A 115,343-nucleotide genomic window follows, 5' to 3' on the forward strand; every position below is an offset into this window, starting at 1 on the left:
CAGCGATGCGGATCGTTCCGCGATGAACATTATCCGGCAGACCGCGCCGGAGAACCTGCCGGCGCTGGATTTGACGTTCAACGATGCCCGCATTGATAAATTGCTGTTCCGCTTCCGCGCACGCAACTACCCGGGAACCCTTGATGAAGCCGAGCAAAACCGCTGGCTGGCGCATCGTCGTGAGATGTTGAACCCGCAGAGAGTGCAGGATTACGTGCAGGAGCTGGAGATGCTGTTTAATCAGTATGAAGGTGACAAAGCGAAGATGGCCCAGCTGAAGGCGCTGTTCGACTACGCCCGTGAGCTGGTTTCCTGAGACATTAAAAAAGGGCGCCGAAGCGCCCTTTTCTTTTAGCCGTTTACATTGGCTCTTCAGTCCACTGCGGGACCGGCTTGCGGAAGCGGTGCGTAACAACAGCCAGATAAACCAGGCCGATGGCACCCCAAACCAGGCCGAGGATCATCGAACTCTCTTCCAGGTTAATCCACAATGCACCCACTGTCAGTGCGCCACACAGCGGCAGCAGCAGGAAGTTGATGTTGTCTTTCAGCGTCTTGTTACGGCCTTCGCGGATCCAGAACTGCGAAATCACCGACAGGTTAACAAAGGTAAACGCCACCAGCGCACCAAAGTTAATCAACGCCGTTGCCGTGACCAGGTCGAAGCTGATTGCAGACAGCGCGACCACGCCGACCAGCAGTACGTTCAGTGCCGGCGTGCGCCATTTAGGGTGGACGTAGCCGAAGAAACGCTCCGGGAACACGCCATCACGGCCCATTACATACATCAGACGAGAGACGCCAGCATGTGCGGCCATACCTGAAGCCAGTACGGTGATGCAGGAGAAAATCAGAATGCCGAACTGGAAGGTTTTACCCGCCACGTAAAGCATGATTTCCGGCTGCGATGCATCTGGATCTTTGAAACGTGAAATGTCCGGGAAATAGAGCTGTAAGAAATAGGACACCACAATAAAGATCACGCCACCAATCAGGGCAGTCAGGAAAATCGCTTTCGGGATGACGCGGCCTGCGTCTTTCGTCTCTTCAGACAGCGAGCTGATGCCGTCAAAACCGAGGAACGAGAAGCACAGAATCGTCGCACCGGTAATCATTGGCACAACCTGCGCGTGTTCAGACCAGAAAGGTTTGCTGCTCGCCAGCGTACCCGCGCCTTCTCCATGGCTGACGCCATAAATCACCATACCGGTGATAGCGATCATCACCGCCATTTGCAGCACAACAATGATGCTGTTGAAATTGGCGACGGTTTTAATGCCTTTCAGGTTGGAAAGCGTCATAAAACCAACCAGTAATACCACGAAGATCCAGGAAGGAACGCCGGGCACCAGGGCTTCAAAATAAATTTTTGCCAGCAGGATATTGATCATCGGCATGATCAGATAATCGAGCAGCGACGACCAGCCAACCATAAACCCAACGTGTGGGCTGATTGCTTTCTGGGCGTACGTGTAGGCCGAGCCAGCAGACGGGAAGCGGCGTACCAGCTTGCCATAGCTCAGCGCAGTAAACAGGATCGCAATGAGAGCAAACGCGTAAGCCGTGGCTACGTGACCGTCGGTCAGGCCAGAGACGATGCCAAAGGTATCAAACAGGGTCATTGGCTGCATATAAGCCAGGCCCATCATGACTACAGGCATCAAAGTTAGCGTTTTTTTCAGGTGCGGACGTGCCGCAGAGGTCTGGGTATTATGCGACATGATTCAGCCTCCCCATAGCGTCAACCTTTCTGGGTTGAACCACAGGGAAACTTCGCGTCGTGCGAACATTTTTCTTAATCGGGGTAACAGACTGGCAGGCAGGTATGAAGGTGAAACCTGCAACGGCGCCGTAGTCATCGCGAAGGTGCTGCCCGGCTGCGACCGGAGAAATAAAGTGTTGCCCCATCGTTCTTTTCCTCAACATGACACGAATGTGTGTAAAAAGTGTATCTATCCGGTTTTAAACCGGCCTCTTTGGCAAAAGTTTTTTTCTGGCAAAAAAAATAACCGACGCACAAAGGCGACGGTTAGTTCATTTTTCAGGGGACGTATTTTGCCCTGGCTGATGGCCTTGTGACAAGTAGTTAAGTCCTTCAGCAACAATTTCTTTACTGAATGGGACTGAATAAGGCCGTTTTGCCTGCTTCAGCGCCGAATCTGATACCCTAAAATTCCAGACTTAACCCGTCACAGCGGCAGATCCAGCCCATTACAGTAGCCAGTCACCTGATTTTTTCAGGCGTTTTTCAGCATCCAGTCAATTTCCGTGGCGGTAATCAACCGCTCGAAATGCATCATTTCATGGTGTTTACAGCGGTGCCAGACAAAGCCAAAGCGTTCACCCAGCATTTTTTGCAGCGCAGGACTGTGAGCAAATTCATACAGCGCATCGCTCTGGCGGATCGGCAAAGGATTTCCTTCGGCCTGATGCCCGTTGCCCTGCACTGCCGGAGGAAGAGGTAAAGCAGCATCAATGCCATGCAGCATTCCCGCAACGACGGCTGCTACCACCAGATACGGATTAGCGTCGGCTCCCGCAACACGGTATTCCACCCGATGGTTTTCCGCTTCACCACAGGGAATACGCAGCGCAACGGTGCGGTTGTTATGCCCCCACGAAGCCTGCAACGGTACAAACGCCTCCGGCAGAAAACGGCGATACGCATTCACATTCGGTGCCAATAGCGCCATAGACGCGGGCATCAGATCGATCATGCCCGCCAGTACCCGTTTCAATAAAGGCGAATCGCTGCCGTCATCGCTGATAAAAGCGTTGCGATCGGCGGCGTCGAGCATGCTGACATGCACATGCATACCGCTTCCGGCATATTCCTCATAAGGTTTTGCCATAAAGGTGGCGTTCATGCCGTGAGTTTCGGCAACCTGGCGGATAAGACGTTTGAGTTGAATGGCGTGGTCACAGGCGCTGAGGATATTGCGGGTATGATGCAGGTTGATTTCAAACTGTCCTGGCGACGCTTCGGCCAGCGCACCGTCGGTGGGAATGCCCTGCTTTCGCGCCAGTTCTTCAATATCGCTGAGCACTTCAGCAAAGCAGTCGAGGTTATCCACTGAATAAACCTGACTCTGCATATTGCGCTCGTCACTGCCTGGCGTGCATGGGGGCTGAATATAGCCCTCCGCGTCTCGTTTTTTATCGACCAGATAGAACTCCAACTCTACCGCTACCACCGGAAAAAGCCCTCGATTGCGTAACTGCTGCCAGAGGTGATTCAGTACGTTCCGGGGTTCAACGTCAAAGGGAGTACCATCTTGATTGCGCATGGTAAGTAACACCTGCGCCAGATGCTGGGGATCGGCGGCAGAAGGGATCAGCGTGCCCTCAACCGGGACGCATATATTATCAGGCTCGCCCAGCGCCTGACCTAAACCCGCTTCCTCTACCGTGTTACCCAGGATATCCATGGCGAACACCGAAGCAGGGAAATAACAGCCCTTTTCCAGTCGGGCCAGACTGGTGACGGGAATGCGCTTGCCGCGAAAAACACCGTTTAAATCATTAAGGAGAATATCAACAAATTGCGTTTGAGGATGGCGTTCCAGATAAGCCTGCACTTCATGCTGGAACGCGCTGGTTCGCTGCTCTTCACTGTGCCTCGTGAAGTCTTCTACTTCGACGATATTGGTCATAGTGCCACCCGCCTTCGTTCAGTTCAGTAAACGTTGTTCGAAATAACAGCCACATTTCTAACATAGCGCCAACATTATCCCCCTGCAAATGTTACGTGATGTTTATTTTTACAGCAAAAATCCGTTTGAATAACCATCAGCGGGTTGCTAGATTGAATTTTGCTGGGCAAAAACGCGCCGCTGGCGTCTTTTTCGGTTGATATACTGAACAGGTCGGGGAAGAACGGAATGGGCAATATATTTAACAAGCCATTGATTGGCGTAGTAATGTGTCAGAAAGATTTCGGCGGCCATCCCACGCAGACAGTACAGAATAAATACCTTGATGCGGTGCTGGCCGCAGGCGGCGTTCCTCTGGCTTTACCTCATCATCTGATAAGCTCAGACGATCTATTAGAAAGTGCTATGGCTCCTCTGGCCGGCATTTTACTTACCGGCAGCACCAGCAATATTGAACCTCATCACTATGGCGAGACGGGGACGGAAACGGATGCCGATGCGGGACGCGACAGGCTGGCTTTTACGCTTATTCAAAAAGCCATCACCCGAAGACTGCCGCTGCTGGCTATTTGTCGGGGCTTGCAGGAACTGGTGGTCGCCACAGGCGGAACGCTGCATCGTCAGGTACAAAGCGTTGCCGGTTTTCAGGACCATCGTGAGGATAAACATTTATCGCTGGCGGAACAGTATGCGCCGGCTCATGAGGCGATTGTCGAGCCAGGCGGCCTGCTTTCTGAGCTGGTTGACGGCGCAACAAAATTCCGCGTTAACTCGCTGCACCAGCAAGGGATCCGCTCCCTGGGCTCTGTACTGCGTATTGAGGCGCGCGCGTCCGATGGCCTGATTGAAGCCGTCAGCCTGAAACAGCATCCTTTTGCGCTGGCCGTGCAATGGCACCCGGAATGGCAAAGTGAAGCATCCCTTTCCTCCCGTCAGATATTTGCGGGTTTTGTTTATGCCTGTCTTCAGCATCACCAGGAGATACGGCGATGAACGAAAGTGCACCCGGCCGCCGTTTATCAGAAATCCGCCATCAAATGGGCATGTCACAACGACGCGTCGCGGAGCTTTCCGGCCTGACGCACAGTGCAATCAGCACCATCGAACAGGACAAAGTCAGTCCGGCAGTCAGTACGTTACAAAAATTACTGAAGGTTTACGGTCTCTCTCTTTCCGAGTTTTTCTCGGAGCCGGTAACCGTAGCTGAACCCAAAGTGGTGCTTGAACCTGATGAGCTGATCGAGATTGGCAGTCAGGGCGTCTCGCTGCGTTTGATTCACAACGGCAGTCCACAGCGAACCCTTGCGATGCTGCTGGAAACGTATCAGCCCGGTACGACGACCGGCGAAAAAATCCGCCATCAGGGAGAAGAATCCGGCACGCTGCTGGAGGGGGAAATAACCCTGACCATCAGTGGACAAAGTTATCATCTGCATGCCGGGCAGAGCTATGTCATTAACACCGGCCATCCTCACAGCTTTACCAATTCTTCCGCGCAGCAGTGCCGTATTGTCAGCGCGCATACCCCGGCCACCTTTTAATGGCGTTTCAGGAGGGAGTTATGGAACATGTGCAGAGTTATTATGCCGCCTCGGTTAATCCTCACGCTCCCTGGCCACAGCTTAATGACAGTATTCAGTGTGATGTTTGCATTATCGGCGGCGGCTTCACCGGCCTCTCATCGGCGCTTTACCTGACCGAAGCGGGCTTTGACGTGGTGGTGCTTGAAGCGGCCAGGGTCGGTTTTGGCGCCAGCGGCCGTAACGGCGGTCAGGTCGTCAACTCTTACAGCCGTGATGTGGATGTTATTGAGCAGCGCTACGGCAAAGAGAGCGCGCAGCTGTTAGGTAGCATGATGTTTGAAGGTGCAGCGGTGATCCGCGACCGTATCGATCGCTATGCTATCGCCTGCGATTATCGGCCCGGCGGCATTTTCGCTGCGCTGAACGGCCGTCAGCTGCACCACCTTCAGGCGCAGCGTAAGCGCTGGCAGCAATATGGTAACCATCAGTTAGAGATGCTGGATCGGTCGGGCATGATGCGGGAAATCGCCAGCGAACGGTATGTTGGCGGCCTGCTGGATCATAGCGGCGGCCATTTGCATCCGTTGAATCTGGCGCTTGGGGAGGCAGAAGCGATTCGCCGGCACGGCGGACGCATTTATGAAAAATCCGAAGTGACTTCCGTGCAGTACGGTTCGCCTCATCAGGTGACGACGGCCACAGGCAACGTCTCGGCAAAATATCTGATTTTTGCCGGTAATGCCTATTTAGCCCCCCATCTGGAACCGAGGCTGTCACGAAAAAGCATTCCCTGTGGCTCGCAGATTATTACCACCGAGCCGCTTTCAGCAGATAAAGCCCTTGCGCTGTTGCCGAACAATCGCTGCGTGGAAGATTGTAATTACCTGCTGGATTATTACCGGCTTACTGCTGATAACCGCCTGCTGTATGGCGGCGGGGTCATTTATGGCGCACGCGAACCGGGCGATATCAAAGAGCTGATCCGGCCGAAGCTGCTCAAAACCTTCCCACAGCTGGCGGGCGTGAAATTTGACTACGCCTGGAGCGGCAATTTCCTGCTGACGCTGTCCCGAATGCCGCAAATTGGCCGGCTGGAAAACGGGGTTTACTACATGCAGGGCGACAGCGGGCATGGCGTCACCTTTACCCATCTGGCCGGCAAACTGATTCTGGAAGCGCTGAAGGGCAATCCGGCACGCTATGATGCTTTCGCCAAACTGCCGCATCTGCCCTTCCCCGGCGGCCGACGCCTTGGTGTGCCTTTAACCGCTATCGGCGCGGCCTGGTATGCGCTGAGGGATCGGTTGGGGGTTTAGCTCACTTTTATTGCAGCGGCATCTTCGCAGGGTTCGGATAGCGATAGGTAAACCCCAGCTCATCGCAGATTTTACTGCCGTCGATAATTTTGCCGCCTGAAGCGCTCTCTTCCGCCCGGAAAGTGGGCGGCGTAAGACCCAGCTGTCGGGCCACTGCCGGATAAAACACCTTACGGGACGGATGCTCAGACGCGCTCAGGTTATAAACATGCCCGCCTTCGGGCTGTTGCAACAGCAGCGTTATAGCTGCAATCACATCTTCCAGATGCACCAGATTTACGCCGTGCCCGCCATCTGCCAGGTCAGTTTTTCCTGCCAGAAAACGGCCCGGATGACGTTCTGGCCCCACCAGCCCTGAAAGTCGCAGAATATCAACCGACGTATTGGGCAACTGATGCAGCCAGTTCTCCAGCTCCACCAGCGTCTTGCCTGCAATGGTGACCGGCTCAAGCGGGCTGCTTTCGGTCATTTTCCCCGCTCCGCCGCCGTAAACAGAGGTGGAACTGGTAAAAATAATGCGGGAGATGTTAGCAGCCAGCGCGCTGTCGACGATTTGCTGCACCGCCTGCAAATAATTTTCGCCCCCTTCTGCGGTACGGCTGGCAGGTAACGTAATCACCAGCGCATCCACGTCGAGCAGTTCACTGAGATCGTCCGCGTCGCATACCATGTCCGGCGTCAGCGTCAGGCAGTAGCTTTCCAGCCCGCACATGCGCGCAGCGTCCACACCATCCTGCGTGGTTTTGCTTCCGGTCACCTGCCATCCTTTCGCAGCTAGCGACAGCCCTAACGGCATGCCCAGCCAGCCCAAACCCACTATTGCCACTCTGTTCATCCTTCGACTCCTGTAATCATCCGTCTCAATACCCGTAAATTACGCCAGCCGGTTTTCGGTGACAATCAGCACTTAATGAGAGAATTTTTCAACGTTGACAAAAAAGGGTTGCGCCCGGCGTTTGTCCTGGGTTAGGTTATTTGTCACGAAATGAATATCCATTCATCAAAGAGAATTATATGACACGCGTTCAGTTTAACCACCATCATCACCATCACCCTGACTAGTCTTTCAGGCGATGTGTGCTGGAAGACATTCAGGATCTTCCAGTGGTGCAGAACGCAAGAAAAGCCCCCGGAAGATCGCCTTCCGGGGGCTTTTTTTTGGATTTCAGTCCGGCCCTGATAATGGATGAGCTGTAGCCCGTTAAATCGAAGCAGACAGGAAAAGAGGATAAGTACCGATGTTAGATAATACGCGTTTACGCATAGCTATGCAGAAATCCGGCCGTTTAAGCGATGAATCACGCGAACTGCTGGCCCGCTGCGGCATAAAAATCAACCTGCAACAGCAGCGCCTGATTGCCTTCGCTGAGAATATGCCGATTGATATCCTGCGCGTGCGTGATGACGATATTCCTGGCCTGGTCATGGATGGCGTTGTCGATTTGGGCATTATCGGTGAGAACGTGCTGGAAGAAGAGCTGCTGACGCGTCGCGCTCAGGGCGAAGATCCCCGCTATTTAACGCTGCGTCGCCTCGATTTCGGTGGCTGTCGCCTCTCTCTGGCGATGTCGGTGGACGATGAATATACCGGCCCGCAGTGTTTACAAAACTCCCGTATTGCCACCTCTTATCCTCACCTGCTGAAAAAGTATCTCGACAAACAGGGCGTTAGCTTTAAATCTTGCCTGCTGAACGGTTCCGTGGAAGTCGCACCTCGCGCAGGCCTGGCCGATGCCATCTGTGACCTGGTTTCCACCGGGGCCACGCTGGAAGCCAACGGCCTGCGTGAAGTGGAAGTGATTTACCGTTCAAAAGCCTGCCTGATCCAGCGCGATGGCGAAATGCCGGGCGCGAAACAGGAACTGATCGACAAGCTGATGACCCGCATCCAGGGCGTGATTCAGGCGCGTGAATCCAAATACATCATGCTGCACGCACCGAGCGAGCGCCTGGAAGACATTATCTCTCTGCTGCCGGGTGCCGAGCGCCCTACCGTTCTGCCGCTGGCAGGCGATAAGAGCCGTGTGGCTATGCACATGGTGAGCAGCGAAACGCTGTTCTGGGAAACCATGGAAAAACTGAAGGCGCTGGGTGCCAGCTCCATTCTGGTGTTGCCAATTGAGAAGATGATGGAGTAACCGATGGCTAACTTCGCTACCCCTGTTAACTGGCAGGATTGCAGCACGGAGCAGCAGCAGGCGCTGCTAACGCGTCCGGCCATTTCAGCGTCAGACACGATTACGCTTAGCGTTCGCCAGATCCTCGATAAGGTAAAAGCGGAAGGCGACGAGGCGCTGCGCTTTTACAGCGCGACGTTTGATAAGACTCAGGTCGGCGCGCTGCGCGTGACCGCTGAGCAAATCGAAGCCGCTTCAGCGCGTCTTGGCGAAGAAATTAAACAGGCGATGGCCGTCGCCGTAGGCAATATCGAAACGTTCCACGTGGCCCAGACGCTGCCTGCTGTGGATATCGAAACCCAGCCGGGCGTGCGCTGTCAGCAGGTTACCCGCCCTGTCGCTTCCGTCGGTCTCTATATTCCTGGCGGCACGGCACCGCTGTTCTCTACGGTGCTGATGCTGGCAACGCCTGCCCGTATCGCAGGCTGCAAACGCGTGGTGCTCTGCTCGCCGCCGCCAATTGCCGATGAAATTCTCTATGCCGCGAAGCTGTGCGGCGTGCAGGAAGTCTTTCAGGTTGGCGGCGCGCAGGCGATTGCCGCAATGGCGCTGGGAACGGAATCCGTGCCTAAAGTCGATAAGATTTTTGGGCCAGGCAATGCTTACGTCACCGAAGCCAAGCGTCAGGTGAGCCAGCGGCTGGATGGCGCCGCCATTGATATGCCTGCCGGCCCTTCAGAAGTGCTGGTGATTGCCGATGCCGGCGCCACGCCGGCTTTTGTCGCCTCTGACCTGCTGTCGCAGGCCGAACACGGGCCGGATTCGCAGGTTATTTTACTGACGCCGTCGCTGGACATGGCCAACGCCGTGTCGCAGGCGGTGGAAGAACAGCTTGCCGACCTGCCGCGCGCCGAAACCGCCCGTAAAGCACTGGAAAGCAGCCGCCTGATTGTGACAAAAGATTTGGCGCAGTGTATTGAAATCAGCAACCGTTACGGGCCTGAGCACCTGATTATCCAGACACGCCAGGCTCGCGATCTGGTTGAGAGCATCACCAGCGCCGGTTCAGTGTTCCTCGGCGACTGGTCGCCAGAATCGGCCGGAGATTATGCGTCAGGTACCAACCACGTGCTGCCGACTTATGGCTTTACCTCAACCTGCTCCAGCCTCGGCCTGGCGGATTTCCAGAAGCGGATGACGGTTCAGGAACTGACTCAACAAGGCTTCAGTAATTTAGCACCGACCATTGAAATTTTGGCCGCGGCTGAACAACTGATCGCCCACAAAAACGCCGTTACCCTGCGCGTTGCCGCGCTCAAGGAGAAGCAATGAGCAGCAGTATAGAAGAGCTGGCGCGGGCCAACGTCCGCAAACTGACGCCTTATCAGTCTGCCCGCCGTCTTGGCGGCAATGGCGACGTCTGGCTGAACGCCAACGAATATCCGCTGGCCGTGCCTTTTGAACTTAGCCAGAATACGCTGAACCGTTACCCGGAATGCCAGCCGAAACAGGTCATTGAGCGCTATGCGGCCTACGCCGGTCTGCAACCCGATCAGGTCCTGGTCAGCCGTGGCGCGGATGAAGGTATCGAACTGCTGATCCGGGCATTTTGCGAGCCGGGTAAAGACGCCGTGCTGTTCTGCCCGCCCACTTACGGCATGTACAGCGTCAGCGCAGAGACGATTGGCGTGGAATACCGCACCGTTGATGCGCAGGAAGAGTGGCAGCTGAATCTGCCCGCCATCGCTGAACGGCTGGATGGCGTGAAGCTGGTTTACGTATGTAGCCCGAATAATCCAACCGGCAACCTGATTAAGCCGGAAGATATTCGTCAGCTGCTGGAAATGACCCGCGGCAAAGCGCTGGTGGTTGCCGATGAGGCATATATCGAGTTTTGCCCGGCGGCAACCCTTACCGGCTGGCTACAGGAGTATCCGCACCTGGTGATCCTGCGTACGCTCTCTAAAGCTTTTGCGCTGGCCGGCCTGCGCTGCGGCTTTACGCTGGCCAATGCTGAAGTGATTGCGCTGTTGATGAAGGTGATTGCGCCCTATCCGCTCTCCACGCCGGTGGCCGATATTGCCGCCCAGGCGTTGAGCGAACAAGGCGTGGCGATCATGAAACAGCATGTGAAGGAAGTTTTAGCTAATCGTGAAAAGCTGATAGCCGATCTGCGCGAGTGCGACTGCGTGGAAAAGGTGTTCACCAGCGAGACTAACTACGTGCTGGCGCGTTTTACCGCCTCAAGCGCGGTATTTAAAACGCTATGGGATCAAGGCATTATCTTACGCGATCAGAATAAACAACCGGGTTTGTCGGGATGCCTGCGCATCACTGTCGGCACCCGTGAAGAGTGCGACCGCACGATTGAAGCGCTAAAAACATTACCCGGCGCGTCCGACTCCAGGGAGCAAGCATGAGCCAGAAAGTCCTTTTTATCGATCGTGACGGTACGATTATTTCCGAGCCGCCGGAGGATTTCCAGGTGGACCGCATGGATAAGCTGGCCTTTGAGCCACAGGTTATCCCTGCACTGCTGGCGCTGCAATCAGCCGGTTACAAGCTGGTAATGATCACCAACCAGGACGGCCTGGGCACCAGCAGCTTCCCGCAGGCTGATTTCGACGGCCCGCATAACCTGATGATGCAGGTGCTTGAATCGCAGGGTATCCGCTTTGACGACGTCCTGATCTGTCCGCACAAACCGGAAGATAACTGCGACTGCCGCAAACCGAAAACCAAACTGGTAACGGCGTGGCTGGCCGAAGGCGTTCTGGATACGGCAAACAGCTATGTGATTGGCGATCGTACCACCGACCTGCAACTGGCCAGCAACATGGGCATCCAGGGCCTGCACTATTCGCAGAATGGTCTTAACTGGCAGGCCATTGAGCAGCAGCTGACCAAACGCGATCGCCATGCGCTGGTGAATCGTAATACCAAAGAGACGCAGATTAAGGTGGAAGTCTGGCTGGATCGCGAAGGCAACAGCCAGTTCAATACCGGTGTCGGTTTCTTCGATCACATGCTGGATCAGATTGCCACGCACGGCGGCTTCCGCATGAACATTGAAGTGAAAGGCGATCTCTATATTGACGATCACCACACGGTTGAAGATACCGGTCTGGCGCTGGGCGAGGCGCTGCTGAAGGCGCTGGGCGATAAGCGCGGCATTGGCCGCTTCGGCTTTGTGCTGCCGATGGACGAATGTCTGGCGCGCTGTGCGCTGGATATCTCCGGCCGCCCGCACCTTGAATATAAAGCCGAGTTTAATTACCAGCGCGTCGGCGATTTGAGTACCGAGATGGTTGAACACTTCTTCCGCTCGCTCTCTTACACCATGGCCAGCACGCTACACCTGAAAACCAAAGGCAAAAACGACCATCACCGTGTGGAAAGCCTGTTTAAAGCCTTCGGCCGCACGCTGCGTCAGGCGATCCGCGTTGAAGGCAACACGCTGCCCAGCTCGAAAGGAGTGCTGTAATGGATGTCGTCATTCTGGATACCGGCTGTGCCAACCTCTCTTCGGTAAAGTGGGCGATCCAGCGGCTGGGTTATGACCCGGTTGTCAGCCGCGAAGCCGACGTGGTATTGCAGGCCGATAAGCTGCTGCTGCCCGGCGTGGGCACGGCTCAGGCGGCAATGGATCAGCTGCGGGAACGCGATCTGATCGAGCTGATCAAAGCCTGTACCCAACCGGTGCTGGGCATCTGTCTCGGCATGCAGCTGCTCGGTTCACAAAGTGATGAAAGCAACGGCGTACAAACCCTGGGCATCATTAATGAACCCGTGCAAAAAATGACGGACCACGGGCTGCCACTGCCGCATATGGGCTGGAATCAGATTACGCCGCAAGCGGGCAATCACCTGTTTCGTGGCATTCCGGACGGCGCTTATTTCTATTTCGTCCACAGCTATGCGATGCCGGTTAATGAACACACCATTGCGCAATGCAACTACGGCGAGCCGTTTACCGCGGCGGTGCAGAAAGATAATTTCTTCGGCGTACAGTTCCACCCTGAACGCTCGGGTGCGGCTGGCGCGCAGCTGCTGAAAAATTTCCTGGAGATGTAACGGTGATTATCCCCGCATTAGATTTGATTGATGGCAACGTGGTGCGCCTGCATCAGGGCGATTACGGTCAGCAGCGCGACTACGGCAGCGATCCTTTGCCGAGGCTACAGGAGTACGAAGCTCAGGGCGCTAACGTGCTGCACCTGGTGGATTTAACCGGCGCGAAAGATCCTGCTGCTCGCCAAATTCCCTTGCTGAAAAAACTGCTGGCAGGCGTACGCGTGCCGGTACAGGTCGGCGGCGGGATCCGCAGCAAAGCCGACGTGGAAGCGCTGCTTGATGCCGGTGCAAGCCGCGTGGTCGTGGGTTCGACTGCGGTAAAACAGCCGGAAGAAGTGCAGAACTGGTTTAAAGAGTACGGTGCCGATGCCATTGTGCTGGCGCTGGACGTACGTATCGATGCTTACCGTAAAGAAGTGGCGATCAGCGGCTGGCAGGAAGCGGCAGGCGTGACGCTTGAAGAGGTTATTGCGCAGTTTCAGCCTTCGGGCCTTAAACATGTGCTTTGCACTGATATCTCTCGTGACGGTACGCTGCAAGGCTCGAACGTTGAGTTATATCGTGAGATCTCGGCACGTTTTCCGCAGATCGCCTTTCAGTCTTCCGGCGGCATTGGCTCGCTGGCCGATATCAATGCGCTACGCGGCAGTGGCGCACAGGGCGTCATTGTGGGTCGTGCATTACTTGAAGGTAAATTCACCGTCTCGGAGGCTATCGAATGCTGGCAAAACGGATAATCCCCTGCCTGGACGTACGTGACGGTCAGGTGGTAAAAGGCGTGCAGTTCCGCAACCATGAAATTATCGGCGATATCGTGCCGCTGGCACAGCGCTATGCTGAGGAAGGCGCGGACGAGCTGGTTTTTTATGATATCACCGCCTCATCGGCTGGCCGCGTGGTCGACAAAAGCTGGGTTTCGCGCGTCGCTGAAGTGATTGATATTCCTTTCTGCGTGGCGGGCGGCATCAAGTCTGCGGAAGATGCCGCGCAGATCCTCTCGTTTGGCGCCGATAAAATTTCCATCAACTCCCCGGCGCTGGCCGATCCCGAGCTGATCACCCGTCTCGCCGACCGTTTTGGCGTACAGTGCATTGTGGTGGGCATTGATACCTGGTACGACAGCGAAAGCGGTAAATACCATGTTAATCAATATACCGGCGACGAAAGTCGCACAAAAGTCACCACCTGGGAAACCCTCGACTGGGTACAGGAAGTGCAAAAGCGCGGCGCGGGCGAAATCGTGTTGAACATGATGAATCAGGATGGCGTGCGTAACGGCTACGATCTCATCCAGCTACAGAAAGTACGCGAAGTCTGTAAAGTCCCGCTGATCGCGTCCGGCGGCGCAGGCACCATGGAACATTTCCATGAAGCCTTCCGCGATGCGGACGTTGACGGTGCGCTGGCAGCCAGCGTCTTCCATAAGCAGATTATCAATATTGGTGAACTGAAAAAGTTCCTGGCGACTAAAGGCGTGGAGATTCGCACGTGTTAACAGAACAACAGCTGGCCCAGCTGGATTGGGTCAAAACCGACGGCATGATGCCGGCCATTGTGCAGCACGCCGTTTCCGGCGAAGTATTGATGCACGGTTATATGAACGAGCAGGCGCTGGCTAACACGCTGGAAAGCGGCAAGGTAACGTTCTGGTCGCGTACGAAACAGCGCTTATGGACCAAGGGCGAATCCTCGGGCCATTTCCTCAACGTGGTGAGCATCACGCCGGATTGTGATAACGATACGCTGCTGGTGCTGGTCAATCCTGTTGGCCCGACCTGTCATCTTGGCACATCCAGCTGCTTCTCCCCGGCCGCGCCCGACTGGACTTTCCTTTACCAGCTTGAGCAGCTGCTGGCCGAACGCAAGCATGCCGATCCGAAAAGTTCTTATACCGCCAGCCTGTACGCCAGCGGCACCAAGCGCATTGCGCAGAAAGTGGGTGAAGAAGGCGTGGAAACCGCGCTGGCAGCGACCGTTAATGACCGTTTCGAGCTGACCAACGAGGCTTCCGATCTGATTTATCACCTGCTGGTGCTGCTTCAGGATCAGGATTTGAACCTGAGCGCGATTATTAATAATCTGCGCGAGCGGCATAAATAGGTTTGCCTGCGAAAGTGGTGTAAAAATAAGGCTCCGGTAGGAGAAAGCCAGAATTAGAAGACCAGGCAACAGGCTGGGATCGGCCTTCAGGATATCAACATTGTGCTGACATGCGGCACATGCCTTGAGCTTATCAACATCCTGAAGGCCTTAGTTGACGCTGAAGATGTCCGAGGCATTCTTCAACTCCCCCTCAAACTGCCTCTTACTCAAGGAGAAAGCATGAGCACATTCGACAAGCTAACCGCGCTGCTCGACAGCCATCAGGCACGCTATAAAGTGATGGAACATGCAGCGACGGGTAAATGTGAAGAAGTGGCGGCGATCCGCGGCACCGCTGTCGGACAGGGCGCCAAAGCGCTGGTTTGCCATGTCAAAGGCAACGGCGTTAAACAGTACGTCCTGGCGGTATTGCCTGCCGACCAACAGGCTGATTTGAGTAAGGTGGCCAGAGCGGTAGACGGCCTGCGCGCCTCGCTGGCCAGCCCGGCGGAAGTGGATCGGCTGACCGACTGTGTATTTGGTGCGATACCGCCCTTCAGCTTTCACGATGAGCTGAAAGTATTAGTTGATCCCACACTGTGTGAGCGCAACAGCGAAATCGCGTTTAATGCCGGCCTGCTGGAAAAATCGATGGTGCTGGACGTGGCGGATTATCTGCGTGTTTGTGATTTCAGCCCGGCAAACATTCTTAAATAAGAATTCACAGGCTGATGTCTATCGTTTTATTTCTGCGAGTAAAAATCACCCCCCAAAATTAAACCATGCGGCCTTGCTTCAATACCCAGGTCCTACCACCGTGAAAACGCTCGCGCAACATCTGTTCGAAGAAAATGCAGAGCGAAACAGCCCGATGCTACCTGTCTGCCTGGTGAAGTACTGATTTAAATGACTAATCAGCGGCTAACGATTTATGACAAATGGTGTTTGCTAAAAAATTAACTTAGAATGCGCTATTAAGAACCCTGACGTTAAGATAATGAGAAACGGAATGGCCAGTCAAAAAATCAAAAAATTGCTCTTAAACATCCCCTCGGTTAGACATTATGTTGAAACAACCAATAATATCAGAAATGAAAATATTCGGTTAACGCATGAAATTGAAAAAAAAACCTCTTTAATTTCTCAGTCAAGAAGTCCAGCCCTGTTTAACTGTAGTGATGATTTTCTGACAGAAAGACTATTATCTCATCCAATAAAATCCCTTAGCGGATCGCTGACGCTAGCCAGCGAGCCTGCTCGCCACATCGCAAACCGGGTGGAGGTCGCAGAACGTTTAATCAAAGCCTATCATAAGGCTTTAGCCGATGAAGCGGCCTCTCCGCTTCGCCGGGAAGGTGAAGACTTATGGACGGGTTTATTACGTAATGAACTGCCGGAGTTGCTTAACGCTATAGACAGCCGTGACGCGGTAAAACTGGCCGATTTTTTAGCTAATTTTGGGACTTCTTATGTCTGGTTTGGCGGTATAACAACCTGTATTGACGGTTTCAATAAGGATTTACGTCCCGAAAGTATCGCCTTAACCTACCATGATAAACTTGTCAGCCTGGCGGAGAGCCTGGGCGTTTTACGCTACGAAAGCCCGGAATCAGGTCCATGGGGAGACAACATGCTCTCGGATAGCACCGACGTGCTGAACAGGATAGCTCATAAAATCGGCATAGATATTCATCCCCCGATGGGCATAATTCACACAGACGGCATTAAAGCAGGCAAGAGTGTTTTGCACTATCGCCATATTAACGCCCTGTATAGTGCGCTCCGGCTACATGCGCTCAATAAAAAGCAGGAAGCGGTTTGTGAATTTGGTGGCGGCCTCGGCATAACCGCTATGTATTCACTTCGCCTGGGCGTGAAAGATTATACAATTTTCGATTTACCTATTACCTGTCTGCTTGCCGGGCATTATCTTATTCATGCCATTGGCGAAAATAATGTCGTGCTCTATGGCGAGGAAGCAAAGGAAAATGCTGTGAAGCTGCTGCCTTATTGGGAATGTCAAAAACAGGATGATAACAGATTTTCCTATGCTCTGAATCAGGACAGCCTACCTGAAATTTCAGACAACCTTATTAAGGAATATTTAACACAGATAAAGAAAATGGTAGCTAAAGGATTTCTTAGTATTAATCACGAGTGCTTTCATCCTCGCACAGTAATGCGTTTTACCGAGGAGTCCGGCGGATTTGAGCTTTTACACCGTTCTAAATGTTGGGTGCGGGATGGCTATGTAGAAGAGTTTTATACTTTACAAAATTGATGACAGGCTTATAAAAATGGAACAAAAAGTTCAGGCTGCTTTTGGGGCATGCTTTAAAAAAGGTAACAGGTCAGTTTATCTGGCGGTAATACTATTCTCTTTCCTGTTGCTGTCAGCCATATTTTACATAAAACCTCCATTTGGTTCCCCGGATGAAGCGACACATCTTTTCAGAGCAGATAGCCTGGCGCAGGGCTATATCTTGCTTGAGCCCACAGGGAAAGACGGTACTACCGGTGGTGAAGTTAATGCCTCACTGGGCAAAGCGGTGCTGAAATACAGTGACTATGTACACACTCACTCGTATAGAGGAAGTGATAAGTTCATTGAAGAATTAAAGTCGTTAAAGTGGGAAAGTAAAAATGCGGAGATTGGACTACCGACAACGGCCTTTTATATGCCCTTTGTCTATATCCCTCAGGCTGTGTCTTTTTATGTGGGTGAAAAGCTGAATCTCAGCGTTTATTCAACCTACGCGCTAATAAATTACGTTACCTTTGGTATATGCATTATAATTTTTTTAGCTGCTTACAGAATATACCCTATTCCTCTTTTCTCGCTTTGCCTGATACTCATGCCGATGTCGGTTTATCAGATTTTTTCGCCCACTATTGATGGCATAAGTCTTGCGCTTACCTGCCTGGGCATGTCATTTTTTATGACATTGCTTAACAGTGGGAATAATGATACCGAGAAAAACTGGCGATACATCCTGTCAGGTCTGGCACTGTGCATTATTATTGTAATCGGCAGCCGAGCCAATTTAATTTGCATGGTATTGATTCCGCTGTGGCTGTTCTTCATTTCCAGAAAAAAAACGTATTTGGCGGTATTTCTTATTGTATCCGTTATTACACTGGGCTGGATTGGTTATTCGATAACAAGCTCTTATGACCCCTCATCGGTGAAGCATGGCGGATTAAGCAATGCACAGATAATCGCCTACTACATCAAGAACCCCCTGGTTACCCTGAATATAGCGATCGGTACTTTTACAAACAGTGACAAGCTATTCTTTTACTATAACTCATTGATAGGAAACCTGGCGTGGCTTGACGCCCCCATCCATAAAACAATCCGTAACCTTTTCGCTATGTTACTGGTGGCTTCATTACTGGCACATCTGGTAGTCGGAAAATTAAAGACAAGCCGCGCGACAGCATTTCTAATCGCCATACTGGCTGTTGCATCGCTTACCTTAATTTTCGCAGCGCTGCTGGTTCAATGGTCTACCTTCCCAACCGAGGAAATAGATGGCGTTCAGGGAAGATATTTTATTATTCCCTTAGTAATTCTGGGGTACGCGCTGCCGCAGCTCAGATTCAATAAAAAAGCCACTGCCCTGATACTGGTTAGCCTGTCAGTTGTTTCTGTTGCTACTATTTATGTCACGCTTAATCAGCGCTATCATACGACTATTGATATTCCGCAAGAACGCGACGTGAAGCGTGACGGGACTATTTATAACCTTGACGGCGAAAACCATTTACAGTTTGGGATAAGCACCCCTAATGGCAAAGTCAAAAATGTCAATGTGTTAATGGCCAACTATCGCAGAACAGCTAAAGGCATAGTTTCTTTACATGTCTGCTCAGAAGGTAACTGTGTCGATGCCAGTTCCGATATCAGCAACCGACCTGATAACGCCTACTACAGGTTTAAATTTGATAAACCTTTAAAAATCACTAACGGAGCAGTAACGATGGATTTCTCTTTCAAAAAAGTTGGTAATTCCTCTCCGGCGGCGTTATGGCTGTTTGAACAAAAAGATGACGAAACGATCCAAATTCCTAAAATGCAGTTTAAGTATAGCAGTATTAAATAATGGTTCTGTAGGTCATACAGATAACATTTAAGCGTGACCATAAAAAAGCTATCCGGTGCCTGGCCCGGATAGCCAGCAGAATCAATACCCCTGGTAATATTTGCAGCAAGAACAGCCACCGCCGTAGCTAACGATAATAATTAGGCTGTATTGATAAAAAAAAAGCCGATAGCATACGCTAACGGCTCTTTTTTTAAAGACCATTTATCTGTAAATGAAACTAAGATTTTACGGCAATGATGATTCCGATCATAATTAGGGCTACCCCGAAAAAATACTGATAGGTGAATTTTTCGCCCAAAAACAGATAACTTCCAATAGGGACGATGGCAAAAGCAAGCGCCATCAGGGGATAGGCCTTGCCCAGCTCTATCTTTTGCAAAACCCAGACCCACGCTATCGTCGTAATACCATAAAGCGCAAAGGCACAAAATAATATTGCCAGCGCGTTAAAAGAAAACATGGTGCCACTTTTATGCATAGCGATGGCGCTAAGCTTAAACATTATTTGCCCTGCGGCAATACCAAGAACGCACAATAGCGCGACTAAATAAAACATGATTACTTATACCTGCGATGGAAAGCTCTTTTAGGCGTGTTTGCCACATCATGACCGACAAAAGCCATAATAAACTGTATGCCGATAATAATTGGTAATGCGGCTAACATTATAGCACCGGACGTTGTAGGAATACCGCTCTGGATAGAGTGAACCCAGTGCGAAATACCGGTACAAAATCCAAAAAGCAACATTAGCAGCCCAACAGGTAACTCTATCGAAGCCAGGGACATGTCGCGCAGGTAGTAATTATAAAAAACCCTCTTACAAAAATTCCTGCCGTGTTTAAACAAAAAATCGCCGATAATTTTAGAAATCTTTAGATTAGATACTTCTTCTTCATACTTGGCATGCATAGGGATATCGATCACAACAGCTTTTAGTGTATTAAGTCTGAAAAGCATGTCAGATTCGAAAAAATATCTCTTACTTATTTTATTTAACGGCAGGTTTTTAATAACATCTTTATGGATTGCCGTATATCCATTCGTCGGATCGAATATATTCCAGTAACCCGAAGATATTTTCGTCATAAAGGACAAAACTGCATTGCCAAACAGCCTAATTTTAGGCATGGCCATAATGTTTTCAAGATTGAAGAAGCGGTTACCTTTAGTGTAATCGGCTTCACCACTTATAATAGGCGCGATAAATTCGCACAGTAAAGACGGATCCATCTGCCCATCGCCATCAATCTTAACAATGACGTCAATATCGTCTGCTAAAGCTGCACTGTAGCCATGCATTACTGCTCCGCCAACGCCCTGATTAACGCTGTTACGCAGGACTGTTACTCTCAAATCCGTATTATTTTCTTCAATAAAATCGCCAGATCCTTCCGGGCAACAATCATCTACGGCATAAATTTTGTCCACTTCAGGTCCAATAGCCTGAATCACCCCTAAGATGTGGCTTTTTACCTTATAACAGGGGATAACAACAGCAACAGCGATCTTTTTACTCATAGAGATTCCTTAAAGTGACAAAGGGAGAAAGTCCTTTTATAAAATAAAGGAACAGACTAATAAAATTTGTCTCACAGGTAAACTAAGTTCTTATGTAATTTCAGGCTGGATGAACCTGAAAATATGATGGTGGATCGCGACCAATGACGAAAGAGGCTTGATTTGAGGCACGTTAACCTAAAAGATGATAATTGATCGCGCTCGATTATTTGAAGACAGGGGGTGAAATTATATTTATATGACAAAAGGGCTTCAGAATGAAGCCCCTGGAATTACTCATGTAGCAGCTAAAATTAATCCAGCCACTCGGTGTGGAACACACCTTCTTTATCAGTACGCTTGTAGGTGTGCGCACCGAAGTAGTCACGCTGAGCCTGAATCAGGTTCGCTGGCAGCACCGCAGAACGGTAGCTGTCGTAGTATGCGATTGCAGCAGAGAAGGTTGGCGTTGGAATACCGTTCTGAACGGCATAGGCCACAACGTCACGCAGCGCCTGCTGGTATTCATCCGCGATGTTTTTGAAGTATGGCGCCAGCAGCAGGTTAGCGATTTCTGCATTGTCTGCATAAGCATCGGTAATTTTCTGCAGGAACTGCGCGCGGATGATGCAACCAGCACGGAAGATCTTAGCAATCTCACCGTAGTGCAGATCCCAGTTGTTTTCGTCAGAAGCCGCTTTCAGCTGAGAGAAGCCCTGCGCGTAAGAAACGATTTTGCCCAGGTACAGCGCGCGACGCACTTTCTCTACAAACTCCGCTTTTTCGCCGCTGATAGTCTGCACGGTTGGACCGCTCAGAACTTTAGAAGCCGCAACACGCTGGGTTTTCAGAGAAGAAAGGTAGCGGGCAAACACGGATTCGGTGATCAGGGACAGAGGCTCGCCCAGGTCCAGAGAGCTCTGGCTGGTCCATTTGCCGGTGCCTTTGTTCGCCGCTTCATCCAGAATAACGTCAACCAGGTATTTACCGTCTTCATCTTTTTTCGTGAAGATGTCTTTGGTGATGTCGATCAGGTAACTGCTCAGTTCGCCTTCGTTCCACTCGCTGAAGGTCTTCGCCAGATCTTCGTTGCTCAGGTTCAGGGCATTTTTCAGCAGGGAATAGGCTTCAGCAATCAGCTGCATGTCGCCGTATTCGATACCGTTATGCACCATCTTCACATAATGACCCGCGCCGTCCGGACCAATGTATGCAACGCAAGCTTCACCTTCTGCGCGGGCAGCAATCTTATCCAGGATTGGCGCAACCAGCTCATAAGCTTCTTTCTGACCGCCAGGCATGATAGATGGACCTTTCAGCGCACCCTCTTCGCCGCCGGAAACACCGGTACCGATAAAGTTGAAGCCCTGCTCAGACAGCTCGCGGTTACGACGAATAGTGTCTTTATAGAAGGTGTTGCCGCCGTCGATCAGGATGTCGCCTTTATCCAGATGTGGAGTCAGAGAAGCGATGGTTTTGTCGGTCGCTTCACCTGCCTGTACCATCAGCAGAATACGACGCGGTTTCTCAAGGGATTCAACAAACTCTTCGATGGTGTAGTAAGGAGCCAGCTTTTTGCCTTCGTTTTCTGCGATGACTTCATCGGTCTTTTCGCGTGAACGGTTAAAGATGGAAACGGTATAGCCGCGGCTCTCAATGTTAAGAGCGAGGTTACGGCCCATTACTGCCATACCTACAACGCCGATCTGTTGCTTGGACATTACATACTCCTGTCTGGGGATTACATAGACTTAAAGCCCGTATTCAATTCATATTAACTGAAGAGTAAGGGCTGTTGGTAGCAATAGGTGTGATAGGTATCTAAAATGTTCCGGGTAACATGCTTACTATTTAAACGATGCCACCTCAAAACGTTTTTATCAGACCATTTTCCAACCATTTTTATGAAAGAACTTAATCATTGAAGAGGTAAACAACATAATATGTTTAAGCCCTTTTCGTGAAGCATTACCGCCATGATGAACGACTTCCACTTGTGGAACATAGGCAACTTTTGTCAGTCTGGCCGCGCGCCAACTCAGATCGGTATCTTCAAAATAGAGAAAATAGTCAGGGTCAAACCCGCGCAGTTCTTGCAGGACGCTGTTTCTGAAAAACATAAAGCAACCACTAACTATAGGGGGATTCCAGTAGACATTATCCAGGGTAATATCCTCAGCCATATTATAGTTAGCAAGCCGTTTTTTTAAGATTTTCCTTATAAAGGATGGCGCGAATCCACGTAGCAAAAGGGTAAAAACACTGGGATAACGCTTACATAAAAATTGTCTCTCGCCATTACGCCAGCGAGCAAGGGGTGAGAGTAGGCCACATTCAGGATGTGAGCTTAGAAAATCCAGGGCTACCGCAAGTGTATTTTCATGCAAAATAATATCCGGGTTAAGGATGAGGTGATAGTCTGCATTTGCATTCATAGCAAGGTTATGAGCACGTCCATAGCCAAGGTTTTCACCGGCAATAATAACCTCGCAGAAACAATACTTTTCTTCCAGAACGCGGTGGCGCTCATTTTTTTCTTTATAGCCGTTTTCGATCAGGATCACTTCAAAACGCGTAGCCTGACAATGCTTAAATGCAGTTTCCAGTGACCCCATCAGGGCAAAAATGTCATCATCAATATAGTAAGTTACAACAGAGACACGCAGGATCCTGCTTGCAGTAGCGGAATTTAACTCATCAACATTGTCGGAAATTTTCATTTCAATTCACACTTACCTGATTTGCTATTTATGCCGTCCCGACATCCCCGAATGATAGCTTTGATATTTTTGAATCTTTGCCCGGCAAACAATAACAAAATAGTCATTTTGATAGCAAGTTTATAGCAATCTACAATTTTCCAGCTCACCGGGATAAATTTTCTTTTATAAAGAAGAATAGCATTTCTTACCATATAGTAGTGGCGCTGAGGAGAATGCACGGCAACATTTCGCCCCATGAAAGCTATATTATTATCACCCAACGCATGATGCATCTGTGCAGAAAAGCAGCCATATGAGCGTAAACCTTTTGCCCTGGCACGGAGCGCCCATTCTATATCAACATAATCAATAAAAAGAGACGCGTCCATCAGACCCGTCACTGCCAACGCACGCACAGGGATCAGAGAACCTGAGGCAATCAAATGATCAACTTCAACGATGTTGCTGCTGTCATTTTGCGCCATTTTAATGATGCTCAATCCCTCAACACGGATAAAACGCGCCTGGGAAGCCTTTTGTCCATTAGTAAAGTTAGGGCCGATTGCCGCCGCGTCAGTTAACATTGAAAAACCCCGGACCAGCTCCTCAACCATATTTTCGGCAGGCAGGCTGTCCTGATCCATGAGCAGGACATAAGCGTAACCCTGCTCCATCGCTCTGGTAATTCCGTGGTTTTGCGCGGCAGCGATGCCGAGATTTTCTTGCATTTTCAGCAAAGAGACATTATCCGGGCAGCCTGAGATATACGCCTCCAGCGCTGCCACATTTTCTGAACCATTATCGACAATAACGACATCTACATTGCTGTTGAGCAAGACAGCAACCTGGCGAGATAAGTCTTTAATGACAGGCTGCCAGGTGACCGTTATGGCCAAAATTTTCTCGTTCACTTTACATTACCCTGATTAAAAAGGGCCAGAGGCCCTTTTTTCAGTGAGCCGAACGGTAAATCTCTACCAGTTCTTCATATTGTTCATCGAATGAGCGAATATGGGAGTGCGGAAGGTCTTCCATCTTTCCTGCAGGAAGCTGCCTGAAGTGAGCTATCGTAGCGACGATGGCTTTTTCAAGTTCTTCGGCATTATTATTGAACGGTATGATCGTTCCATTACGTCCTTCAATAATGTCTTCAGCCGCACCTCCTGCATCGGAGGTGATAACCCATACGTTACGCACCAGCGCTTCGCGCACCGTCAAACCGAAGCTCTCTTTTGACTGAGTAGGATAAATCAGAACATCAATACTGTTATAAAAATCATCCATTGTTTCCTGGCTAAAAGCCGGGGCCAACTGATAATTTTTGAAGTTCGCAAGGTCCGACTCGCTAAAGGAAGAGAAGCCCAGCGCGAGAGTGTTATCGATAATAGTCAGCGCCGCATCTTGGGCCGAAATATTTTTGAAAGCAGCCTTGAGAAGGTGGAAGCCTTTGATTTCAGTATTACCGCCCAGGTAACCAAAGCGAAGCGTAGTAGGCCTGGTTCTTTCGATGTTGACAGCTGGATAATTTACACCGTTTTTGTTGACCGAGATTTCCTTAAACCCTTCGCTTTTATAAAGGTCGCGACAGAAGGCTCCAGGCGCCAGCAAAACAGAAGCAAGAGAAAGCGCATCACGCTTTTTCTGATTATAGTAAATTTTATTTTTATCGCGCTCGTCGGCAGGATGCTTGTCCTGATAACTCAAAATAAACTGGTGTTCATATAGCCACCAGTAATCATGCGTTGTGACAATCACAGGGATTTGCCTCTCAGCACACATCTCAAGCATCGTCACGCCTAATCCCTGAATCGAATGGAAATGAACCGCATCGGGTTTAACAATATCCAAAACTTGAGAAAAGGCAGGCTCGATTTTACGATTAACTATGTGTTCATTTGGTTGCAAAATACGCGGCAGGCCAATCCCAAAACATTCATGATCCCATGACTGATAACGACGTAATTCATACGCGGGCACATACTCTTCAGATAACGACGTTAAAACATGGATATTTATATCTTCGTTACTGGCAAAGCGCTTATTAATTTCCTCTGCCACCACTGTCGCGCCGCCGAATGAGCGAGGATTATAGTAGCAATTTACCGAAAGAATATTTTTCTTGTCGTTTTCATTCAAACGAGCATAGTCAGAAATAATATTTTTTACTTGTTCATGCGCAATATTTTCGGGTAAGTAGTGCTCATAAACAGAATGGTAGGCCTGTGCACCCACTTTAGTACGCAGCGTTTCCGACTCTATCAGCTGCATTAACACATCTTCCCATTCCTGCGGTGTTTCGCAAAGAAAACCATTCTCACCATGTTTGATAACACGGCTAAAAGTGGGCCTCGGTGAGCAAACGCTTGGTATAGAAAGTATAGATGCTTCGATATACTTAATATTACTTTTCGAATAGTTAAATATGTAATCTTCCAGGGGGGCAAGACTGATATCACATTCAGCAAGAACTTTTAAATAATCGCGGTATGGGCATAAATCAATATATTCAACTTGCGCTTCAACCTCTTTGAATGAGGCAGGTAAATCAAGATTGCCGATTAATCTGAAATGGACGTTCTTGTTTTGCTTAAGGACACTCACTATTGCATCAGCGGCTTCTAAAAAATCAATATTATGGGTGGTCGTGCCCGAACCGTAAACAATTCTTATAATACCATCTTCAAGACTTTTTCTGCCGGTGGTAATCGATTCAGCCGCTGTAATGGTTTCTGGATCAAGCGCATTTTCGACAACGTAAGCATATTTAGCCCCGGCTTTTACCATTTCGTCAGCCAGATGCTGGGTAGAAGCAATAGCGCCGCTACACTGTAGCATAGCACTTTTATAAAGGTGTGCGCCGTCAAGAAGCCCATTATAAGTGGCCGTATCCAGAGCCTGTAATGTTTTGCTGTTACGCAAAATTTCGGCGTCGAAAATCAGATCATCCACTTCCCATAAGGTCGTTATATTGAGGCGTTTGCACTCAGCAAAGACCGGATCAAGGCTGGCAAAACCAGGGACACGATAAAATATTACCAGCGTATGCGACTGCATTGCTTTAATGCATTCGTTTTGGTGGCTCCATGGCAAAACGGTGACTTCAATACCGAGTCGATTGAAAAGTTCAACTTTCTGATCAACGCGATACTTTTTACATTGCGGGATAGAAACTTCCGCGATAATAAGAACTTTAGGAACGAGTAGCGCCTCAGCGCGCAACGTGACGGGAGCAAGGGCCTTCGACTCAACCACTGCAGAAAGCTGTTGCAGTTGATTAATATAACGAAGCTTATTGATCAAGCCACGAAAACCATGCTGGTTATAAATATTTTTTGCCCGATTAATACTCTCGCTCAAACCGTAATCTCTGACGATTTGACCTGAAAGATCTACGCCTTTTTTTACTTTGCGTAAATGTGTAGCTGACTTGCGCAGAGGTTGCGTTACTTTCCAGCTCGTTGATGTCAGTAAGGCATGATTATCATGAGATAATCTATGTATTAACTCATCTTTCTCAGCGACCTGTTGGCGCAGTTTTTCTTCATTTTCTTTGTAATGAGTAATATCTGCTTTAAGCCTTCTAATTTCATCAAGATTCTTACTTAATTTCTTTTCAGCACTGCTCAGATTTTCTTTAAGTTCTTTCCATTCCATTTCAGGGAAAGTTGGCAGGTTCCGCCATGGATTATTGAACTGGTCCTGAGGCTCGTTAAAGGAGCCGTGGATATTACTATGGCCCTGTACGACGGTTTCAACTTCGCCGGCAATTACACGCGGCCCCAGAATATTACTTTCTTTTTTTCTTTTTTGAATGATGCATAGTGAATTTACGAAAGTAACGGAATGAATTTCACTGTAATCAACAGTATCGAAATCGATACAGTCGTAGTGTTCATAAAACGGTCGTAAATAGTCTTTTTCCTGCTTGTTACTTCCCCAATGCTCATGATTGGGAATATCACCCAGCTTTTTCAAAAAAGCCATTGAAGAATAGGGATCATACAGGCCACCTTCAAAATTTAGCCAGTAGCTACAATGAAGGTCTTCAATAATATAAAAACCATCCTCTTCTATCAGGGGGAAATAGAGAAGGAAAGATTTGATGATATCAGAAGAATCGTGCGATCCATCATCAACAATGACATCAAAACGCGGTGAAATTTCTGTAATACAGTTTCTAACTTTCGCTGTAGAAGAATTCCCAATGACCAGGCTTATCTTTGTGTTGTCATATTCCAGTGACGCACACTTTTCGTTGATATCGCAACCGATAATGTTATTAGCATTCGGAAAATATTTAGACCAAATCTCCAGGGAACCGCCATTTTGCACGCCAATTTCAAGGAAATTTACCGGCTTTTCCTGTAGAGGAGAAAGGAATTCATGGTAGGTTTCTAAATAAATCGTCCATTTATCGGAAGATTTTCCATGATGATTTTCGTAGAGTTCAAAAAGTGTCTTCATTTGATTTCCATCTTAACTTCATCAAATTTTATACCTACCAGTCCCCAACGTACTTCACTGGATGAAACATTGATAATTAGTGCATCATGAAGCAAGTGGTGCTGTACATGGTTATTAATATCGCCATTAGCCAATGACACCATCATGGCATATTCACCGTTTGGTAGCATAGGGAGCGTAAACGTATATTCAGCTTTAATTTTGTCGCCAGCCGTAACAGGCACTGGATTACGCGCGGTGAAGGGCAACGTATTTTCACCAAAAAGAACCTGTCCCAGGCGATCTTTTACCAGAAAACCAATAATGGGAGCGTCAAACTCCTGATGAACCGTTGCTTCAACAGTCAGCTTAACCGCTTCGCCACCCTTATAGATGTGTCGGGTATTGCCAGTTTTTATATCAGCGAAGGAAACGGAATTTATTTCACCCCCTCCTGTTTTCCAGCCATTGGCTTCGGAAAGGTTATTTTCGATACCGTACTGGGTATTATAATTTATCGCTGACTCAAGTGCTGCCGCTTCGTTATCGTTTCCGGTAGCAATCGGTTGAGCATCTTCGGACATCGGTGCTGCTTTCAGGCTTTCAAGCTTAGCTTCATCACCATAAACTTCCTGAAGCGTGTATTGCAGGTATTTTTCCGCAATATCTTTCGCCTTGCCGGAGGTTATCATTTTTCCCTGATGAAGCCAGATGGCCTTATCACAGAGGTTGATCACCGAGCTGGTATCGTGACTGACAAAAAGCAGCGTGCCGTTTTCTTTAAATTTACGGATAAAGCGCATACATTTTTGCGTAAACACGGCGTCTCCGACGGCCAATGCTTCGTCCACCACTAATATGTCGGCGTCAACGTGCGCTATAACGGCAAATGCGAGACGGACATACATGCCACTGGAGTAGGTTTTTACCGGCTGATCTATATGTTCGCCGATTTCGGCAAAGGCCAGGATGCTTTCATAGCGGTCCCGGATTTGTTCATTGGTCAGGCCATAAAGTGACGCGGCCATAAAGACATTTTCATGTCCGGTAAATTCCGGGTTAAAGCCTGCACCCAGTTCCAGCAAGGCGGCGATTTTACCCCCGACCTTCACCTGTCCATCTGTTGGGTTCAACGTCCCGCAGATCATTTGTAACAGCGTCGATTTTCCGGAACCGTTTCTTCCAATAATCCCGACCGTCTCTCCCTTTTTCAAGGTGAAGGAAACATCATTCAGCGCCCAGAAATCGCGATAGAGCTTTTTTCGGCTGCGATAAAACATCTGTAATAGCCGATCTTTAGGGGAGTCGTAGATTTGATAACACTTACTGAGTCCCTGAACGGTAATGATATCTTCAGATGACATCTGCAAACCCCTTGCGCGTTTTCTGGAAAAAGTAAAAACCGGCCCAGGCAATAACAGTACTTATTACAAAGCCGATCAGCCAGGACGTCATATCGGGAATTATTCCCCAATACATTACCGCCCTGGCCTGTTCAATAAAGTGTGCAAGTGGGTTTAATAACAGCCATGAGCGGATGCTGGCCGGTAGAGCAGACGTCGGGAAAAATATAGGCGAAAGGAACATCAACACCATAGTTATGATACCGACCAGCTGACTGACATCACGAATATAAACGCCTAATGCAGCCAGAAACCAACTCAGCCCCATCGTCAATAATATCAGAGGTATCAGCACCAGCGGCAGCAGCAGCAGCGTCAGATGCGGGATGCCCACTTCAATAACGTAAAACACCAGCCAGACTACGCAGCTGATAAAAAAGTGAAATAGCGCTGCGCCCATATTAACCCACGTTAATATTTCCAGCGGGAATATCACCTTTTTAACATAGTTCGCATTAGCAATAATTGTGCCTGGAGCCTTGTTAATACATTCGGAAAAAAGATTGAAAATAATTAAACCTGAGAATAAAACCAGCGCAAAAGCCGATTTAGATGTTTGACCTTCACTCCATTTAGCCTGAAACACTACGCTAAACACGAAGGTGTAAACCACGAGCATTAATACGGGCGTAAAAAAGGACCATAGCAGGCCCAGCATTGAACCCCGATATCGGCTGATCACTTCTCTTTTTGTTAGCGTGTAAATTAAACGACGATGTATCAGCATCGTCTTAACCAGGGCACCCGGTGTTTTTGCCTGTTCGTTCATTTAGAAAACCTCTGCATCCTGAAGACGAGGTGCGTGCTGGTCTTTGTCGGAAAGAAGAACGTCTGAGATTTTCCAGTCAATTGCGATATCAGGATCGTTCCACACGATGGAGCGCTCGCTTTCTTTGGCATAGTAATTAGTAGTTTTATAAACAAACTCTGCGGTTTCAGTTAGCGTGACAAAACCGTGTGCAAAACCGGCAGGGATCCATAACTGCCGTTTATTTTCAGCGCTCAGCTCCACCCCTACCCACTGTCCGAACGTGGCTGAACCCTTGCGGATATCGACCGCAACATCAAATACTTCACCTTCGACGCAACGCACCAGTTTACCCTGAGCATTTGGATTTAACTGATAATGCAGCCCGCGTAATACGCCCCGCGATGATTTTGAATGATTATCCTGCACAAAGCTGACGGAAGTCCCCACCGCTTCATCGAAAAATTTTTGGCTGAAGCTTTCAAAAAAGAAGCCGCGATGATCGCCAAAGACCGTTGGCTCAAAGATCAGGACATCGGTTAAAGACGTAGTAATAACCTTCACGTTTTTTCCTTCCAGTTTAGTCAGAGCATTATTTCTTAATCAAATTCAGCATATATTTGCCATAACCGTTTTTTGCAAAAGGTTTAGCCAGTTCTTCCAGCTGAGCACTGGTTATAAATTTTTGCCGCCAGGCAATTTCTTCAATACAGGCAATTTTCAGTCCCTGACGATGCTCGATAGTCTGAATAAAGTTTCCGGCTTCAATCAGACTTTCATGTGTGCCGGTGTCTAGCCAGGCGTAGCCTCGTCCCATCGTAACAACAGAGAGGAGACCTTTATTGAGATAAGCCTGATTGATATCGGTAATTTCAAGCTCGCCACGGGCTGAAGGTTTAAGGCTTTTCGCGATTTCAACTACGCTGTTGTCATAAAAATAGAGTCCGGTCACGGCATAATTACTTTTTGCGACGGCGGGTTTCTCTTCAAGAGAAATAGCAACGCCGTCCTGATCGAATTCTACAACGCCATAGCGCTCGGGATCATGAACATGATAGGCAAACACCGTTGCCCCTGTTTTTTTATTCTTAGCAGCTTCAAGCTGAGGGACCAAATCGTGGCCATAAAAAATATTATCCCCCAGAATCAGCGCGCAGGAGTCATCCCCAATAAATTCTTCACCGAGGATAAAAGCTTGCGCAAGACCATCAGGACTCGCCTGCACTTTATACTGAATGGAGAGTCCCCATTGCGAACCATCACCTAATAAACTTTCAAAACGAGGCGTATCCTGAGGCGTGCTAATAATAAGAATGTCGCGAATCCCCGCCATCATCAGCGTGCTCAGCGGGTAATAAATCATCGGCTTGTCGTAAATAGGCAATAATTGCTTACTCACCGCCATCGTTACCGGGTAGAGTCTGGTCCCTGAGCCGCCTGCTAAAATAATACCTTTATTTTTCATGTTCTCGCACCCGTTAAACAGCCTCGAATGAGGCTTTATCATCAATTTAAATAATTTCGCTAAGCATACGCTGTACACCTACCCGCCAGTCAGGCAGGGTCAATGCGAAGGTTTGCTGGAATTTATTGATATTAAGTCTTGAATTAGCTGGTCTTTTAGCTGGCGTAGGGAAGGCAGAAGTCGTCACAGGATTTATTTTTTTTACCTGAAGATTCATCCCTTTTTCTTTTGCTGTTTCAATAACGAAACCAGCATATTCATGCCATGTCGTTGTACCATTGGCTATCAGGTGATAGATTCCGGAAAGCTGTGGTTGCCCCTTAGCCTGACGAATAGCATGAGCCGTGCAGTCAGCAATTAATTCGGCTCCCGTGGGCGCACCAAACTGGTCATTAATAACGGAGAGTTCCTCTCTGTCCTTAGCCAGTTTTAGCATGGTTTTTGCAAAATTGTTGCCTTTGGCCGCATAGACCCAGCTGGTACGGAATATCAGATAGCTGCTGCACGTGGCGATAATTGCCTCTTCCCCGGCGCGTTTCGTTTTACCGTATACGCTTAACGGCTCCGTGCGGTCGGTTTCGGTCCAGGGTTTATCTCCCTGACCATTGAATACATAATCAGTAGAATAATGAACGAGTAGCGCGCCTGCTTTTTCAGCAGCATCCGCCATTTTTGCTACGGCTTCGGTATTTAATAAGGCAGCGATTTCAGGTTCGGATTCCGCTTTATCGACAGCGGTATGGGCCGCAGCATTGACAATGACGTCTGGTTTGAGCGCGTTAATAGTAGCAGCAATACCCGCAGGATTAGCCAGATCGCCACAGTATTCTGTGGAGTGCCGATCCAGCGCAACCAGATTACCCAAAGGTGCCAGCGCACGCTGCAACTCCCAACCAACCTGACCGTTTTTTCCGAATAAAAGGATGTTCATTAGTCACGCTTCTCGTAGTTTTGCTCAATCCAGCTTTGATAAGCACCGCTTTTAACGTTGTTTATCCACTCACTGTTGGTGAGATACCATTCAACCGTTTTGCGCATACCTGATTCGAAAGTTTCTACAGGTTTCCAGCCCAGTTCCTGCTGGATTTTGCTTGAGTCAATGGCGTAACGACGATCGTGGCCAGGACGATCGTTAACGTAGGTAATCAAATCTGCGTAGTGGCCTTCTGCGGGTTTAAGCTCGTCCAACAGCGCACAAACGGTCTGCACCACTTCAAGATTTTTCTTTTCGTTATGGCCACCGATGTTATAGGTGCTGCCAACCTCAGCCTCAGTCACAACCTTGTACAACGCCCGGGCGTGATCCTCTACGTACAGCCAGTCGCGGATCTGATCGCCTTTACCGTAGACAGGTAAGGGTTTTTTCTCAAGCGCATTGATGATGATTAGCGGGATGAGCTTTTCTGGGAAGTGGTAAGGGCCATAGTTATTTGAGCAATTAGTGATAATAACCGGCAGCTTGTAAGTTCTTCCCCATGCACGAACGAGGTGGTCGCTGGCGGCTTTAGTGGAAGAATAAGGGCTGCTTGGCGCATAAGGCGTCGTTTCAGTAAACAGAGGAAGCTCGCCACTCATTTCATCCGGATGAGGAAGATCGCCATAAACTTCATCGGTAGAAATATGATGGAAACGGAATGCCTGTTTTTTCTCGCCGTGAAGAGAATTCCAGTACTGGCGCGTCGCTTCCAACAGCGTATAGGTGCCCACCACGTTGGTCTGTACAAAATCTGCTGGCCCGGTAATGGATCGGTCTACATGACTTTCTGCGGCCAGGTGCATAATGGCATCCGGGGCAGTCTCATTTAAAACCTTGCTCAGCCCTTCAGCGTCACATATATCTAACTGAACAAACTGGTAACGGTCGCTGTCGCTGACCTCTTTAATCGATTCGAGATTGCCCGCATACGTCAATTTATCCACATTAACGACGGAATCATGAGTGTTTCTGATGATATGTCTTACAACTGCTGAACCAATGAAGCCAGCGCCACCTGTTATCAAAATCTTCATAGCAAGTCTCTAAACGAAAAGTGATTTGGAACAATAACCAGAGATTATTGGATACGACGGTCAGGTTACCAGGATGAATTTTAGCCACGCTACCGCCCCTGGGTCATGGCTCCCAGTACGTCGCATGAAAAATTATGCTGCTTCCCCTTCCTGTCTTAACTTTGTTAAGTTTGTCTCAAGCAGCTTTAACCATCAACCCTTTGAAACACAGTATTTTTTGCTTTCAGTATCCCTGTCGCTTGAACCTGAGGCACAGTTTCTGATTGTATCATTCAGCAATAATGAAAACTAACTAAAATAAGATTTATCCCTCAGGATACAGAGCTAATAACACATTAGTTAATACGGGCACTGAGCAAAAATTACCCAGCTCAAAAAGAAGACAAAATGAACGCTAAACTACATTTCGTCACTTATGATAGCGGATTAAATAAGAGCAGATTTTATTATAATTAACAGAAGGATCGGCCTGTGAGCCTGGCTCGCCTCAATATATGCAAAAGCCCGGCATTAGCCGGGCTTGAGAGAAAAGCGCTACTTAACTTTATTTATATCCCTCAGGATTCTGGCTCTGCCAGTTCCAGGTATCACGCATCATCTCATCAATGCCACGCGACACACGCCAGTTCAGTTCTTTATCCGCCAGTGTGGCATCGGCCCAGAACGCAGCCAGGTCGCCGTCGCGACGTGGAGAGATCTGGTAAGGGATCGGACGACCGGAGGCTTTTTCAAAAGACTTCACCATTTCCAGCACCGAGTAACCTTCTCCGGCACCCAGGTTATAGGCTTTATAACCGCTGATGGCTGGCAGATGATCCAGTGCCTTCAGATGGCCTTCGGCCAGGTCCATCACGTGGATATAATCACGTACGCCGGTACCGTCTTTGGTTGGATAATCATCGCCAAAGATGCCCAGCTTTTCCAGACGGCCGATAGCAACCTGAGCAATATAAGGCAGCAGGTTGTTTGGAATGCCGTTTGGATCTTCGCCAATCTGGCCAGACTCATGCGCGCCAACCGGGTTGAAGTAACGCAACGCGATCGCTTTCAGCTCCGGATTCGCTTTGGCATAGTCACGCAGAATCAGTTCAACCATCAGTTTCGACGTACCGTAAGGGCTGGTAGTCCCGCCAATCGGCGTGGTTTCCACATAAGGAACCGGTGCATCAGCGCCATAAACAGTAGCCGATGAACTGAAGATAAACTGATTGACGCCAGCCGCGCGCATCTCTTCCAACAGAACCAGCGTACCGGTAACGTTGTTCTGGTAATACTCCAGCGGGATGCGGGTAGATTCGCCAACGGCTTTCAGGCCAGCGAAGTGGATGACGGCAGAAATATCATGCTGGGTGAATAAATCACGCAGGCAGGCGCGGTCAAGGATATCGCCTTCCACGAAGGTGGCCGTTTTACCGGTGAGTTTTTCCACCCGGCTGACGGACTCGCGTGAAGCGTTGCTCAGGTTATCCAGTACAACAACGTCGTCGCCACGCTCAAGCAGCGTTAGCACCGTATGGGAACCGATGTAGCCCGCTCCGCCCGTTACTAAAATAGCCATGTTTACTCCTTACAACCACGCGCACGCGGTCAGGGTGAAATTGAGAATTACTTAGCCAGAATTTTTTTGATTTCTTCGCGGAATTCGCGACCCTGAGCGTTATTACGCAGGCCCCAGGAAACGAAGGCTTTCATGTAGCCAAGCTTACGACCACAGTCAAAGCTGGTACCCGTGAGCTGCTGAGCGTCAACCGGTTTTTTCTTCGCCAGGCTGGCGATAGCATCGGTCAGCTGGTAGCGGCCCCACGCACCTGGTTCCAGATTCTCCAGTTCATTCCAGATATCGGCAGACAGCACGTAACGGCCTACCGCAGCCAGATCGGATTGCAGCGTCTGTGGATTTTCTGGCTTTTCGACGTAATCAACGATTTGGCTGACCTGACCCGGGTTGTCCAGCGTTTCCTGGGTTTTAATGACCGAGTATTCAGACAGGTCTGCATCCGGCATATGATGAGCCAGAACCTGGCTGCGGCCGGTTTCTTCAAAACGTGCAACCATTGCGGCCAGGTTGTAACGCAGCGGATCGGCGGTGGAGTCATCCAGCAGGACATCCGGCAGGACAACCACAAAAGCTTCGTCGTGCAGCATTGGGCGCGCGCAAAGAATGGAGTTAGCCAGGCCCAGCGGCTGCGGCTGGCGCACGTTCATAATGGTTACGCCTGGAGGACAGATGGACTGTACTTCGCTCAGCAGTGAACGCTTAACGCGCGCTTCCAGCAGCGCTTCCAGCTCATAAGAAGTATCAAAATGGTTTTCTACCGCATTCTTGGATGCGTGAGTGACCAGGACAATTTCCTTGATGCCAGCCGCAACGCACTCGTCGATGATGTACTGAATCATCGGCTTGTCTACGACAGGCAGCATCTCTTTAGGAATGGCTTTTGTAGCAGGGAGCATGTGCATACCCAGACCCGCAACGGGGATAACTGCTTTAAGCTTGGTCATATTTTTTCCATATAAATGAAGTAAAAAAGCGTCTGGTGATTATGCATTAAAGCTGCGATCGGCAAGTATAATCTTAATCTGAAAATTTAGCTGAAGCTGGTCCGCAATTTAGCGGTTTTTTACGGAAAATGAGACCCAGAACGCTCTTTATTGTGCGCGTTAGCTGAATATGAATGCGTAATACTGCGCCACAAGATAAGCGATTGAACCCACTTAGCTTACTCGCATCGCGTTGAGGAATTATTGCAGTACGAAAACGCCCTGATAATAAACGATATCGCCACAAATAAAAAAAAGGGCAATCGTTGCAGCGATTGCCCTTTTAAATTTTTCAGCCAGCAACATGCTGCTAAAAATTATATTTCTGGCCAGAGAAAGCGCGGACGGATATCCGATATAAGACCACGCTCTTTTCCAATAGCCAGCTAGCTACGCGCAAGCTTTTCCAAAATTTCAGCCAGCTCTTGATAAGCGATATGCTGGTTAAATTCGGTTTCAACTTTATGTCGCGCCGCCGCCACTACCGGACCAATATCGGCACCGTTAGCAGCCAGTCGGAACAGGATTTCGCTCAGTGCTTTTGCATCGCCTTCCGGTGCCAGCCAGCCTGAAACGTTGTTCTCGATCAGTTCCGGAATGCCGCTGTGGTCGCTGGAAACAACCGGTAAACCTACCGCCATCGCCTCCATCAGCGCAACCGGGATGCCTTCCATATCTCCATCGGCTGCCGTCAGCGACGGCAGCAGGAAGATATCCGCTTCATCAAGATAGCGCTTAATCTCTTCCTGAGGCTTAAAGCCGACCATTTTGACACAGTCTTCCAGGTTGGCGTTACGGATGGTATTGCGCATCTCATCTTCCATATCGCCGTTGCCGATAATGGTGTACTGGAAATCTGCGCCCTTCTCTTTCAGGTATTTACAGGCTTCAACCGCCACGCCCAGCCCTTTTTTCTCGGTCAGGCGCGCAACGGTGAGAATACGTAATGGCTGGTGCAATCCTTCGCGGATTTTCATATTGAATTTTTCAGGTTCAATACCCATTCGCGTTACGTGAATTTTTTCTGGCGGACAGCCCATTGCAATCAGCTTGTTTTCCCACAGATGGCTGATTGGCAGCAGTAGCTCGGTCTGCCGGAAAAGATTCGGATAATCGGTTTTGTGCTCGTTAAGAATGAAACGGCGTGATATATCGGCACCGTGGAAAACGGTTGCCTGCTTACCACGCAAAATGCCCAGTTCACGCAGCTTGTTAGCCAGCGCGCCTGCATAGCCAAAATGCACCAGGAACACATCTGCGGCGATCGGTTTTTTAGCATTCGCCACAATCGCAGGCAGCAGCAGTCGCTTCGACTGATCGCCATAGCGAGGAATATTCATCGATTTGATGGTGGCCGAATTCAGCATTTTCGGCAGCACAATTTTTAAACGCTGCTTCAGCTTTTCGGACGCGCTGCTTTGTTCTTCCGGCAGCAGGTAGTGGATCCTTTCGGACAGTTTGTAACGATCAAACGCTGCATGGCGGTTGACATGATCGCCTGGAAAGACCGAGATGATCTCCACATCATAGCCGCTGTCAATAAAATGGATGACCTGGTTCAGCACGAAAGTTTCGGACGCTACCGGAAAACGCATGGTGAAAAATGTAAGTTTCATCGATTTACCCTAAAATCCTGTCGACGTCTTCGGTAATATCATTCCCGAGAACTTTTCCTGCTCCACGGAGCGAATAACCCGCTGGTAACCTTATTGCAATGATAAGGTTATGATAACCTTGATAAGATCGTCATCCATTAAGCCTGAGTAGTGAATTATCACTGACAAACCAGGCTCTGGTCCCCCGCAATCAGTCTTTCCATCTTACCAGTTATTAACCCTTTGTTAATAAGCGTAATAATCCGAAAAATCCTTGCGTAAGGAATACGTAAAGAGTGGCTCCGGGCAAGCCTTTACCCGGAGTTTGTCCTCAAATAGAAGCCGTTATTGTTTTAACGCGAAATAAGGAACAGCGACCTGGTGACCATTAATAACCATCGACACGTAGCCCTGCGCTTTTGCCGTATCAACTTTATCAGCCTCAATGAGGCGTGACTGCACCAGCAGGTCGCCCTGCTCGTTGGCACCGATTCCGGCTAATCCGTTATGCACAGAGAAGCGACGGACCGCATGACGAGGCCTGGCGCTGTCAGGCGGATTACCAAAAGCCATTTCGCTATCAAAACGCGCGCACTGGCCGGTAACGAAATGGTCCCGGGCAGTGGTTTTCATCAGCACGCCTGCCGAGCCTAACCAGCCAGCCAGCTTCACAAATACCCGTGTGTCGGCATCATGTTCGGTGGTATAAATCACATCGACAATCGGACTACTGCCTTCAACGTGCCAGCTTCCCTCAAAACCATGCACCTTGCGTTGCAGCGTGATGATAGCTTTCCCGCCGGTATTGCGGTCATCCATCATGTTTTTCAGCGCGTCGGAAACCGTGCCGTTACTGAACTGCGACTGTCCGAGAATTTCAATTTCCCAGCTGTCGCTGACATCAGGGGTATGAATGTTGCCCAGCTCATACCATTTTTCCTGATTGCTGTTGTTCTGAATACGGAAGCGGGAGGTCAGATAGTTGTACTTCATGCTGCCGTCAACGGCGATGCCGTAGGATTCGACGCGCGTTGAGCCACGCTCATAAGGGCCGAGCCATTCATCGCCCTGTAGCGAGTTGTCAATCCAGCTTCCTGCCTGCAGGTTAATCTGGCGCATGTTCAGGCGTGAGTGATGAGCGATTAACGGGTTTTTACAGGTTTCGATGCTCAGCGCGTCCACAATCCACTGGCCGTTAGAAAGATCGCCGGGGAATTCGGTGTGCTCAATCCAGCCATTATGAATAATCGACTGCGTGGAGCGCGGCAGATTAAGTGCCTTACCGCCTGAACAGTGCTGAACGTTGAAGTTGGACAGTTCAATAGCGGTGTTGTGATCCCAGTTGCCCTTTTTGGTGTAGGACCAGGTGCCTTTAATCACGTCGCCAGTACAGTTATTGGCATACCACTGGTCAATCTTACAATCCAGCGTATCAATCAGGCTGAGTGAAGGCCCGCCGACATAGCTAAAGCGCAGGCAGGAGCCGCGGAAGTATTGCCCGGCTGGACAGGTATTATGGAAGAAGCCCTGCGTGTTGGGCAGCTCCTTGATACGCCCTTCAAAGCTGATGTTGCTCAGCTCGACCCAGCGGGCATTAATTTTCAGCACGAAGTCTGAATTACCGCCAGAGATCAGGGTTGTCGAGGGGAAATAGCCAAAATTGACCGGCGCGCCAGCCAGGCGGAAGAAACTGACATAGTGGGCGGAAATATCAAAAGAGGAGATAAAGAAGCGTCCGGCCGGGAACTGGATAGACAGCCTTTTGTTATTATCCTGCGCCCATTGATACATCGCCTGAACGGCGGGCAGCGTATCGGTCCGGCCATCGGCTACCGCGCCAAAATCGAAGACGGTCATCGCGTTGAGATCGTTGACCACGCGCCGCCAGTGGAAGTCACCGCCGGAAGAGGCGATGTAGCCACCGTCATCTTTTGCTGCCGTCAGTTCGCCTACAAACGCGCCGCCGCCCACTTCGGCACCTTCGTGCCAGCCTTTCAGACGCACTTTCGCGCCATTAAACAGTGGCCTGGTTTTGCGCAGCGCGTCGTAAGAGCCTATCTCGCCAATCAGCTGATAGCCTGATGGCTGAGCCAGCCGCCGGCTGAACTCTGAAACACCGTTGTTTTTTACGTCCGCGACGTAAAAAAGCTGCTGGTCGTTGTCGTCATGCAACGCCATCGAATATTCGCTGTTTGACCACAGCGCGCCTTTGGCCGCCACGAAGCGCTTCATCGTTTCGCGGGTCAGGGCAATCGGCTGCTGGAGCAGGGAAACTTCCCCGCTGGCATCCTTAACAAAAACATCCACTAAATTTTGCGACTGGGTTGGATCCGTCCCGGCTTTGCCGATATAGAGTTTGCCGCGGAAATCGCGCCAGAACGGTTCTGGCATGGTAAAGACATCGTCCGGGGAAAAAATCGGCACGTCATTCTTTGGGATAGCATCAGCCGGTACTTTTTTTAGCTTCAGCTCCGCTTCTTCACTCCGGGCCACGCCAGGCAGCGAACTTAACGCTGCTGTGGCCACAATTGAGGAGAAGGCTGTTCGGATAAGTTCTCTGCGCTTCATAAAAAATTCCGTGATTAGTGAGGTGTTGTGGCGAGTCTCCAGAGGTACTTCACAATGCCGGTACATAGGGATTAGCTACGCTACCCTTATCCTTTACGGTCTTTCTCGTAGAGAAACTGCATCACTTTAGCGGGCATCACACGTGTTGAGGTACGGATCAGAAAATAGATCTTACCGTTAATAAAATTGGTCTGCTTAAGCTTGTTTTTCAGCGTATAGAGCTGAATTTCGCTCTTTATATAGGTCATGCCACGGCGCTTGCTGACCATTTCACTGCCCGCTCTGACCCGCATCAGAACGTCGTGCAGATTCGACACCTTGTAACCCTGGGCCATCATGCGCAACCAGAGGTTGTAATCTTCCATAAACAGATGGTGCTGGTAGCTGCCTGCCGCAATGACTTTATCTTTACGGAACACGACGCACATATGGTTGAACGGGTTTTTCATGCGTGCAAAATGACGGATAGACTCATCGTCCAGCGGCAGACGCTTCAAACGCTCCTGGCCGTGCTCATCAAACTCAATCACTGCCGCGCCGGACAAGGCCACTTCAGGGTGCGCTTCCATATAGGGGATTTGTTTTTCAAAGCGCTCGGGCAGGCAGATATCGTCCGTATCCATACGGGCAACCAGATTGTGCGTACAGTGATCCAGGCCCGCGTTAAGCGCCTTGCCTAAACCGACGTTTTTTTCCAGCGGCACAATGGTTAACGGCAGCAACGTGCTCCATTTATTGACCGCAGCCTTAAGCGCGTCGCTCAGCGGACCATCGTAGACAACGACGATTTCATCAGCCTGAAGCGTCTGCTGATGCAAACTGGCCATGCACTGCTCGACATTTTCCGGCTTTTCTCTGTGATAGAGAGACATGAGAACTGAAAACATAGTACACCTTCCCCTTAATTCAGAAGTTCATTCCATTTGGTTAAGATCAGGGCCGGGCCGTAGTTAGCGGAGTTACGCCAGGCCGCCTGGGCGAAGGTCTTTCTCTTCTCTTCATCAGCGATCAATTCGTTCAGCTGGGCGACGAAAGCCTCATCGTTTTCATAATCAACGACGTAACCGTCGTCTTTAATGATCTCAGCCGGGCCGGTTTTGCAGTCAAACGCGACCGCCGGTAACGCAAAGTTCTTTGCTTCAATCAGCACCATTGGCAGACCTTCATAACGTGAAGTCATGATGATCAATCCGGCAGAGCGGTAAAACTCGTTGATTTTTTTGTTCGGGCTGACGATTTCGGTCGAATCTTCAAGCTGATAGCTTTTGATCTTTTCCAGCAGTGCAGGCTTGTCTTCACCGTCGCCAACGATCTGCAATTTCCAGCCCTGCTTGTTAACGCGTTTCCACACCTCAAGCATACGGTCAAAGTTTTTCTGGTAGGTTAAACGACCAACAGCCAGCACCTTGTTCTGTTTAACCGCTAACAGCTCATCCAGACTGGTGGTCGTACTTTCATCAGAGAACGGCGAAATGTTTCTCACCACATGGACATTCTTCACGTTGAAATTGCTTTCAAGATAGTGTTTGTCATGATCGGTTAACACCGCAATTTTATCGGCAAGACCGTAGCAGAAGACTTTCAGTTTGCGGATTGGCGTTTTAAAGGTTTCGATAGAAACATGATCGCAGCAAATAATTTTTGAGCGCACGCCGAACAGCTTCATCGCTAACAGCGACTGAACGGAAAGTTTGCCCATTGAGATGATCATAATGCCGTCAAAGCGTTCTTTTTTGGCAAAGCGGATAAATTCATAGAGTTTCATCAGGCGATTCGTTGCCTGCGGATGAACGATTTTTACTTTGCTGTCGGTAGGGTAGTAAGGATCGCCTTTATTCAAAGAAAACAGCGTGACGTCATAATTATTATTGCAGAGCAGGCTTGATAACGTGCTGGCAACCCGGTCTGTTCCGCCGCTGTTTGATATCCCGTCAATAAGAATTAGCAATCTGTACATGGAAATTATCCTGTTAATAAGTTCAGCTCAAACTATGGAGCTACCGCGCACTAAGAACAGCCCATTATGCCAGTTGGCACAGTCGGGGAAGCATGCAATTAATCTTAAAAACAAACCGGGATTGCCGTTTTCAGCAATCCCGGTGTTTTAATTCAGGTCAGGATGGCGTCAATATCAGCCAAACAGTTTGAACAATGGCGAAACGCTGTAGCCCGTAATGGACTGGGCAGAAAGGATGGTGTTGTAGGCAAGGTAATAGGTTGCAATACCGCCTAACAAAACAATATTGATCAGCAAATGACGTATTCGCAATAACAGGAATGAGAAGAGTATCGGTTCCGCATGCAGGAACAGGTTACCTACCCTGCCACCGAAAATACTAAAGTCGGAGAAGGTAATACGAACCGCCGCGCCGACGCTGTAAGCAATCAGCAGAATATAGACCAGCCGGTCCTCTTTCTTGATGCCATTGCGGAAGTAGTAAAGCGTAAAAGCACCGATAAAGAAGATGTTCTTCAGGTTAGCCAGGCCGAAAACGGGCGAAGCCGTATCGAAATCGGTGCCGCTATAGCCTTCTGCTCGCTCTCCCAGCCCAGGCACGATGCCCAGTGAGTCGAGGAAGAGTTTTTTCCCGCCGATAATCCCCAGCGGAATTGAAGCAAAGACGATCACTAACGGCAGATACTTGCGCTCACGCATAAAGATAAACGGCATAACCAGAATGACCGTATAGCCGGTAGAGTGCGATTGCGTACTCAATACCAGGAAAACTGCGGCCAGAATATGTTTGCGTGTCGCCATAGAACAGATAAAGGCAATGGCAAAGGCGCTCGATAACCCAAATCGGATCTGGTTCATATCTTTATTGATAAACAGATGCGTGGAATACAGGCACAGCGAGCATAAAAGCAGCGGTGAATACTTCTTATAGCAGTAAACGTTGGTCGATACCGCAATTGCACAAATAAAGAACAGGAAGTAGTAGCTTTCCTTGGTTACCAGAGAAAATACCCATGCCAGCAGCATAAATAATTTCTCATAACGGTAGGTATCGGTGATCGCTGAATAGGTATTGACCTGCAGCTGCGCCGAGAAATCATGGAAAAAATCAAGATACTGACTGTCATCCATACCACTGCCCAGGCCTCGTGAGCCGCCAAAGCAGATCAGAACCATGGCGCCCACGAACAGGAGATAAGTGGTAAAGCGTTTTACTCTGGTGTCCTGAAGCTGGTTTATTGCTGCCAACTCAAAAATACAGCAAGCCAACAGGCTATAGCTGATTATCCAATATATTGCCATTCGTCTTTCCGCCGATTTATTCTTTCAGGCTATTTTTTTGCAATGCGTTCAGAAAATTTCTGTTTTAAACGGCCGAGGAAATAATCACGATTTCCTTTATTGGTCAGGAAGAAATATTGTGCGAAGCTCAGGCTGGCATGCAGCACTTTTCCGTCCGCTTTATAGCGGATAGGCATTTTGTACGCTTTATACGTATAAACATCGCGCTTGCTTAAATACGGGCTCATGGTTTCCAGCCAGAAGTTGGAATATTTAACCGATTCACCTTTATGCTTGGAGTTAAAGCTGGTCACCATATGATAGTTCGCCAGAGGCTGCGCAATCATGATGAACTCAAAGCCGCTTTTATCCGCACGAATGCAAAAATCATAATCCTGATGACGAATAAATCTTTCATCAAATTTGATTTCCGCCGCGTGTTCACGCTTCAGCACGATGGTACTGGTCTGAATGAAGCCATAGCAGCCAAAAAGATATTCGGCGATGCTTTCATTTTTTTCAGGCAGGTTAAGCGGCATGACTTTCAGGAAGGCGCCGTCCTGCATGATGTTGACCTGACTAAACAGAACAAAGCGGTCTTTGCCTTGAGCCGTCAGTTGTTCAATCTTTTTCACGGTTTCCAGCAGCTTGTCCTGATGCCATTCATCGTCAGCATCCAGGAAACAAACGTAATCACCCGTAGCCAGATCGATGCCTCGGTTTCTTGCACCTGCGCCGTTTAGCTTGACCTCTGACAACACCAGGTTAATTTTCAGGTCGCGGTAGCGCTCGCTGTTTACCACTTCAGCAAGCTGGGCAGCATCAGCGGATTTATCATCAACGATATTCACTTCAAAGTTCTGATAACTTTGCGCTTTGACACAGTCCAGCGTAGTGATAATCGATTCGGACGCATTATATGCAGGAATAACGATCGAGAAGAAAATATCCTTCATGACAAGGCACCTTATTAAACGTTATACAGAAACAGCCTGTTCAGACAACGGCTCCAAAATGCAGAGGAATCTTCCAGTTCACCACCGAAAGACTCCTCTGTGTTACTTAGCTTTTGGCATTACCCTTGTAGCTGTAATCGTAATAATCGTACCCGTAGCCATAAGCATTTGCCGCTTTGCGTACCACGGCGTTCAGAATTACGCCCTTAATATCAATACCATTCTGCGCGAAACGCTTGTAGCTGATATCCACTTCTTTCAGGGTGTTGGTCTCGAAACGCGCTACCATCAGCGAGGTTCCAGCCAGCTTACCGATGATGGTTGCGTCGGTGACGGCCAGTACAGGCGGCGTATCAACCAGCACCAGGTCGTAGTTTTCGCTTGCCCATTCCAGCAGTGCGTTCATGCGGTTGTGCATCAACAGCTCGGACGGGTTCGGCGGCACCTGGCCACGTGGGATAAAGTCAAAGCCGTAGCTACCACGCTGAATCAGGTCTGGCGTGAACGCCGTTTTACCTGACAGCACGTTAGACAGGCCAACCTTGTTGCTCGCGCCCAACAAATCGTGGGTATAGCCGCGACGCATATCGCCATCAATAAACAGAACTTTCTGACCCGCATTCGCCACCAGTGTTGCAAGGTTGGCGCTGATAAAGGTTTTACCAATGCCCGGGCTTGCGCCAGTAATCATCAGAATGTTGTTTTTGGCTTCCATCATGGCAAAGTGCAGACTGGTACGCAGGCTACGAATGGCTTCGATGGAGAGGTCAGTTGGGTTACCCAACGCCAGCAGGCTGTTCTGCGGTTCGGTTTTCACCTTCACGCCGCGCTTGCTGAGCGCTTCGGCATCTTTTTTACGCTGCCACTCGGAAAGTGGAACGCTGGCGTAAACGTTGATACCGGCTTCTTCCAGCTGATCCGGGCTGGTAATGCCGCGATGGAACAGCGCTTTCAGCAGGATAACGCCAACGGAGATCACCAGGCCAAGCACCAGGCTCGCCAGCAGGATCATCGCTTTCTTCGGCGCAACAGGCTTGTAAGCGGTTTCAGCGCGGTCAACGATGCGCACATCCCCTACCGTACTCGCTTTGCTGATGCTCAGCTCTTGCTGACGGTTGAGCAGCTGCATATAGATTTCCTGACCGGACTGCACGTCACGCGTCAGACGCAGAATTTCCTGTTGAGTCTGCGGCATCTGACCAATCTTCTGGTTCAGTTTTTTCTGCTCGTCTTCCAGGGTCTTACGTTTTTCCAGCAGCGCACGATAAGTTGGGTGATCTTTGGTGAACAGCTGGGACACTTCCGCTTCACGGAAGGTCAGTTCATTCAGCTGGCTCTGTACGCTAACGGAGGAATCCAGGGCAGACTTCGCTTCCAGCGACATATCAACAGATTCGTTGTTACGACGATAGGTGTTGAGCTTGTCTTCAGCTTCATCCAGCTTGCCACGTACCTGCGGCAGTTGCTGCTTCAGGAACTCCAGGCTCTTTTCAGCTTCGGCAGATTTACGCTCAACGTTTTGCAGCAGATAGTTGTTCATAATCTGATTCAGCACCTTGCTGATCAGCACCGGATCTTCACCGGTATAGGTCAGACCCATAACGCCCGTGTCTTTACCTTTGTCCGCAACGGCAAGGTTGTTGACGATCTGACCGATTGCTGCCAGGTCAGAAAGCTTGGTCACGGTGAAGCTGGTACCCGGCTCGGCCTGGATATCGCTAACCAGTACGGAGACGTTTTTATGGGTTTCCAGCTGGCCGGTTTTCCCTTTAAACAGCTCGTCGCCATCTCGTGAAACGGTGTAGCTGTTGGCGTCGTCGACTTCGATTTTTATAATGCCGTCAGTCCAGGTACGTGGCATATCCAGACGTGAAACAGCAATCTGTCCAGGTACTTTGCCCGTCAGGCGAGCCAGACCACGTCCAATCACCGGCAGATAATCCTGCTGTACCTGAATGTTCAGGCCCAGATCGTCAACGGTCTTGCCGATAACCATACGCGACTGGATAATCTGAATTTCGGTCGCTGAAGCAGGTTCCACCGGCGTTTCAGTCAGATCGTTCAGAACGGTGTTTGGACTCTTTTGCTCTACCTGAACCAACGCGTCCGCGCTATAAATAGGTGTGGCAAACAGGGTATACAGCGTCCCCAGCAATAAGAAAAAGGCCGTGACGGCCACGATAATCCAGCGATGATCAATTAACTGTCCAACCAGGTGAGCGATGTCAAACCCAGCCGCTTCCTCTTTAGGCGCTGACGAGGCCTTACTTTTTATATTCATGGATAATCCCAACTATCGGCTTAATGCGTTGACCCATTTCTGGGCAGCGTTTTCGAGTAATCCGTACACGGCTTCAAAGGCATCGCGGCTTTTCTTATAAGGATCCGCTATTTCCTGTTGGTTGAGCCAGTGGCCAAATAACATGGTCTTGCCACGTACAGAGGGGTTAATGCGATTAACCAGATCGACATGTTTTTTTTCCATCACCAGGATCAAATCATAATCCCGGCACATGCCCGACGTTAACTGCTGGGCGACATGCCCATCCAGTGCAACCCCATGTTCACTGGCAACGCTGCTGGCGGTTGCGTCGGCCTCATGACCGACCATCGCGCTTATCCCGGCAGACTCAATTCTCTTCTCAGGTAGCGCCATTTTCAGCAGCCGCTCTCCGGTAGGAGAACGGCAGATGTTGCCGACGCAGACCACTAAGATTGAATTAATCATAATGCTCCCGGTTATTACCAGTTATGGAATGTCTGTACGTTACGCGATGCATCGTAGAGACCACTGATCGTCGGCACCAGCTGTGAAATCACACGGTTCCAACGCGTCAACGGCGTAGAAGTTACGTAAACAATGTCATAAGGCTGTAGCTGGAATTCCGATCCCATCACCATTGCCGAAGCGTCTTTGGTGTTCAGCTGATAGATATTGGCAATCTTACTGCGGTTCTTGCCTTTGATTGGACGAATGACAAAGACGCCGGTCGCATCGGCCATGGTTTGATCCATGCCCTGCGCGTTGCCCAGCGCTTCAGCCAGCGTCATACCGCTGCGATCCATTTTCAGCGTTGACTGCACTTTTACTTCGCCCATGACAAAGACTTTCAGATCGTCGTTGCGTGGAACATACAGAATATCGCCCGGATAGAGCAGATGGTTCTGCGACAGATCGCCGTTCTGCATCAGCGCCTGCAGAGAAATAGGCTGCTCGCTGCCGTTATGCGTCAGCACCACGTTACGCCAGTCGGCATTGGCAGTCAGACCGCCCGCAGCGTTAACCGCATCCAGAATGGTCAACGGCACGTTGGTGATTGGCTGCTGACCGGACGTGGTCACTTCACCCGTCACGTAGGCTTTTTGTGATTTGAACGAGGCAACGCTCACGTCAACCTGTGGGCTTTCGATGTACTGAGACAGGCGATTAGCAATCTCGTTGCGAATTTCCTGCACCGTACGGCCGGCTACGCGTACACGCCCGATGTAGGGATAGAAAATGGTGCCATCTGAATGAACCCAGTTACCGGTATCGCTGGCGCTACGGTATTGACCCGCAGGCGTGGTCAGCTCAGGGTGATCCCAGACGGTGACGGTCAGCACATCGCCAACCCCAATGCGGTACTCATACGTTTGCAGTTCGTTTTGCAACTGAGGGTTAGGCTGCGCGACAACCGGTGCCGGACGCATCCGCTCAACCAGGCTTGGGGTCAGCGGGAAGACATTGACGTATTTATCAATATCAAAATCGTTGTCCTGCTGCTTAATAACATCTTTTCCACTGGTAGAAAGCTTTGAACCCGGCACCACCGTACATCCTGCAAGGAGAGTTGCCGATATCAACAAGGGTAATAACTTGGTTTTGATTGTAATCATCTATTTCATCGCTATCAGTAATTTGATTGATAGTGGCGGATCCGCCGCTGTGTAGCGTCTTGCAAAAGTGAGATCAGTTATTCAAACGCTGAAACTGTCGGTCATTATCATGAACTCCGTCTTTTATGCCTTGCCGGTTGCGAAACCGACGCTTCACATTCGCTACGAGTGTTTGTTTAGCGTGCAAGTCAATGACAGTTATCAGTCACGCTACGGTGCGTTCTTCGCCAAAAACGCACCGTTTTCTTCACCAGCGAGTATCAATAAGCGCCATCACGCTTCAGTACCACACCCACTGTTTTAAACAGAATGGCGATGTCGTTCCACAGTGACCAGTTCTTCACATACCAGGAGTCAAAGTAAACGCGAGTTTCATAATCAACATCATTACGTCCACTCACCTGCCACAGGCCGGTCATGCCAGGTTTCGCCATAAAGTAGTAATCCACATCGCCGGCATAACGTTCCAGTTCATCTTCGATGACCGGACGCGGCCCAACCAGGCTCATTTCGCCACGCACTACGTTCCACAGCTGCGGCAGTTCGTCGAGACTGGTCTTACGGATGAAATGACCGATACGTGTTATACGCGGATCGTTTTTCAATTTGAAGTCTTTATCCCATTCAGCGCGAGCAACAGGATCGGTTCGCAGCACTTCTTCCAGCACTTCTTTTGAATTAATCACCATCGAGCGGAACTTCAGGCACTTAAATTTGCGCCCGTTCAGACCCACGCGTTCGTGACCATAGATTGGGTTGCCGCCATCGCGAGCCACCAGGAAGATCAGGACGGCCAGGGCTGGCATCAGCATCGTGATAATGCCGAGCGCGCCAACAATATCGAATGCGCGTTTCAGAATGCGGGAAGTGCGCTTCGCCAGATTATTACTGACGCGTAAAATCATCACCTCGTGGCTGAAAATATAAGCCATGTCCGTGCCGTAAAGCGGAACGCCGCGTAAAGAAGGGATAACGGAAACGGAACGGCAATTGTGCTTCGCCAGATTTTTCAGCCACACATCACGGTACTGACTTTGTTCAAACTCAACGGCGACAATAAATTGCGTTTCGCTGTTGACCAGCTGCCAGAGAGCAGACTCTTCGCGCAGAACAGGAATACCGAATAGCGCCGGAGCGGGTGTAGTGCCATCAACATCGTAGAAAGCCACAACGTCAAAGCCCATCACCTCTTCGCTCTGCAGTGCCATATAGGCTTCTTCAGCGTTTTTACCGCTACCAATAATAATGGATTGCTTTTTCCACAGGCCGTAATGGTTAAGAACTCTTTTCACCAGAGCACGGCCAAGCGGCAGCAGTACCAGCGCCAGAATCCAGGTTGTTACCCAGGTCCAGCGGGACATTTCCCATTTAGATAAGGCAGTAATCGACAGGTCAATTACCGAGAAGATAAAGACGCTGCGGAAGATTTCTTTTAATTCAAACCAGAAAGGTTTGCGATAAGTATAATGGCGCAGGCGAACCCAGAACCAGGCAATACAAATCAGTGAAAGAATGATGTGTGTGGTAATATTTAACTGCAAATCTTGTGAGGAAATGTCATCCAGTATATTACCCGGTAACGCTTTCATCATCAGAACTGCAATAAATAAAGAGGCATTAAAAAAAATGAGATCTGAAAGTGCCAGTGACAGTTTTATTAACAGCCCTTTAAAGGTAAATTCTATATCGCGCATAGTTAACTCTTAATTTTTTCTTCGGAAGCCTGTGATTTAATAATTTCCATCATTGAAAATAATCGCGTGTTTTTTAATCACGTCATTTATCACACAGGAAACGTATTCGGGAGTTGTGTAAAAAAGGTCATTGTAACTGGCAGTGCAGCACGAGAATTGACATGTAAAATCAACAACAACGGTGGTTAATTTGCCGTCTTTCGTGGTGGTTTTTTCACCATTTCAGACACGCTACCGCCCCTGGCTTGTAGCTGCCAATGTGCTGTAACTGACTACCTTGTTGGTTTTATCCTGTCCTCTCAGAGCGGCAGGCTAACGCGTTTGTCATCCCGTCGTGTCGATAATCACCAACACTAAAAGACGCGACCGTGCTAATTGCTACTTTAACGCAGACATTTACTAACACGTTGCTATACTAGTTATTACTGGCCTGTTTACAAGGGGAGCTCACCGCCCACACTCTCTTTTAGGATTAAGACTAGCTGTTACCGTACTCTATACCTGACGTGGCCACTTTTTCCTCCGGATAAAATTCAGAATTATTCCATTCTAAAATGAGAATAATCTCGCCCTTCTTGCCTTCAGTCTTTAAGTATCCCTCAGTTTCATCAGACAACCTATGCGAATAATCTTGAAAACAGTCAACGTCAAAAGTGACATTTGTGTTTAATAAATTCATTTACGGATTAGATGAATTGTTAGCCATTATCTGAACCATCGGCAACTCACAGGGATTATTGGTTGAATTGCGAGGCAACCGCTATCATCATGGCAATTCATGAATTTTTAAAGGTGATTATGTAATGTTCGAATGGATCGTCGATCCGTCAATCTGGGCTGGTCTTGTCACGCTGATTGTCTTAGAGCTGGTATTGGGCATTGATAATCTTGTCTTTATTGCCATTCTGGCGGAAAAACTGCCGCCGTCACAACGCGACCGGGCGCGTGTTACCGGACTGCTGCTGGCGCTGATCATGCGGCTGCTGCTGCTGGCATCGATTTCCTGGCTCTCTTCCCTTACCGACCCCTTCTTCTCGCTTGCTGGTCATCCTTTCAGCGCGCGCGATCTGATTATGCTGCTGGGCGGCGTGTTCCTGCTGTTTAAAGCCACCATGGAGCTAAATGAAAGGCTGGAAGGTAAAGATGAAGATGAGAACCCCCAGAAGCGCGGTGCCCGGTTCTGGCCAGTTGTCGCACAGATTGTAGTGCTGGATGCGGTCTTCTCGCTCGATTCTGTGATTACCGCCGTCGGCATGGTTGATCACCTTGCGGTGATGATGGCGGCGGTCATCGTTGCCATTTTCCTGATGCTGCTGGCCAGTAAACCGTTAACGCGCTTCGTCAATGAACATCCGACCATCGTTATTCTCTGCCTGAGCTTCCTGCTGATGATTGGCTTCAGCCTGGTGGCTGACGGCTTCGGCTACCATATCCCGAAAGGCTATTTGTATGCCGCCATCGGCTTCTCGGTCATCATTGAAGGGCTGAATCAGCTGGCTCAGTTTAACCGGCGCCGTTTTCTCTCTGCCAAATCACCTTTGCGCAAGCGTACCGCTGAAGCCGTGCTGCGCTTGTTACGCGGAAGCCATGAGCACGCCGAGCTGGACGCAGAAACCTCCTCCATGATTGCCGACAGCCACGGAAGCCAGGCCATCTTCAACAAACAGGAACGCATGATGATTGCGCGCGTGCTGGGGATGGGCCAGCGCACTGTCAGTAGCATCATGACTTCCCGTCAGGATATTCAACACATCGATCTCAGCGAATCGCCGGAAAAAATTATGGCGATGCTGGACCAGAATCAACATACACGTTTGGTTGTCACGGATAACAGCGACGATCCGCTTGGCGTCGTACACGTTATCGATCTGTTGCAGCAAGCCTTGCATGGCGACAGTCTGGATATCCGTGCGCTCATTCGTCAGCCGCTGGTGTTCCCGGAGCAGCTGACGCTGCTGCCAGCGCTTGAGCAGTTCCGTAACGCGCGTACCCATTTTGCATTTGTGGTGGATGAGTTTGGTTCAGTAGAAGGCGTGGTGACGCTGAGCGACGTGATGGAGACGATTGCCGGCAACCTGCCGAACGAAGGCGAAACGCTCGATCCCCGTTACGATATTCAGCAAAACGCGGATGGCAGTTGGACCGCGAATGGCCACATGCCGCTGGAGGATCTGGTGATGTATCTGCATCTGCCGCTGGACGAAAAGCGGGATTACCACACGCTGGCCGGGTTGCTGATGGAGCATATGCAGCAGGTACCGAAAGAAGGCGAAGAGATTGAGATTGGGGATTACCTGTACCGCACGCTTCAGGTGGAAAGCCATCGCGTGCAGAAGGTTCAGATAATCCCGCTGGCCCGGAATAAGGACGACGAAGCCTAGTCTAGAGATCTTTCATCAGTTTTTGAACGGAGCCGTTACGGCTGCTGTCAGTGTTACGATCGGACCACTGCTTCAGCCGTTTCCTGGCCTCATCCTGCAGTTGCTGACGCAGAACGCTGTCAACCTGCAAGCCGTAGTTCAATCCGCTCCACGGCCCGTAAATGCGTAACGGCACCGGTGTCTGCTTCAGGCGCTGGACCAGTTCATCATCACCCTGCCAGCCTTGCGTCACCGTTACGCCGAACAGAATATCGGCCTGCTGGCTCACCATATTCACACTGCCCTGCCCGTGATAATTGAGCATTGAAGACTGACCGTTCAGTTCCGCAAAGTTTACCAGCCCATTGTTGAGCGTGAATTTACCCGTAATCTGCTGCATATCGCTGCCTGCGGCCTGTTTGGCCGGGCCATGCACGCGGGCACTGCTGTTCTCGACGGCCCGCTGGATCATCCGTTGCAGATTAAGTCCGGCAATATTGGCATTGCTCAGATTCAGCGCCGCATCACCCTGCCATACCTGCTTAAAAGCAGGTACATTCAGCCCTGCCCCACTGAAGTTACCGGTCAGTGACAGATCGCCACTCAGCGTCGCAGGCAGCTCAAAGGCCTTCATCAGGGGTGCAATGGCAATATTTTGCAGCACCGGCTGGAGTGTAAGCCGGGTTTGCGGATGACGGAAATCGAGCGCGCCAGGCAGTGAGAAGTTGCCGTTACCGATGTCCCCCCTGAGCGTTGAAAGCGCGAACTGGCCATCCCGGCCTGACAGCTTCATCATCAGCCGATCAAAATCCATTCCCCGCCAGCGTAGTTTATCCACTGACAGCGACAGCTGGCCGTCAATGCCGCTCAACACGGAAGGTTGTTCCTCCGGTTGTGCCACGGCGATCACCGGCGCAGGCCCGGAGCGCTGCGCCTGCAACGATAGGTCATCTGAACCGCTGATTTTTAGCCCCAGCAGTGAATCCATATTTAGCATGGTGGAATGGAGATCGAGATTAACCTCAGGACGCAGCCCCAACGTGCCGCTGGCGCTGCCGGTCATTTCGCTGTCGTTAGCGCTGAGCGAGAGATTTTTCAGGCTGAAAGCCGCCTGGTTACTGCTCCAGCCCGCCTGCATTTTTGCCTGGCCTTTCAGCCCTTCTTTCGGCAAATCGGCACCGCTCAGCTGGTAATCAAGCTGCTGGATCTGCGCAGATAAATGCTGTGGGTAGCGACTGAGATTGACATCGGCATTGAGATTCATCAGCAGCTCGCGCTGATCGCGGCTAATACGGCTGCTCAGTTCAAGATGCGCCTGCCGCTGCCTGTTCTGCGTCAGCTGAAGGTTGAGATCGCGCACGTTCAGCTCTTTGCCAACGCTTTGTTGCCAAATCAACAGGCTGTTGGAAACGCGCAGATTATCAATATCAAAGGTCCAGCGCTGGGCAGGCAGCGAAGGCGCGGCATTCGTCGGGTCTGGCGGCGCATTATCAGGCTGCCGGGCGGTGCTGCCCGGCGTCAGACGTACCACGGCACCGTCCAGTAACACCTGTTTTACCGCCAGCTGGTGTGAGAGCAAGGGAAGCAGCTTGACGTCCAGTCGCATATTACTGGCGCTGACCACAGGCTGCTGCGCACCCGGCGCGGTCAGACTCATCTGACCAGAAAGGATGCTGAGCTGGGGCCAGACGTGCCAGCGCAAATTTCCGTCCAGCGCCAGCCGGTAGCCGCTGCGCTGTTCAACCTGCTGAACCATGTAGGCACGAAAATCATTCGGATTGACCAGCAATACCAGCGCGGTCATTCCAGCCACAACGACCACCAGCAAAATGGCCAGCGTGGTAATAAATCTTTTCATGCCTTCCCCTTAAACCTTTATTTCTTTCAATAAGAACGCCCGGCGGCGTGGTTCAGCCAGGCTTACCTCACATCCTGCGGGGCCGGTTAAGAAGCCGGGTTATCGTCTTCATCGATTCTGCTGGCGTCCGCCCCCTGCTGCCCTTTGTATTTGGCATCCAGACGACGATTATAAGGTCGGGCAGCCGGACCGGAAAGCGGTTCAAAGCTCAGCGCGCCAATCAGCATCCCCGGACGCAGCGCCAGAGGTAACTTACCTGAGTTGTAAAATTCAAGCACAATACGTCCCTGCCAGCCAGGATCGATACGGTGCGCGGTAACGTGAACCATCAATCCCAGACGTGCCAGCGACGAGCGGCCATCCAGCCAGCCTACCAGGTTATCCGGCAGCGTTACCGATTCAAAGGTAACGGCCAGCGCCAGTTCACCCGGATGTAAAAAGAAAGCCTCGCCTTCTGGCAGCACGATTTCATCGCTCATCACGCGATCGAGCGCGGCGCTCACTTCATGTTTGGGGCCGCTAAGGTCGATAAATGCCGCGGTGTGCCCACGAAAAGTACGGAACTGATTGCCAAGGCGGACATCAACGGTTGCGCCATTGATGCGTTCAACCGGAGGACGGGGTTGAATGTCGAGCTGGCCGTTGTCGAGCCAGGCTTCAATATCGCGGTCGCATAAACGCATGGATTACTACTCCATTTCTGTAAAGGTACTGATAACTTCAGGATGCCTGAGATCCGGGCGCGTCCTGCGCGAGGTCCCGGCCCCCGTACAACGGGTTGCCGGGCAGTAGCTGGCTATTCGAAGAACTGATTGATCTTCGCCTTGAGGATATCAATCGCGATGCGGTTTTTACCGCCACGAGGGACGATGATGTCAGCGTACTGTTTGGAAGGTTCAATAAACTGCAGGAACATCGGACGAACCGTTTTCTGATACTGAGCCATCACGGAATCCATAGAGCGGCCACGTTCATTCACGTCGCGCTTCATACGGCGCATCAGGCAGATATCCAGCGGTGTATCAACAAAGATCGAGAAGTTCATTTCCGAACGCAGGCGGGCATCCGTCAGCAGCAAGATCCCTTCAAGAATAATCACTTTCTTCGGTTTCAGCGTAATGGTTTGCTCGGTGCGGGTATGCTCAACATAGCTGTACACCGGCAAATCGATCGCCTGGCCCGCTTTTAACATCTGTAAATGTTGCAGCAGCAGGTTGTGATCCATCGCGCTGGGATGGTCATAGTTTGTCTTAACCCGTTCATCCATGGTCAGGTGGCTTTGGTCTTTGTAGTAAGCATCCTCGGGGATAACACCAATATTTTCATCGCCTACCCGGTCGCGCACTTCGCGATACAGAGTACTGGCAATAAGACTTTTACCCGAGGCAGATGCGCCGGCGATACCTACGATGACGCACTGGTGCGACTTATCAGTCATAAATTAAAGACCTGGTTACTGATTGTCTGAGACAATGGAAGGAAGAATTCGCGCGTAATTATAGGGATGATGCAGGGTGGATGCCAGAGAAAACGGGCGGAAAGCTTTTAGGAGTTTCCCGTTACCTCTCACCGTCGTTCACCGGTAAACTGAATTCCAGCAACCCGGCTCGATTTTTTTGCGTCTGGCAAACCCGTGCTTTGCGGGATGGATATGCGTTATCCGTCACGGCCTGCACCCGGGGCGTCCGGACAATTCACAATAATAAGGAAACACGGTGTACTGGCCTACTTTGCATTTTTTGACCTATTTCGGCGACAGCATGTTACTTATTCCGACCGCGATCGTAATGGCTATCCTGATGACCTGGAAAAGCAGCGAGCGGCGCACCGTCTGGTACTGGTGCCTGGCATTCTGCGCGACCGGCGCTATCGTCAGCCTGACCAAAGTCGCGTTTATGGGCTTTGGTTTTGGCAGCGCACACCTCAATTTCACGGGGGTTAGCGGCCATACTGCCATGTCGGCAACCCTGTGGCCCGTGATGTTATGGCTGCTTAGCGGTCGCTTTTCCGGCACGCTGCGCGTTGTGGCCGTGGGCGCAGGCTACCTGATCCCGATACTGGTTGGCGTTTCCCGTCTGCTGCTGAGCTACCATTCCACCAGCGAAGTTGTGACCGGACTGATCCTCGGCTTCACGCTGAGCAGCGCTTTTTTGGTCAGCCAGCGCAGCACCCGGCTTCAGGGCTTTTCGGCCCTACAGCTTTGCCTGGCGTTATTGCTGCCCCTGTTGCTGCTAAGCCAGGGTCGCCTTGCCACCACGCAGCAGTTTTTGCAGCGCCTGTCGGTTCAGGTTGCCGGCATTGAGCATCCCTGGACGCGTGGCGACCTGTTAAAACTGCGGCAATAAAACCGGTCAATCGTCCGAATACAGCCCTCTTTTGAATTACCCCATGTAATCAAACGGGGTTGTGTTAGCATGCCTTAAGTAACCCGAAACAGGCTGGCAAACCTGGCTGGTGCCGCGCTGGATTTGTGAATGACGACTGACACTATTTTTTCCGCTAAGCAAAACTGGACGAAGGCGATAACGCTTTGCGCGCTCGCTTTTATTCTGACTTTATTTTGTCTTGAACTGATCAAGGTGAGTAACCAGATCGCGTCGCTGTGGCTTTCTACGGCGCTGATGACCGTGCTTGTCTTCCGGCAACCTCCCCGATCGTTGCCGCTGCTGTTGGGCGCCTGCCTGACAGGTATCGTTGCCGCCAACGCGTTCATAATCGGCCCTCACCTAATGGTGGTGGCGTTTCCCCTGGTTAACCTGATTCAGGCGCTGCTCGGCGGCGCGCTTCTTCGTGCGCTGCTGGATGCCAAAGCACCGCTCGACTCCCTGCTCAGCTGGAGCAAAGTCGTCGTGGCGACGGGCATCTTTACCCCGCTGGTTGGCGCACTGCTTGCCTGCTGGGCGCTTAACCTGACCGGCACGGCCAGCCTGCATTTTTTCGTTACCTGGGCCATCTCTGAAACCATTGGCATGCTGGCGCTTGGCCCGATTGCGCTGCTCTGGCAGCACGAAGAACTGCGTAAATCGCTGAGTCAGAACGTGCTGTTTGAAACGCTGCTGACGCTGGTGGTGACGCTGCTGCTGAACTATTTTGCCCTGCGTTATTTGCCCTGGTCCTTCACTTTCGTGATGGTCGTGCTGTTTTACAGCGCCGTACGCCTGCCGCGTTTTTCCGCCTTTATTATCTTTTTTGCCACGCTGTCGATGATGACGCTGCTGCTGGCGCTTAATCAGCTGGTCAGGTATGCCGACGGCCTCGCTATTGTTAACAGCGCGCCGTGGTTGCCATTTTTACTGGCTATTATTCCCAGCCATATGATGGTGCTGGTGATGCACTCTTTCCGCGAAGAGAAAAAACATATTACCGAGAGCGAAACCCGCTTTCGACACGCCATGGAGTTTTCGGTGATTGGCATGGCGCTGGTGTCGCCAGAAGGCCGCTGGCTGCAGGTAAATGAATCGCTCTGCCGCATACTGGGTTATCGAAAAGATGAGCTGGTCGGCATGAATTTTCAGCAGTTCACTCATCCGGACGATGTGGCAACCGATTTGAAACAGGGCCGCACGCTGCTTACCGGCGAAAGAGAAAATTACAGTCTGGAAAAACGCTATTTTCGTAAGGATGGCGAGATCGTCTGGGTGCTGCTGGCGGTATCGCTGGTTCGTGACAGCGAACAGCAACCGCTCTATTTTATTTCACAAATGGAAGATATCTCCGATCTGAAACAGACGGAAGAGGTCAACCGCAGCCTGATGCAGCGCATCACCCTGGCAAATAAAGCCGGCGGCATCGGCGTTTGGGACTGGAACCTGAAAACCGGCAAGATGAGCTGGGATAGCCGCATGTTTCAGATTTACGGCCTGGAGGAAAGTGGCCAGGCAACGTATCTGACGTGGGTAAACAGCCTGCTTCCTGTCGATCGCCAGGCGGCGATTGACGCTTTCGACGAGGCGATCAGAAACTCTTCCCCGGTCGATCTGGTTTTTCGCATCCAGACCGATGAAGGCATTCGCTTTATCCGCAGCCAGTCCACGCTGGTGCTGAATGATAACGGTGAAGTGGCGAGAATGCTGGGTATTAATCAGGATGTCACCGCCATGCGCCAGCTGACCGACGCGCTGCATGAAGAGAAAGAGCGCATGCATATTACGCTGGATGCCATCGGCGAAGCGGTTATCAGTACCGATGAAGAGATGCGCGTGACCTTTATGAATCCAGTCGCGGAAAGCATGAGCGGCTGGAGTCAGGAGCAGGCAGCCGGTAAAGCAATCAGCGATATTCTGCATATCACCCGGGGCAGTGACGGGCCTGAGATGGAAAACCTGTTGCTGTGTGAGCTGCCACCGGAAAAATCAGAGCCGGATTTGGATCAGGAGCTGGTGTTGCATAACCGCTCTGGCGAACAGTTTGATATTCATTACAGCATTACCGCGCTAAAAACCGTCGAGGGTGAAAATATTGGCAGCGTTATGGTTATCCAGGACGTTAGCGACTCCCGCGAAATGATGCGCAGACTGAGCTACAGCGCCTCGCACGATATGCTGACCGGGTTGCCTAACCGCGTCAGTTTTGAACAAAAGCTTAAGCGACTGCTGCATTCAGCCAGTAAAGCAAAGTGCCAGCATGTACTGATTTTCCTCGATCTCGATCGTTTTAAAGCGGTAAATGACAGCGCAGGCCACGCCGCGGGTGATGCGCTGTTACGCGAGATTGCCAGCGAGATGAAGCTGTACCTGCGCAGCGGAGATTTCCTGGCGCGTCTCGGCGGCGATGAGTTTGGCGTCCTGCTGCCCGATTGTTCAGCAGAACAGGCCTGCGACATCGCGGATCGCATTGTAAAAGCCGTGAACGACTATCGTTTCTGCTGGGAAGGCGGTCTGCATCATATTGGCGCCTGCGCCGGTCTGACGGTGTTAAACAACGATAACCACCACTTCAGCGATGTGATGGCTCAGGCCGATCTGGCCTGCTACCACGCCAAGCGCAACGGACGCGGTCAATATGCACGGTACGAACCCCATCTGATTGACAGTCTGAAACCGGTACTGTCACTTCAGGAGAATGAGCTGCTCTCAAGGCAGCCGCTGCGGCTGTTAGACCGGACGGGGAAATGAGCGGCGGTTAAGGCCGCTGCGAATGTCAGACCGTACAAGCCCTCCTGGCCGCGCAAAACGGCAGCAGCGATAACAACTTTACGACGAAAAACGATTGTGGTTCTTGCTCTCCCTTCAGGCCTGGGCTAAAGTCGCCCCCTTTTTTTATTGCTACTGGAGGGTCGAATGTTTATCGGCTTTGATTACGGTACGGCAAACTGCTCGGTCGCCGTTATGAATGAGGGCATGCCTGCCCTGTTGCCGCTGGAAAATGGTTCCAGATTACTCCCCTCTATGCTGTGCGCGCCAACCCGCGATGCGGTCAGCGAATGGCTGTTCCGCCACCATCAGGTGCCAACGCCGGCCGCCGAAAACCAGGCGCTTTTACGACGCGCGCTGGCGCTGAACCGGGAAGAGGACGTTGAAGTCATGCCCGGCAGCGTCCAGTTCGGTCTCGCCTCGCTGGCGCAGTATATGGCCGATCCGGAAGATGTCTGGTTCGTTAAATCGCCAAAATCCTTCCTCGGTGCAAACGGCTTGAAACCACAGCAGGTGGCTTTCTTTGAAGATCTGGTCTGCGCCATGATGCTGCATATTCGCCAGACGGCTGAACAGCAGCTGAATGACAGCATCACTCAGGCGGTGATTGGTCGTCCCGTTAACTTCCAGGGTCTGGGCGGTGAAGAAGCGAACCGTCAGGCGCAGGGAATTCTGGCGCGTGCGGCGAGCCGTGCCGGGTTTAAAGATGTTGAATTCCAGTTTGAACCGGTTGCGGCTGGACTGGAATTTGAAGCCACGCTGAAGACGGAAACCCGCGTGTTGATCGTGGATATCGGCGGCGGCACCACCGACTGCTCAATGTTGCTGATGGGGCCGCAATGGCATGATAAAGCCGACCGTAACGGCAGCCTGCTGGGCCACAGCGGCTGTCGCGTGGGCGGAAACGATCTGGATATTATGCTGGCCTTCAAGGAGCTGATGCCGCTGCTGGGCGCGGGCGGCTCCACCACGAAAGGTATCGGCCTGCCTGCTCTGCCATGGTGGAATGCAGTGGCGATCAACGATGTTCCGGCGCAAAGCGATTTCTACGCCACCGCCAGCCGTAAGCTGTTGCAGGATCTGATCCGCGATGCGCAGGAGCCGGAAAAAGTGAAGCGACTGCTGAAAGTCTGGCAGCAGCGTCTGGGCTACCGGCTGGTTCGCGCCGCCGAAGAGAGCAAAATTGCGCTGTCTGACCAGCTCCAGACCAGATCAGAGCTGGCGTTTATTGAATCGTCTCTGGAAACTGAGATTAGCGTTGAGGCGCTGAAAGCGGCTATCGCGCAGCCGCTGGAGCGTATTCAGGAGCAGGTGAAGCTGGCGCTCGACGAGAGCGGCACGCGCCCGGACATTATCTATCTGACGGGTGGCAGCGCCCGCTCGCCGGTACTGCGTCAGGCGCTACAGCAGCAGCTGCCTGATATTCCGCTGACCAGCGGCGATGACTTCGGTTCCGTCACCGCCGGTCTGGCCCGTTGGGCGCAGGTAATGTTCCGCTAATCTCAGTAGCGGCTGGCTTCACTGAGTTTACGCTGGTCGTCGTCGCTGAGTTTCAGCGCGGCGGCTTTGCTCAGCTCTTCAAGCTGCACCAGCGAGGTGACGCTGACAATCGGTGCCGTAATACTGGGGCGGGCAATCTGCCATGCCAGTGCAACCTGCGTTGGCGTGGCATGGTTGGCTTCGGCTACCTGATCAAGCGCTTGCAGAATGCGCAGACCGCGATCGTTAAGATACTTCCCGACCACGCCCTCCCCTCGCTGACTTTTCTTCGCATCTTCCGGCTGACGATATTTACCGCTCAAAAAGCCGCTGGCCAGAGAGTAGTAGTTAATGACGCCTAATTCGTTTTCCTGCGCCACTTTTTCCAACCCGCTCTCGTAGTCTTTACGATCGTACAGGTTGTATTCAGGCTGCAAGGTTTCGTAACGAGCCAGGCCGTGATCGGCACTCACCTTCAGCGCCTCCGCCAGTCGTTCCGCCGAGTAGTTAGACGCGCCAATGGCACGCACCTTGCCTTCTTTAATTAGCGCGTCAAAGGTCGCCAGCGTTTCCTGCAATGGCGTATCGCTGTCGTCGCGGTGCGCCTGGTAAAGATCGATATAATCAGTTTGCAGACGGCGCAGCGAATCTTCCACCGACTGGCGGATATAAGCGGGTGCCAGTCCGGTTTTATTTGGGCCCATCTCCATGCCAACCTTGGTTGCCAGCACGATTTTGTCGCGTTTGCCGCTCTGCTTCAGCCAGTTACCGATAATTGTTTCCGATTCGCCGCCCTGGTTGCCCGGTGCCCAACGAGAGTAGACATCAGCGGTATCGATAAAATTGAGGCCTTTTTCCACCAGCGCATCCAACAGCGAAAAAGAGGTAGGTTGATCGATGGTCCAGCCAAAGACGTTGCCGCCAAACGTGAGCGTCGGTACCTGAATACCGCTACGGCCCAGCGAACGATGTTCTGTATGACTCATGATTTTTCTCCTGTGAATGAAGCGTTTCGGACGTGATTATTAGGGTAGCAAACATTCGCTGTCGCGCTTCGTTGATTTATGGCAAAAGAATTTCAGGTTATGAATACTTACACCAACTGAACGGTTATCCTTATTTCCTTCACTTTTGAAGTCATTAAACCCGCTAAAATAACCTTATTGAGGGCTTTTTTTGCCCCCGGACTTCTCGTTTTGCTAATGGAGAGCTGAACACAACATGAATAACCGGCACCGTTTCCGAAAAATCTGGCTGATGTCGATCGCCGCCGCGCTGGTTGTGGGTGGCATTTACTGGTGGCACAGCCATTCTGCTGCTCCACAGAAAACAACAGGCGCACGCCATTCCAAATCGGAAGGTGGGCGGCGCGGCGGCAGTGAGGCACTGGCTCCGGTACAGGTTTCTGAAGCCGTTAGTCAGAGCGTGCCGCAATATCTTTCGGGCCTGGGAACGGTGACCGCTGCGAAAACCGTGACGGTACGCAGCCGGGTCGACGGCGATCTTATCGCCATCCACTTTACCGAAGGCCAGCAGGTTGCAGCCGGGCAGCTGCTGGCGGAGATCGATCCGCGACCTTATCAGGTCGCACTGACTCAGGCGCAAGGCCAGCTGGCAAAAGATCAGGCTACGCTCGCCAACGCCCGCCGCGATCTGGCTCGTTTTGAAAAGCTGGTGAAAACCAATCTGGTCTCACAGCAGGAACTGGATACGCAGCGTTCGCTGGTTAGCGAAACGTTGGGAACGATTAAAGCGGACGAAGGCGGCGTTGCCAGCGCCCAGCTAAATCTGACCTGGAGCCGAATCGTCGCACCGGTTTCAGGACGAGTCGGGCTGAGACTGGTCGACGAAGGAAACTATATCAGCAGCGGTGATACCACCGGGATTGTGGTAATCACGCAGACTCATCCGGTCGATTTGGTGTTCAACCTGCCGGAAAACGATATCGGCACATTGTTGACAGCGCAGAAATCGGGCCAGCCAGTGCCGGTAGAAGCCTGGGATCGCAGTAATAAAACGTTGCTGACTACCGGCGCGCTGCTGAGTATGGATAACCAGATCGATACCACCACCGGCACCATTAAGCTGAAAGCCCGCTTCAACAATAGCGACGACAGACTGTTTCCCAACCAGTTCGTCAATACGCGGCTAAAAGTGAATACGCTCCAGGACGCGATTGTCATCCCTGCCGCGGCGCTGCAAATGGGCAACGAGGGGCATTTCGTGTGGGTGGTCAATGCTGACAACAAAGTCAGTAAGAAACTGATAGAGACCGGCTTGCAGGACAGCGAAAAAGTGGTCATCAGCGCCGGTCTGAACGCAGGAGAAAAAGTGGTGACGGACGGTATTGACCGCCTGACCGAAGGCGCCAAAGTGGAAATTGTCGCGCCGCAATCCACCCCGCTGCCTGCTAAAAGCGCCCAGCCCGCCAAAGGAGCACGCCAGTAATGCAGGTGATGCCGCCCAATTCGACCGGCGGGCCATCCCGCCTGTTTATTCTTCGTCCGGTGGCCACGACGCTGCTGATGGTTGCGATTATGCTTGCCGGAATTATTGGCTATCGCGCCCTGCCCGTTTCTGCCTTGCCGGAAGTGGACTACCCGACAATCCAGGTTGTCACGCTTTATCCGGGAGCTAGCCCGGACGTAATGACGTCGGCCGTAACTGCCCCGCTTGAGCGCCAGTTCGGCCAGATGTCCGGCCTGAAACAGATGTCTTCGCAAAGTTCCGGCGGGGCGTCAGTCGTCACGTTGCAATTCCAGCTTACGCTGCCGCTTGATGTCGCCGAGCAGGAAGTGCAGGCCGCCATCAATGCCGCAACCAACCTGCTGCCTTCCGACCTGCCTAATCCACCGGTTTACAGCAAGGTCAATCCAGCCGATCCGCCGGTTATGACGCTCGCCGTCACCACCACCAGCATGCCGATGACGCAGGTGCAGGATATGGTGGAGACGCGCGTGGCGCAGAAAATCTCACAGGTATCAGGCGTCGGCCTGGTCACCCTCTCAGGCGGCCAGCGGCCAGCCGTGCGGGTAAAACTGAATGCACAGGCGCTGGCTGCGCTTGGGCTAAACAGCGAAACGGTGCGTAACGCCATCAGCAACGCCAACGTCAATTCGGCGAAAGGCAGCATGGATGGCCCGGAGCGTTCCATTACGCTTTCCGCCAACGATCAGATGAAGTCCGCCGAAGACTACCGTCAGCTTATCGTCAGTTGGCAGAACGGTGCGCCGGTGCGCCTGCGCGACGTGGCAACCGTAGAGCAAGGTGCGGAGAACAGCTGGCTGGGCGCGTGGGCAAACCGCCAGCCCGCGATCGTGCTGAATATCCAGCGCCAGCCTGGTGCGAACATTATCACTACCGCCGACAGCATTCGACAGATGCTGCCCGAACTGAAGGCTTCACTGCCAAAATCGGTTGAGGTGCAGGTGTTTACCGATCGCACCACCAACATCCGTGCCTCGGTAGCGGACGTTCAGTTTGAACTGATGCTGGCGCTGGCGCTGGTGGTGATGATTATTTATCTGTTTCTGCGTAACGTGCCGGCCACCATTATCCCCGCCGTTGCGGTGCCGCTGTCGCTGGTTGGCACCTTTGCGGTGATCTGGTTCCTGGGCTTTTCAATCAATAACCTGACGCTGATGGCACTGACCATCGCCACCGGTTTTGTGGTGGACGATGCGATCGTGGTAATCGAAAACATCTCCCGCTATATCGAAAAAGGCGAGAAGCCGCTGGCCGCCGCGTTGAAAGGCGCAGGTGAAATCGGTTTTACCATTATTTCTCTTACCTTCTCGCTGATCGCCGTGCTGATCCCGCTGCTGTTTATGGGCGATATCGTCGGCCGCTTATTCCGTGAGTTTGCCGTTACGCTGGCGGTTTCCATTCTGATCTCGGCGGTGGTCTCTCTGACGCTGACGCCAATGATGTGCGCAAAAATGCTTAATGCGGAATCGCTGCGTAAGCAAAACCGCTTTTCACGCGCCAGCGAAGCGATGTTTGATCGCGTGATTGCCAGCTATGGCCGCCTGCTGAAGCGGGTGCTCAATCACCCGTGGCTGACGCTGGGCGTGGCGCTGACCACGCTGGCCGTCACCGTTTTGCTGTGGATCGTCATCCCTAAAGGGTTTTTCCCGCAGCAGGATAACGGCATCATTCAGGGAACGATTCAGGCATCGCAGTCGATCTCCTATGCGAAAATGGCGCAGCGCCAGCAGGAAGTGGCCTCGATTATGATGAAAGATCCGGCGGTGCAGAGCCTGACCTCGTTTGTCGGCGTGGACGGCACCAATTCGGCGCTGAACAGCGGGCGCTTACAGATCAATCTCAAGCCGTTAGACCAGCGCGCCGATCGCATCCCGGTGGTTATCGATCGGCTGCAAGCCGCCATCTCGACGCTGCCCGGCATCAGCCTTTATCTGCAACCGGTGCAGGATCTGACGATTGATACGCAGGTCAGCCGCACGCAGTATCAGTTTACGCTGCAAACCGGCTCGCTGGACTCCCTCAGCCTGTGGGTGCCGAAACTGCTGGATAAACTGGCGACGATGCCGCAGCTACAGGACATCAGCAGCGACTGGCAGGATCGTGGCCTGGAAGCTTACATCAACGTTGATCGTGATAATGCCAGCCGCCTCGGCATCAGCATGGCCGACGTTGATAACGCGCTGTACAACGCTTTTGGCCAGCGGCTGATCTCTACAATTTATACCCAGGCAAGTCAGTATCGCGTAGTGCTGGAGAACGATACGTCGGCTACGCCAGGCCTGTCCGCGCTTGACGGCATCCGCCTGAGCAGCAGCGACGGCGGCGTGGTGCCGCTCAGCGCTATTGCTAAAGTCGAACAGCGTCACGGCGCACTGAGTATCAATCATCTGGATCAGTTCCCTTCCACCACTTTCTCGTTCAACGTCAGCGATGGCTATTCGCTGGAGCAGGCGGTGAATGCTATTACCGCTGCCGAACAGGATCTGGCAATGCCGTCGGAGATCATGACGAAGTTTCAGGGCAGCACGCTGGCGTTTCAGGCTGCCCTGTCGGGAACCGTCTGGCTGATCGTGGCCGCCATTGTGGCGATGTACATCGTTCTTGGCGTGCTCTATGAAAGCTTTATCCATCCCATCACCATCCTTTCCACCTTGCCGACGGCAGGGGTTGGCGCCCTGCTCGCATTGATGCTCAGCGGTAACGAACTGGATGTGATTGCGATTATTGGCATCATTCTGCTGATCGGTATCGTGAAGAAAAACGCCATCATGATGATCGACTTCGCGCTGGCCGCCGAACGCGAGCAGGGCATGGCACCGTATGAAGCCATTTATCAGGCCTGCCTGCTGCGCTTCCGTCCGATTCTGATGACCACGCTGGCCGCGCTGTTTGGCGCGCTGCCGCTGATGCTTAGCACCGGGGTGGGCGCGGAACTGCGTCGTCCGCTCGGGGTTGCCATGGTCGGTGGTTTGATTGTCAGTCAGGTACTGACGCTGTTTACCACGCCGGTGATTTATCTGCTGTTCGATCGTCTTTCCCGCGTGACGCGCCGCCGTTTTAAAGCGGAGAAGGCCTCGTGAAATTTTTCGCCCTGTTTATCCACCGACCTGTCGCCACCATTTTGCTGACAATCGCCATTGCGCTGGCGGGCATCCTGAGTTTCCGCCTGCTGCCGGTGGCGCCGCTGCCGCAGGTGGATTTTCCGGTCATAATGATCTCGGCGTCGCTGCCGGGCGCGTCGCCGGAAACGATGGCCTCGTCGGTCGCTACGCCGCTGGAGCGCTCGCTGGGGCGCATCGCTGGCGTCAGTGAAATGACCTCCACCAGCTCGCTGGGCAGCACGCGTATTATTCTGGTTTTCGATTACGATCGGGATATTAACGGCGCGGCTCGGGATGTTCAGGGCGCAATCAACGCCGCACAGAGCCTGCTGCCGACCGGGATGCCTGGTCGCCCCACTTACCGCAAAATAAATCCGTCCGATGCGCCAATTATGATCATGACGCTGACCTCGGATGCGTGGTCACAGGGTGAACTGTATGATTACGCCTCAACGCAGCTGGCGCAGAAACTGGCACAAATCGACGGCGTGGGTGACGTCACCGTCGGCGGCAGCTCGCTGCCTGCGGTACGGGTGGATCTTAACCCACAGGCGCTGTTCAACCAGGGCGTTTCGCTGGATGCGGTACGTACCGCTATCAATAATGCCAATCAGCGCCGGCCTCAGGGTGCAATCGAAGATCGCGACCAACGCTGGCAGTTGAAAACCAATGACGAGCTGAAAACGGCCGCGGAGTATCAGCCGCTGATTGTGCATTATAACGGTCGCGCGGCAGTGCGGTTGCAGGATGTGGCAACGGTGACGGATTCAGTCCAGGACGTGCGTAACGCCGGGATGGCCAATGCCAAACCGGCCATTTTGCTGCTGATCCGTAAGCTGCCGGAAGCCAATATCATCGACACGGTGGATCGTATTCGTGCCGCCGTACCGGAACTGCGTGAAACCATTCCGGCCTCGATTCAAATTGATGTGGCTCAGGATCGCTCACCGACCATTCGCGCCTCGCTGGCCGAGGTTGAACAGTCGCTGGTGATTTCTATAGGGCTGGTGATCCTGGTGGTGTTCGCCTTTCTGCGCTCTGGCCGCGCCACCCTGATCCCGGCGGTGGCGGTTCCGGTTTCGCTGATTGGCACCTTTGCCGCGATGTATTTATGCGGCTTCAGCCTGAATAACCTGTCGCTAATGGCGCTGACCGTCGCCACCGGCTTTGTGGTTGATGACGCAATTGTGGTGCTGGAAAATATCTCCCGGCACGTTGAGGCTGGCGTCAAACCGCTCCAGGCGGCGCTTCAGGGCGTGCGCGAAGTCGGTTTCACCGTGCTGTCAATGAGCCTGTCGCTGATCGCCGTGTTTCTGCCGCTGCTGATGCTTGGCGGTCTGGTCGGCCGCTTCTTCAAAGAGTTCGCGGTAACGCTATCCGTTTCTATTGCCATCTCGTTGGTTATCTCACTGACCCTAACACCGATGATGTGCGCGCGATTGCTGAAGGCGCAACCCAAAGGCGCACGGCAGCACGGCGCGGGCAAAATCTTGCTGCGCATCCAGCAGGGCTATGGTCGTTCACTGAACTGGGTGCTGAACCATTCGCGCTGGACGCTGCTGGTGTTTATCGCCACCATTGGGCTGACGATGTATCTCTACGTCGCCATCCCAAAAACCTTTATGCCAGAACAGGATACGGGCCGTTTGATGGGCTTTATTCAGGCCGATCAAAGCATTTCGTTTCAGTCGATGCGCGGCAAGCTGGAAAACTTTATGAAGATTGTTCGTGACGATCCGGCGGTGGAAAGCGTTGTCGGCTTTACCGGCGGATCGCGCACCAACAGCGGCTCGATGTTTATCTCGCTGAAGCCGCTAAGTGAGCGCAGCGAAAATGCTCAGGAGGTGATCGCCCGGCTCAGAGTCAAACTGGCAAAAGAGCCGGGCGCCAATCTGTTTCTGATGGCGGTTCAGGATCTGCGCGTCGGCGGCCGCGAGTCGAACGCGGGCTATCAGTACAGCCTGCTGTCGGACAACCTTGATGATTTACGCCTCTGGGAACCGAAAATCCGTCAGGCTTTTGCTACCCTGCCGGAACTGGCGGATGTCAATTCCGACCAGCAGGACAAAGGTGCCGAGATGGCGTTAACCTACGATCGCGCCACCATGGCCCGGCTGGGTATTGACGTGTCAGATGCCAACAACTTGCTGAATAATGCCTTTGGACAGCGGCAAATTTCTACAATTTATCAGCCGCTCAATCAGTATAAAGTGGTAATGCAGGTCGATCCTCGTTATACGCAGGACATCAGCTCGCTCGATCTGATGTACGTGATTAATAAAGACGGCAAGGCGATCCCGCTCTCCTCCTTTGCCAAATGGCAGCCTGCTAATGCGCCGCTGTCGGTCAATCACGAGGGGCTGTCCGCCGCATCAACGATTTCCTTCAACCTTCCCGAAGGCGTGTCGCTTTCTCAGGCTTCGGAGGCGATTGACCGCAGCATGACCTCGCTGGGCGTGCCTTCCAGCGTACGCGGCAGCTTTGCCGGCACCGCACAGATTTTCCAGCAGACGCAGAGCAGTCAGCTGTGGCTGATCCTGGCGGCAATCGCCACGATGTATATCGTGCTGGGCATGCTGTATGAAAGCTATGTGCATCCACTGACCATTCTCTCTACCCTGCCTTCTGCGGGCGTCGGCGCGCTGCTGGCGCTGGAGCTGTTTAGCGCGCCGTTCAGCCTGATTGCGCTGATTGGTATTTTGCTGCTGATAGGCATTGTGAAAAAGAATGCGATTATGATGGTTGATTTCGCGCTGGATGCGCAGCGTAATGGCAATCTGAGCGCCCGTGAAGCGATATTCCAGGCCAGTCTGCTACGCTTCCGCCCAATTATGATGACCACGCTGGCTGCGCTGTTTGGTGCGCTGCCGCTGGTGCTGACGACGGGTGACGGCGCTGAGCTTCGTCAGCCGCTGGGTATTACCATCGTCGGCGGTCTGGTGATGAGCCAGCTGCTGACGCTTTACACCACGCCGGTGGTTTACCTGTATATGGATAAACTACGCAGGAAAAGAAAGCCGGAGCCTGTGAGCGAGTACTAACTTTTATGTCTGACTCAGGATCGATTAACCGATGAATACGCTTCCTGCCAGCGTACGCTGGCAGCTGTGGATTGTGGCCTTTGGCTTCTTTATGCAGTCGCTGGATACCACCATCGTCAACACCGCCCTGCCCGCGATGGCGCAAAGCCTGAACCAAAATCCGCTGCATATGCATTCGGTGGTGGTGTCATATGTGCTGACCGTCGCCGTTATGCTACCGGTTAGCGGCTGGCTGGCCGATCGCTTCGGCGTGCGTAACGTATTTTTCAGCGCCATCGTGCTGTTCAGCGCCGGCTCACTGTTTTGCGCTATGTCCGCCACGCTCGATCAGCTGATTGCCTCACGCGTGCTGCAAGGCATCGGTGGTGCGATGATGGTGCCGGTCGGCAGGCTGACGGTAATGAAGCTGGTGCCGCGCGAGCAATATATGGCCGCAATGACGTTCGTCACGCTGCCGGGCCAGGTTGGCCCGCTGCTTGGGCCCGCGTTGGGCGGCGTGCTGGTGCAATACGCCAGCTGGCACTGGATTTTCCTGCTTAATATACCGGTCGGGCTGGTGGGTGCCATTGCCACTATGATGCTGATGCCGGACTTCCGATTGCCGCCGGGGCGCTTTGATCTTAAAGGTTTTCTGCTGCTGGCTGTCGGCATGGCCACGCTGACGCTGGCGCTGGATGGCTCTCACGGCTCCGGCTTTTCGCCGCTCCTGCTCGGCCTGTTCATTCTTGCAGGCATTTTTTCGCTGCTGTTTTATCTGCTCTACGCCCGCGATAACGATCGGGCACTGTTCAGCCTCAAACTGTTCGATAACCGTATCTATTCCGTTGGTCTGCTGGGCAGCCTGACCGGGCGCATTGGCAGCGGCATGCTGCCGTTTATGACCCCGCTTTTTTTACAGGTCGGAATGGGGTATACCCCTTTTCACGCCGGGCTGATGATGATCCCAATGGTGCTGGGCAATATGGGCATGAAGCGGATTGTGGTGCAAATCGTCAACCGATTCGGCTACCGCAACGTGCTGACGGGATCAACCGTGGGCCTGGCGCTGGTCGTGCTGCTGTTTCCTGTCGTCGCGCTGTCAGGCTGGGAAAAGCTGCTGCCGCTGATACTGTTTCTGCAGGGAATGGTCAACGCGATCCGCTTTTCCACAATGAACACCTTAACGCTCAAAACGTTGCCGGATGAGCTAGCCAGCAGCGGCAACAGCCTGCTGTCGATGGTGATGCAGCTGTCGATGAGTATCGGCGTAACGGTGGCCGGCCTGTTGCTCGGCACCTTTGGTCAGCAGTCGCTTGCCGGAAGCGAAACCACGCAGCAAGCCTTTATTTATACTTATCTCTGTATGGCGGTGGTGATTGTTTTCCCCGCGCTGGTATTCTGGCGCGTACCGGCCGACATCAGTAAAAACGTGGTGCTACAGCGCCGGAGAAAGTCTTAATGTTTGCGAAGTTGCGTATTGGCATTACCGCCAAACTGTTTATTGCCATTTTTTCCACCTGCATGCTGGTGCTGATCACCATGCACTGGGGCGTGCGCCTCAGCTTTGAACACGGCTTTATTGATTACATCAAAAAAGGCAACGAACAGCGGCTGGGCCTGCTGAGCGACGCGCTGGCCGACCAGTATGAGCAGCACGGTAACTGGGATTTTTTACGCAATAACAACAAGCTGGTTTTCCAGATCCTGCATTCGCTGGAGCAAAATCCTGATGCGAACAATCAGCTGCCACCGCACGGCTGGCGCACGCAGTTCTGGATTATCGATCAGCAATATCACGTGATGATGGGGCCACGAGCGCCGGTACCGACAGAAGGGAGCCGCAGAAATATCACCACCAGCACCGGACATATCGTCGGCTGGGTTATTGGTTCCCCACCGGAAAGGCTGACCCGCAGCGCGGATATCAATTTCGATCAGCAGCAAAAACGCACCAGCTGGATTATCGTTGCTCTGACGATGCTGCTGGCGGCTGCCGTGACCTGGCTAATGTCGCGTGGCCTGCTCGCGCCGGTCAGGCGGCTGGTCGAAGGGACTCACCAACTCGCTGCTGGAGATTTTACCAGCCGGGTGAAAGCCGACAGCCGCGACGAGCTTGGCCGTCTGGGTCAGGATTTCAATCGTCTTGCCAGCACGCTGGAGAAAAATGAAAGCATGCGCCGCGCTTTTATGGCGGATATCTCGCACGAGCTACGTACGCCGCTGGCCATTCTGCGCGGTGAGCTGGAAGCGATTCAGGATGGCATACGCAAACTGACGCCGGAATCGATCGTCTCACTCCAGGGCGAAGTCACTACGCTCACTAAGCTGGTGGATGACGTTCATCAGCTTTCCCTTTCCGATGAAGGCGCGCTGGCCTACCGTCGTAGCCAGACCGATCTGGTGCCGCTACTGGAAGTCGTCGCCGCCAATTTCAGCGGGCGTTATCAGAGCCACGGGCTGAGGCTGGATCTTAACCTGCCGGATCAGGCGCCGCTGTTTGGCGACCCCGATCGCCTGATGCAGCTGTTCACCAACCTGATGGAAAACAGCCTGCGTTATACCGACGCAGGAGGCGCCCTGACGGTAACGGTGATGGCGCAACCGGACCAGCTAACCCTGTGGTTTGACGATACCTCTCCCGGTATTACCGACGATCAGCGCCTGCAAATTTTCGAGCGTTTTTATCGGGCAGAAACTTCCCGCAATCGTGCCAGCGGCGGCTCCGGGCTTGGCCTGGCAATTTGTCAGAACATTGTGGAAGCGCACGAGGGAACGATCAAAGCGGATCACTCCGATGCCGGAGGACTGAGAATTACGATACACTTCCCCTGTACCAGGTAATTTAAGAGCAATACTCTTTTTCGTACCGGCAGGAGCGCCATGAATCAAGAATCTCAAGACCCCCTCATTTTAGTGGTGGAAGACGAACCCAAGCTTGCCCAGCTGCTGGTGGATTACCTGCAGGCTGCCAATTATCGCACCCATCATCTGTTGCGCGGTGATGAGGTGCTGGAATGGGTAAAACAGTCGCCGCCGGATCTGATGCTGCTTGATCTGATGCTGCCGGGCGTGGACGGACTGACGCTTTGCCGCGAAATCCGTCGGTTTTCAGAACTGCCGATCGTGATGGTGACGGCGCGCACGGAAGAGATAGATCGCCTGCTCGGTCTGGAAATCGGCGCTGATGATTATATCTGCAAACCCTTTAGCCCACGCGAGGTCGTGGCACGCGTCAAAACTATTCTGAAACGCTGCCAGCGGACGCCGGAAGAAGCGCAAAAAGCGTCACTGTTGGTGGTGGATGAGAACCGTTTCCAGGCAAGCTGGGATAATTTAGCGCTGGATTTAACCCCCGCCGAGTTTCGCCTGCTAAAAACGCTGGCGCAGGAGCCGGGCAAAGTTTTCTCCCGCGAGATGCTGCTTAACCATCTGTATGACGACTATCGCGTCGTTACCGATCGCACCATCGACAGCCATATTAAAAACCTGCGCCGAAAGCTGGAAGCTCTGGACGCCGACCAGCCCTTTATCCGTGCGGTCTACGGTATGGGCTATCGCTGGGAAGCAGATGTCTGTCGTTTGATCTAGCGCAATTTACAATCCTTCCCTCACCTCTTACAATCCCCACACTTTTCGTAAGGCCGTCCCGTGACGGCCTTTATTGCAATATCTGACCTGACATCAGATCGACGAGATACCTCATGTTTAAACCGGAACTGCTTTCTCCGGCCGGTACGCTGAAAAACATGCGCTACGCCTTCGCGTATGGCGCTGATGCAGTGTACGCTGGCCAGCCTCGCTACAGCCTGCGCGTCCGCAACAACGAGTTCAACCATCAGAACCTGGCAATCGGCATTAACGAAGCGCATGCCCAGGGCAAAAAATTCTACGTTGTGGTCAATATTGCGCCGCACAATGCCAAGCTGAAAACCTTTATTCGCGATCTCCAGCCGGTAGTCGAAATGGGGCCGGACGCGCTGATCATGTCCGATCCTGGTCTGATCATGATGGTGCGTGAAGCCTTCCCGCAGATGGACGTGCATCTTTCGGTGCAGGCTAACGCGGTCAACTGGGCAACGGTAAAGTTTTGGCAGCAGATGGGGCTGACGCGCGTCATTCTTTCGCGTGAACTGTCTCTGGAAGAGATCGCCGAAATCCGCCAGCAGGTTCCCGATATTGAACTGGAAATTTTTGTCCACGGTGCCTTATGCATGGCCTACTCCGGTCGCTGCCTGCTTTCCGGTTACATTAATAAACGCGACCCAAATCAGGGAACCTGTACTAACGCCTGCCGTTGGGAATATAAGGTTGAAGAAGGCAAACAGGACGAGATTGGCAATATAGTGCATCAGTATCAGCCGATCCCGGTCAGGAACGTTGAACCGACGCTCGGCGAGGGTCAACCGACGGATAAAGTCTTTATGATTGAGGAAGCGATGCGGCCGGGCGAGTATATGACCGCCTTTGAGGACGAGCACGGCACCTACATTATGAACTCAAAAGATTTGCGGGCCGTGGCGCACGTTGAACGCCTGACGCAGATGGGCGTTCACTCGCTGAAAATCGAAGGCCGAACCAAATCCCACTATTATTGCGCGCGCACGGCGCAGGTCTATCGCCGCGCGATTGATGATGCGGCCGCAGGCAAACCCTTTGATCATTCCCTGCTGGAAACGCTGGAAGGACTGGCGCACCGTGGCTATACCGAAGGTTTCCTCCGTCGCCATACGCATGACAGCTATCAAAATTACGATCACAGCTATTCCGCCTCCGAGCGTCAGCAGTTTGTCGGCGAATTTACCGGTGAGCGGCGCGGCGCAATGGCGCTGGTGGAGGTTAAAAACAAGTTCAGCACGGGCGACAGCCTGGAGCTGATGACGCCCGCAGGCAATATCAACTTTCGACTGGAAAAGATGGAAAACCGCAGGCTGGAATCGACCGATATCGCACCCGGCAACGGTCATTTTGTCTGGATCCCACTGCCCGAAGAGATCGATCTGACTTACGCGCTCCTGATGCGGAATTTTCCGGAAGACGCCAAATAAAAGTTTCCTGACGTGACTTATTTTAGAACAGGCTCACATTCCCTGTCGCCTTTTCTGGGTATGCTGTGCAGGCTTAAACGATCAATTCAAAACGGCAGATTTACCTAAACCACCTCTTTGGCCCGTCCGGTTCTTCCGGGCGGGCTTTTCTTTGATTTATCGATTCATCCACGAGCCGCTTTTTCTTCCCCTCTGCGGATATGCTATAACTGAAGCACTTTTCGTTCAGGGCAGTTTTGACAGGAAAATAACATGGATACACATTCACTGACGCTGATTATCCTTAACGGCAAGGGCGCGGGTAACGAAGCGCTGCGCGAGGCCATCCTGAAGCTGCGCGAAGAAGGCCTGCCGATTGAAGTGCGTGTCACCTGGGAACAAGGGGATGGCGAGCGTTTTGTGCAGGAGGCCGTGACGCTGGGTGCTGCAACGGTGGTGGCCGGCGGTGGCGACGGCACCGTCAATGAAATCGCCACCTCGCTGGCGGGCGTAGCTGAAAAACAGCGTCCGGTATTGGGTATTATCCCGCTGGGAACCGCTAACGATTTTGCGACCAGCGCAGGCATTCCGGAAGAGATGGAAAATGCGCTGCGTCTGGCTATCGTCGGTAAAGCCACGCCGGTTGACCTGGCACGGGTCAATCAGGATCGCTATTTCATTAATATGGCGACGGGCGGCTTCGGCACGCGGATTACCACGGAAACACCGGAAAGGCTGAAATCGGCGCTGGGCGGTGTTTCCTACTTTATTCATGGCCTGATGCGCATGGATACCCTGAAAGCAGACACCTGTACGCTTAGCGGCCCCGGCTTCAACTGGCAGGGCGATGCGTTGGTGATTGGGATCGGCAATGGACGTCAGGCAGGCGGTGGACAACGTCTGTGTCCGGCCGCGTTGATTAACGATGGCATGCTGGAATTGAGTATCGTCACGTCAAAAGAGATCTTACCTACGCTGTTTAATTCAGTTATTGGCGGAGACGACGAAAATCCCAATATCATTCGTGCTTCACTGCCCTGGCTGGAAATTGATGCGCCAAACGAAATGACCTTTAATCTGGATGGCGAGCCGCTAACCGGCACGTCATTCCGTATTGAGATTCTGCCGGCTGCCCTTTCCTGCCGCCTGCCGCCCTCCTGCGAACTGCTGGCATAGCGCTGTGAGCCACATCAAGTGGCTCTCTCCTTTTCTCCACTGCGCACCAATAAAAGGACGTTAGAAATGTGATCCTCCATGCAGACGGCTTGCCAATCAGCTTGTATGGTAGTAGGTCTTTATAACTTACTGGCTTATTCAAGGATTGATTATGACCAACACCAGAGCAATCGCTTCAGCCGAGACAAACGATTCCACTTCGGTTATAAGACGTGTCGCCAGCGCATCCGCAATCGGTACCGCCGCCGAATATTATGACTTTTTTGCCTACGGTACGGCAGCAGTACTTTTTTTTGGCCCGCTTTTTTTTCCTTCCAGCGATCCACTTATCGGCACGCTGGCGGCCTTTGCTACCTACGCCGTCGGCTTCTTTGCACGGCCGCTGGGCGGCATCGTTTTTGGCCATATTGGCGATAAAGTCGGCCGCAAAAAAGCCCTTGTTATCACTATCCTGATGGTTGGCCTGGGCACATTCTGCATTGGGCTGTTACCAACCTATGAAAAAATTGGCTTCTGGGCGCCCACGCTGCTGGTGATTATCCGCATAATCCAGGGGTTTGGCGTCGGCGGTGAACAGGCAGGCGCTGTTCTGATGACCGCTGAATATGCTGAGCCTCGTCGTCGTGGCTATTTTGCCAGCTGGGTGCAGATAGGCGCACCGGTCGGATTTTTACTGCCTCTGGCGCTGTTCGCCGCCTTAACGGCGCTGCTGTCGAAAGAAGAAATGGTGGACTGGGGCTGGCGCATCCCGTTTTTACTTAGCGCGCTGCTGGTTATCGTCGGCATGTTTATCCGCCTGCGTATTGATGAATCACCGGTTTTCGCCCAAATCCGTGAAACCAAAGCAGCCGAGTCGCGTCCGGTAATGGAAGTAATACGCAACTATCCCAAAATTATTGTTTATGGCGTGGCGGCCAAGCTGATTGAAGCCTGCTCGTTTGGCCTTTTCACGGTCATCATTCTGGCATGGGGAAAAGTCAATCAGCTCAGCGATACCCTGATGATGCAAACGATGATTGTCGCGGTGATTCTGGAAATTATGGCGATTCCGTTGATGGGCAAACTCTCCGACCGGATTGGCCGGAAGCCGGTCTATATGACAGGTGCTCTCCTGCTTACCCTCAGCATTTTTCCTTTCTTTATCGCGATGAGCCAGAACATCTACTGGATCTCGCAGCTGGCCATGATCGTCGTGCTGACGCTGGGTCACAGTATGTGTTATGCGCCGCAAGCTTCCTGGTTCCCGGAACTTTTCCCTACTCATATTCGTTGCAGCGGTATTGCGCTGATCTGGCAAACCGGTTCGTTGATTGGCGGCGGCGTGCTGGGCCTGACGGCCGTTAAGATCCTCCAGATGTCCGGCGGTCACTATTATGGCCTGGCCGCTTATGTCGTCATTCTTGGGTTGGTTTCGCTGTACGGCATTTCTCATCTGCCGGAAACCGCACCGGTGAAACGGTGCAAAGAGCTCCATAGCTGGCACAAGTCTTAAATTTTGAAAGCCGAAGCGATCGCAATTGTGATCGTTATCGGATATTCGACGACGCTAACTTGTATGGTAGTACGTTAGTGCGTATTTTTTATCCATTGTCGCAACTCAGGGTCTTGATAATGAAAATTGTTAAAGCGGAAGTCTTTGTTACCTGTCCAGGCAGGAATTTTGTCACTGTTAAAATCACCACCGACGAAGGCCTTACCGGTATTGGCGACGCGACGTTAAATGGCCGTGAGCTACCGGTGGCTTCTTATCTGAAAGATCATGTTTGCCCACAGCTGATTGGCCGTAACGCACACCAAATCGAGGATATCTGGCAGTATTTTTATAAAGGTGCCTACTGGCGTCGTGGCCCGGTAACCATGTCCGCTATCTCGGCTGTCGATCAGGCACTGTGGGATATCAAAGGTAAGGCCGCCAATATGCCGCTTTACCAGCTGCTGGGCGGTGCCTCGCGTACTGGCGTAATGGTCTATTGCCATACAACCGGGCACAGCATTGATGAAGTGATGGACGATTACGCGAAGCATAAAGAGATGGGTTTTAAAGCCATCCGTGCGCAGTGTGGCGTTCCCGGAATGAAAACCACCTACGGCATGGCGAAAGGCAAAGGCCTGGCTTATGAGCCCGCCACCAAGGGTGACTGGCCGGAAGAGCAGCTGTGGTCGACCGAAAAGTATCTCGATTTTACACCAAAACTGTTTGAGGCAATCCGTGCCAAATATGGCTTTAACGAACATTTGCTGCACGACATGCATCATCGCTTAACACCCATTGAAGCGGCGCGCTTCGGCAAAAGCGTTGAGGACTCGCGTCTGTTCTGGATGGAGGATCCAACGCCTGCCGAAAACCAGGAAAGTTTCCGTCTGATCCGTCAGCACACCGTTACGCCAATTGCGGTGGGCGAAGTCTTTAACAGCATCTGGGACTGTAAGCAGCTGATTGAAGAGCAGCTCATCGACTATATCCGCACCACTATTACCCATGCTGGTGGCATTACCGGTATGCGTCGTATCGCCGATTTCGCCTCGCTGTATCAGGTACGTACCGGTTCGCATGGCCCGTCCGATCTTTCGCCAGTTTGTATGGCTGCTGCGCTGCATTTCGATCTCTGGGTACCCAACTTTGGCGTGCAGGAATACATGGGCTACTCCGAGCAGATGATGGAGGTGTTCAGGCATAGCTGGACCTTTGAAGATGGCTATATGCATCCGGGTGACAAACCGGGCCTTGGCATTGAGTTCGACGAGAAGCTGGCAGCGAAATATCCCTATGAGCCCGCTTATCTGCCGGTCGCTCGTTTAGAAGATGGCACCTTGTGGAACTGGTAAGGAGAGCACCATGAAAAGCGTTGTTATCGCTAAACCCGGCGAAATGATCGTAGAAGATCGTCCCCTGCCTGAGCCAGCCGCGGGCGAAGTCAGGGTCAAGGTCAACTATGCCAGCATCTGTGGTTCTGATGTACATATCTGGCACGGTCACAATCCCTTCGCACGCTATCCACGGGTGATTGGCCATGAGTTTTTTGGTGTCATCGATGCGACAGGCGAAGGCGTTGATGCCTCACGCACAGGGGAACGGGTGGCGGTCGATCCGGTCGTCAGCTGCGGTCACTGCTACCCCTGTTCTGTTGGCCGGCCAAACGTTTGTCGCGAATTACAGGTTATTGGCGTTCACCGCGACGGCGGCTTCAGTGAGTATGCGGTTGTCCCAGCCTCAAACGCTTATGTGCTGCCGCAAAGTATTCCTGACAAGCTGGCAAGTCTGGTAGAGCCTTTTACTATTGCCGCTAATATCTGCGCCTTTCTTAAACCGCAGCCCAACGATGTCGCCCTGATTTTTGGTGCCGGCCCAATGGGATTAACCGCAATTCAGGCACTGAAAGGCGTGTTTAACGTCCGTAAAGTGATCGTAGCCGATCGGCTGCCTGAAAGGCTACAGATGGCGCTGGAGAATGGCGCTGATGTCGTGCTGGGTAACAGTGAAATCCCGCTGGCTGCACAGCTGGAAGGGGAGCAACCGACGTTGATTATTGATGCCGCCTGTCATCCTTCGATTCTGTCAGAAGCCGTTGCGCTGGCTTCACCGGCAGCGCGTATTGGCCTGCTCGGCTTTTCCGGCGAACCCTGCACGGTGACGCAACAAAGCCTGACCAGTAAAGAGCTGTCGCTGTTTACTTCACGTCTGAACAGCCATCGTTTTCCTGAAGTCATTAGCTGGATGGAACAGCAAAAAATCCAGCCTGAAAAATTGGTTACTCACTATCTGCCGTTAAGTGACATTGAAGCGGCCATGACCCTTTTCGAAAAAGATCCGCGCAGCTGCTGCAAGGTAATCTTAACGTTCAGCTGACGGGCACCAGGCTTACCGTACTAAGTCGTATTCGGTCTGGGAGCAGGTTCAGGCTCCCGGTATCAGGACTCTGCCGCGGAAAGAGAATCTATAAATTAGAAAAAACCAGGGTACTCCTATGTTTAAAAATCTCCGCTGGACCATCGTTCTGCTGCTTTTTCTGGTGTACATGATCAACTATCTGGATCGTGTCGCGCTTTCGCTGACCGTGCCGATGATCGAAAAAGATCTGCTGCTCAATGCCGAGCAGTTTGGTCTGATCTTCGGCAGCTTCTTCTTCGGTTATGCCATCTTTAATTTTATCGGCGGCCTGGCTACCGATAAATTCGGCCCCACGCTGGTGCTGGGCGTGGCAGTAGGAATGTGGTCACTGTTCTGCGGCTTTACTGCACTGGCGACTGGCTTCTGGTCGATGCTAATTCTGCGCATATTGTTCGGCATGGCAGAAGGCCCGATCTGCGCCTCCGCCAACAAAGCGATTAATGGCTGGTTTCCCAAAAAACAGGCAGCCACGGCGATGGGCTTTCTCAGCGCAGGTTCACCGCTGGGTGGCGCAGTCGCCGGCCCGATTATCGGCTATCTTGCGCTCGCCTTTGGCTGGCGTCCGGCCTTCGTCATCATCTGCTCGATTGGGATTGTCTGGATGGTAATTTGGTTTTTTATTGCCGCTGATAATCCATTGAAAAGCCGTCGCGTCAGCGCAGAAGAGCAGGCGCTGATTACCCGCCTGAAAGAAGAACAGACTACGCCGGATGAGGAACTGGCGCAGGCCGCTCATGGCCTTGGTTACTATCTGCGTCAGCCGATTATCCTCGTTACCGCTTTCGCCTTCTTTTGCTATAACTACATTCTGTTTTTCTTCCTCAGCTGGTTCCCGGCCTATCTGGTTCAGGCCCATAGCCTGGATATTAAATCAATGAGTATGACCACCGTGATCCCCTGGGTGGTCGGCTTTGTCGGGCTGGCGCTGGGCGGCTGGATCTCCGACAAAATTTTCAACATCACCGGTAAGCTCCTGCTTTCACGAAAAATTGTGTTAGTCGTCTCTCTCTTCGCCGCAGCCTTGTGCGTGGCCCTTGCCGGTTCGGTTAAGGGCGTTTACCCCGCCGTGATCCTGATGTCGGTCTCAATCTTTTTCCTCTACATCACCGGGGCGATTTACTGGGCGATTATCCAGGATGTGGTGCATAAAAGCCGCGTCGGCGGCATTAGCGGCTTTATCCATCTTATCGGTAGCCTCTCCGGCATTGTCGGCCCGGTCGTAACCGGTTACATCGTGCATCACACCGGTAAATTCGACAGCGCTTTTATTCTGGCGGGCGTCGTTGCGGCGCTGGGTGCCGTGCTGGTTCTGCTGGTGATCAAAAGCCCAAAAAGTACGAAAACGCCGGTTTCAGTTTAGTTGCTGTGGGTACGCACTGGCGTACCCTGTTGATTAAGGAGTATGTATGCTGTCCGTTGAAACATTACCCGCAGGGACTTTGATCCCCCATTACGACCGCAGCGCCTTACGCACGCGTATCGTGCATATAGGTTTTGGTGCCTTTCATCGCGCTCATCAGGCGGTATGCGCAGATATTCTGGCCGCCGAGCATAACAGCGACTGGGGTTACTGCGAGTGCGGCATTACCCTGAACAATAACGGCGAGCTGTTCAATGCATTGCGTCAACAGGACCTGCTTTATAGCGTGACGGAAAAAGCCGATGACGGCCTGCACACCCGCGTAGTGGGTGTGGTAACACAGGCGCTATATCGTAATTGCGACGGTATCGAAAAAATTATTAGCGCGATGTGTCAGCCTGACGTCGCGATCGTGTCCATGACGGTGACAGAAAAAGGCTACTGCTATCAGCCTGCAACCGGCCAGCTGAATCTTGACCATCCGGCCATCGTACACGACCTGGCGCACCCTGAAGATCCGCAATCTCTGCCGGGGATTATTCTGGCAGCGATTAAGCGCCGTCGCGACGCCAGCCTTCCACCTTTTAGCGTGATGTCCTGTGACAACATGCCTGAAAATGGTCACGTTACCCGCAACGTCGTGGTACAGCTGGCAGAGCAGCAGGATCGCCAGCTTGCTGATTATATCCGACAGAATATTACCTTCCCGTCGACCATGGTCGACCGCATTGTGCCAGCCATGACGGCCGAAGCTTTTCAGTCTTTAAGTCATAAACTGGGCTGTGCCGATCCGGTGGGCGTTGAATGCGAACCTTTTTTCCAGTGGGTCATCGAGGATAAATTTGTTAGCGGTCGTCCGGCGTGGGAAAAAGCCGGCGCCGAACTGGTAGCCGATGTCCTGCCTTATGAAGAGATGAAGCTGCGTATGCTGAACGGCAGTCATTCTCTGCTGGCTTATACCGGCTATCTGGCGGGTTACGAGACCATCAGCGAGTGCATGGACGATGATGACTACCAGCTGGCCGCGCGCAAACTCATGCTGGATGAGCAGGCGCCAACTCTGAGAACGACCGGCGTTGATTTGGTTGCCTATGCCGACTCCCTGATTGCACGCTATAAAAACCGGGCGATTAAACATCGGACTTATCAGATCGCGACAGATGGCACGCAAAAATTACCGCAGCGCTGGCTCGACAGCATTCGCTGGCATCTTCGCAACGGCAGTCGTTTTGAACTGCTGGCGCTGTGCGTTGCCAGCTGGATGCGTTTCGTAAAGGGCGTTGATGAACAGGGAAAAGCATTTGTTATCAACGATCCATTACGGTCTGAGCTGGCGCGATTAACCCAAAGCAGCGCGGAAGGTGAACCACGTGTTACCGCTCTGCTTTCGCTGAAAGAAGTCTTTGGCGAAGACCTGCCGGACAACTCGCTATTCCGGGATCGCGTTACGCATTACTACCAGCTGTTATTGCTTTCAGGTGCAAAAGCTGCGGTTCGTCAGGCGATCCGCGCCGGGTAATGGTTTCATGGCAAAAGGGCTGGCGCTGGTGCATCAGGCTGATTAGACTGATCTTCCCAGCGTCAGCTTTTATGACGCCTTATCGGAATGAAATTACCGAATGTCAATGACCTACACCATCACCGCCAGCGAACCCGTTAATCAGCAGATTTATCGTTTTCTGCGCCAGGATATTGTCACCTGTGCCATCCCTCCCGGATCGTTGCTGTCAGAAAAAGAAGTGTCGAGCCGTTTTGACGTTTCCCGTCAGCCGGTGCGTGAAGCCTTTATTAAACTGGCCGAAGCTGGACTGGTACAGATCCTGCCGCAGCGCGGTACCTTTGTGCGTCGCATCTCTGCCCAGCGGGTCGCCGATGGCCGTTTTATCCGCGAAGCGGTTGAAGTCGCGGTTGTACGCAGGGCGGCACTGGAAGCCACACCGGAAGCCCTGGCTTTGCTGGAGCATAATTTACAGCTACAGAAAATGTCGGCGGAACGTCAGAACAGCCAGGCATTTTTGCTGCTGGATGATGAGTTCCACCGTCTGATTGCGCAAAGCATTAACTGTGAGCTTGCCTGGGAGACGGTGGAAAATATCAAGGCCACCATGGATCGGGTGCGCTTTCTGACGTTGAGTAAAGTCTCGCCGCCAGAAAGCCTGATTGCGCAGCACAATGAAATCTATCAGGCGCTGCTGGCAAAAAACGCCGATGCCGCCGAACAGGCTCTGCGTCGCCATCTTCAGGAAATGATTTTTTCCATCACGCCTATTGCCGAGCAAAACAGCGAATGGTTTGAACAGCCCTGATATCAGGTCGGAAGCGCTGGCCATCTTTCTGTCGGATAGAGTGCCAGACGGATGTTGAATAAGTAGAACAGCGGGCGAAACAGCGCCGGTTCACAGCGGCTGGCGGCTTCGGTTTGCAGCAGCAGTCCATTTAGCGCCTCCAGCAATGACTGGGGCGGTTCACGCGAAATATTCTTCAACCGTTTCTTAAAATACTGATTAATTTCAAACATCAGCACATTGGTTTCCAGCGAATATTCTTTGAGGATCGCCTGATGGCGGCCGTAGAAATCATAGCAGTTAACGCCCAGCCAGATTTCAGTGATCAGATTTCCGCCCAGCGCCACGTTTGCCATGGGATCGATTTTGTTACGTGGCAAAATAATATTAATTTTATCAATCTGGCTCGCCACAAATTGCTGGCGGGATAGCAGCGTCGCGGCGTTAAGGTTTATTTCGCTGATAAACTGAAGCAGTTCCTTAATACCTTTTCGCAACACGCGCCGGGCAGTCCAGGCCGGTCTTTTATTACGGATGACCGAGGTAATCACCACAGCCAGCACAATCCCCACTACGGTTGAAATTGCCGCGTTGATAATCGATAACAAATCGGGTTTAAGGTGATGCGCCATGCCGATAAAACCAGGGATTTGCGTGGCAATAATCAACCCAATAAAATTGGTCGCCGGATTAGCAATAACCAAGCCAAGGGCGAACAGCCCCGGCGCAAGGCAAATAATCAATGATTCATAGGTCGTGGTGCCCGGAATAATAATCCCGACGTACAGCACGCTGATAACGATGGCAATTACCACGCCTTTTAAGAAGACCTTCATTGAAGCAACCGGGCTGTCCAGAGCCGCGAAAAACGAGCAGACCACGGCGGCCATCATCGGTGCCGTTGAACCATCTTTCCAGCCCGTGCCAATCCAGAACAGGCAACCCAGCATCGTTGCGGCAAAAGCGGTAAAGCAGGATAAAAGCATTAACCCTTTGTCGGCATGTTTTTTAATCAGCTTTTGCCCGCCGCGCTGTTTTTTACTGCTGATCAAGCTAACCCGCTCCCTGGCGCCAAAATAACTTTCCGCTACCCGGACAAAATTAAGCAGCCGCTCAAGCAGCCCAACAAGCAACAGCCCCTCTTCCGCGTTCATGTCGCCATGATAGTAGCGCCTTTCGATCTCATCCTGCGCCGCAGCAAGGTCCGCCTGTATTGCCTGTGCGTTACCGCTCTGCTCCGGACTGTTGAGCCAGACAAGAAAATGGTTGAACGCTTCAGCGACAAAATCTGGCAGGCGGATATCCTGTTCGGCCAGTAAACTCAGGCGCTTCTCAATGGCGGTCAGCGTGGGGATGAGATAAGAAAGGTGCTGATATTGGGCGCCCACCAGGCGAATGAGCTTTCGGGCAGCGTCGCCTTCGTAAACACAATGGGTAATCAGCGATTCAACGGTGGCAGGATAACTGGCCATCTGAACCAGAATATGCTCTCTTTCCGGCGAAGGGTTTTTTGCCTCAACGGTCAGCAGCTCGTTACAAAGTTTTTTGGCGCTGTCGAACCAGTGATTGACGCTATTTTCCAGCAGGCTGCGCATTCGCACCGGGAAAACCAGCATATGCACCAGCGCGCTACAAATAATGGCAACGGTAATCTCTTCTATACGCGAAATGACCGTGTAGGTAATAGAAAGCGGCGTAGTAACATCCGCAAAGCCCATAATGGCCGCACTGTATCCTGCCAGCATAAAGACATAGCTTTTCGGCGTGCGATCGTGCAGCGAAAGGTATAAACAACAGGCAACCCACAGCGAAACGCTGAAGCTGAACAGGATCGGCGTGGTAACGGTAACCGGATAGATGAGAAAAATAAAAATCCCGCCCAGCACGGTGCCAAGCAGACGAAACAGCGCTTTTGACAGCGTCGAAGCAGAATAGAGCTGCGAGATAACATAGACTGAAACCATCGCCCACGCTGGCTTATCAAGATTTAGCACCAGCGCAATATATAAAGCTAAAAATGCCGCGATGCCGGTTTTCAGGGCAAACAGCAGGGCATTTTTTGACAACCATTTCATGAACAACAGCTCGTGACGAATTAAAAGGCTATTTTATCCTGAGCGGAAAAAGATTAGCGCCCTTCTGCTGGCTGAAGTTGTAACAAAATTACTGAAAAAGCAGGAAATTCAGGGGCGCATCCGGCCCCTGAATTATCAGTCAGGCGATGGTGACATCTTTCGCCAGATAGACATCCTGCACGGCGTTAATCAGCGCCACGCCCTCTTTCATCGATTTTTTAAAGGCTTTACGGCCGAGAATCAGCCCCATTCCCCCCGCGCGTTTATTAATGACCGCGGTGCGCACGGATTCCGCGGTGTCGGTTTCGCCAGCCGAAGCGCCGCCAGAGTTAATCAGACCTGCGCGTCCCATATAGCAGTTCGCCAGCTGGTAACGCACCAGATCGATGGGGTTATCGCTGGTCAGCTTGCTGTAAACCCGCTCATCGGTAGAGCCAAATTTCAGGGCGTTATAACCGCCGTTATTTTCCGCCAGTTTTTGTTTAACGATATCGGCACCGATAGTGGCAGCCAGATGATTGGCCTGGCCGGTTAAATCGGCGCTGGCATGATAATCCACGCCATCTTTTTTGAAGCTATTGTTACGCAGATAAGCCCAAAGCACGGTGACCATCCCCAGCTCGTGCGCCCGCTCAAAAGCATGTGAGATATCTTCCAGCTGGCGGCGGGACTGCTCAGAGCCAAAGTAGATAGTTGCGCCAACCGCCACGGCTCCCATATTGAAAGCCTGTTCAACACTGGCGTACAGCGTCTGGTCGTACTGCGTGGGATAGCTCAACGTTTCGTTATGATTCAGTTTCACCAGAAAGGGAATACGGTGTGCATAGCGGCGTGAAACCGAAGCCAGCACGCCGTAGGTTGAGGCGACACAGTTACAACCCGCTTCAATGGCCAGTTCGACGATGTTTTTGGGATCGAAATAGAGCGGATTCGCGGCAAAAGAAGCCCCGGCAGAATGCTCCACGCCCTGATCCACAGGCAGAATGGAAAGGTAGCCCGTGCCCGCCAGGCGACCGGTGTTATACAGCGTTTGCATATTACGCAACACGGTTGGTGAACGGTCGTTATCGACCATCACCCGGTCAACATAATCCGCACCCGGCAGATAAAGGCTGTCTGCGGGGATGGTCATGCAGCGATGTTGCAAAAGAGAGTCTGCTTCTTTGCCCAGTAACTGTACGATGTCCGTCATGTAAACTCCTGTTGGTGTATGAGAGCAAACGCCCCCGGCTGAAATACCTGCCCCCAACAGCGTGGACCCGCAACCGCGCTTAAGGCAAATTGCTGACTCCATTTTTCAGAACCTTCCCCATAAAGTTTTTTGCCAGATGCGCTACCACCAGCGATAAAAATGGTGCACCGGCCCAAAACCTGCGCCCACTTCCAGCGTATCCGCCTGTTCCAGCGCGCCCTGAAGCCACTGTTTGGCTTCGCGGACGGTTGTTATCCAGTCCTGATGACGCGGGCGTAGCGCCGCCAGGGCAGAAGAGAGCGTACAGCCGGTACCATGCGTATTTTTTGTCGGCACGCGCAGAGCGGTGAAACGCTGCTCCAGTTGAGGCGTGAACAGCCAGTCAGGGCTTTCTTCATCGCTCAGGTGGCCGCCTTTCATTAATACCGCCTGACAGCCCATTTCCAGCAGTGCCCTGCCCTGCTGCCGCATCTCGTCTTCATCACGGGCAATTGCACAGCCCAGCAATGCAGCCGCTTCGGGCAGATTGGGCGTAATCAGCGAAGCCTGGGGTAACAGACGCTCCCGCAGCGTCTTTACTGCGCGCTCCGACAACAGCGGATCGCCGCTTTTGGCCAGCATAACGGTATCCAGTACCAGCCAGGGAATCTCAGCCCATTGCAACCCCTGCGCGACCACCTCAACAATATCGGAGTCATGCAGCATGCCGATTTTAACGCTGTCGATTCGTACATCACTCAGCACAGAGGAAAGCTGCGCTGCAACGAAATCCGCATCGACAGGAAAGACGGATTGCACGCCGCACGTATTTTGCGCTACCAGTGCGGTAATCACGCTGGTGCCGTAAGCACCCAGCGCTGAAAAAGTTTTGAGATCGGCCTGAATGCCTGCCCCACCGCTGGGATCGGTGCCGGCAATTGTCAGCGCGTTGATTCGTTTCATGCCATCGCCTCCGGATGTAAACGAGACAATTCATCAAGAAACAACGGCGCGAAGGTGCCTGGCCCGCCCGCTGTGGCAGCAGCCTTTTCTCCGGCCAGGCTCATCAAACGGCAAGCGCTGGCGGTATGAATCAGCCTGTCACCTGGCAGCGCGGTAAAACCGGCAACCACCGCTGAGAGCGCGCAGCCCGTTCCTACCACCCGCGTCATTAATGCCGAGCCGCCTGGCACGGCCAGAATGCGGAGCCCATCGGTAATGAAATCGATCTCGCCCGTCACCGCAATCACCGCCCCGGTTGATTTAGCCAGCAGCGTGGCCGCCTCCAGCGCGGCAGAGGAGTCGTGAAGGCTATCCACACCTCGCCCGGAAACCGTCTGACGAGCCAGCGCCATAATTTCCGAAGTATTGCCACGAACGACGGCCGGACGGTATTCCAGCAGCTGCTGGCAGAAGTCACTACGGAAAGTTAAGGCGCCCACTGCCACCGGATCCAGCGTCCAGGGGCGCCCGGCTTTTACGGCGCTTTTAACGGCGGTAAGCATCGCCTCACTGCGCGCCGCTGTTAACGTTCCGACGTTGATCAGTACGGCATCCGCAATAGCGCTGAACTCCCCGGCTTCAGAGGGTTCGATAACCATGGCAGGAGAAGCGCCAAGCGCCAGCAAAACGTTGGCGGTAAAGGATTGCACCACATCGTTGGTCAGGCAGTGGATCAGCGGTGAAGCCTGGTGAAAAAGATTTAAAGAAGGCGCAGCCATCGCTGCCGTAAAGCGAGAAGGTTGGATCAAAATAAGACTCCCAACCGGCGTACAAGAAGGCGATGCGGTTGGGCATCTGACTTCCCTCCGCTGGCATTATCCAGTTCAGGTTCAACGGGTTTTTCTCAGCCCTTTCTTTGGAAAGAAACGGCACCCCGAGTCATAGTGCAAGCTTTGCAGCATAAGGAAGCGGCTGGATTAACGCAAGTTTTACCTCATCCTGCCGTTTCGCCTAAGAAACAGCTGAAGCTATTACAAGAAGAACACATGAACATCACAAATTAAATAGTCGACCTGTCAATATAAATATATTTGCAACCTGCCTAACATTAACTGGAAGCATTAATCATAAAACTAAACTAACGCGCCAGTTTAATACTTATTAAATCGGCACAAAAGGTGGCTTTAAAAAAATCACATGGCAAACTTAATCAGTAATAAGATAATTCTTATTGCTGTACGCACCAAAGATATTTGCAACATGCCGATTACAAAGGGAATTAAATGAAGCTTAAGTTTCTTGCTATTTTTTGCTGCAATTTCTTTGCCGCCACATCCGTTCTTGCTGGCGTGATGCGGGAAGATGTCGCCGTTCAGGAATACCGCGACTTTGCTGAAAATCTTGGGAAATATGCGGTTGGCAGAGAAAATATTGAAGTCTTTAAAACCGACGGCACTTCTGCAGGCATACTTAATTATCCGATGCCTGATTTTGGTGCTGTTGTCTCCGGCGGCTACGCTACGCTTTTCTCTGCCTCTTACCTTGCCAGCGTACAGCATAATACCGGTTATAAAACCGTTGATTTTGGCAATAACGCCAAATACAAAACGATCTATAAATTGATTAATCGCAATGAATATGACGTGCGCGATTTTCATCTGCCTCGTTTAAATAAGGTTGTCACTGAAGCTGCCGCCATCCCTTCCGTGGTTGGCACGGAATTACGCGAAAATCCAGATCGCTATACCTGGTACGCCCGGGTGGGCGCGGGTACGCAATTTCAGGTTGATGCCGAAACACAAGAGCTGGTGCAACTGGCGGGCGCTTACAGCTGGAAAACCGGCGGCACCATGACCAATCCCACTTTCGAAAACTGGCGCCTGCGGTGGTACAACTACAGCCCGGATGATCCCAACGTGCAGCCGTTGGACAGTGCCAGCCGGGGCGGCGACAGCGGCAGCCCAATGCTGGTTTATGATAATGTCGATAAAGTCTGGAAACTGGCAGGCGTATTAACCAGCGGTGGTAATGACGGGCCTTATAATCTGCGTTCATATATTTTATTTGTGCAAGATGCTTTTGTTGAGCAAGTGATGGCGGCCAATGTCGATCCCGATGTTACTGATAGCAGCGCCGAGGGCATTATTAACTGGGATCCAAATGCCATTACCCAGGGGGCTAAAAGCTGGCTGTGGCATGGCACTGATAAAACGCTGCCCACCGATGCCACTAACGAAGAATTAGATGCCACGAAAGATCTCCGTTTTAACGGCGAAGGCGGTACTCTGGTTTTAAACCAGGCGGTTAATCATGGCGCTGCCAAACTTCAGTTTTCCAATAATTATCAGGTTAAATCGGCGGAGGGCCAGAATAACAGCTGGGTCGGCGGTGGTATCGAAGTTGATGCAGACAAGACCGTACTCTGGCAGGTAAATGGCCTTGCTGGCGATGTGCTGCATAAAATCGGTGACGGCACGCTGCATATTAATGCGACAGGCGCAAACAGCGGTGGATTAAACGTGGGTGCCGGGACCGTTATCCTCGATCAGCAGGCCGATGCAAACGGCTTAAAGCAGGCCTTTTCTACCCTGACGCTGGTTAGCGGTCGTCCGGTGGTGGTACTGGCGGATAAAGATCAGATTAACACCAAAAATATTCAGTTTGGCTATCGCGGCGGGACGTTGGATATTAACGGCAACGGCTTAACTTTTGCAGAAATTAACCATAACGATAATGGTGCAAAAATTGTTAACCGCAACCTGGATAAAACCGGTGTCGTCACGCTGTATGGCAATGGTTTCAACTTTCCTGGACATATCGGCGAACAGGATAGCGGCAAACTTAATCTTTCCTATTACGCATCAGACAGCGCTTACCGTGCAACACTGTCGGGTGGGGCCGATGTGGAAACGCTGGCGGTGAAGCGCGGTGAGCTGATTTTGTCAGGCCAGCAAACGCTGCATGCCGGTAACGTATTCTACAGCGACGACTGGAGCGAGCAGTCTTACCTGACAAACAAGACTAATGTGCTCTCGGGTGCAGCATTAACGGTGAGCGATCATGCCATTTTAGACGGGACGATCTCTGTCGCAGACAATGCCAGCCTGACTCTTTATGCCCATACTCTGCTTTCAGGTAGCCTGACGCTGGCAGGAACGGACAGCGTGCTGACGGCGGATATTACCGAACGTGAAAGCAGCGTAGAGGGTCTGTCATCCATGATTACGGCAGATATTAGCGGCAACGGTAAGTTGGTAAAAAGCGGTGAAGGTGTCTTACTCGCTGAAGGGGATATTACCACCGCTGGGGATATCGAATTAGAAGCAGGCACGTTGGCGCTAAATGGCAATGTGGCCCCTTCTGTCAATATGGCAAGCGGTACCGTGCTGGCGGGTAGCGTAACGCTACAGACGGTAAATGCAAGCCAGGGATCAACCCTCTATCCTGGCGCTTTATATGCCGAAACGGCGAATTACTCGACGCTGAGTCTGGCTAATCTGAATACCAGCGGTACGGTGAATCTGGCACTGAACAGCGCTTTCAATCGCAATGCGACCGACAAGTTGCTGATTGCCGGAGACATCAACGATGGCGACTCTGTTATGGTTAGCATTAACAGTCTGAGTAGCTGGACGGACAGTGACAGCAACGCCAACGGCACGGCCGATAATACGGAAGGCGTATCGATTATTCAGGTTGGCGGAAATTCGTCAAAAGATCGTTTCAAACTGGCGGGTGACTATGTTGCCAGCGGCGCATGGGCTTATGGCCTGTATGCATTTGCTCCGGGAAGCGCGGCGGAAAGCGAGCGCGAAGTCAGCGGTAGCGGCAGTCAATATTGGGATTATCGCCTGCAAAACGTTCTGTTATCCGAAGGCAGCAATAGCGAGCCAGAAGCACCAGCCGAAGAAACGCCAATCGTCACGCCGGAAACGCCTGCCGAAGAAGCGCCAATCGTGACGCCGGAAGCGCCTGCCGAAGAAGCGCCAATCGTGACGCCGGAGGCACCTGCGGAAGAAACCCCGATCGTGACGCCAGAAGCACCTGCCGAAGAAACGCCAATCGTCACGCCGGAAGCACCTGCGGAAGCAGCTCCGGCCGCAACGCCGGAAGCGCCTGCGGAAGAAACCCCAGCCGCAACGCCTGTGGAAAAGGAACCGCCTCAGCCTGCAAAACCGACGCGACGCGCGGTGACGCCGCAGGTTCCGGCTTATATTTCCCTGCCCTCCGCGCTGTTCCGGGCAGAAGAACAGCTGGCCATGTTATTCAAAGAAAGCGCGCTGGATAGCGCGAAAGAAGGCCACTCTCGCTTTTTCCTGTTCGGCTACCGCGGTGATGATAATTACCAATCGGGCAACAGTTTTATGCAGTATGGCTACAACTATAAAAGCCAGTACAAAGGCTGGATGATGGGCACAACGCTGGCGGCCTGGCATAACGATCGGCAGTCGCTGAATGTAAGCGGCGCATGGTCAAAAGGCGATCTGAGCTTCAAGCCTTCCGCCGCAGATGGCGTCAGCCAGGGTAACGTTGACAGCAATGCGCTGAACCTGATGCTCTCCTGGCACTATGAGGACTATTATCTTAACCTGCTGTCCGGCTATGGCTGGTCCGAAGGCACTATTTCGACCCATTTACGCGGCACCGCAGCATCACCCAACGTTAAGCAATTTTTTGGTGAGGCAGAAGCCGGTAAATATATTCAATCAGGCGCGCACAGGTTTCGGCCTTATGCTGGCTATCGTCAGCAGCAGATGCGGATAGCCAACTTTACCGATGTCGATCGGGCTCAGGTTAGCTATCAGCAACAGCGACGTGAAGCCTGGATTGGCGGGCTGGCTTACGACTACACCCTACCCGCAGGAAAATTAGGCACGCTGCGCCTGGGTACGGACGTGAACCTTGCAGTCAGGCCAAATAATCAGGGTAAAGTGGTGATAGGCAACGGGCAGAGCAGTAACGACTTCCACACCGGAAACGGCGGAAACAGCCTGAATATCAAGACCGAAGGCTGGCTGGAGATAAACAAAGATATCGCCCTGACAACGCAGGTGCGCCATCAGCGTAAGCTGCAACAGGAAGGTGCTAACGACTGGCTGTTTGCCGGCGGTATCAACATCAGTTTCTAGCCTAAAACCCCACCCGCTCCCCGTTCCATCGGGTAGCGGGTTTCCCTTTCCCCCGGAAATCCCCGATGTTCCCCTCTGAAAGTTTTTGCTAAAGTTCCTCCGATCCCCCGAAAAAAGCCCGACCAGAGAACAACGAGAAGCAACATGACAAGACCGCTTAACGAGCAGTACGGTATTAGCGTTGCCGCCCTGCAAATGCTGAATTATTTACAGCAAATCGCCCGTGGCGATCGCTCGTTCACCATTCGTGATACCACGCTTAACAACCGCTGCAACGTCACGCCGCCGGATAACTTCACCCTGCTCGATCAGCTGTTTGAAGCCGGAAAAATTGATTATGACTACCGTGGCACCGGCATTGAAGGCGAACGCCATGTGAAACCTGTTTGGGGATCAAGATGATTGTTATCCGCGCCTTCACCGAAGCCGATCGTCCGTTTTTACGCACGCTATTTCTGGCGGCCCGAAAGGCAAACTGGCACTGGCTTGATGGCGAAGAGTGGCGGCTGGAGGACTTTGACCGCGTCACGCTTGGCGAACGGATTCTGGTAGCTGAAGAAGAAGGACACCGTAAAGGATTCGCTGCTTTGCTGCCTGCCGACAACTTTCTGCACAGTCTGTTTGTCGATCCAGCCTGTCAGGGCCAGGGCATCGGCAGTGCTTTACTTCAGGCTGTGCAACGCAGTTTCACCTCAACCGGCGCGTTAAAATGCCTGAAAGCTAACGCCCATGCTCTCGCTTTTTATCAGCGGCACGGCTGGAAAAGAGTGGGCAGCGGCGAGGGCGAACAGGGAGAATATCTGTTACTGCACTATGTGCTTTGACGGCGTAAAGCGGCTGGACATAACAGCCCGGCGTTCACCGGGCTGCACGATTACACTGCGCGGAAGGAAATGTCGCCAGGAATGACTTCGCCTTCCCAGTAAAGCTGCGCGGCAACAAGGCCTGCCAGCTGACGATAGAGGTAGGTGAATTCGCTGTCAGGGCGGCGAATGACGGTGGGCTGTCCATCGTCCAAATCTTCGCGCAGGGTAATGTGTAGCGGAAGCTGGCTAAGCAAACGAGTGTGATACTGTTCCGCCAGCCGTTGTGCCCCGCCGCTGCCAAAAATCGGTTCGTGATGGCCGCAGTTGCTGCAAATATGCATGCTCATGTTTTCAACTATACCCAATACCGGCACGTTGACCTTTTCAAACATCACGATCCCTTTTCGCGCATCGATGAGCGCAATATCCTGCGGCGTAGTGACAACGACAGCCCCGGTCACCGGCACATTCTGCGCCAGCGTCAGCTGGATATCACCGGTGCCCGGCGGCATATCCAGTACCAGGTAATCCAGCTCGGGCCAGAGCGTTTCGTTAAGCAGCTGCATCAGCGCTTTGCTGGCCATCGGCCCGCGCCACACCATGGCATTATCGTCCGTCACCAGATAACCAATCGAGTTGGTTGCCAGGCCATGGGCCATGATCGGAGCCATATGCGTGCCGTCGGGCGAGGTTGGCCGCTCATCGGTAGTGCCGAGCATATCGGGTACGGACGGGCCATAGATATCCGCGTCCAGCAGGCCAACCTTCGCACCTTCGGCAGCCAGCGCCAGCGCCAGGTTAACGGCGGTGCTGGATTTCCCTACCCCTCCTTTGCCAGAACTGACGGCGATAATGTTTTTGACGCCGTTAACGCCCGCCTGGTTTTTTACCCGCTTCAGCGTGGCGATATCGTGGTTCAAACGCCAGCTGATGGCCGTAGCGCCGGTCAGACGCAGTAGTTCAGCGCTCGCGCTCTCTTTCAACGCCTCAAAACCACTGTGCCAGGCAAAAGGCATGGCAAGATCGATATGCAGCGTATTATCCAGCATCGCGCAGTGATGCAGTGCTTTCAGCGCGGTCAGATTCTTTTTCAGCGTCGGATGTTCAAATGCGGTCAAAACGCCCATCACCATGGCGCGCAGCGCTTCCGGTGAGTGCTGACTCTGGGATTGAGAGGTCATCCCGGCTCCTTTTTTTGATTAGGTTTTACCTGAGAGCATATCAGATGTGACTCAACGTGTTGAGAAAGGCTAAATATCGGTGCGGGCCGCGCGGGATGGTTTACGCAGGGAGGGCCTTTCGGGTAACATCGTAACCCCTATTTTAATCAGGTATAGCAAGTCTCACTATGACTCAAGTCGCGAAAAAAATATTGGTAACGTGCGCACTCCCGTACGCCAACGGTTCTATCCATCTCGGCCACATGCTCGAGCATATCCAGGCAGATATTTGGGTCCGTTACCAGCGAATGCGCGGCAACCAGGTTTACTTCATCTGTGCGGACGATGCGCACGGTACGCCAATCATGCTGAAAGCTCAGCAGATGGGTATTGCTCCCGAGCAGATGATTGCCGAAATGAGTCAGGAGCATCAGACTGATTTTGCTGGCTTTAACATCAGCTATGACAACTACCACTCAACGCACAGCGACGAAAACCGCGAGCTGTCCGAGCTGATCTATACCCGTCTGAAAGAAAACGGCTTTATTAAAAACCGCACTATTTCTCAGCTCTACGATCCGGAAAAAGGCATGTTCCTGCCGGACCGTTTCGTTAAAGGCACCTGTCCGAAGTGTAAAGCCCCGGACCAGTACGGTGACAACTGCGAAGTGTGCAGCGCAACTTACAGCCCGACCGAGCTGATCGATCCGAAGTCCGTGGTGTCCGGCGCTACGCCGGTAATGCGTGATTCCGAGCACTTCTTCTTCGATCTGCCAGAATTCAGCGCTATGTTGCAAGCCTGGACGCGTTCAGGCGCGTTGCAGGAGCAGGTTGCGAATAAAATGCAGGAATGGTTCGAGTCTGGCCTGCAACAGTGGGATATCTCCCGCGATGCGCCGTACTTTGGCTTTGAAATTCCTGGCGCGCCGGGCAAATATTTCTACGTCTGGCTGGATGCGCCTATTGGCTATATGGGCTCGTTCAAGAACCTGTGCGACAAGCGCGGCGACATCGACTTTGACGCCTTCTGGCAGAAAGATTCCGATGCCGATCTTTACCACTTTATCGGTAAAGATATCGTTTACTTCCACAGCCTGTTCTGGCCGGCCATGCTGGAAGGCAGTAACTTCCGTAAGCCAACTAACCTGTTCGTTCATGGTTACGTCACCGTCAACGGCGCGAAGATGTCAAAATCGCGCGGCACCTTTATCAAGGCCAGCACCTGGCTTAACCATCTGGATGCCGACAGCCTGCGCTATTACTACGCGGCCAAGCTCTCTTCACGCATCGACGATATTGACCTGAACCTGGAAGATTTTGTTCAGCGTGTGAATGCCGATATCGTTAACAAAGTGGTTAACCTGGCGTCGCGTAATGCGGGCTTTATCAACAAACGTTTTGACGGCAAGCTTTCTGCTGAACTGGCCGATCCGGCACTGTATCAGACCTTTATCGATGCGCAGGTTAGCATTGCAGAAGCCTGGAACAGCCGCGAATTCAGCCGTGCGATCCGTGAAATCATGGCGATGGCCGATGTTGCCAACCGCTACGTTGACGAGCAGGCACCTTGGGTAGTCGCGAAACAGGAAGGCCGCGATGCCGACCTGCAGGCAATCTGCTCAATGGGTATCAACATGTTCCGCGTGCTGATGACCTGGCTGGCACCGGTTATGCCATCGCTAACCGAACGTGCCGAAGCGTTCCTCAATCAGCAGCTGAGTTGGGAAGGTACTGAGCAGCCGCTGCTGGACCACACTATTTCAGCCTTTAAAGCGCTGTACAGCCGTGTAGAAATGGACAAGGTCAATGCGCTGATTGAAGCCTCGAAAGAAGATGCCGCGGCGGCCAATAAACCGGCGCTGACCGGCCCGCTGGCTGACGATCCCATCGCGGACACCATCACCTTTGATGACTTTGCCAAAGTGGACATGCGTATTGCGCTCATCCAGAACGCCGAGTTTGTGGAAGGCTCCGATAAGCTGCTGCGTTTGACGCTGGACATCGGCGGCGAAACCCGCAACATCTTCTCCGGCATCCGTACGGCCTATCCCGATCCTTCCGTGCTGGTCGGCCGCCTGACGATGATGGTCGCTAACCTGGCGCCGCGTAAAATGCGTTTTGGCATCTCTGAAGGTATGGTGATGGCCGCGGGTCCTGGCGGTAAGGATATCTTCCTGCTTTCGCCTGACAGCGGTGCCCAGCCTGGTATGCAGGTTAAATAACCTCAGGGTTCACAGCACGGGCAGTCGCCCGTGCTCATATGTTTGCCTGAACGCTGTTATCCTTCTAAGGATAGGTTCGGAAAAACAGGAGATTTTCATGCGCACCGCGCTGTCTGCTCTCTGGCGTTACCTTCGCGCCTTCGTCATTATCTATCTTTGCCTGTATGCCGGAAACGCGCTTGCCGCCCTTTTGCCCGTCACCATTCCCGGCAGCATTATCGGCATGTTAATTCTGTTTGCCCTGCTGGCCACTCAGATCCTTCCCGCTGACTGGGTAAAGCCCGGCAGTCATCTGTTGATTCGCTATATGGCGCTGCTGTTTGTGCCCATCAGCGTCGGCGTGATGAGCTACACCGATATTCTCAGCGCGCAGTTCGGCCCGATTGTGGTTTCCTGCGTGGTAAGCACCTTTATCGTTCTGCTGACGGTGGGCCTGGTTTCTCACCGGCTGCACGGCAGGCCTGTTCAACCCGGAGCCGGTAATGAGTGATATCTGGTGGTCGTTACCGCTTACCCTGCTGGTGTTTTTTGCCGCCCGCAGGCTGGCCGCAAAAGTAAAAATCTCGCTGGTTAATCCTCTGCTGGTTTCAATGGCGGTGATTATTCCACTGCTGTTGCTGATTCAGATGCCCTATGCGCGCTACTTCCAGGGAAGTTCATTACTTAATCAGCTGCTGCAACCGGCGGTAGTTGCGCTGGCGCTGCCGCTGTATGAGCAGATGCATCAGATCCGCGCTCGCTGGAAATCAATTATCGGCGTCTGCTTTATCGGCAGCGTAACGGCCATGATCTCAGGGACGGCAATCGCCTTATGGATGGGGGCTACGCCGCAAATCGCCGCCACGCTGATGCCAAAATCGGTGACCACGCCCATCGCGATGGCCGTCTCCGCTACGCTCGGCGGTATTCCTGCCATCAGCGCTATTTGCGTGCTGATTGCTGGCGTACTGGGTGCGGTATTTGGTCATATGCTGCTGAACATGTTTAAGATCTACAACAAGGCTTCGCGCGGCCTGGCGATTGGCAACGCTTCACACGCATTAGGGACGGCTCGCTGCGCCGAGCTGGATTATCAGGAGGGGGCCTACAGCTCGCTGGCGCTGGTCATTTGCGGGATTATTACCTCGTTGCTGGCGCCTTTCCTGTTTCCGCTGCTGATGCATCTGTGGGGGTAGAACTTGCGATAAGTCGCGCATTTCTCTGCTTTATTTCATAAGTTGCAATATTAATGTGATTATAATCACATACAATACCCTGCCGGGCCGCCAGAATGGGCGGCCGACCTTGTAAGAGATGCCCGATATGCACCCACGATTTCAACCCGCCTTTGCCACGCTGTCATCCTCTTTTCAGGCCGTGCTCCAGCCAATATTAGCCGCTGACGATTTTCCGGCGTATTTAACCCCGGCGCAGATGGCGGAGATCGAAGCCCAAACGGGCCTGGACCGCCAGGCGATAAGTTTTGCGCTGCTGCCGCTTGCCGCTGCCTGCGCTGTCGCCCCGCTTTCTAAATTCAACGTCGGTGCGCTGGCGCTGGGTCAAAGCGGTCATCTCTATTTCGGCGCCAATATGGAGTTTTCTGGCGCCACCATGCAGCAGACGGTACATGCTGAACAGAGCGCAATCACCCATGCCTGGCTGCGCGGTGAAAAGGCGCTGGAAGCCGTCACCGTGAACTACACGCCGTGCGGACATTGCCGCCAGTTTATGAATGAGCTTAACAGCGGTACGTCGCTGCGCATCTATCTTCCGGGACGCGAGCCTGCCACGCTGGGCGATTATCTCCCTGATGCTTTTGGCCCGCGCGATTTGGCTATTGAAACGCTGCTTTTGGATGACGTTGATCACGGTCTGACTGTAAAAGGCGACCCGCTTTGCCAGGCCGCCTTACAGGCTGCGAACCGCAGCCACGCGCCTTACTCGCAGGCGTTGAGCGGCGTGGCCTTACAGATGGCTGACGACAAAATTTTCGCGGGTAGTTATGCGGAGAACGCCGCGTTTAATCCCAGCCTGCCACCGCTACAGGCCGCGCTGATCATGCTGAATTTATCCGGTTATGATGTGTTACAGATCCAGCGTGCGGTGCTGGCTGAAGCGCCAGATGCCCGCTTAATTCAGCGTCAGGCGACATTTGCTACGTTGCAGGCATTGGGCTGCGCGAATTTCACTACGGTTCCGCTGAGATAAGTTTCTTCCGGAAACTTTTCCCTGCCGTAACGGGCACGTAAACTGCAGCAAAGCGATAGCTTTTGTTATCAGCTGTTAACAAAAGCTGTACTTTCAGATGAATTATTTTAGGATTGGCGCACAACATTACGATCCGAATGAGTATTTTTTCATGGAACTCGAACACGAAAGTAAACGCCCCCTTTATATCCCTTATGCTGGCCCGATTTTGCTGGAATTCCCGCTGCTGAATAAAGGCAGCGCCTTCTCCGTCGAGGAGCGCAACGATTTCAACCTGAACGGCCTGCTGCCTGAAACGGTAGAGACCATAGATGAACAGGCCCAGCGCGCCTGGCGCCAGTTCCAGGATTTCAAGAACGCCAACGACAAGCACGTTTATCTGCGCAACATTCAGGATACCAACGAGACGCTGTTCTACCGTCTGCTGGATAGTCATCTGGAAGAGATGATGCCAATTATCTATACCCCGACGGTTGGCGCGGCTTGTGAGCACTTCTCCGAAATCTATCGCCGTGCGCGCGGGCTGTTCATCTCTTACCCGAATCGCGGCAGCATTGAAGATATGCTGCAAAATGCTACCAAGCAAAACGTTAAGGTGATTGTTGTCACCGACGGCGAACGCATTCTGGGCCTGGGCGACCAGGGCATCGGCGGCATGGGCATTCCAATTGGTAAACTGTCGCTCTATACCGCCTGTGGCGGCATCAGCCCGGCTTATACGCTGCCTGTTGTGCTGGATGTCGGCACCAATAATCAGCAGCTGCTGAACGATCCGCTCTATATGGGCTGGCGTCACCCACGCATCACCGGCGAAGAATACGATAATTTCGTTAATGAGTTTATTCAGGCCGTGAAAAGCCGCTGGCCGAACGTGCTGTTGCAATTTGAAGACTTCGCGCAGAAAAATGCGATGCCGCTGCTTGAGCGCTACCGTGACGAAGTGTGCTGCTTCAATGATGATATTCAGGGAACGGCTTCCGTGACGCTGGGTACGCTGATTGCCGCCAGCCGCGCTGCCGGCAGCAAAATGAGCGAGCAGAAAGTCGTCTTCCTCGGTGCGGGTTCTGCGGGCTGCGGTATTGCCGAGCAGATTATCGCCCAGATGAAATCCGAAGGCCTGAGCGATGAAGAAGCCCGCGCCCGCGTCTTTATGGTCGATCGTTTTGGTCTGCTCACCGATAAGCAGCCGAACCTGCTCAACTTCCAGAGCAAGCTGGTGCAGAAAAGCGAGCAGCTGGCGGAGTGGGATTCCAGTTCCGACTCGCTGTCGCTGCTGGACGTGGTGCGCAACGCGCATCCTGACATTCTGATTGGTGTTTCCGGCCAGCCGGGGCTGTTCAGCGAAGAGATCATCCGTGAAATGCACAAGCATTGCGCACGCCCTATCGTGATGCCGCTATCCAACCCGACCTCACGCGTTGAAGCTACGCCACAGGATATTTTGGCCTGGACTGACGGCGCGGCGCTGGTGGCAACAGGTAGCCCGTTCGCGCCCGTGACCTGGAAAGATAAAACCTTCCCTATCGCCCAGTGCAACAACTCTTATATCTTCCCTGGCATCGGTCTGGGCGTTATCGCCTCTGGCGCTACTCGCGTCACCGACAGTATGCTGATGGCAGCAAGCCGTGCGCTTGCCGACTGTTCACCGCTGGTGAATGACGGCACCGGCCCGGTTCTGCCTGAAGTGAAAGATATTCAGGGCGTATCAAAAGTGATCGCCATGGCGGTCGGCAAAGCTGCACAGCTGGCCGGCGTGGCCGTCGTGAGTTCGGAAGATGTGCTTTCCAGAGCGATAGCTGCCAACTTCTGGCTACCGCAATATCGTAACTACCGTCGGACCTCGATCTGACCATCATTGCCGGGTGCTTTGCGCGCCCGGCAAAAACACCGCTTTCACCCGGCGCATTGTGCGAAAAGCCGCCATCTGGCAAGCTGCCGCTTGCTTCGCCAGGCGCGGTAAAGTAGCCTTGAGGCACCTTTATTTTGTAAGCCTGAGCACCGTCCGGCATGATAAAACGCTTGATTTATGGCCTGATTATTATCCTTGTCGCGATAATACTGGCCGCGCTCGGCCTGGATCGCTGGATCAGCGTGAAAACCGCCCCTTACGTTTACGACGACCTCCAGTCGCTTCCCCATCGACAGGTTGGCGTGGTGTTGGGTACGGCGAAATATTATCGCACTGGCGTAATTAATCAGTATTACCGCTACCGCATGCAGGGCGCGCTGAACGCCTATAACAGCGGTAAGGTGAATTATCTGCTGTTGAGCGGTGATAATGCGCAGCAAAGTTATAATGAGCCGATGACAATGCGACGCGATTTGATTGCCGCAGGCGTTGCCCCCTCGGATATCGTGCTCGACTATGCAGGATTCCGCACCCTCGACTCCATTGTCAGAACGCGTAAAGTGTTTGATACCAACGATTTCATTATTATCACCCAGCGCTTTCACTGTGAACGCGCGCTGTTTATCGCGCTGCATATGGGTATCCAGGCACAGTGTTATGCCGTCCCGTCACCAAAAAATATGCTGACGATCCGTTTTCGTGAAGTGGGTGCCCGGCTTGGCGCACTGGCCGATCTTTACCTGATGAAACGTGAACCGCGATTCCTGGGGCCGATGGTGCCCATTCCAGCACGTCATGAAATCCCCGAAAATGCGCAAAGCTATCCTGCCGTAACGCCTGAGCAGCTGCTGGAATTGCAGCAAAAGATGAAAGGTCAGGCGGCGCACTAGCCAGGGACGACAAAGGCCAGACGACACTGCCGCCTGGCCTGGGAGGTAACGTGAAAGCTTATTTCTTACGAGCGTATTTCAGTGAGTCCAGCGCCACGGCGAAAATAATAATGCCGCCCTTGATAATGTACTGCCAGTAAGGATTAACGCCGATATAAGTCAGGCCATAGTTGATAACGGTGAAAATCAGTACGCCGGTAACCACGCCTGCTACCGTTCCCACCCCGCCAGCAAATGACACGCCACCAACCACACAGGCGGCGATTGCATCCAGCTCATACATAAAGCCGAGGTTATTGGTTGCTGAACCAATACGGCCCGCTTCCAGCATCCCACCGAAGGCATAAAACACGCCGGATAAGGCATAAATCAGGATCAGGTTAAAGTTAACGTTAACGCCCGACACTTTAGCCGCTTCCGGATTTCCGCCGATGGCAAAAATGTTTTTGCCGAAGCGGGTTTTGTTCCACAGTACCCAGACAAAGAAAATCGCAATAGCCGCGTAAAAGGTAATGTACGACAGCTTAAAGTCGCCTAAGCGGATAAAGCCCTGCGCAAAGGTGGAAAACTTCTCATCGAAGCCAGCAACCGGCGAAGCGCCCACGTAATCGTAGTAAAGGGAGTTAATACCATAAACGATAATCATCGTGCCCAGCGTGGTGATAAACGGCGTCACTTTCAGATAGGCGATAATCAGGCCGTTAACCAGACCAATAATGCCGCCGATGACACAGACCGCCAGGATCACCAGCGGAATTGGTACGGTATCAAGATGCGGGAATACTTTATTGGCGTTGTCCATGGCCTGTAGCAGCGTAGCCGCCACTACCGCCGCCAGACCAACCTGACGTCCGGCTGACAAATCGGTGCCCTGAGTCACGATTAACCCGGCAACGCCCAGTGCGATAATAATACGCACCGAAGACTGGGTTAAAATATTACTCAGATTCATTAAGCTTAAAAAGGTCGGATCCTGGAAGATAATGATTGCCAGCAGTACCAGCAATACAACATATATCCCACCCTCTTTTAACCAGGTGAGCGCATTCTTTTTATTTACTGCTTTCATGGTGTCAGCCCTTACCTCATTAAAGATGCTTTGATGCCAAACGTAAGATTTCGTTTTGCGTAGTCGTTTTGGTTTCTACAATACCTGCCACCATGCCATTACTCATCACCAATATACGATCGGTAATGCCTAACAGCTCCGGCATTTCAGAGGATATGATAATGATCCCCTTCTCTTTTTTCGCCAGATCGGAAATAAGCTGATAGATTTCAAACTTGGCGCCCACATCAATTCCGCGCGTCGGTTCATCCAGCATCAATATTTCCGGTTGCGTTAACAGCCAGCGGCCAATAATCACTTTCTGCTGGTTTCCGCCTGAAAGTGAGCCAATTGAAGTCGCATGGCCCGGGGTTTTAACTCTCATCGAGTCGATAACCCACTGGGTGTCGCTTTTCATCCGGTTATTATCCAACAGGCCAATGCTGTTTTTATATTTACGGATGTTGGATATCAGGGAGTTAAAACCGATATCCAGAAAAGCATAAATCCCTGTTGCACGCCGTTCTTCCGTTACTAAAGCAAACCCGTGATTAATGGCTTCGTTAGCGGAATGGTTATTAATTTTTTTGCCGTGCAGTTTGATGGTGCCGCCTGACTTCTCACGAATACCAAACAGCGTTTCGACAATATCCGTACGCTTTGCGCCGACCAGGCCGGCCACGCCGAGGATCTCCCCCTTGCGCAGATCGAAAGAGATATCTCTGATCGACGGCTGGCGCAGCGAGGTCAGGTTTCGCACTTCGAGAATTGTCTCACCCGGCACGTTGCTTTTATCCGGGAAACGCTGGCTCAGCGAACGCCCGACCATCATGGCAATGATTTTATCCATATCCAGCCCGTCCAGCGGCTGAGTCGTAATCCACTGCCCGTCACGCAGAACGGTAATCTCATCGCAAAGCTGAAAGATCTCTTCCATCTTGTGAGAAATATAAACAATGCCGCAGCCGCGTTCTTTCAGCTTACGGATTATCGTGAACAGATGGTTGACTTCTTTTTCCGTTAAGGATGACGTAGGTTCGTCCATAATGACAATCTTTGCGTCATAGGAAAAAGCTTTGGCTATTTCAATCATCTGCATTTGTGAAACAGAAAGCGTGATCACTTTATCACGCGGATCGATATCAATATCCAGCTCGTCAAAAATGGCCTTGGTGTCGCGATACATTTTGTCCTGATCGACAAATAACCCTTTGCGGGGGTAACGCCCAAGCCACATGTTATCCATGACCGTGCGTTGCAATACCAGGTTTAATTCCTGATGCACCATTGAAACGCCATTTTCCAGCGCCTCTTTGGAACTTTTATAATCAATCTCTTTACCCTGAAAAAGAATACTTCCCGTATCCTTACTGTAAATGCCAAACAGACATTTTAATAACGTCGATTTTCCCGCACCGTTTTCGCCCATTAACGCGTGGACAGAATGCGGACGTATTTTCAGATTTACGTTATCTAATGCTTTAACGCCAGGAAATGATTTGCTGACGTTGGTCATTTCCAGCAGATATTCGCGCTTTGGTTGCACTTGATCACTGCTCATAGTTCTACCTGGCTGAAAAGAGGGTTACTGGCGGCCGTCATCAATAACGAGCGCAGCACGCTGCGCCCGTTTCAGGTTGGGCTTATTTAACAAACTGGGACAGATTATCTTTATCGACCGGAACATAAGCCACACGAACGACTTTGCCTTCCAGCTTGTAGTTGGTGCCTTCGGTTGCGGGTTTCCCTGCCGCCAGGTTTTTAGCCATATCAAAGGTGGCTTTAGCCTGGTTTTCTGCATCGTTCAGCACGGTTCCGGCCATTGCGCCCGATTTCACCATCGCCAGCGCTTCTGGCAAGGCATCCACGCCAAATACCGGCACAGCGGATTTATTATGCGCCTTCAGCGCTTCTACCGCGCCCATTGCCATGGCATCGTTGTTGGCGATGACCACTTCAATTTTGTTGCCATTCGGCCCGGAGAGCCAGGCATCCATTTTATCTTTCGCCTGTGCGGTATCCCACATGGCGGTATCAAGATGGAGCTGCTGAGTTTTCACACCGTCTTTATTTAAGGTGTCGATGACGTATTTCGTACGGGCTTCCGCATCCGGATGGCCCGGCTCGCCTTTCAGCAATACAAACTGTACGACGCCATCTTTGTTCAGATCCCAGCCCTGATTTGCTTTCCAGTGTTTTTCAATCAGCTCGCCCTGCTTGACGCCCGATTCTTTCGAGTCGGTGCCAACATAATAAGCTTTGTCGTAGCTGGCCAGCGCTTTAGCGGACGGCTCTTTGTTAAAGAACACCACGGGAATGTCATTAGATTTGGCTTTGCTGATCACCACTGGCGCAGCCGACGGGTCGACCAGGTTAATGGCTAACGCCTTCACCCCTTTCGCCACCAGCACATCAACCTGATCGTTCTGGGTCGACTGGCTGTTTTGCGAGTCGTTCATCAGCAGCTGAACATCGCTGCTATTTTTTGCTTCTTTCTCAATGTCTTTACGTACGACGGACATAAAGTTGTCGTCATATTTATAGATGGTCACGCCGATACGGGTGTCGGCAGCCTGTGCTGCGCCACTTAACATCATGCTGGCAACCAGGGCAGTGAGCGTGAAAGCCTTTTTCATGGTATCTCCGGTTTTATGTAGGGTCGTTCTCAGCGTCGCGGTCAGGAACAGCGCTGGCGTGACGTTATTTGTTACATCAAGTTTCATAGCCGGTAAGTGGCTGTCATCATAGTGAAGACAATGTTAATTAACTGTGAATTTACTCACAGATTGAAAACGGTTACACGACGGTATTATTCGGGTAAGTGACGGGTGCCACATTTTGGCAGCTGCCAACGGAATGCCGACGAACCAGCGTGGGCATAAAGCAGTGATCCGCGCTCTCGTCCAGCTGCCCTGCTGCGCCCTGAAGCGCCAATTCTGTCGCCAGCTTTGCCATAGAAACAATCGGATAACGCACGGTGGTTAATTGGGGATCGGTGTAGCGGGATATAGGAATATCATCAAAACCGATGACTGAAACCTGCTTCGGCACCGCAATGCCGTTATCTTTTAGCGCGGCAAGCGCACCGGCCGCCATGCTGTCGTTGTAGGCAAAGATGGCGGTTAAGTGCTGATTTCGTCCCAGCAGTTCCACCATAGCGGCTTCACCACCCTGCATATCGGGTTCTGCGCTGGCGCACCAGCTTTCCGGCGGTACGCTTCCCTGCTCCGCCATCGTCTGCTGCCAGCCGGCGCGGCGCTGCACGTCGTCTTCAATGGCATGGCAGGAACCCAGATAGCCAATACGCTGATGCCCCTGTTGTTGCAGCGTGCGGGTCGCTATCTGCGCGCCGCTAAGGTTATCCAGGCAAACGCAGCGGTGCTCATAGCCCGGTAGCGAGCGGTTAATCAGAACCATGCCCGGCACCTGATACATCAGCGAGGAGAGCTCCTCATCGCCCAGCGCCTTAGCGTGAACCACCAGCGCATTGCAGCGCTGGCGGATCAGCACTTCAATAGCGTGGCGCTCTTTATCCGCCTGATGATAGGAGTTGTTGATCAGTACATGCTTTTGCATCCGCTGGGCGACGGTATCAACAGCCTTCACCAGCGCACCAAAAAAGGGATCGGACACGTCCATCACCACCACGCCGATGGTGTCGCTTACCTGTGAGGCGAGCGCCTGTGCATTGGCATTGGGCCGGTAGCCAAGCCGCTCAACAATGCTCAGGACTTTGTCACGCGTTTCTGGCGTAACGGCGGCGCTGTTATTCAGCACGCGCGACACTGTCGCCACCGATACGTTGGCCTCGCGGGCCACATCGCGAATGGTGATCATGACCTGCTACCTGAGGAAGATAAGATTTGCATAGCCCTCCCGGACACTGTGATTCCGGCGGTCATTCTGACAGAGGGCGGGCTTACGCTACGTGAGGGGTGTCACAGGGATGAAAACGGTTACATTGACGGATGTCACCTTTGTGACCGATATCAATGCCGGGAAGTTGATTTGGTTAACGGCTGACCGCCGCCTGCTACGGTCAATTTACGCCACAACCATTCAACCGGCCCCTGGCGGAAATAGCGTAGCCAGAGAACGGAGAAAAGCAGATTGGCCAGCCAGACGCCGGGCACGACGGCCAGCAGCGACAGGCGGTCGAGCTGATTAAACCAGCCGAAACGGTTAAAGAGCGTGGTGCAAATCAGCGTCTGTAACAGATAGTTGCTCAGCGCCATGCGTCCTACGCAGCTTACGGCATGGGTGATTCTCAGCCGGACAAGCGTTGGCCAGTAACCAAAACAGAGCGCGGCATAGCCCACGGCCTGAAGCGGCGCGCCAAACTCACGCGGAACCTGGAGAAAAAAACCGGCCCAGCGGTAGTCCCATCCGACGTGCCATTGCAGCCAGATGCCAGGCAGCTGGATCAGTAAAGCCAGCCCCAGCAGGAGAACGGCGGTGCGACGATAGTGCGCCACGCCCCAGTTTCCCTTTAGCCAGCCGCTGCGCATCAGCGCTGCGCCAATCATCATTAAGCCTGCCAGCTGCCAGCCATACTGTATTGCCAGCGACAGCAGGCTGGATGAAAGCAGTTCAACCCGATTATGCACCGCTTCCCAGCCGCCATGGGTTTTCCAGAACGTTTCGTATTGCACCTGCGCGACGTCAGGCAGCCATGAACTGCCCGGCTGATGCCCGGAGGCCATTCCCAGTACAATCAGCACGCCACTGCCAATCACATAGAGCAGCGCACCCGTGTTAAACAGCTGGCGCGTTGAGGCGACGTCGCGGATCATGCGCCAGGCCACAATGCCAATCAGGCCGTAGTCGAGCAGAATATCGCCTTCCCAGAACATCAGGCTGTGCAGAACGCCAAACAGCGCCAGCCAGGTCAGCCTGGCCTGTAGCCAGCGCTTGCCGCGTGGCAAAAGCATATTGAGCGAAGCGCCAAACAGCAGAGCAAACAACGCCAAAAATTTTAGTTGGGCAAGCAGATCGACAGCGGCCCAGGCTAGCGCATCCTGCAACGCAGGCGCTCCGTTCCAGGCGGGATTGAGATAGGCTGCGGCGGGCAGCCCAAAGGCATTAATATTGAGCAGCAGGATCCCCAGAATGGCGAGGCCTCGGATAAAATCCAGCGTCTGTATACGCGGCATCGGGGATCCTGAGTCGATTAGCTATGACGAACGGCGCGCAAGAACTCCTGACGGGTGTTCTGGCTTGATTTGAACAGGCCGCCCAGCGACGTTGTGGTCGTCGCGCTGGTTGCATCGCGGATGCCGCGAGCTTTCACGCAGTAATGCACCGCATCAATCGATACCGCAACATTGTTGGTGCCTAACAGCGTTTGCAGCGCCACCAGGATTTGCTGAGTCAGGCGTTCCTGCACCTGCGGACGCGAGGAGAAGAACTGCACGATGCGGTTAATCTTGGACAGGCCAATCACTTTATCTTTAGGGATATAAGCCACTGTCGCTTTGCCGTCGATGATCACAAAGTGGTGTTCACAGGTGCTGGTCAGCGTGATGTCGCGCACCGTCACCATCTCATCCACCTTCATCTTGTTTTCGATAACGGTGATTTTAGGGAAGTTGGCGTAATCCAGGCCAGAGAACACTTCGTTCACATACATTTTAGCAATGCGGTGCGGCGTTTCTGCCAGGCTGTCATCTTCCAGATCCAGATTCAACAGCTGCATTACTTCGGTCATATGACCGGCGATCAAACGTTTACGGGTTTCGTCATCCATTTCACGCGCAGGCGAGCGTAACGGGGTTTCCAGTCCACGGGCAACCAGTGCTTCATGAACGAGTGTGGCTTCCTGACTTAACGTAGCCATGGCGATTTCTTCTCCAGCGGGTGTGACTCCGGCCCCGGCGGGACCGGTAAAATTTCTGAGGCGGTATTTTGTTACACAATGCGCCGTTAATCCAGCGAATCAAGCACGAAACTGTTTCATTCAGCGACTGACGCTCGCTGCCAGACCAGCGCACCTGCTATCAGTAAACTCACGCCCGCCACGTATAATGCCGGTTCCAGCCTGTGCGTTAACGCTGTTGATAAGGCAGACAGTAACGGCCCGACCAGCTGGCCTGTAGCATAACCCGTGGTTAACAGACCGGCGAGATAACGCATATGGAGCGGTGCCTGCTCGCGAGCATATTGCAAAGCAAACTGCACAACGCAGAGGAACCCGCCGCCCATTAGCAAGGCCCCCAGCGCCAGCCCGCTAATCCCCGGAACAGCGTCAATACAGAAGACCCCCAGCGCCTGCAACCAGAGCGCAATTGCCAGCCGCCGGTTTGCCGTACCATAGCGCCGGGTCAGAATCCCGAGGCCGATACCGATTACCGCTGCCCCACCAAAAATCGGCCAGACAAACTGAGCAAAGGCGCTGCCGGGAAAACGCGCGGCAGCCATCTGTGACAGGAAAGTGGCGGGAAGGATGTAGCCAAATCCAGCGAGGCTGTAGCTCCAGACCAGCTTTTTCAGGCCGGTGGTTAACACCAGCGGCTCAGGCGCCGTTTCCGGTCGATGCAGCTGCCCTTTGCGCGGCAAATCACGGGCGATTAAGGTAATCAGAATCAACGCCAGCAGGCCATACGCCCCCCATGCCCAGGCGGCACTGACGTTCAGGCTGTGTAGCACCACGGCCAACGTGCCACTGATAAAAATCCCCATTCCTGGTCCGGCAAATACGGCTGATGCAAGTCCGATGCGCCCTTGCTTATGGAGCAGTTCGTTACTCCAGGCGGCAACCAGTACCATCACCCAACCGCTGGCCCAGCCGATGAAGAAACGGATAATGGCGTGCAACCATGGGCCTGTTGCCAGCGCAGACAGCAGCGTCAGCGCAACCGCACCCCAGATCCCGATTTTCAATCGCCCCTCAACCTGCCGGGAAGCGCGCATCGCATCATAAGATCCGCAAAGATAGCCGAGATAGTTAAACGCGGCCACCACGGCTGCGCTGGTGAGGGTTAATTGATGCTCACCAATCATCAGCGGCACCTGAGGCGTAAAAGCAAAGCGCCCGATGCCCATTGCTACCACCAGCGACAGAAAGGCGCTCAGCGCAATACGTAAAGCCATCTCTCACTCCTTGTTACTGGAACAGCCTGAATGTTTATAAAATGTTGTCGTTATCATGCACGAGCAGTAAACTCACGAAAAGTGAATAATTAACACCAACTTCCTGACGATGAGAGAATAAATGGATCTGACACAGCTAAAAATGTTCTGCTCCGTCGCTGAGACAGGCTCGCTGGCACGCGCGGCGGAGACTCTGCATCGGGTGCCGTCCAATCTCACCACCCGACTGCGTCAACTGGAACAGGAACTGGGGGCCGATCTGTTTATTCGGGAAAAACAGCGTTTGCGTCTTTCGCCCGTCGGCCATAACTTTCTTGGCTATGCCCAACGCATCCTGGCGCTAAGTGAAGAAGCGCTGAGTATGACGCACAGTGGCGAACCAGGCGGAAATTTTACGATCGGCTCAATGGAAAGTGCGGCAGCAACGCGTCTCCCTTCCCTGCTCGCAGCCTATCACCAGCGTTATCCCGCGGTGTCGCTCTCATTACGTACCGGCACCACCGGTGAAATTCTTGAGCAGGTACGAACAGGCACGCTGGCAGCTGCGCTGGCTGACGGCCCCATTATTTCCGACGATCTTCACAGCTGCGTGGCTTTCGCTGAGCGTATGGTGTTGATCTCAGGTCAGGCCCATTCGCCCATTCGCCATCCCCGTGATGCCGCCGGTGATACGCTTTTCGCCTTCAGGCCGAGCTGTTCTTATCGTCTGCGGTTTGAAAATTGGTTTCGCGATGCAGGTGTCCAGCCCGGTGCCTTTATGGATATTCACTCCTATCACACCCTGCTCGCCTGCGTAGCGAGCGGCAGCGGCCTGGCTTTTCTGCCTGAATCGGTACTCGATCTGCTATCGGGGAATGATAAAGTTCAGCGTCACTCGTTGCCTGATAAAGTCCAGCAAGCGGCGACTTATCTGATTTGGCGGCGTGACAGCTTTACGCCCAATATCAAGGCGCTGAAATCGCTAATCGCTGAACAAAATGACGATATCGCTGAAGTTGATGAAACTCGTCCATAATTACCCTGACCGATCGCTTTTGATGCGACTAACCCGCCGGGCGTTAATACCCAACCCCGCTTTAAGGAGATAAATGAGATGCAGATGATAAAAACTCGTGCCGCGGTTGCCTGGGCTGCTGGTGAGCCACTTTCCATTGAAGAGGTGGATTTAATGCCGCCACAGAAAGGTGAAGTGCTGGTACGCATTGTGGCAACCGGCGTCTGCCACACCGATGCCTATACGCTTTCTGGCAAAGATCCGGAAGGTGTTTTCCCGGCAATCCTTGGGCATGAAGGCGGTGGGATTGTAGAAGCGGTAGGCGAAGGCGTTACCAGCGTTGAGGTGGGCGATCATGTCATTCCGTTGTACACGCCAGAGTGCGGTAAATGTAAATTTTGTCTGTCAGGGAAAACCAATCTTTGTCAGGCAATCCGCGCCACGCAGGGCAAAGGACTGATGCCGGACGGCACCACCCGCTTCTTTAAAGACGGCAAGCCGATTTTCCACTATATGGGCACCTCGACCTTCTCCGAATATACCGTTATTCCTGAAATCTCTCTGGCGAAAATCAGCAAAGAAGCGCCGCTGGAAGAGGTCTGCCTGCTGGGCTGCGGCGTCACCACCGGTATGGGTGCGGTGATGAATACTGCTAAGGTCAAAGAAGGCGATACCGTGGCGATCTTCGGCCTTGGCGGCATTGGTCTGTCGGCGATTATCGGGGCGAAAATGGCGAAAGCGGGTCGTATTATTGGTATCGACCTCAACACCAGTAAGTTTGACCTGGCGACTAAACTGGGCGCAACCGATCTGATCAACCCAAAAGATTTCGACAAGCCGATTCAGGATGTGATTGTTGAAATGACCGATGGCGGCGTGGATTTCTCGTTCGAATGCATTGGCAACGTCAATGTGATGCGTTCCGCGCTGGAGTGCTGTCATAAAGGCTGGGGCGAATCCGTGATTATCGGCGTTGCTGGTGCAGGTGAAGAAATCGCCACGCGGCCTTTTCAGTTAGTCACCGGCCGCGTCTGGCGCGGCTCCGCTTTTGGCGGCGTGAAAGGCCGTTCCCAGCTGCCCGGCATCGTACAGCGCTATCTTGACGGCGAGTTCCAGCTTAACGATTTCATCACCCATAATATGCCGCTGGAAGAAATCAATGACGCCTTCGATTTGATGCATGAAGGAAAATCGATCCGTTCCGTCGTGCATTTTACTAAATAAGGAAAAGTAATGACCTCCCCTCTGGAGTTACTGGAAGAACATCGCATGTTCGGCGGCTGGCAGCAACGCTATCGCCATCTGTCGACAACGTTAAACTGTACAATGACCTTCAGCATTTTCCTGCCAGGCCCAAAAGGCGAAACTGCCCCGCCGGTGCTCTGGTTTCTGGCCGGGCTGACCTGTACCGACGAAAATTTTTCGACCAAGTCCGGCGCGCAACGAATCGCGGCAGAGCTTGGGGTGGTGCTGGTGATGCCGGATACCAGCCCTCGCGGTGAAGTGGTGCCTAATGATGAAGGGTACGACCTCGGTCAGGGCGCGGGCTTTTACCTGAACGCCACCAGGGCACCCTGGGATGCGCATTTCCGCATGTACGATTATCTTAATGAGGAGCTGCCTGCGCTGATTGCCAGTAGTTTCCACGTTAGCGATCGGCAGGCGATTATGGGGCATTCAATGGGTGGGCACGGCGCAATTATGCTGGCGCTGCGTAACCCACAGCGGTTTGTCTCCGCGTCGGCTTTCGCGCCGATCGTCAATCCTGTTGAGGTTCCCTGGGGACGGAAAGCCTTTACCGCCTATTTGGGCGGGAACAGTGAGAACTGGCGTGAATATGACAGCTGCTGGCAGATGCGCCAGGCGTCAACGGCGGTACCGATGCTGATCGATCAGGGCGACAGCGATCAGTTTCTGGCCGATCAGCTGCATCCTGAACGTCTGGAAGCGATTGCCCATGAGAAGGGTTTCCCGCTTACCCTGCGTATCCAGCCGGGCTACGATCACAGCTACTTCTTTATCGCCAGCTTTGTGGAAGATCATCTGCGCTTTCACGCTCAGCATTTGCTGGCTGAATAATGTAAAAGGCCGGGGAAATCCCGGCTTTTCGTTGATGACACAGTGCTGGCGCAAGGAACATGAGCCTTCCACAAAGACGCAAAAAGCGGCATCCCTGCCAGCTCGACCTGGGCCGTCCATGGCCCAGGACGCTTTGTTCCAGGCTCATATTCCTTGCGCTTTGAGCTTGTCAGCTGTCTGAGGTCGTGAAGCTCCGGGCCTGACGTTATTTGAATGCGTTACTCGCCTGTCAAAAAACAGGCTGCGTCACCAACCCGTCAATCAAAACCTGTGGCGTGCCCTGCGAGCAGCGCTCAATACGCCCTTTTACGCCATAAACCTTCGCCAGACTTGCTGGGGTAATAACCTCTTCCGGCAAACCATCAGCAATCAATTCGCCATTTTGCAGCATCAGAACATGCTCACCGTGACGCAAAGCGATATTGATATCGTGTACCACGACCACGGTGATGATATTGCGCTTATGGGTTTCTCTGCGCACCAGGTCCATAACGTGAAACTGATAGTTCAGATCCAGCGCGCTTAACGGCTCATCCAGCAGCAGCAGTTCCGGACGGCGGATCAGCGATTGGGCGAGTCCCACCAGCTGTTTCTGGCCGCCAGAAAGCTGATCCAGGTAGCTCAGCGCCAGATGCGCAATACCTAAGCGATCCAGCAGCGACATTACTTCAGCTTCACTGGCCGCGCTGTTACGTCCACCGGAAGCGCGCTGGGCAACAATGATCGACTCCAGCACGTGCAGATGTACACCCGCAGGCAGCGACTGCGGCAGATAAACCACTTTTTCGGCGCGCTTTGCAAATGGCAGCGCCATCAGCTCATTACCATTTAGCCACAGCTCGCCCTGAGCGCGATTCAGTCCCGCCAGCGAACGCAGCAGCGTGGATTTACCGCAGCCGTTTGGCCCAAGCAGGACGGTAATTTTCCCGCGAGGCAGCAAAGGCACGTTCAGGTTGCTGATAATTTTACGTTTTGGATAGCCGGCATGAAAGCCGCTGATTTTCAATCCATCCATCAGACGGTCCCCCGGTGACGCAGAATAATGCTCAGGAAGAACGGCACGCCCACCAGCGAAGTGACAATGCCTACCGGAATAATGACGCCCGGCACCAGATTTTTTGAAACCACTGAAGCCATGGACAGCACCAGCGCGCCGGTCAGTGCGCTGGCGGGCAGATAGAAGCGATGATCTTCACCGAAGATCAGGCGGGCGATATGCGGCGCGACCAGACCAATAAAGCCAATTGGCCCGACAAAAGCCACCGCCAGCGCAGAAAGAATACTGATGCGCAGCAGCGTGCCCAGACGAAGTCGACGTACGTCAATGCCAAAGCTGATGGCGCGGTCTTCGCCCAACCGCAGCGCGGTCAGCTTCCAGGAACTCATCATTGAGAACGGCACCAGTATCACCAGCGCCAGCGTCAGCACGCCCAACTTTTCCCATGACGCACGGGCCAGGCTGCCCATGGTCCAGAAAACCAACCCCTGTAAGGTGTCCTCACTGGCGATGAACTGCATCATCGAAACCAGCGCGTTAAAGGTGAACACCAGCGCAATACCAAACAGCACCACGCCTGAAGTCGCGACCTGCGTCCAGCGCGTCACGCCGTCCAGCATCAGCGCGGCCAGCAGCGCAAAGATAAAGGCGTTGGCGGAGATAAACCATTGATCGGGGATACCCGGGATGCCAATGCCCAGCACGATAGCCAGCGCGGCACCAAAAGCGGCCGCCGAGGAAACCCCCAGCGTGAACGGGCTGGCCAGCGGATTATTCAGGATTGTCTGCATCTCGGCACCCGCCAGGCCCAGCGCCAGGCCAACGACCACCGCCATCAGCGCATAAGGCAGGCGAATATCCCATACAATCACCCGCGTACCCGCATCGACGCTATCCGGCGACAGCAAAGTTTGCCACAGCGTATCCAGCTTCAGACCCGAAGGACCCAGCGTGAAATCCAGCAGCAGCGAAGCAAGGATAGCGACAACCAGTATCCCCATAAAAACCAGGCGATGACGCAATACCTGATGATAACGGCCCATCACGCTTTGCGGTTTATCGGCGTACTGTTCGGGGTTGTGGGTCACACTCATGCTCAATACCTGTGATTACTCAGCGGATGCTTACCTGCGAAAAAGATACGGCGCTAACAATAAAGGAAACGATAATAGTTATCAATTATATGTGTAAGCAGGCGTGAAAAACGCGAAAGGCGCGGGAGCCGCGCCTTTCAGGGAGAAGAAGGATTACTTAAATTCAGGGAACTTCATTTCGCTGTACTTCACGAAACGGGTTTTCTTTTTCAGCTTGTAGCCAAACCAGATAATCAGGAACAGCGGAATACCAATATAGGTCGCCGCCACCCCATACCAGTCGATGCGGTCTGCGAGGAAGGCCTGATAGTTTTGCCCCAGCGTGATGACCAGGCACAGGACAAAGGCAAAAATCGGTCCCAGCGGGAAGAAGCCGGAGCGGTAAGGCAGATTGGCCAGATCGAGTCCATTCGCCACGTAACCACGACGGAAGCGATAATGGCTGATCGCGATGCCCAGCCAGGCGATGAAGCCGGTCATCCCTGACGTGTTCAGCAACCACAGATAAACCGTTTGATTACTGAACATAGAGGTCAGGAAGCAGAGTGCAGCCACAACCGTCGTGGCGTAAAGTGCATTACGAGGCACGCCACCTTTTGAAAGCTTACCGAATATACGCGGCGCTTTGCCTTCACGCGCCAGCGTAAACAGCATACGAGTAGAGGCATACATGCCCGAGTTTCCGGCTGAAAGTACCGCAGTCAGGATCACGGCATTCATCACCGCTGCCGCAGAGAGCAGGCCAGCATGTTTGAAGACCAGCGTAAACGGACTGACGCTGATATCTTTAACATCGTTACGCAACAGGCTTGGATCGGTATAAGGAA

General features: G+C 52.4%; 92 protein-coding genes, 1 riboswitch and 1 other annotated feature (2 of these 94 running past the window's edge). Of the genes, 46 read left to right on the forward strand and 46 right to left on the reverse strand.

Annotation, left to right across the window (positions count from 1 at the left end):
• A protein-coding gene (gene sbcB, locus AAGQ96_RS13875; protein WP_342753856.1) for an exodeoxyribonuclease I crosses the window boundary here: on the forward strand, positions 1-316 show its final stretch. Its footprint begins 1,112 nt before the window's first position; the window shows 316 of its 1,428 coding nt (coding positions 1,113-1,428); the start codon falls outside the window, past its left edge; its stop codon occupies positions 314-316.
• A gap of 43 nt (positions 317-359) precedes the next feature.
• Here sbcB and AAGQ96_RS13880 read toward each other — a convergent pair whose 3' ends face one another.
• Positions 360-1,721, reverse strand: a complete 1,362-nt coding sequence (locus AAGQ96_RS13880; protein ID WP_147198783.1) for an APC family permease — start codon at positions 1,719-1,721, stop codon at positions 360-362.
• Between the two features lie 516 nt (positions 1,722-2,237).
• Complete coding sequence (locus tag AAGQ96_RS13885; RefSeq protein ID WP_342753857.1) at positions 2,238-3,653, reverse strand: glutamine synthetase family protein; 1,416 nt, start codon at positions 3,651-3,653, stop codon at positions 2,238-2,240.
• Positions 3,654-3,881: 228 nt separating this feature from the next.
• On the opposite strand from AAGQ96_RS13885, the gene puuD reads away from it, so the two are divergent.
• From puuD to AAGQ96_RS13900, 3 genes are read left to right on the forward strand one after another with little or no spacing between them, the layout of a single operon-like run.
• A complete protein-coding gene (puuD, locus tag AAGQ96_RS13890) occupies positions 3,882-4,646 on the forward strand; it encodes a gamma-glutamyl-gamma-aminobutyrate hydrolase (protein ID WP_342753858.1) in 765 nt (254 codons plus the stop codon).
• Complete coding sequence (gene puuR / locus AAGQ96_RS13895; protein WP_147198786.1) at positions 4,643-5,194, forward strand: HTH-type transcriptional regulator PuuR; 552 nt, start codon at positions 4,643-4,645, stop codon at positions 5,192-5,194. Before puuD ends, puuR begins: the two co-directional genes overlap by 4 nt.
• A gap of 20 nt (positions 5,195-5,214) precedes the next feature.
• Positions 5,215-6,492 carry an FAD-binding oxidoreductase gene (locus tag AAGQ96_RS13900; RefSeq protein ID WP_342753859.1) on the forward strand — a complete coding sequence of 426 codons (1,278 nt, stop codon included), beginning with the start codon at positions 5,215-5,217 and terminating at the stop codon, positions 6,490-6,492.
• Between the two features lie 7 nt (positions 6,493-6,499).
• Here AAGQ96_RS13900 and AAGQ96_RS13905 read toward each other — a convergent pair whose 3' ends face one another.
• Positions 6,500-7,327, reverse strand: coding sequence for an SDR family oxidoreductase (locus tag AAGQ96_RS13905; RefSeq protein ID WP_342753860.1), 828 nt, complete (start codon positions 7,325-7,327; stop codon positions 6,500-6,502).
• A gap of 179 nt (positions 7,328-7,506) precedes the next feature.
• Between AAGQ96_RS13905 and hisL the strand changes: the two genes are divergently transcribed.
• The 12 genes from hisL to AAGQ96_RS13965 all read left to right on the forward strand — a co-directional run bounded on the left by hisL (position 7,507) and on the right by AAGQ96_RS13965 (position 18,871).
• A complete protein-coding gene (gene hisL / locus AAGQ96_RS13910; RefSeq protein ID WP_100396937.1) occupies positions 7,507-7,554 on the forward strand; it encodes a his operon leader peptide in 48 nt (15 codons plus the stop codon).
• Positions 7,530-7,652: a sequence feature (His leader region), on the forward strand. (Overlaps the previous gene by 25 nt.)
• Before the next feature lie 78 nt (positions 7,653-7,730).
• Positions 7,731-8,630, forward strand: a complete 900-nt coding sequence (gene hisG / locus AAGQ96_RS13915) for an ATP phosphoribosyltransferase (RefSeq protein WP_147198789.1) — start codon at positions 7,731-7,733, stop codon at positions 8,628-8,630.
• Positions 8,631-8,633: 3 nt separating this feature from the next.
• On the forward strand, positions 8,634-9,941 hold the full coding sequence (hisD, locus tag AAGQ96_RS13920; protein ID WP_147198790.1) for a histidinol dehydrogenase: 1,308 nt from the start codon (positions 8,634-8,636) through the stop codon (positions 9,939-9,941).
• Complete coding sequence (hisC, locus tag AAGQ96_RS13925; protein ID WP_342753861.1) at positions 9,938-11,029, forward strand: histidinol-phosphate transaminase; 1,092 nt, start codon at positions 9,938-9,940, stop codon at positions 11,027-11,029. Before hisD ends, hisC begins: the two co-directional genes overlap by 4 nt.
• Entirely contained in the window at positions 11,026-12,093 is a 1,068-nt protein-coding gene (gene hisB, locus AAGQ96_RS13930) for a bifunctional histidinol-phosphatase/imidazoleglycerol-phosphate dehydratase HisB (RefSeq protein ID WP_147198792.1), read from the forward strand. Before hisC ends, hisB begins: the two co-directional genes overlap by 4 nt.
• The gene (gene hisH / locus AAGQ96_RS13935) at positions 12,093-12,683 is read left to right on the forward strand and encodes an imidazole glycerol phosphate synthase subunit HisH (protein ID WP_147198793.1); all 591 of its coding nucleotides are present in this window, start codon (positions 12,093-12,095) and stop codon (positions 12,681-12,683) included. Before hisB ends, hisH begins: the two co-directional genes overlap by 1 nt.
• Positions 12,684-12,685: 2 nt before the next feature.
• Positions 12,686-13,420: a 1-(5-phosphoribosyl)-5-[(5-phosphoribosylamino)methylideneamino]imidazole-4-carboxamide isomerase gene (hisA, locus tag AAGQ96_RS13940; protein WP_342753862.1), complete on the forward strand. Its 735-nt coding sequence runs from the start codon at positions 12,686-12,688 to the stop codon at positions 13,418-13,420.
• Positions 13,402-14,178, forward strand: a complete 777-nt coding sequence (hisF, locus tag AAGQ96_RS13945; RefSeq protein WP_342753863.1) for an imidazole glycerol phosphate synthase subunit HisF — start codon at positions 13,402-13,404, stop codon at positions 14,176-14,178. The genes hisA and hisF overlap by 19 nt, the downstream gene beginning before the upstream one ends.
• The gene (gene hisIE, locus AAGQ96_RS13950) at positions 14,172-14,783 is read left to right on the forward strand and encodes a bifunctional phosphoribosyl-AMP cyclohydrolase/phosphoribosyl-ATP diphosphatase HisIE (RefSeq protein ID WP_147198796.1); all 612 of its coding nucleotides are present in this window, start codon (positions 14,172-14,174) and stop codon (positions 14,781-14,783) included. Before hisF ends, hisIE begins: the two co-directional genes overlap by 7 nt.
• Before the next feature lie 222 nt (positions 14,784-15,005).
• Complete coding sequence (locus AAGQ96_RS13955; protein WP_147198797.1) at positions 15,006-15,482, forward strand: YbaK/prolyl-tRNA synthetase associated domain-containing protein; 477 nt, start codon at positions 15,006-15,008, stop codon at positions 15,480-15,482.
• Positions 15,483-15,774: 292 nt separating this feature from the next.
• Positions 15,775-17,046, forward strand: coding sequence for a putative sugar O-methyltransferase (locus AAGQ96_RS13960; protein ID WP_342753864.1), 1,272 nt, complete (start codon positions 15,775-15,777; stop codon positions 17,044-17,046).
• Between the two features lie 16 nt (positions 17,047-17,062).
• Positions 17,063-18,871, forward strand: coding sequence for a DUF2142 domain-containing protein (locus AAGQ96_RS13965; protein ID WP_342753865.1), 1,809 nt, complete (start codon positions 17,063-17,065; stop codon positions 18,869-18,871).
• 220 nt (positions 18,872-19,091) lie between these two features.
• Here AAGQ96_RS13965 and AAGQ96_RS13970 read toward each other — a convergent pair whose 3' ends face one another.
• The 24 genes from AAGQ96_RS13970 to wbaP form a co-directional block, all read right to left on the reverse strand.
• Positions 19,092-19,430, reverse strand: coding sequence for an EamA family transporter (locus AAGQ96_RS13970; RefSeq protein ID WP_147198800.1), 339 nt, complete (start codon positions 19,428-19,430; stop codon positions 19,092-19,094).
• A gap of 2 nt (positions 19,431-19,432) precedes the next feature.
• Positions 19,433-20,395, reverse strand: a complete 963-nt coding sequence (locus tag AAGQ96_RS13975; RefSeq protein WP_147198801.1) for a glycosyltransferase family 2 protein — start codon at positions 20,393-20,395, stop codon at positions 19,433-19,435.
• A gap of 293 nt (positions 20,396-20,688) precedes the next feature.
• Complete coding sequence (gene gndA / locus AAGQ96_RS13980; RefSeq protein ID WP_147198802.1) at positions 20,689-22,095, reverse strand: NADP-dependent phosphogluconate dehydrogenase; 1,407 nt, start codon at positions 22,093-22,095, stop codon at positions 20,689-20,691.
• Positions 22,096-22,254: 159 nt separating this feature from the next.
• Complete coding sequence (locus tag AAGQ96_RS13985) at positions 22,255-23,094, reverse strand: glycosyltransferase family 2 protein (RefSeq protein ID WP_147198803.1); 840 nt, start codon at positions 23,092-23,094, stop codon at positions 22,255-22,257.
• The gene (locus AAGQ96_RS13990; RefSeq protein ID WP_342753866.1) at positions 23,091-23,987 is read right to left on the reverse strand and encodes a glycosyltransferase family 2 protein; all 897 of its coding nucleotides are present in this window, start codon (positions 23,985-23,987) and stop codon (positions 23,091-23,093) included. Before AAGQ96_RS13990 ends, AAGQ96_RS13985 begins: the two co-directional genes overlap by 4 nt.
• A 40-nt stretch (positions 23,988-24,027) precedes the next feature.
• Positions 24,028-27,540 (reverse strand): glycosyltransferase, encoded by a 3,513-nt coding sequence (locus AAGQ96_RS13995; protein WP_342753867.1) that lies wholly within the window; start codon positions 27,538-27,540, stop codon positions 24,028-24,030.
• Positions 27,537-28,883 carry an ABC transporter ATP-binding protein gene (locus tag AAGQ96_RS14000; RefSeq protein WP_147198806.1) on the reverse strand — a complete coding sequence of 449 codons (1,347 nt, stop codon included), beginning with the start codon at positions 28,881-28,883 and terminating at the stop codon, positions 27,537-27,539. The genes AAGQ96_RS13995 and AAGQ96_RS14000 overlap by 4 nt, the downstream gene beginning before the upstream one ends.
• A complete protein-coding gene (locus AAGQ96_RS14005) occupies positions 28,873-29,691 on the reverse strand; it encodes an ABC transporter permease (RefSeq protein WP_147198807.1) in 819 nt (272 codons plus the stop codon). Before AAGQ96_RS14005 ends, AAGQ96_RS14000 begins: the two co-directional genes overlap by 11 nt.
• On the reverse strand, positions 29,692-30,234 hold the full coding sequence (rfbC, locus tag AAGQ96_RS14010) for a dTDP-4-dehydrorhamnose 3,5-epimerase (RefSeq protein WP_147198808.1): 543 nt from the start codon (positions 30,232-30,234) through the stop codon (positions 29,692-29,694).
• Between the two features lie 28 nt (positions 30,235-30,262).
• On the reverse strand, positions 30,263-31,135 hold the full coding sequence (rfbA, locus tag AAGQ96_RS14015; protein WP_147198809.1) for a glucose-1-phosphate thymidylyltransferase RfbA: 873 nt from the start codon (positions 31,133-31,135) through the stop codon (positions 30,263-30,265).
• A 46-nt stretch (positions 31,136-31,181) separates the two neighbouring features.
• Positions 31,182-32,066 (reverse strand): dTDP-4-dehydrorhamnose reductase, encoded by an 885-nt coding sequence (gene rfbD / locus AAGQ96_RS14020; RefSeq protein WP_147198810.1) that lies wholly within the window; start codon positions 32,064-32,066, stop codon positions 31,182-31,184.
• Positions 32,066-33,145, reverse strand: a complete 1,080-nt coding sequence (gene rfbB, locus AAGQ96_RS14025; RefSeq protein ID WP_147198811.1) for a dTDP-glucose 4,6-dehydratase — start codon at positions 33,143-33,145, stop codon at positions 32,066-32,068. Before rfbB ends, rfbD begins: the two co-directional genes overlap by 1 nt.
• 544 nt (positions 33,146-33,689) lie before the next feature.
• Positions 33,690-34,703 carry a UDP-glucose 4-epimerase GalE gene (galE, locus tag AAGQ96_RS14030; protein ID WP_147198812.1) on the reverse strand — a complete coding sequence of 338 codons (1,014 nt, stop codon included), beginning with the start codon at positions 34,701-34,703 and terminating at the stop codon, positions 33,690-33,692.
• 47 nt (positions 34,704-34,750) lie between these two features.
• Entirely contained in the window at positions 34,751-35,647 is an 897-nt protein-coding gene (galF, locus tag AAGQ96_RS14035; protein WP_147198813.1) for a UTP--glucose-1-phosphate uridylyltransferase GalF, read from the reverse strand.
• Between the two features lie 425 nt (positions 35,648-36,072).
• A complete protein-coding gene (locus AAGQ96_RS14040) occupies positions 36,073-37,302 on the reverse strand; it encodes a glycosyltransferase (protein ID WP_342753868.1) in 1,230 nt (409 codons plus the stop codon).
• 324 nt (positions 37,303-37,626) lie between these two features.
• A complete protein-coding gene (locus AAGQ96_RS14045; RefSeq protein ID WP_147198815.1) occupies positions 37,627-39,849 on the reverse strand; it encodes a phage tailspike protein in 2,223 nt (740 codons plus the stop codon).
• Positions 39,850-39,935: 86 nt separating this feature from the next.
• Positions 39,936-40,736 (reverse strand): glycosyltransferase, encoded by an 801-nt coding sequence (locus AAGQ96_RS14050; protein ID WP_147198816.1) that lies wholly within the window; start codon positions 40,734-40,736, stop codon positions 39,936-39,938.
• 14 nt (positions 40,737-40,750) lie between these two features.
• A complete protein-coding gene (locus tag AAGQ96_RS14055) occupies positions 40,751-41,806 on the reverse strand; it encodes a glycosyltransferase family 4 protein (RefSeq protein ID WP_147198817.1) in 1,056 nt (351 codons plus the stop codon).
• Between the two features lie 174 nt (positions 41,807-41,980).
• Positions 41,981-43,108 (reverse strand): EpsG family protein, encoded by a 1,128-nt coding sequence (locus AAGQ96_RS14060; protein ID WP_147198818.1) that lies wholly within the window; start codon positions 43,106-43,108, stop codon positions 41,981-41,983.
• 29 nt (positions 43,109-43,137) lie between these two features.
• Positions 43,138-44,043, reverse strand: coding sequence for a glycosyltransferase family 2 protein (locus AAGQ96_RS14065; protein WP_147198819.1), 906 nt, complete (start codon positions 44,041-44,043; stop codon positions 43,138-43,140).
• Between the two features lie 106 nt (positions 44,044-44,149).
• Entirely contained in the window at positions 44,150-46,324 is a 2,175-nt protein-coding gene (wzc, locus tag AAGQ96_RS14070; protein ID WP_342753869.1) for a tyrosine-protein kinase Wzc, read from the reverse strand.
• 12 nt (positions 46,325-46,336) lie between these two features.
• A complete protein-coding gene (locus AAGQ96_RS14075) occupies positions 46,337-46,771 on the reverse strand; it encodes a protein tyrosine phosphatase (RefSeq protein ID WP_147198821.1) in 435 nt (144 codons plus the stop codon).
• Between the two features lie 14 nt (positions 46,772-46,785).
• On the reverse strand, positions 46,786-47,919 hold the full coding sequence (locus tag AAGQ96_RS14080; RefSeq protein WP_147198822.1) for a polysaccharide export protein: 1,134 nt from the start codon (positions 47,917-47,919) through the stop codon (positions 46,786-46,788).
• 260 nt (positions 47,920-48,179) lie between these two features.
• On the reverse strand, positions 48,180-49,613 hold the full coding sequence (wbaP, locus tag AAGQ96_RS14085) for an undecaprenyl-phosphate galactose phosphotransferase WbaP (RefSeq protein ID WP_342753870.1): 1,434 nt from the start codon (positions 49,611-49,613) through the stop codon (positions 48,180-48,182).
• 803 nt (positions 49,614-50,416) lie between these two features.
• On the opposite strand from wbaP, the gene AAGQ96_RS14090 reads away from it, so the two are divergent.
• Positions 50,417-51,994, forward strand: a complete 1,578-nt coding sequence (locus AAGQ96_RS14090; RefSeq protein ID WP_147198824.1) for a TerC family protein — start codon at positions 50,417-50,419, stop codon at positions 51,992-51,994.
• A gap of 1 nt (position 51,995) precedes the next feature.
• On the opposite strand, the gene asmA is transcribed toward AAGQ96_RS14090, so the two are convergent.
• The 3 genes from asmA to udk form a co-directional block, all read right to left on the reverse strand.
• Complete coding sequence (asmA, locus tag AAGQ96_RS14095) at positions 51,996-53,831, reverse strand: outer membrane assembly protein AsmA (RefSeq protein ID WP_342753871.1); 1,836 nt, start codon at positions 53,829-53,831, stop codon at positions 51,996-51,998.
• An 86-nt stretch (positions 53,832-53,917) separates the two neighbouring features.
• Positions 53,918-54,514, reverse strand: a complete 597-nt coding sequence (gene dcd, locus AAGQ96_RS14100; protein WP_147198826.1) for a dCTP deaminase — start codon at positions 54,512-54,514, stop codon at positions 53,918-53,920.
• 113 nt (positions 54,515-54,627) lie between these two features.
• A complete protein-coding gene (udk, locus tag AAGQ96_RS14105; protein ID WP_147198827.1) occupies positions 54,628-55,269 on the reverse strand; it encodes a uridine kinase in 642 nt (213 codons plus the stop codon).
• A gap of 277 nt (positions 55,270-55,546) precedes the next feature.
• On the opposite strand from udk, the gene AAGQ96_RS14110 reads away from it, so the two are divergent.
• The 3 genes from AAGQ96_RS14110 (at position 55,547) to yegD (ending at position 60,463) form a co-directional block, all read left to right on the forward strand.
• Entirely contained in the window at positions 55,547-56,176 is a 630-nt protein-coding gene (locus AAGQ96_RS14110; RefSeq protein ID WP_147198828.1) for a phosphatase PAP2 family protein, read from the forward strand.
• A gap of 129 nt (positions 56,177-56,305) precedes the next feature.
• Positions 56,306-58,945 (forward strand): diguanylate cyclase, encoded by a 2,640-nt coding sequence (locus tag AAGQ96_RS14115; protein ID WP_342753872.1) that lies wholly within the window; start codon positions 56,306-56,308, stop codon positions 58,943-58,945.
• A gap of 165 nt (positions 58,946-59,110) precedes the next feature.
• The gene (gene yegD, locus AAGQ96_RS14120; RefSeq protein ID WP_342753873.1) at positions 59,111-60,463 is read left to right on the forward strand and encodes a molecular chaperone; all 1,353 of its coding nucleotides are present in this window, start codon (positions 59,111-59,113) and stop codon (positions 60,461-60,463) included.
• A 2-nt stretch (positions 60,464-60,465) separates the two neighbouring features.
• On the opposite strand, the gene AAGQ96_RS14125 is transcribed toward yegD, so the two are convergent.
• Entirely contained in the window at positions 60,466-61,428 is a 963-nt protein-coding gene (locus AAGQ96_RS14125; RefSeq protein ID WP_147198831.1) for an aldo/keto reductase, read from the reverse strand.
• A 235-nt stretch (positions 61,429-61,663) separates the two neighbouring features.
• Between AAGQ96_RS14125 and AAGQ96_RS14130 the strand changes: the two genes are divergently transcribed.
• The 14 genes from AAGQ96_RS14130 (at position 61,664) to AAGQ96_RS14195 (ending at position 82,805) form a co-directional block, all read left to right on the forward strand.
• Positions 61,664-62,890 carry an MdtA/MuxA family multidrug efflux RND transporter periplasmic adaptor subunit gene (locus AAGQ96_RS14130; RefSeq protein ID WP_147198832.1) on the forward strand — a complete coding sequence of 409 codons (1,227 nt, stop codon included), beginning with the start codon at positions 61,664-61,666 and terminating at the stop codon, positions 62,888-62,890.
• Positions 62,890-66,009, forward strand: a complete 3,120-nt coding sequence (locus AAGQ96_RS14135) for an MdtB/MuxB family multidrug efflux RND transporter permease subunit (RefSeq protein ID WP_342753874.1) — start codon at positions 62,890-62,892, stop codon at positions 66,007-66,009. The genes AAGQ96_RS14130 and AAGQ96_RS14135 overlap by 1 nt, the downstream gene beginning before the upstream one ends.
• Positions 66,006-69,071, forward strand: coding sequence for a multidrug efflux RND transporter permease subunit MdtC (gene mdtC, locus AAGQ96_RS14140; protein ID WP_342753875.1), 3,066 nt, complete (start codon positions 66,006-66,008; stop codon positions 69,069-69,071). The genes AAGQ96_RS14135 and mdtC overlap by 4 nt, the downstream gene beginning before the upstream one ends.
• A 31-nt stretch (positions 69,072-69,102) precedes the next feature.
• Complete coding sequence (locus AAGQ96_RS14145) at positions 69,103-70,509, forward strand: MFS transporter (RefSeq protein ID WP_342753876.1); 1,407 nt, start codon at positions 69,103-69,105, stop codon at positions 70,507-70,509.
• Positions 70,509-71,891, forward strand: coding sequence for a two-component system sensor histidine kinase BaeS (baeS, locus tag AAGQ96_RS14150; RefSeq protein ID WP_147198836.1), 1,383 nt, complete (start codon positions 70,509-70,511; stop codon positions 71,889-71,891). Before AAGQ96_RS14145 ends, baeS begins: the two co-directional genes overlap by 1 nt.
• Before the next feature lie 39 nt (positions 71,892-71,930).
• Positions 71,931-72,638 (forward strand): two-component system response regulator BaeR, encoded by a 708-nt coding sequence (gene baeR / locus AAGQ96_RS14155; protein ID WP_147198837.1) that lies wholly within the window; start codon positions 71,931-71,933, stop codon positions 72,636-72,638.
• 113 nt (positions 72,639-72,751) lie between these two features.
• Positions 72,752-74,095 carry a tRNA 5-hydroxyuridine modification protein YegQ gene (gene yegQ / locus AAGQ96_RS14160; protein WP_147198838.1) on the forward strand — a complete coding sequence of 448 codons (1,344 nt, stop codon included), beginning with the start codon at positions 72,752-72,754 and terminating at the stop codon, positions 74,093-74,095.
• A 252-nt stretch (positions 74,096-74,347) separates the two neighbouring features.
• The gene (gene yegS / locus AAGQ96_RS14165) at positions 74,348-75,250 is read left to right on the forward strand and encodes a lipid kinase YegS (RefSeq protein ID WP_147198839.1); all 903 of its coding nucleotides are present in this window, start codon (positions 74,348-74,350) and stop codon (positions 75,248-75,250) included.
• A gap of 151 nt (positions 75,251-75,401) precedes the next feature.
• The gene (locus AAGQ96_RS14170) at positions 75,402-76,742 is read left to right on the forward strand and encodes an MFS transporter (protein ID WP_342753879.1); all 1,341 of its coding nucleotides are present in this window, start codon (positions 75,402-75,404) and stop codon (positions 76,740-76,742) included.
• A 119-nt stretch (positions 76,743-76,861) separates the two neighbouring features.
• Positions 76,862-78,076: a D-mannonate dehydratase ManD gene (gene manD, locus AAGQ96_RS14175; protein ID WP_147198841.1), complete on the forward strand. Its 1,215-nt coding sequence runs from the start codon at positions 76,862-76,864 to the stop codon at positions 78,074-78,076.
• 10 nt (positions 78,077-78,086) lie between these two features.
• The gene (locus AAGQ96_RS14180; RefSeq protein WP_342753880.1) at positions 78,087-79,097 is read left to right on the forward strand and encodes a Zn-dependent oxidoreductase; all 1,011 of its coding nucleotides are present in this window, start codon (positions 78,087-78,089) and stop codon (positions 79,095-79,097) included.
• Between the two features lie 118 nt (positions 79,098-79,215).
• A complete protein-coding gene (locus tag AAGQ96_RS14185; protein WP_147198843.1) occupies positions 79,216-80,499 on the forward strand; it encodes an MFS transporter in 1,284 nt (427 codons plus the stop codon).
• Between the two features lie 46 nt (positions 80,500-80,545).
• Positions 80,546-82,018 (forward strand): mannitol dehydrogenase family protein, encoded by a 1,473-nt coding sequence (locus tag AAGQ96_RS14190; protein ID WP_342753881.1) that lies wholly within the window; start codon positions 80,546-80,548, stop codon positions 82,016-82,018.
• A gap of 100 nt (positions 82,019-82,118) precedes the next feature.
• Complete coding sequence (locus AAGQ96_RS14195; RefSeq protein WP_147198845.1) at positions 82,119-82,805, forward strand: GntR family transcriptional regulator; 687 nt, start codon at positions 82,119-82,121, stop codon at positions 82,803-82,805.
• Positions 82,806-82,807: 2 nt separating this feature from the next.
• Here AAGQ96_RS14195 and AAGQ96_RS14200 read toward each other — a convergent pair whose 3' ends face one another.
• The 4 genes from AAGQ96_RS14200 to thiM all read right to left on the reverse strand — a co-directional run bounded on the left by AAGQ96_RS14200 (position 82,808) and on the right by thiM (position 87,751).
• Positions 82,808-84,859 (reverse strand): FUSC family protein, encoded by a 2,052-nt coding sequence (locus tag AAGQ96_RS14200; protein ID WP_147198846.1) that lies wholly within the window; start codon positions 84,857-84,859, stop codon positions 82,808-82,810.
• A gap of 139 nt (positions 84,860-84,998) precedes the next feature.
• A complete protein-coding gene (fbaB, locus tag AAGQ96_RS14205; RefSeq protein ID WP_342753882.1) occupies positions 84,999-86,051 on the reverse strand; it encodes a class I fructose-bisphosphate aldolase in 1,053 nt (350 codons plus the stop codon).
• A 141-nt stretch (positions 86,052-86,192) separates the two neighbouring features.
• A complete protein-coding gene (gene thiD, locus AAGQ96_RS14210; RefSeq protein WP_342753883.1) occupies positions 86,193-86,993 on the reverse strand; it encodes a bifunctional hydroxymethylpyrimidine kinase/phosphomethylpyrimidine kinase in 801 nt (266 codons plus the stop codon).
• Entirely contained in the window at positions 86,990-87,751 is a 762-nt protein-coding gene (thiM, locus tag AAGQ96_RS14215) for a hydroxyethylthiazole kinase (RefSeq protein WP_342755568.1), read from the reverse strand. The genes thiD and thiM overlap by 4 nt, the downstream gene beginning before the upstream one ends.
• Positions 87,752-87,816: 65 nt before the next feature.
• Positions 87,817-87,919: riboswitch (TPP riboswitch) on the reverse strand.
• A 336-nt stretch (positions 87,920-88,255) separates the two neighbouring features.
• Between thiM and AAGQ96_RS14220 the strand changes: the two genes are divergently transcribed.
• From AAGQ96_RS14220 to AAGQ96_RS14230, 3 genes are all read left to right on the forward strand, one after another.
• Positions 88,256-92,101 carry a S6 family peptidase gene (locus tag AAGQ96_RS14220; RefSeq protein ID WP_342753884.1) on the forward strand — a complete coding sequence of 1,282 codons (3,846 nt, stop codon included), beginning with the start codon at positions 88,256-88,258 and terminating at the stop codon, positions 92,099-92,101.
• Positions 92,102-92,245: 144 nt separating this feature from the next.
• Complete coding sequence (locus AAGQ96_RS14225) at positions 92,246-92,503, forward strand: hypothetical protein (RefSeq protein WP_342753885.1); 258 nt, start codon at positions 92,246-92,248, stop codon at positions 92,501-92,503.
• The gene (locus tag AAGQ96_RS14230) at positions 92,503-92,925 is read left to right on the forward strand and encodes a GNAT family N-acetyltransferase (RefSeq protein ID WP_147200644.1); all 423 of its coding nucleotides are present in this window, start codon (positions 92,503-92,505) and stop codon (positions 92,923-92,925) included. The genes AAGQ96_RS14225 and AAGQ96_RS14230 overlap by 1 nt, the downstream gene beginning before the upstream one ends.
• Before the next feature lie 50 nt (positions 92,926-92,975).
• Here the strand turns inward: AAGQ96_RS14230 and apbC are convergent, their stop codons facing one another.
• On the reverse strand, positions 92,976-94,088 hold the full coding sequence (gene apbC / locus AAGQ96_RS14235) for an iron-sulfur cluster carrier protein ApbC (protein ID WP_342753886.1): 1,113 nt from the start codon (positions 94,086-94,088) through the stop codon (positions 92,976-92,978).
• A gap of 167 nt (positions 94,089-94,255) precedes the next feature.
• On the opposite strand from apbC, the gene metG reads away from it, so the two are divergent.
• The 6 genes from metG (at position 94,256) to sanA (ending at position 101,215) form a co-directional block, all read left to right on the forward strand.
• On the forward strand, positions 94,256-96,289 hold the full coding sequence (gene metG, locus AAGQ96_RS14240) for a methionine--tRNA ligase (protein WP_147198852.1): 2,034 nt from the start codon (positions 94,256-94,258) through the stop codon (positions 96,287-96,289).
• 97 nt (positions 96,290-96,386) lie between these two features.
• The gene (locus tag AAGQ96_RS14245; RefSeq protein ID WP_147198853.1) at positions 96,387-96,779 is read left to right on the forward strand and encodes a CidA/LrgA family protein; all 393 of its coding nucleotides are present in this window, start codon (positions 96,387-96,389) and stop codon (positions 96,777-96,779) included.
• The gene (locus tag AAGQ96_RS14250; RefSeq protein ID WP_147198854.1) at positions 96,772-97,464 is read left to right on the forward strand and encodes a CidB/LrgB family autolysis modulator; all 693 of its coding nucleotides are present in this window, start codon (positions 96,772-96,774) and stop codon (positions 97,462-97,464) included. Before AAGQ96_RS14245 ends, AAGQ96_RS14250 begins: the two co-directional genes overlap by 8 nt.
• A gap of 127 nt (positions 97,465-97,591) precedes the next feature.
• Entirely contained in the window at positions 97,592-98,476 is an 885-nt protein-coding gene (gene cdd, locus AAGQ96_RS14255; protein WP_342753887.1) for a cytidine deaminase, read from the forward strand.
• Between the two features lie 151 nt (positions 98,477-98,627).
• The gene (locus AAGQ96_RS14260; protein ID WP_147198856.1) at positions 98,628-100,325 is read left to right on the forward strand and encodes an NAD-dependent malic enzyme; all 1,698 of its coding nucleotides are present in this window, start codon (positions 98,628-98,630) and stop codon (positions 100,323-100,325) included.
• A gap of 158 nt (positions 100,326-100,483) precedes the next feature.
• Positions 100,484-101,215, forward strand: coding sequence for an outer membrane permeability protein SanA (gene sanA, locus AAGQ96_RS14265; RefSeq protein WP_147198857.1), 732 nt, complete (start codon positions 100,484-100,486; stop codon positions 101,213-101,215).
• A gap of 58 nt (positions 101,216-101,273) precedes the next feature.
• Here sanA and mglC read toward each other — a convergent pair whose 3' ends face one another.
• From mglC to AAGQ96_RS14300, 7 genes are all read right to left on the reverse strand, one after another.
• Complete coding sequence (mglC, locus tag AAGQ96_RS14270) at positions 101,274-102,284, reverse strand: galactose/methyl galactoside ABC transporter permease MglC (RefSeq protein ID WP_147198858.1); 1,011 nt, start codon at positions 102,282-102,284, stop codon at positions 101,274-101,276.
• Between the two features lie 19 nt (positions 102,285-102,303).
• Positions 102,304-103,824 carry a galactose/methyl galactoside ABC transporter ATP-binding protein MglA gene (mglA, locus tag AAGQ96_RS14275; RefSeq protein ID WP_147198859.1) on the reverse strand — a complete coding sequence of 507 codons (1,521 nt, stop codon included), beginning with the start codon at positions 103,822-103,824 and terminating at the stop codon, positions 102,304-102,306.
• An 82-nt stretch (positions 103,825-103,906) separates the two neighbouring features.
• Positions 103,907-104,899 carry a galactose/glucose ABC transporter substrate-binding protein MglB gene (mglB, locus tag AAGQ96_RS14280; protein WP_147198860.1) on the reverse strand — a complete coding sequence of 331 codons (993 nt, stop codon included), beginning with the start codon at positions 104,897-104,899 and terminating at the stop codon, positions 103,907-103,909.
• A 160-nt stretch (positions 104,900-105,059) separates the two neighbouring features.
• The gene (gene galS, locus AAGQ96_RS14285; RefSeq protein ID WP_147198861.1) at positions 105,060-106,100 is read right to left on the reverse strand and encodes an HTH-type transcriptional regulator GalS; all 1,041 of its coding nucleotides are present in this window, start codon (positions 106,098-106,100) and stop codon (positions 105,060-105,062) included.
• A gap of 152 nt (positions 106,101-106,252) precedes the next feature.
• A complete protein-coding gene (yeiB, locus tag AAGQ96_RS14290; RefSeq protein ID WP_147198862.1) occupies positions 106,253-107,416 on the reverse strand; it encodes a DUF418 domain-containing protein YeiB in 1,164 nt (387 codons plus the stop codon).
• 17 nt (positions 107,417-107,433) lie between these two features.
• Positions 107,434-108,099 carry a GTP cyclohydrolase I FolE gene (gene folE, locus AAGQ96_RS14295; RefSeq protein WP_147198863.1) on the reverse strand — a complete coding sequence of 222 codons (666 nt, stop codon included), beginning with the start codon at positions 108,097-108,099 and terminating at the stop codon, positions 107,434-107,436.
• Positions 108,100-108,215: 116 nt separating this feature from the next.
• On the reverse strand, positions 108,216-109,352 hold the full coding sequence (locus AAGQ96_RS14300) for a YbfB/YjiJ family MFS transporter (protein ID WP_147198864.1): 1,137 nt from the start codon (positions 109,350-109,352) through the stop codon (positions 108,216-108,218).
• 121 nt (positions 109,353-109,473) lie between these two features.
• Here AAGQ96_RS14300 and AAGQ96_RS14305 point away from each other — a divergent pair, with 121 nt between their 5' ends.
• The 3 genes from AAGQ96_RS14305 (at position 109,474) to fghA (ending at position 112,425) form a co-directional block, all read left to right on the forward strand.
• Positions 109,474-110,367, forward strand: coding sequence for a LysR family transcriptional regulator (locus tag AAGQ96_RS14305; RefSeq protein WP_147198865.1), 894 nt, complete (start codon positions 109,474-109,476; stop codon positions 110,365-110,367).
• Positions 110,368-110,445: 78 nt separating this feature from the next.
• Positions 110,446-111,570, forward strand: a complete 1,125-nt coding sequence (locus tag AAGQ96_RS14310) for an S-(hydroxymethyl)glutathione dehydrogenase/class III alcohol dehydrogenase (protein ID WP_147198866.1) — start codon at positions 110,446-110,448, stop codon at positions 111,568-111,570.
• Positions 111,571-111,579: 9 nt separating this feature from the next.
• Entirely contained in the window at positions 111,580-112,425 is an 846-nt protein-coding gene (gene fghA, locus AAGQ96_RS14315; RefSeq protein WP_147198867.1) for an S-formylglutathione hydrolase, read from the forward strand.
• 229 nt (positions 112,426-112,654) lie between these two features.
• Here fghA and AAGQ96_RS14320 read toward each other — a convergent pair whose 3' ends face one another.
• From AAGQ96_RS14320 to AAGQ96_RS14330, 3 genes are all read right to left on the reverse strand, one after another.
• Positions 112,655-113,443, reverse strand: coding sequence for an ABC transporter ATP-binding protein (locus AAGQ96_RS14320; protein ID WP_342755569.1), 789 nt, complete (start codon positions 113,441-113,443; stop codon positions 112,655-112,657).
• Positions 113,440-114,516, reverse strand: a complete 1,077-nt coding sequence (locus tag AAGQ96_RS14325) for an iron ABC transporter permease (RefSeq protein WP_147198869.1) — start codon at positions 114,514-114,516, stop codon at positions 113,440-113,442. Before AAGQ96_RS14325 ends, AAGQ96_RS14320 begins: the two co-directional genes overlap by 4 nt.
• Positions 114,517-114,669: 153 nt before the next feature.
• On the reverse strand, positions 114,670-115,343 hold the end of the coding sequence (locus AAGQ96_RS14330; protein ID WP_147198870.1) for an amino acid permease. It continues 793 nt past the right edge of the window; only the last 674 of its 1,467 coding nucleotides appear in the window; the start codon falls outside the window, past its right edge; the stop codon is at positions 114,670-114,672.

The organism is Pantoea sp. MBD-2R (genome assembly GCF_039134845.1).
In the GTDB taxonomy this organism is placed as follows: Bacteria; Pseudomonadota; Gammaproteobacteria; order Enterobacterales; family Enterobacteriaceae; genus Erwinia.

Excerpts from the sequence above, each read along its gene's own strand:
- AAGQ96_RS13880 (WP_147198783.1), bottom strand. The coding sequence starts at position 1,721 with ATGTCGCATAATACCCAGACCTCTGCGGCACGTCCGCACCTGAAAAAA.
- AAGQ96_RS13885 (WP_342753857.1), bottom strand. The coding sequence starts at position 3,653 with ATGACCAATATCGTCGAAGTAGAAGACTTCACGAGGCACAGTGAAGAG.
- puuD (WP_342753858.1), top strand. The coding sequence starts at position 3,882 with ATGGGCAATATATTTAACAAGCCATTGATTGGCGTAGTAATGTGTCAG.
- puuR (WP_147198786.1), top strand. The coding sequence starts at position 4,643 with ATGAACGAAAGTGCACCCGGCCGCCGTTTATCAGAAATCCGCCATCAA.
- AAGQ96_RS13900 (WP_342753859.1), top strand. The coding sequence starts at position 5,215 with ATGGAACATGTGCAGAGTTATTATGCCGCCTCGGTTAATCCTCACGCT.
- AAGQ96_RS13905 (WP_342753860.1), bottom strand. The coding sequence starts at position 7,327 with ATGAACAGAGTGGCAATAGTGGGTTTGGGCTGGCTGGGCATGCCGTTA.
- hisG (WP_147198789.1), top strand. The coding sequence starts at position 7,731 with ATGTTAGATAATACGCGTTTACGCATAGCTATGCAGAAATCCGGCCGT.
- hisD (WP_147198790.1), top strand. The coding sequence starts at position 8,634 with ATGGCTAACTTCGCTACCCCTGTTAACTGGCAGGATTGCAGCACGGAG.
- hisC (WP_342753861.1), top strand. The coding sequence starts at position 9,938 with ATGAGCAGCAGTATAGAAGAGCTGGCGCGGGCCAACGTCCGCAAACTG.
- hisB (WP_147198792.1), top strand. The coding sequence starts at position 11,026 with ATGAGCCAGAAAGTCCTTTTTATCGATCGTGACGGTACGATTATTTCC.
- hisH (WP_147198793.1), top strand. The coding sequence starts at position 12,093 with ATGGATGTCGTCATTCTGGATACCGGCTGTGCCAACCTCTCTTCGGTA.
- hisF (WP_342753863.1), top strand. The coding sequence starts at position 13,402 with ATGCTGGCAAAACGGATAATCCCCTGCCTGGACGTACGTGACGGTCAG.
- AAGQ96_RS13955 (WP_147198797.1), top strand. The coding sequence starts at position 15,006 with ATGAGCACATTCGACAAGCTAACCGCGCTGCTCGACAGCCATCAGGCA.
- AAGQ96_RS13960 (WP_342753864.1), top strand. The coding sequence starts at position 15,775 with ATGGCCAGTCAAAAAATCAAAAAATTGCTCTTAAACATCCCCTCGGTT.
- AAGQ96_RS13965 (WP_342753865.1), top strand. The coding sequence starts at position 17,063 with ATGGAACAAAAAGTTCAGGCTGCTTTTGGGGCATGCTTTAAAAAAGGT.
- AAGQ96_RS13970 (WP_147198800.1), bottom strand. The coding sequence starts at position 19,430 with ATGTTTTATTTAGTCGCGCTATTGTGCGTTCTTGGTATTGCCGCAGGG.
- AAGQ96_RS13975 (WP_147198801.1), bottom strand. The coding sequence starts at position 20,395 with ATGAGTAAAAAGATCGCTGTTGCTGTTGTTATCCCCTGTTATAAGGTA.
- gndA (WP_147198802.1), bottom strand. The coding sequence starts at position 22,095 with ATGTCCAAGCAACAGATCGGCGTTGTAGGTATGGCAGTAATGGGCCGT.
- AAGQ96_RS13985 (WP_147198803.1), bottom strand. The coding sequence starts at position 23,094 with ATGAAAATTTCCGACAATGTTGATGAGTTAAATTCCGCTACTGCAAGC.
- AAGQ96_RS13995 (WP_342753867.1), bottom strand. The coding sequence starts at position 27,540 with ATGAAGACACTTTTTGAACTCTACGAAAATCATCATGGAAAATCTTCC.
- AAGQ96_RS14000 (WP_147198806.1), bottom strand. The coding sequence starts at position 28,883 with ATGTCATCTGAAGATATCATTACCGTTCAGGGACTCAGTAAGTGTTAT.
- AAGQ96_RS14005 (WP_147198807.1), bottom strand. The coding sequence starts at position 29,691 with ATGAACGAACAGGCAAAAACACCGGGTGCCCTGGTTAAGACGATGCTG.
- rfbA (WP_147198809.1), bottom strand. The coding sequence starts at position 31,135 with ATGAAAAATAAAGGTATTATTTTAGCAGGCGGCTCAGGGACCAGACTC.
- rfbD (WP_147198810.1), bottom strand. The coding sequence starts at position 32,066 with ATGAACATCCTTTTATTCGGAAAAAACGGTCAGGTTGGTTGGGAGTTG.
- rfbB (WP_147198811.1), bottom strand. The coding sequence starts at position 33,145 with ATGAAGATTTTGATAACAGGTGGCGCTGGCTTCATTGGTTCAGCAGTT.
- galE (WP_147198812.1), bottom strand. The coding sequence starts at position 34,703 with ATGGCTATTTTAGTAACGGGCGGAGCGGGCTACATCGGTTCCCATACG.
- galF (WP_147198813.1), bottom strand. The coding sequence starts at position 35,647 with ATGACCAAGCTTAAAGCAGTTATCCCCGTTGCGGGTCTGGGTATGCAC.
- AAGQ96_RS14040 (WP_342753868.1), bottom strand. The coding sequence starts at position 37,302 with ATGAAACTTACATTTTTCACCATGCGTTTTCCGGTAGCGTCCGAAACT.
- AAGQ96_RS14045 (WP_147198815.1), bottom strand. The coding sequence starts at position 39,849 with ATGAAGCGCAGAGAACTTATCCGAACAGCCTTCTCCTCAATTGTGGCC.
- AAGQ96_RS14050 (WP_147198816.1), bottom strand. The coding sequence starts at position 40,736 with ATGTTTTCAGTTCTCATGTCTCTCTATCACAGAGAAAAGCCGGAAAAT.
- AAGQ96_RS14055 (WP_147198817.1), bottom strand. The coding sequence starts at position 41,806 with ATGTACAGATTGCTAATTCTTATTGACGGGATATCAAACAGCGGCGGA.
- AAGQ96_RS14060 (WP_147198818.1), bottom strand. The coding sequence starts at position 43,108 with ATGGCAATATATTGGATAATCAGCTATAGCCTGTTGGCTTGCTGTATT.
- AAGQ96_RS14065 (WP_147198819.1), bottom strand. The coding sequence starts at position 44,043 with ATGAAGGATATTTTCTTCTCGATCGTTATTCCTGCATATAATGCGTCC.
- wzc (WP_342753869.1), bottom strand. The coding sequence starts at position 46,324 with ATGAATATAAAAAGTAAGGCCTCGTCAGCGCCTAAAGAGGAAGCGGCT.
- AAGQ96_RS14075 (WP_147198821.1), bottom strand. The coding sequence starts at position 46,771 with ATGATTAATTCAATCTTAGTGGTCTGCGTCGGCAACATCTGCCGTTCT.
- AAGQ96_RS14080 (WP_147198822.1), bottom strand. The coding sequence starts at position 47,919 with ATGATTACAATCAAAACCAAGTTATTACCCTTGTTGATATCGGCAACT.
- wbaP (WP_342753870.1), bottom strand. The coding sequence starts at position 49,613 with ATGCGCGATATAGAATTTACCTTTAAAGGGCTGTTAATAAAACTGTCA.
- AAGQ96_RS14090 (WP_147198824.1), top strand. The coding sequence starts at position 50,417 with ATGTTCGAATGGATCGTCGATCCGTCAATCTGGGCTGGTCTTGTCACG.
- asmA (WP_342753871.1), bottom strand. The coding sequence starts at position 53,831 with ATGAAAAGATTTATTACCACGCTGGCCATTTTGCTGGTGGTCGTTGTG.
- dcd (WP_147198826.1), bottom strand. The coding sequence starts at position 54,514 with ATGCGTTTATGCGACCGCGATATTGAAGCCTGGCTCGACAACGGCCAG.
- udk (WP_147198827.1), bottom strand. The coding sequence starts at position 55,269 with ATGACTGATAAGTCGCACCAGTGCGTCATCGTAGGTATCGCCGGCGCA.
- AAGQ96_RS14115 (WP_342753872.1), top strand. The coding sequence starts at position 56,306 with ATGACGACTGACACTATTTTTTCCGCTAAGCAAAACTGGACGAAGGCG.
- yegD (WP_342753873.1), top strand. The coding sequence starts at position 59,111 with ATGTTTATCGGCTTTGATTACGGTACGGCAAACTGCTCGGTCGCCGTT.
- AAGQ96_RS14125 (WP_147198831.1), bottom strand. The coding sequence starts at position 61,428 with ATGAGTCATACAGAACATCGTTCGCTGGGCCGTAGCGGTATTCAGGTA.
- AAGQ96_RS14130 (WP_147198832.1), top strand. The coding sequence starts at position 61,664 with ATGAATAACCGGCACCGTTTCCGAAAAATCTGGCTGATGTCGATCGCC.
- AAGQ96_RS14135 (WP_342753874.1), top strand. The coding sequence starts at position 62,890 with ATGCAGGTGATGCCGCCCAATTCGACCGGCGGGCCATCCCGCCTGTTT.
- AAGQ96_RS14145 (WP_342753876.1), top strand. The coding sequence starts at position 69,103 with ATGAATACGCTTCCTGCCAGCGTACGCTGGCAGCTGTGGATTGTGGCC.
- baeS (WP_147198836.1), top strand. The coding sequence starts at position 70,509 with ATGTTTGCGAAGTTGCGTATTGGCATTACCGCCAAACTGTTTATTGCC.
- baeR (WP_147198837.1), top strand. The coding sequence starts at position 71,931 with ATGAATCAAGAATCTCAAGACCCCCTCATTTTAGTGGTGGAAGACGAA.
- yegQ (WP_147198838.1), top strand. The coding sequence starts at position 72,752 with ATGTTTAAACCGGAACTGCTTTCTCCGGCCGGTACGCTGAAAAACATG.
- yegS (WP_147198839.1), top strand. The coding sequence starts at position 74,348 with ATGGATACACATTCACTGACGCTGATTATCCTTAACGGCAAGGGCGCG.
- AAGQ96_RS14170 (WP_342753879.1), top strand. The coding sequence starts at position 75,402 with ATGACCAACACCAGAGCAATCGCTTCAGCCGAGACAAACGATTCCACT.
- manD (WP_147198841.1), top strand. The coding sequence starts at position 76,862 with ATGAAAATTGTTAAAGCGGAAGTCTTTGTTACCTGTCCAGGCAGGAAT.
- AAGQ96_RS14180 (WP_342753880.1), top strand. The coding sequence starts at position 78,087 with ATGAAAAGCGTTGTTATCGCTAAACCCGGCGAAATGATCGTAGAAGAT.
- AAGQ96_RS14185 (WP_147198843.1), top strand. The coding sequence starts at position 79,216 with ATGTTTAAAAATCTCCGCTGGACCATCGTTCTGCTGCTTTTTCTGGTG.
- AAGQ96_RS14190 (WP_342753881.1), top strand. The coding sequence starts at position 80,546 with ATGCTGTCCGTTGAAACATTACCCGCAGGGACTTTGATCCCCCATTAC.
- AAGQ96_RS14195 (WP_147198845.1), top strand. The coding sequence starts at position 82,119 with ATGTCAATGACCTACACCATCACCGCCAGCGAACCCGTTAATCAGCAG.
- AAGQ96_RS14200 (WP_147198846.1), bottom strand. The coding sequence starts at position 84,859 with ATGAAATGGTTGTCAAAAAATGCCCTGCTGTTTGCCCTGAAAACCGGC.
- fbaB (WP_342753882.1), bottom strand. The coding sequence starts at position 86,051 with ATGACGGACATCGTACAGTTACTGGGCAAAGAAGCAGACTCTCTTTTG.
- thiD (WP_342753883.1), bottom strand. The coding sequence starts at position 86,993 with ATGAAACGAATCAACGCGCTGACAATTGCCGGCACCGATCCCAGCGGT.
- thiM (WP_342755568.1), bottom strand. The coding sequence starts at position 87,751 with ATGGCTGCGCCTTCTTTAAATCTTTTTCACCAGGCTTCACCGCTGATC.
- AAGQ96_RS14220 (WP_342753884.1), top strand. The coding sequence starts at position 88,256 with ATGAAGCTTAAGTTTCTTGCTATTTTTTGCTGCAATTTCTTTGCCGCC.
- AAGQ96_RS14225 (WP_342753885.1), top strand. The coding sequence starts at position 92,246 with ATGACAAGACCGCTTAACGAGCAGTACGGTATTAGCGTTGCCGCCCTG.
- apbC (WP_342753886.1), bottom strand. The coding sequence starts at position 94,088 with ATGACCTCTCAATCCCAGAGTCAGCACTCACCGGAAGCGCTGCGCGCC.
- metG (WP_147198852.1), top strand. The coding sequence starts at position 94,256 with ATGACTCAAGTCGCGAAAAAAATATTGGTAACGTGCGCACTCCCGTAC.
- AAGQ96_RS14245 (WP_147198853.1), top strand. The coding sequence starts at position 96,387 with ATGCGCACCGCGCTGTCTGCTCTCTGGCGTTACCTTCGCGCCTTCGTC.
- AAGQ96_RS14250 (WP_147198854.1), top strand. The coding sequence starts at position 96,772 with ATGAGTGATATCTGGTGGTCGTTACCGCTTACCCTGCTGGTGTTTTTT.
- cdd (WP_342753887.1), top strand. The coding sequence starts at position 97,592 with ATGCACCCACGATTTCAACCCGCCTTTGCCACGCTGTCATCCTCTTTT.
- AAGQ96_RS14260 (WP_147198856.1), top strand. The coding sequence starts at position 98,628 with ATGGAACTCGAACACGAAAGTAAACGCCCCCTTTATATCCCTTATGCT.
- sanA (WP_147198857.1), top strand. The coding sequence starts at position 100,484 with ATGATAAAACGCTTGATTTATGGCCTGATTATTATCCTTGTCGCGATA.
- mglC (WP_147198858.1), bottom strand. The coding sequence starts at position 102,284 with ATGAAAGCAGTAAATAAAAAGAATGCGCTCACCTGGTTAAAAGAGGGT.
- mglA (WP_147198859.1), bottom strand. The coding sequence starts at position 103,824 with ATGAGCAGTGATCAAGTGCAACCAAAGCGCGAATATCTGCTGGAAATG.
- mglB (WP_147198860.1), bottom strand. The coding sequence starts at position 104,899 with ATGAAAAAGGCTTTCACGCTCACTGCCCTGGTTGCCAGCATGATGTTA.
- galS (WP_147198861.1), bottom strand. The coding sequence starts at position 106,100 with ATGATCACCATTCGCGATGTGGCCCGCGAGGCCAACGTATCGGTGGCG.
- yeiB (WP_147198862.1), bottom strand. The coding sequence starts at position 107,416 with ATGCCGCGTATACAGACGCTGGATTTTATCCGAGGCCTCGCCATTCTG.
- folE (WP_147198863.1), bottom strand. The coding sequence starts at position 108,099 with ATGGCTACGTTAAGTCAGGAAGCCACACTCGTTCATGAAGCACTGGTT.
- AAGQ96_RS14300 (WP_147198864.1), bottom strand. The coding sequence starts at position 109,352 with ATGGCTTTACGTATTGCGCTGAGCGCCTTTCTGTCGCTGGTGGTAGCA.
- AAGQ96_RS14305 (WP_147198865.1), top strand. The coding sequence starts at position 109,474 with ATGGATCTGACACAGCTAAAAATGTTCTGCTCCGTCGCTGAGACAGGC.
- AAGQ96_RS14310 (WP_147198866.1), top strand. The coding sequence starts at position 110,446 with ATGCAGATGATAAAAACTCGTGCCGCGGTTGCCTGGGCTGCTGGTGAG.
- fghA (WP_147198867.1), top strand. The coding sequence starts at position 111,580 with ATGACCTCCCCTCTGGAGTTACTGGAAGAACATCGCATGTTCGGCGGC.
- AAGQ96_RS14325 (WP_147198869.1), bottom strand. The coding sequence starts at position 114,516 with ATGAGTGTGACCCACAACCCCGAACAGTACGCCGATAAACCGCAAAGC.